The sequence below is a fragment of the Bradyrhizobium sp. JR3.5 genome, assembly GCF_054057015.1.
The window spans coordinates 4,188,702-4,299,867 of the sequence record NZ_JBSRYV010000002.1; the positions used below are offsets into that span (position 1 = coordinate 4,188,702).

The following is a 111,166-nucleotide window of genomic DNA, read 5'->3' on the forward strand; positions in this document are numbered from 1 at the left end:
AGTGTGTAGCCGCGCTAAACCGCCAGCACCTTGTCGTCGATCTCGGCGATGGTGTTGACGCCGCACAGCCCCATCGTGGTGGTGAGCTCCTTGCCGAGGATGTCGAGCGCCTTGGCGACGCCTTCCTGGCCGCCGGCGCCGAGGCCGTAGGCATAGGCGCGGCCGATCATGCAGGACTTCGCGCCGAGCGCGAGCGCGCGCATGATGTCCATGCCGGTGCGGATGCCGCCGTCGAACATGATCTCGAGCTTCGAGCCGACCTCGTCGACGATCTCCGGCAGCACCTCGATCGAGGACGGCGCGCCGTCAAGCTGGCGGCCGCCATGGTTGGAGACAACGATCGCCTGCGCGCCGGTCTTGGCGGCGAGCTCGGCGTCCTCGACATCGAGAATCCCTTTAAGGATCAGCTTGCCCGGCCAGATGCTGCGGATCCAGTCGATGTCCTTCCAGTTCAGCGTGGTGTCGAACTGCGAGGCGGTCCACTCCGACAGCTTGGTGAGATCCTCAGTGCCTTTGACGTGACCGACGATGTTGCCGAAGCTGCGGCGCTTGCCGCGCAGCACGCCGGCGACCCATGACGGCTTGCTCGCGAAGTCGATCAGCTTCGACAGCGACCATTCCGGCGGCACCGTCATGCCGTTCTTGATGTCCTGGTGGCGCTGGCCGATCACCTGCAGGTCGACGGTCAATACCAGCGCCGAGCATTTCGCCGCGATCGCACGCTCGATCAGCGACTTGATGAAGCCGCGGTCCTTCATGACGTAGAGCTGGAACCAGAACGGCTTGTCGACACTGGCCGCGATGTCCTCGATCGAGCAGATCGACATCGTGCTCTGGGTGAACGGGATGCCGGCCGCTTGCGCCGCGCGGCAGGCGTAGATCTCGCCGTCGCCATGCTGCATGCCGAGCAGGCCGACCGGCGCCAGGATCAGCGGCATCGCCGAGGGCTCGCCGAGGATCGTGGTCGCCAGGCTGCGCTTGGACACATCGACCAGGATGCGCTGGCGGAACTTGATCTGCTGCAGGTCCTCGGAGTTGGCGCGCAGCGTGTCCTCGGTGTAGGAGCCGCGGTCCGCATAATCGAAAAACGCCTTCGGCACCCGGCGCTTGTGCAGCTGGCGCAGATCTTCGATGCAGGTAATGTGCTTCATGGACGTTCCCGGCCCTCTTCTCGGTCGCAAGTTCGATGCAGACGTCTTGCGGATGTTCGGTCTTGCCGTCATCTAGCATGGTTGGATGGCACGCCAAATCTGAAGACGGATGGGAGAGCACGATGACGCAATCAGGCTCCAAGCCGAAGCCAGACGAGAATGCCGAAAAGCGCCAGCTCGACGAGGCCCTGGAAGAGGGCCTGGAGGAGACGTTTCCCGGTTCCGACCCCGTCAATGTCACCCAGCCGGCCCCCAGCAAGGGCGATCAGCACGTCAAGCGATGCGGCAAGAGGTAGGGGACAGCACCCGTTCCCGGGGATTGCCTGAAGGGCCATAATGTTATACTTTTCAGCACCTTAATGCCGAAAAACGCGGTTCGGCCGCGGTAATGATTCATCATATTTTTTGAAGTCCTTTTAGCGCCTGGCAGTCTATAAGGCCGATGCACGCTACACTGGTAGGCGTTCAGGACTCTCTCGCCGGGTGGTTCGAGAGGTCCGTGTTGGGGGTATCATGAGCCGCAAATATTTCGGGACCGATGGAATTCGGGGCCGCGCCAATGGGCTGATCACGCCGGAGCTCGCGCTCAAGGTGGGGCAGGCCGCAGGGTTGGTGTTTCAGCGTGGCGACCATCGCCATCGCGTCGTGATCGGCAAGGACACGCGGCTGTCCGGCTACATGATCGAATACGCCATGGTCGCAGGCTTCACCTCGGTCGGCATGGACGTGCTGCTGGTCGGCCCGATGCCGACGCCGGCGATCGCGATGCTGACCAAGTCGATGCGCGCCGATCTCGGCGTCATGATCTCGGCGTCGCATAATCTTTTCGAGGACAACGGCATCAAGCTGTTCGGCCCGCAGGGCTTCAAGCTCTCCGACGACGTCGAGAAGCAGATCGAGCAGCTGCTCGACGAATCGCTCGACCGCCGCCTGGCGCAGAGCGCGAGCCTCGGCCGCGCCCGCCGCATCGACGGCGTCCATGACCGCTACATCGAATTCGCCAAGCGCACCTTGCCGCGCGACCTCTCGCTCGACGGCCTGCGCGTCGTGGTCGATTGCGCCAACGGCGCCGCCTACAGGGTGGTGCCGGAAGCGCTGTGGGAGCTCGGCGCCGATGTGGTGCCGATTGGGGTCGAACCCGACGGCTTCAACATCAACAAGGAATGCGGCTCGACCTCGCCGGAAGCGCTGTCGCGGAAGGTGCGCGAGATGCGCGCCGACATCGGCATCGCGCTCGATGGCGATGCCGATCGCGTCATCCTGGTCGACGAGCGTGGCCACATCGTCGACGGCGACCAGCTGCTCGCGGTGATCGCGCAGAGCTGGAAGGAAGAGGGGCGTCTCGCCAAGCCCGGCATCGTCACGACCGTGATGTCCAATCTCGGGCTGGAGCGCTTCCTGCAGGGCCACGGTATTTCGATGGTTCGCACCCCGGTCGGCGACCGCTACGTGCTCGAGCAGATGCTGAGCGGCGGCTACAATCTCGGCGGCGAGCCGTCGGGCCATATCATCATGTCGGACTATTCGACCACCGGCGACGGCTTTGTCGCCGCGTTGCAGGTGCTGGCCGTGGTGCAGAAGCTGCGCCGCCCGGTGTCGGAGATCTGCCGGCGGTTTGATCCGTTGCCGCAAATCCTGAAGAACGTGCGCTATCGCAGCGGCAAGCCGCTCGACGACGCCGAGGTCAAGTCCGCGATCACTGACGGCGAGAAGCGCCTCAACGGCCATGGCCGCCTGCTGATCCGCCCCTCCGGCACCGAGCCGGTGATCCGCGTCATGGGCGAGGGCGACGATCGCATCCTGGTGGAAGAGGTCGTCGACAACATCGTCAGCGCGCTCGGCCACGCGGCCGCGGCGTAAGGCTGCTGTTTCCAATCTCGCATCTGCCGGTCCCGTCATCCCCGCGCAAAGGCGAAGCCTTTGCGCGGGGATGACGGGGATTGAGCTCAATTGCTGACTGCACAGCGCATCGCTGCCATCGGCTAGTGCAACTGGTCCACTTCACCTCCGCGTCGTACGACACGGAGGTATTTTTGCGAATCTGTCTGGGAATGCTGCATTGAACAAGCCCGTCGTAAGCCAACGGGCACTGGGCGAACCGGTGCCGGTGCCGGAGTTGACGACCGCGCGGGCCGCGAAGGCGGCCGCCGCTGCGGGGCCGGCCTATGTCGTGCTCGCCGGCATCAGCTTCTCGCACTTCCTCAACGACACGATGCAGTCGCTGATCGCCTCGGTCTATCCGATCCTGAAGGACAATTATGCGCTCGACTTCGCGCAGATCGGCATGATCACGCTGGCGTTCCAGTTCACGGCCTCGCTGCTGCAGCCGCTGGTCGGGCATTTCACCGACAAGAAGGCGCAGCCGTTCTCCCTTGCGATCGGCATGGGCTTCACCTTCTTCGGACTGCTCTTGCTCAGCGTCGCGCACTCCTACGGAATCATCCTGGTCGCGGCGTCGCTGGTCGGTCTCGGCTCTGCGGTGTTCCACCCGGAATCCTCGCGCATCGCGCGGCTGGCTTCGGGCGGACGTTATGGTTTCGCGCAGTCGGTGTTCCAGCTCGGCGGAAGCTTTGGCACCTCGATGGGACCGGTGCTCGCCGCTTTGATCGTGGTGCCGTTCGGCCAGCCCTCGATCGCCTGGTTCTCCTCGATCGCGTTCCTCGCCATCATGATCCTCTGGCGCATCGGCGCCTGGTACAAGCCGCAGATCGCAGGCAAGAAGGCCGTCACCATCGCGCGGCATCCCGACCATCCGGACCAGCGGCGCGTGATGCTTGCGCTCGTCGTGCTGGTCGCGCTGCTGTTCTCCAAGCAGCTCTATGTCTCAAGCCTGTCGAGCTATTACATCTTCTATTTGATCGACCGGTTCGGCGTCTCGACGCAGGCGGCGCAGCTCTATCTGTTCATCTTCCTGGCGGCGAATGCCGCCGGCGCGTTCATCGGCGGGCCGCTCGGCGACCGCTTCGGCCGCAAATACGTGATCTGGTTCTCGATCCTCGGCGCGCTGCCGTTCACGCTGGCGCTGCCTTATGCCGGCCTGTTCGCAAGCGCCGTGCTGACGGTCGTGATCGGCCTGATCATTTCGTCGGCGACGTCGGCGATCATCGTGTTCGCGCAGGAATTGATGCCGCATCGCCTCGGCATGATCTCCGGCGTGTTCTTCGGCGTCGCCTTCGGCATCGGCGGTCTCGGCGCCGCGGTGCTTGGCAAGCTCGCGGACCACACCTCGATCGCCTTCGTCTATCAGCTGTGCGCATTCCTGCCGGCGATCGGCCTGCTCGCGGTGTTCCTGCCGAAGATGCCGAAGGCCGTTCGCTGAACGTCCGCGGCGAGGGCGCCGCTCCGCATTAAGCATTCGCTAACACTCATGGCTTGCGTGCGCGGCAAACCCTGCACCTGCGTCAACGCTTCATTAGCACCTGTGGCGAGATCGCCATCTTTCGCCACCGCACTCGCGCTTTTATGGACCCATAAGCAACAGTCGCAGCAAAAGGTGAGAGAAAATCAACCTTAAAAATTAGGGTTAAGTGCCGCTTAAACATTTGCTGGCATCGTCCCGCCCGTGAGTTTCAGACGTGGGGCTTTCGTGTCGCCTCACTGGCCCAAAAGGACGAAGCCAATGCGTAGCGTAACGACCCTGATTGCCGCAGGCGCGGCATCCCTGCTGTCCTCGGTGGCGTTCGCTGCCGACATGCCGATCATGCCGCCCCCGATGGCGTATGCTCCTCCGCCGGTCCAGGATTTCGGCGGCTGGTATCTGCGCGGCGACATCGGCATGACCAACACCCAGGCCAAGCTGCACGCCAATGCCTACGACACGCTGCCGCCCGGCACTGCGTTCAGTCAGTTCGGCACCGGCTTCGACAGCGGCATGCTGTTCGGCGTCGGCGTCGGCTATCAGTTCAACAGCTGGTTCCGTGCCGACATCACCGGTGAATATCGCTCGAAGGTGAGCTTCAACGGCACCGACTTCTTCACGTTCCCCGGGCCGAGCTCGCTGGGCGACACCTATCATGGCGGGGTCCAGAGCTGGGTCGGCCTCGTGAACGTCTACGCCGATCTCGGCACCTGGGGTTGCTTGACCCCGTTCATCGGCGCCGGTGTCGGTGCCGCGACGATCAAGACCTCGGCCTTCTCCGACGTCGCCACGTTCCCGAGCGGGTCCGGCCTGACCAGTTCCTTCGTCGCCGACGGCGCCACCAAGACCAACCTCGCCTGGGCGCTGCATGCCGGTGTCGCCTACAAGGTCACCAACAACTTCACGGTTGAACTGGCCTACCGCTACCTCGACATGGGCACCGCCGGCCACGGCCAGGGTCACTTCTTCGACGGCACGCCGGCCGGCCCCTCGAGCTTCCAGTTCCGCGACATGACCTCGCAGGACGTGAAGCTCGGCGTGCGCTTCGCCTTGCCCTGCTGCGACGTGCTGCCCCCGCCGCCGCCGCCCCCGCTGATCCGCAAGGGCTAATTTGAGGGTTAATTTCGAGCCTTCACGGTTAACGATTGAAACGGCGCGGGATCATCCCGCGCCGTTTTCTTTGCCGTGTCATGTCGCGAGCTTCTGCAACTTGAGTGGTCGAAAGCTCGCGATGACAACGATTGGTTAAGGTTAACAGGCGATGATCAACGCGCATTCGGTGAGTGGGATGGAGCGTTGCAATGCGTAGGTTCTTGCTGGCGGCGATGATGTTCGGGGCGGTGACCGGCGCACAGGCGGCCGACATGCCTGATTTTCTTCGCGGCAGTCTTCCCGCTTCCAGCGCGCCAACCCGGAACTGGGACGGCTGGTATGTCGGCGGTCAGGCCGGCCAGACATGGATCAACACCGACTTCGGGGGCAGCGTTGCTTCCCTCACCAATTCCATCTTCCGCAACACCACGCTGCAGGGGCCGACGTCCCAGTTCAATCTGCTGGGCCGGGTCAACGCGCAAAGCTCGGGCTTCGGAGCATTTGTCGGACGCAACTATCAGTTTGACGACGTCGTGGTGGGTGTCGAGGCGAACTATACCTATTGGTCCGGCCTTACGACAACGACCTCCGGAAGTCTGGGTCCGATTCAAGTCGCTCAGCCAAACTTGGTCTTGCCGGCCGGCGCCACTGCCGCGGACGGCGTGACGTTGAACGGAAGCGCGTCGCTGAAGCTCAAGGATGAGATGACATTCCGCGGCCGCGCAGGTTGGGCAACCGGTGACTTTCTGCCCTACGTCTTCGGCGGCCTTGCAGTCGGCCGAATGGATGTTTCGCGCACGGTCACAAGCTCCGTGAACCGAACGATCAACTTTGCTGACGGAAGTTCGACCACCTTTGCACTCCCGCAGTTTGCCCAAACCGCGACAGATGCGAAAACAGACGCCTACGTTGCCGGCTGGACCGCTGGTCTCGGCCTTGAATACATGCTGTGGAATTGTGTTTTCGTGCGCGGCGAGTGGGAATACGTCAAGTTCAGCCCGGTCAAGAACACGTCGGTCACGCAGAACAGCGTACGTGCCGCCATCGGCTACAAGTTCTGACACACGCCGCTTCGGCTTGACACCGCAAACTGCGGCTGATCGGATGTTGCCCCGCAAGCGGAGCGACCTCAGATGAAAATCTACGGCGACGCCAACTCGGGCAATTGCCTGAAGGTGAAATGGGTGTGCGACAAACTGGCGTTGCCGTACACATGGGTCGAGATCGACACCATGAAGGGCGGCAGCCGGACAGCGGAATTCCTCAAGCTGAACGGTTGGGGTCAGGTGCCGACGGTCGAGCTGGATGACGGCCGCACGCTCGCGCAATCCAATGCCATCATTCGCTATCTCGCGCGCGGCAGCGATCTGATCCCCGGCGATCCCTATCGCGCGGCGCAGATGGATGCCTGGATGTTCTGGGAGCAGAACAGCCACGAGCCCTATGTCGCCGTCTGCCGCTTTCAGACCGTGTATCTCGGCAAGGCCGTGTCGGAGATCGATCCGAATCTCATCAAGCGCGGCTATGGGGCGCTCGATCAGCTGGAGCGGCATCTTGCCAGTACGAAATTCCTGGTCGGCGATGCGTTCTCGCTCGCCGACGTCTCGCTGCTGGCCTATACGCGCGTTGCGGAGGATGGCGGCCTCGCGCTCGAACGCTATCCCATGATCCGCCGCTGGATCGCCAACGCGGAGCATGTGCTCGCTCTGCCGCCGGTCCGCTGATCTCGGGTAAACCTCGCCATGCGTGAAGCTTCATCGATCACGATCCGCCGCGCCCGCCGCGAGGATGTCGCCGCCATCGTCGGCATGCTGGCGGACGATCCGCTCGGCAGTGCGCGCGAACGGATCGCGGATCCGCTGCCGCAAAGCTATTACGACGGCTTCGCGCGGGTCGAGCGTGATCCCAATTTGCAGCTTGTCGTCGCCGTCGACGGGGAGGGCGCCGTCGTCGGCTGCCTGCAGCTTGCGGTGCTGCCGGGTATCAGCTCGCAGGGCTCTTCGCGCGGCCTGCTCGAGGACGTCCGCGTCGCAACACACTGCCGCAGCCGCGGCATCGGTGAGCAGCTCGTGCAGTAGGGCGGTCGCGGAGGCGCGTGCGCAAGGCTGCATGCTCGTAGAGTTGCTGACGCATCACACGCGCGTCGATGCGCAGCGCTTCTATGAGCGGCTCGGATTTGCGCGCAGCCATGTCGGCATGACGCTGCGCTTCTGACCTGCGCGAGTTGTGCCGCACACAAGGCAATGCCTGCGGTAGCCGCTGCTGCGCTATCCGGTTAACAGCCAATAAACTAAGCCGGTCTCCGTGAATTTACGGGTCGGAACGAGTCCGGTATGTCGGACGTCTCCCACGGGGCGGCGGGCGACTGGGGATTTGGATGTCGGATTATTCGATCGTGCGGGTCGGCAACGAGTACATCGTGCAGGCCGGCGATAAGAGCATTTTGAAAATATCGAGCCGGCGCAAGGCAGTTAAGATCATGACTCTCGCGGCGGATTTGCTCGATCAGGAGACGATGCAGCAGGTCGAGGACGCTCCATCAATCAGCCGTGATCCCCCGGCTGTCCCGGAAAAGTCGGAACTTCCTTGACGTTTTGGTGCCCTTCCACTATTTCCGACGGCGGGAAACCTCTCCCCACCGAGAGGCAGCTATCTGGAAGGGTAGATGATGACTGCAGCGAAGCCCGCTTCGCGGCCCAATGTGCCGCATTTCTCCTCCGGCCCCTGCGCCAAGCGCCCCGGCTGGAACCCCAACAATCTCAAGGACGCCGCCCTCGGCCGCTCGCATCGTGCGAAGGTCGGCAAGGCCAAGCTCAAGCTCGCGATCGAACTGACGCGCGAAGTGCTCGAGGTGCCTGCGGACTACAAGATCGGCATCGTGCCGGCGTCGGACACCGGCGCGGTCGAGATGGCGCTGTGGTCGCTGCTCGGCGCGCGGCCCGTCACCACGCTCGCCTGGGAATCCTTCGGCGAGGGCTGGGTCAGCGACATCGTCAAGGAACTGAAGCTGAAGGACGTCACCAAGCTGAACGCGGCTTACGGTGAAATCCCCGATCTCGCCAAGGTCGATCCCGCGTCCGACGTCGTCTTCACCTGGAACGGCACCACTTCCGGCGTGCGCGTGCCGAACGCTGACTGGATCAGCGCAACCCGTGAAGGCCTCACGATTTGCGACGCGACCTCGGCCGCCTTCGCGCAGCCGCTCGATTTCGCCAAGCTCGATGTCGTCACCTTCTCCTGGCAGAAGGCGCTCGGCGGCGAAGCCGCGCACGGCATGCTGATCCTGTCGCCGCGCGCGGTGGAGCGGCTCGAGACCTACAAGCCGGCCTGGCCGCTGCCGAAGATCTTCCGCCTCACCAAGGGCGGCAAGCTCAACCAGGGCATCTTCGAAGGCGAGACCATCAACACGCCGTCGATGCTCTGCGTCGAGGATTATCTCGATGCGCTGAACTGGGCGAAGTCGATCGGCGGCCTGAAGGCGCTGATCGCGCGCGCCGACGCCAACACCAAGGCGCTCGCCGACTGGAAAGCGCGGACGCCCTGGATCGACTTCCTGGCCAAGGACCCCGCGATCCGCTCCAACACCTCGGTGTGCCTGAAGTTCACCGATCCCGCGATCACGTCGCTTCCATCAGACGCCCAGGCCGACTTCTGCAAGAAGCTGGTCGCGCTGGTCGAGAAGGAGAACGCCGGTTTCGACTTCGCGTATTACCGCGATGCGCCGGCCGGCCTGCGGATCTGGTGCGGCGCCACCGTCGAAGCCAAGGACGTCGAGCTGCTGACGCAGTGGATCGACTGGGCCTTCGCCGAAACCAAGGCAGCGCTGCCCAAGGCGGCCTAAGCTTTCTCTTGTCACCTCTCCCCGTTCTTACGGGGAGAGGTCGGATTGCGCAGCGATCCGGGTGAGGGGCCTTTTCGGCTTGTTCCTCGCCCGTGGCTGCCCTCACCCCAACCCTCTCCCCGCAAGAGCGGGGAGAGGGAGAAGTGATCAGAGACTTCACCACATTGGTCCAAGAGACCCGCCCGCTGCAGGGCAGAGGAACAGTCACATGACAAAACCCAAGGTTCTGATTTCCGAACGCGCTGTCCCCCGCCGCCGTGCAGATCTTCAAGGATCGCGGCGTTGAGGTCGATTTCCAGCCCAACCTCGGCAAGGACAAGGACAAGCTCGCCGAGATCATCGGCAATTATGATGGCCTTGCGATTCGCTCGGCCACCAAGGCGACCGCCAAGATCATCGAGAAGGCGACGAAGCTGAAGGTGATCGGCCGCGCCGGCATCGGCGTCGACAATGTCGAGATTCCGGCCGCGACCGCCAAGGGCATCATCGTGATGAACACGCCGTTCGGCAATTCGATCACGACCGCCGAGCATGCCATCACCTTGATGCTGGCGCTGGCGCGCGAGATCCCGCAAGCCGACGCCTCGACCCAGGCCGGCAAGTGGGAGAAGAACCGCTTCATGGGCGTCGAGATCACCGCCAAGACGTTAGGGGTGATCGGCTGCGGCAATATCGGCTCGATCGTCGCCGACCGCGCGCTCGGCCTGCGCATGAAGGTGATCGCGTTCGATCCGTTCCTGTCGCCGGAGCGCGCCAAGGACATCGGCGTCGAGAAGGTCGAGCTCGACGATCTCTTGAAGCGCGCCGATTTCATCACGCTGCACACGCCGCTGACCGAGAAGACCCGCAACGTCATCGACGCGGCCGCGATCGCCAAGATGAAGAAGGGCGTGCGCGTCATCAACTGCGCCCGTGGCGGCCTGGTCGACGAGCAGGCGCTGGTCGATGCGCTGAATTCCAAGCACGTCGCGGGCGCCGCCTTCGACGTGTTCGTCGAGGAACCAGCGACCTCGAACGTGCTGTTCGGCCATCCCAACGTGATCTGCACCCCGCATCTCGGCGCCTCCACCACCGAAGCGCAGGAGAACGTCGCGCTGCAGGTCGCCGAGCAGATGTCGGACTATCTGCTGTCGGGCGCGATCTCGAACGCGGTCAACTTCCCATCGATCACAGCGGAAGAGGCGCCGAAGCTGAAGCCGTTCATCGAACTCGCCGAGAAGCTCGGCTCGTTCGCCGGCCAGCTCACCGAGAGCGGTATCCTCAAGACCACGATCACCTATGAGGGCCACGTCGCCGAGATGAAGATCAAGGCCATCACCTCGGCGGTGCTGTCCGGCCTGCTGCGGCCGATGCTGGGCGAGGTCAACGTGGTGTCGGCGCCTGTCGTCGCCAAGGAGCGCGGCATGGTGGTGGACGAGGTCGTCCGCGCCGCGCAGAGCGACTATGAAAGCCTGATCACGGTCACCGTCACCACCGAGCGCCAGGAGCGCTCGGTGTCCGGCACCGTCTATGCCGACGGCAAGCCGCGCCTCGTCGACATCAAGGGCATCCGCGTCGACGCCGAGTTCGGCAAGTCGATGATCTACGTGACCAACGAGGACAAGCCGGGCTTCATCGGCGCGTTCGCGAGCCTCTTGGGTGATGCCAAGATCAACATCGCCACCTTCCATCTTGGCCGCGTCAAGCAGGGCGGCGACGCCATCGCGCTGGTCGAGGTCGACGGTGCGGTGCCGGCGGATCTGCTCGCCAAGGTGCAGTCGCTGCCGCAGGTGAAGCAGGCCAAGGCGCTCACCTTCTAAGAGGCGCTGACGTTCTAGTTTTTGCGATCGGCGGTTTGGCCGCACACTCGCTTCACCTCTCCCGCTTGCGGGGGAGGTCGGATCGCATCGATAGATGCGATCCGGGTGGGGGCTCTCTCCTCACGAAGACTCTCGATTGCGGAAATACCCCCACCCCAGCCCTCCCCCGCAAGCGGGAGAGGGGGCAAAGCGAACTCGTGGTCACCACCGGATCTCGTTCAAGCACACCCAAATTCCGATCTGCGGAACATGACGCCGTCTCCGGCCCCGGAGGCGGCGTTTGCCGTTCCGGGGCGTCTGGTATTCCTGTTGCAGTGTCCAAAATATGTGTACGAAGGCGTCAAGACGCGCCACTATCCGGCGATCTCAGAGGGAGAAAACAATGCGTGAAGCCGTAATCGTTTCCTACGCGCGCACCGGCCTGGCGAAGTCCGGCCGTGGCGGATTCAACATCACCCCGCCGATGTCGCTGGCCGGGCACGCCATCAAGCACGCGGTCGAGCGCGCCGGCGTCGACAAGGACTATGTCGAGGATTGCTATCTCGGTAATTGCGCGCATGGCGCGCCGAACATCGGCCGCCAGGCGGCGCTGCTCGCCGGCCTGCCGAAGTCGACCGCCGGCGTCTCGGTGAACCGCTTCTGCTCGTCGGGCCTGCAGACCATCGCCATGGCTGCGAACTCGATCCGTTCCGACGGCTCCGATTGCATCGTCGCTGGCGGCGTCGAGAGCATCTCGATTCCCGGCGGCGGCGCGCCGAAGGAATCGATCGATCCGGACCTGCTCAAGACCGCGCCCGCCATCTTCATGGCGATGATCGACACCGCCGACATCGTCGCCGAGCGCTACAAGGTCAGCCGTGAATACCAGGACGAGTATTCGCTGGAGTCGCAGCGCCGCATGGCGGCCGCGCAGCAGGCCAACAAGTTCAAGGACGAAATCGTCCCCATGAAGACCAAGATGAAGGTGGTCGACAAGGCAACCAAGGCCGAGTCGATCGTCGACTATGTGGTCGATCGCGACGAGTGCAACCGGCCCGAGACCACGCTGGAAGGCCTTGCCAAGCTCGAGCCGGTCAAGGGTCCAGGCAAGTTCGTCACCGCCGGCAATGCCAGCCAGCTGTCCGATGGCGCCGCCGCGGTGGTGCTGATGGAAGCCAAGGACGCCGAGAAGCGCGGCCTCAACCCGCTGGGCCGCTTCGTGGCCTGGGCCTCGGCCGGCTGCGAGCCCGACGAGATGGGCATCGGTCCGGTGTTCGCCGTGCCGAAGCTCTTGAAGCGCCACGGCCTGAAGATCGACGACATCGATCTCTGGGAGCTCAACGAGGCGTTCGCGAGCCAGTGTCTCTATTCGCGCGACCAGCTTGGTATCGATCCCGAGAAGTACAACGTCAACGGCGGCTCGATCGCGATCGGCCATCCCTTCGGCATGACCGGCGCCCGGCTCACTGGCCACCTGCTGCAGGAAGGCCGGCGCCGCAAGGCCAAGTGGGGCGTCGTGACCATGTGCATCGGCGGTGGTCAGGGCGGCGCCGGCCTGTTCGAGATCTACAGCTGAGCGTGCGGCTCGGCTGACTGCTCAAGATTTGCAGCACGGCGCCTCAGGGCGCCGTGCTTTTTTATGCCGCCTTCCGTGCATTGACGGCAAAGGAGACCGCTCGACATCGCTGCGCCATGCGGCAGCCGCGAGCGCGCCATCGTCGCGCCGCACCGAAACCTCAATCGAACCAGTCCTTTCCTCGCTGCGTCTCACCACGAGAAACGGCGCGCGCCTTTGAGCTGGGCCTGCCGTTGGTCTCGCGCGATGCGATGTTTCCCGGAGGGATGTGATGCGAAAGATTGCGAACTGTCTTGTGACCACCAGTCTGGTGCTGGCGGGAGCGCTGGTTGCCGGGCCGCTGCATGCGGCCAATCTCGATGCGGCGTCGCAGGTCGACGCCGTGACCGTCTATCCCGATGGCGCGAGCGTCACCCGCGTCATTACGCTCGATCTGCCGGCCGGCGACAACACGCTCGTCGCGAAGGATTTCCCGATGGGGCTCGATCCGTCTTCGCTCCGCGTGGAGGGCGAGGCGGGCGGCAGGCTGACGATCGGCGCGATCGACGCGCGGCCGCCGCGCCCGGTGGAGCCGGCGAACCTGCCCGAGATCGACAAGCGGATCGAGGCGCTGCGCGATCAGCGCGAGGATCTGCAGGGGATCATCACCTCGGCCGAGGCGCGGCGCAAATTCGCCGAACACTTCGCCGAGGCCTCGCCGGTCGGGATCGGCGAGAAGGGCGAGGCACGTCCGGTCAGCGAGTGGCGCGCCGCGTTCTCCGCGGTCGGGGACGAAGTCGCAACCGCCGACACCGCGATCCGCGACGCCGCGCGCAAGCAGCGCGACATCGATCGCGAGATCGTACACCTCGAAGCCGATCGCGCCGCCAAGCCGCCGAGCAAGCTCGAGGTGCGGATCGAGCTTGCCTCCGCGGCCGCGACCCGCGCGACATTGCGGGTGACCTATGCGGTGCGCAACGCCCGCTGGATGCCGCTTTACGACGCCCGTCTCGACACCGGCGCCAGGGATCGCAAGCCCGCGATCGAACTGGTGCGCCGCGCCGAGATTACCCAGTCGACCGGCGAGGATTGGTCGAACGTCGCGCTCGCCGTCTCCACCGTGCGCGTCGCCCGCGGCGGCAATGCGCCCGACCTCAACTCGCTGATCGTGCAGTATCCGCAGCTGCGGCCGAAGGTCTCTGGCTTGATGTATGACAGCGCGCAACCGCGCTCCGCGCTTGCGCCGGCGCCGGTATCGCAACCGGCGGACCATCTGCTCAAGCAGGCCGAGGAGCGCGACGCCGTCGCCGAAGTCGGCGCGTTCCAGGCCACGTTCAAGATTCCCGGCCGTGTCAGCGTCGCCGCCAACGAGGGCGCCAAGAACCTGCGCATCTCGACGGCGACGATCACCCCCGATCTCGCGGTGCGCGCCGTTCCGGTGATCGATCCGACCGCGTTCCTGGAGGTGAGCTTCGTGCAGGCCGACGAGGCGCCGCTGTTGCCGGGGCAGGTCTCGATCTATCGCGACGGCATCTTTGTCGGTCGCAGCCGGATGGCCACCGCCGCCAAGGACGAGACCGTGCGGCTCGGCTTCGGCGCCGACGACAAGGTCAAGATCGAGCGCACGGTGGTGAAGCGCAATGAAGGCTCCGCCGGCCTGATCGTGACGACGTCGAAGACCGACGAGCGTGCCTTCAAGACCACGGTGCGCAACGGCCACGACTTCCCGATCAAGGTCGCGATCCAGGATCAGCTCCCGGTCAGCGAGAACGACGATATCGTGGTCGAGATGCTACCGTCGTCGACGCCTGCGACGACAACCAATCTGCGCGACAGACGCGGGGTGCTGGAGTGGGCGTTCGAGGCCAAGGCCGGCGAGGTCCGTGATGTCAATTTCGCCTGGCGGATGCGCTGGCCCAAGGACAAGGGCGTCGTGATGGTGCCGGCGGGCTGATCTGCACCGGCAGCCGATGACTTCCCTCCCGATCTCGGGCATCACTTTGCCAACGGCAAAAAGCCGAGATCGGGAGGATCCATGAGCTACCAGCACATCATCGTCGATGATCCGCGTCCGCGCGTCCGCCGCATCACGCTGAACCGGCCCGAGAAGCGCAACGCGCTGAACAATCACCTGCGCGGCGAGATTTTCGAGGTGCTGGAGCAGGCCGATCGCGATCCCGACATTTCGATCTCGATCCTTCGTGGCGCGGGTCCGTGTTTTTCGGCAGGCTATGATCTCTCCGCCGACAACCGCGTCGACCAGCCCTATCATTCGGCGTCCGGCCCCGGCCAGTGGTCGCGCCACGTCGTCGAGGGCTGGTTCTCGATCTGGGATCTGGCAAAGCCGGTGATCGCGCAAGTGCACGGCTATTGCCTCGCCGGCGGCACCGAGCTCGCGACTGCCTGCGACGTGGTCTATGTCGCCGACGATGCCCAGATCGGCTATCCGCCGGTGCGGCTGATGAGCCCGCCCGACATGCAGTATCATCCCTGGCTGGTCGGCATGCGCCGCGCCATGGAATTGATGCTGACGGGCGATGTGATGTCCGGCCGCGAGGCCGCCGAGTGGGGCTATGCGACCCGCTCGTTCCCGCTCGCCGAGCTGGAGGCGAAGACGCTGGATTTCGCCGAGCGCGCGGCGAAGGTGCCGGTCGAGCTGCAGCAGCTCAACAAGCGCAGCGTGCATCGCGCGATGGAGATCATGGGCGCCCGCGCCGCGATGCGCGCCGGCACCGAGATCCAGGCGCTGGCCTTCACCACCGAGGCGAGCAAGGCCTACATGGCCGGCTTCCGCCGCGACGGCGGCAGCGTGAAGGCCCAACTTGACCAGCGCGACACGACGTTCGGCGATTACCGGACCAAGAAGGAGTGACGGCTTGATGGCGAACGCGGGCTAGAAGCCCGCGTCCTCCTCCAGCCATTGCTAATTGTCCCAGCGCGCGCGGCGGCCGACGACATATTCGCGAACATCGTCCATGAAGCGCACTTTGCTGGCGAGTGCTCCAATGAAAGCCACGATCGCCGCGATCCAGGGCAACAGATGCATGAGCAGCGAGGCGGGTATCTGATCGGCGAATCCCGCCTGCAGCGCACCCGTGACCAGATGAGCCAACACGCCCCACGCAACGGCCAAGATCGTCGCCACGACCTCATAGCTGTTCTGATGAAATCTCACCAACCGTCGCATCAAGGCCAGGTAGGTAAAGTAGACGATCACGCCGAGAAGCAAAGCGATGAGCCCGGGAGGAAGCCCCCAGCTCTGGTCCCAGCTCAGATACGCAACGAAGCCCGCGGCGATGAACGCCTCGATGCAGGTCAGGCTGGATTTTTCTCGCATGATTTGCCCCAAAGCGATTCAAGTATCGGCCGAAGCTATCATCATCGAGCGCTTCGGTAGAGGGGCAATTGCAAGACAACCGTTGGCGCCTTGTCCAGCGCGATCCCATGTTCGGGAATTCGGACGAAGAAGGAGCGAGCTAACGCTGAGTGAGGCGGGGCAGCTCTATCACCGTCACCCTGAGGAGGCCGCAAAGCGGCTGTCCCGAAGGGCGACGGCCCGGCTTGCTCCGCGCGGCATCGTCGGGGCCGTGCATCCTTCGAGGCTCGCTCCGCTCGCACCTCAGGACGGGACTGCTTCCGCATATTAACTGTCATGCCCCGCCTTGAGCGGGGCATCCGGTACGCCGCGGCTCATCCGTTGAGTTCGGACGCCTCTGGAATACTGGATCGCCCGGTTGAGCCGGGCGATGACACCGTTGTGTGTAGCGCGAGCAACCGCTCACTTCGCCTTCAGGAAGTCGCCGACTTCGAGCAGCACGAACTCGTCGTCATCGGCCTTGTTCGGATCGCGGCTCGAGGAGAACGGCAGATTGTTGTCGTTGCCGACGATGATGTGGGTCTCGTCGACCCGGTCGACGTTCTCGATGGTGAAGAACGGGAAGGTGTAGACGGCGTCGTTGAGCGGCTTGCGGGCCTTCTTGTTCGGATCGCGGATCTTCATCAGGTCGATATAGGCGATCTTGCGCACCGGCTTGCCGACATTGGCGTCAGACAGCTCCATCTTGTAGACGCGCTTGAACCTGGCGAGGTCAGGGAAACAGTTCTCGCCGCGCTGGCCTTGCGGGCAGGCCTTGTCGGCGGTGCCTTCGCCATTGTCGCGCTCGATCACGAGGCCCCGGGTCGGATCGATCATGTTGAAGTCGCCGATCGCGTTGCCGTTCTGCTCGAACACATATTGCCAATAGCGACCGGTGAACTTCTCCGCCGCGACGTCGAATTCGAGGATGCGCGAGGCTTCCTTGCCGTCGACCTTCTCCCAGTCCTTCTTGTCGGCATCCCACAGCGGCCCTTCGAGCAGGCCGTAGAGGAACTTGCCGTCCTTGGAGGAGGCAAAGCCTTCATAGCCCTTGGAGCGTCGCAGGTTGACGTTGGTGTAGCTTGCGCCGGGCGCGCCGGGCGACTGCACGGCCCAGTGATCCGGCGAGCGCACCGGCTTGCCGTCGGCGACCGTCTCGAACACGGCGAGGATCTTGCCGGTCTTGTCGGCCTTGAGGATGTAGGGCCCGAACTCGTCGCCGATCCAGAAGGTGTCGTTGATGATCTGGAAGCCCTCGGTATCGAAGTCGGCACCGGTGAGGTAGCGCTTCGCGGTGTCCTCATGCACGATGCGGAACGGTACCTTCTTGTCGGGATCGTGCAGGAACACGGTCTCCTGACGCTCGATCTTGCCGTTCGCCCAGTCCATCTTGTAGCGGTTCAGGTACAGCATCGAGTCCGCCGAGTTGTAGCGCGAGCCCATGCCGTTATCGGTGATCACCCAGAACGAGCCGTCGGGCATCGCCTTGATGCCGGAATGGCCTTGCAGCGGCTGGCCCTTGAATGGCAGCGACACGCCGGTCGGACCGCTCGTAGGATTTGCCCATCACGGTGCCAATGGCATCGACGCGCTTGCCGGTGGTGTATTTGCCCGACGTCTTCAAATCGTTCGGGGCATCCGCGGGGGTGTCGATGAAGCTCTCCGCCGGCATCACGGCGTGTTCTGCCAGCGTCGCCGGGAATTCGCCCTCGCTCTGCGCGAACGCGGAGGTGGCGAGCAGGATCGAGGCGACGGAACAGAGCAGTGACAGGCGCATGGTTGATCTCCCAAAGGACAAACGATGCGGTGTTCTCCGAGGCGCCTGTTACAGCCGGCTGACAGTTTTGTGAACCGCGGATGTTGCGACGGGATAAGGCTTGCGGCGTTACGTCGCCTTGCCCGCCGGCCGCATCGTCTGCGGCAGCAGGAAGGGCACGCCGCTCGTAGTATAGTCGATCGTGGCGTCGATCTCGAAGATCTGCCTCAGCGTGTCGGCCTGCATTGCCGCGGCACGGTCGCCGTCGACGGCAAGCCGGCCGCGATGCAGCAGCAGGATGCGGTCGGCGAACCGCATCGCGAGATTGAGGTCGTGCAGGATCGCGATCACGGCAGTGCCGCGCGCGGCGCGCCGCCGGGCGGTCTCGACCAGATCGATCTGATGCCGCAAATCGAGGCTCGAGGTCGGCTCGTCGAGCAGCAACAGTCCCGGCCCGTGCAGCGCCTCGCCGCAGGCGAGCTGCACCAGCACGCGGGCGAAATGCGCGCGTTGCTGCTCGCCGCCGGACAGCGTCGGCAATTGCCTGAACCGGAAATGCGCGAGCCCAACCTCGTCCAGCGCGGCAGTGACCAGCGCCCGCGTCACCGCGCGCGGACTCTCGCCGGCGCCCATGCTGACGATTTCCTCGACCGTGAACGGGAAGGTGACGTTGACGTGCTGCGACAGCATCGCACGGTGCCGTGCCAGCTCGCGCGGACCATAGGCGTTGAGGTCGCGCTGCCTGAGCCGGATCGTTCCGCGCGACGGACGGAGGTCGCCCGACAGCATCCGCGCAACAAGGTCGATTTGCCGGCGCCGTTGGGACCCACGATCGCGATCATCTCGCCGGCGCCGATCTGCAGCGAGACCGCATCGACCAGCGCGGCGCCGCCGACCGTCATCGATACCGACTGCGCCACCAGGAGCGCGCTCATAGCGACACCAGGGAGCGCTGGCGCAGCAGCATGGCAAGGAAGAACGGTGCGCCGATCGCCGCGGTCAGGATGCCGATCGGCATTTCCGCGGGGGCCACGATGGTGCGCGCCACCGTGTCGGCCCCGACCAGCAGGATGGCGCCGAGCAACGCGGACGCCGGCAGCAGCAGGCGATGCCCGGGTCCGATCACCAGCCGCAGCAGATGCGGCACCACGATGCCGACGAAACCGACCACGCCGCAAACCGAAACCGCGACCCCGGTCATCGCCGACACCAGCACGATCGAGACCCGCTTCAGCCGTTCGACATCGACGCCGCTGTGGAATGCCTCGGCCTCGCCGAGCACCAGCACGTCGAGCCCGCGCGCAATCCAGAGGCAGGCGATCAGGGCCGCGGCCAGCACCGGCGCCAGCGCCGTGAGCTTGGTCCAGGTCGCGCCGCTCAGCGAACCCAGCATCCAGAAGGTGATGTCGCGCAGCTGGCGGTCGTCGGCGACGAAGACCAGCAGCCCGATGCCGGCATTGGCGATCGCGGCAATTGCAAGTCCGGCGAGGAGGAAGATCGCAATCGAGGTCCGGCCGCCGCGGCTCGCAATGCCATAAAGCACGATGGTCGTGACCAGCGAACCGGCGAAAGCCGCGATCGGCAGCAACTGATGTTGCAGGAAGCGCAAGCTCTCGCCGAACTGGCTGTCGGTGAACACGATCGCCGCCGCGGCGGCAAACGCGCCGCCGGAGGAGACGCCGACCAGCGCCGGGTCGGCGAGGGGGTTGCGGAACAGGCCCTGCATGATTGTGCCTGATACGGCAAGCAGTCCGCCGACCATCGCGGCCGCGGCGATCCGCGGGATCCGGATCGACCACACCACGAGCTGGTCGCGCGCGAGCAGCGGGTTGGCCGTGGTGTCGGCCCATAGCCCGAGCGCGGCGGGAAGCCGCGCCAATGGAATGCCGGCGGCCCCGACCGTCAGGGCGACCAGAGCGCTTGCTGCGAGCGCCGCAAGCAGGCAGAGTAGGGCGAGTGTCGCTGCCGGCCGCAGCGACATGCCGGCGCGCCGTTGGTTCGCACGCGTGCGGCGTTCGGCCAGCACGCTCATTGCCGGCAGTTCGCGGTCAGCGCCGCCGGCTTGAAGGTGGCGGCCTCTGGCGCCAGCGCCGGATAGAGCTTGACCGAGAGGTCGCGTGCCGCGGCCGCGGTGCGCGGCCCGAAGCCGAGCAAATAAAGCCCTTCCATCGAGATGAAGGCCTTGTTGGCCGCAACTGGCGTCAGCGCGAAGGCCGGATGCGTGAACACGGCATCCGACGTCAGCGAGTCCTTGCCGCGATCGATCGACAGCACGACGTCTGGTTTCGCCGCCACGATGGCCTCGTCGTTGACCGGCTTGTAGCCGTCGTAACTGTCGATCGCGTTGACGCCGCCGGCGAGCTGGATGATCTCGTCCGCGGCGGTCTTGTGACCCGCAGCCAACGCTCGGCCGTTCAGGAGCGACATCACGAACATCACGCGCACCGGTTTCGTCACTTTGGCGCGCAACGTGCGCAGTTGCGCGAGGTCGCTCTCCACCGCCGTGGCCAGGCAAGCGGCGCGCGGATCGGCGCCCATGGCATGGCCCACAAGTTTGATCTTCTCCACCAGCCCGGTCTCCGAGAACGTCTCCGGCACCAGCACCAGCGGCACCTTGGCCGCCTCCAGCACGTCCATGGTCTCCTTCGGCCCGGAGCCCTGCACCGCAAGCACCAGCGACGGGTGCAGGCCGAGCACGCCCTCCGGCGACAGCTGGCGCATGTAACCGACGTCGGGCTTCTCACGCAGCGCAGACGGCGGGTAGAGACTGGTCGCATCGACGCCGGCGATGCGGGTCCTCGAAGCCGAGCGCATAGAGGATCTCGGTGATCGCGCCGCCGATCGAGACGATCCGCGTGGGATCGTCGATCACGACGTCGCGGTCGCGTGCGTCGTGCACGGTGATGCCCTCGGCGGCCGCTGCGCCGATCGGCAGCAGACAGGAGAGCGCGAGCAGAGCGAGCGTGCGACAAATTGTCATCGGGGTCGTCACTTGGTCAGGATCAGCTTTTTCTGCGAAGTCAGTCGCAAGCGGTAATGCTCTTCGCCATGCACGATGATGATCTCGCGCTCGGCCGAGAACAGGTCGCGGCTATCGAGGCGATTCCCATGCATGATGAGCGTTTTGGCCGCGTCAGACGCTGATGCGGCCTGTTTTCCCGCCGCGCCGATGTTGTCTCCGGAAGTTGCCGACATGCTCGTGGTGCTGCGCCTACGAAATCGTCAAATGATGCTTGCTTGTATAAGCGGGCGAAGGCGCATTCCAACGGCCGCACTTTACAATCGATGTAAACCAGCGCTGCCGCATTCTTGACCGTTTTGTTGCCGGCTCGTAACCAATCATCACACGATGCAGGCTGGTGGCTTGCATCGCAAACTAGCCAGCAAGCCGCTCAGTGGAGCGCACGCCAGCCAAACCAGAAAAGCGATGATCGGGCTGGGGCTGGAATGGCTGACGGGGCTAGGGTTTCGCGCGCCTTGATTTTGGGTGCGTCGGTGTTTTCATTTTCGGCAGCACTGCCGGCAGGCGGTTTGGCGCAAACCGCCGATGCGTCGGCTGCGCGTCCCGCGACCGAGCGGCCGAAGCAGGCCAAGCGCAAGCCGAAGCCTGCGGCCGAACCGCAGGCAGCGGCGTCGCCTGCGATGAATGCGCGCGCGCAGATCGGCGCGGTGCCGGTGCAATCGCTCGACACCATCACGGCTGTGGCATCCAAGACCGAAGAGCGCGCGATCGACGCGCTGGCGCCGGTCAGCTCCGTCACGCTGGAGAAGATTCAGGGCCTGCAGCCGAACCGGGGGTGTCCGACATTTTCTATAACGTGCCCGGCGTCTCGTTCCAGGAGCGCGGCGACGATCCGGCGACCGTCATCAACATCCGCGGCCTGCAGGACTTCGGCCGCGTCGCGGTCGTGGTCGATGGCGCGCGGCAGAACTATCAGCGCACCGGCCACAACGCCAACGGCTCCTTCTTCCTCGATCCGGAATTGATCGGCGGCGTCGACGTGGTGCGCGGCCCGACCGCGAATATCTACGGCTCCGGCGCGATCGGCGGCGTGGTCTCGTTCCGCACCAAGGATATCGATGATGTGGTGCGTCCCGGCGAACGCTGGGGCGTCGACATGTCGGGTTCTTACGGCAGCAACAAGGACCGCGGCATGGGTTCGGTGTTCGGCGGCGTACGCGCCGATCCGAACGTCGATGTGTTCGGCGGCGCGGTCTACCGCACCCAGAGCAACTACAAGGACGGCGCGGGCACCGAGATCGGCAACACCGGCAACGATATTGCGGCCGGCCTGATGAAGGTGACGATCCGCCCGGCCGAAGGCCACGAGTTCAAGATCGGCGGTGTCTTCCAGGACTACCAGTACAATATCGGTCAGCCCAACCGCGGCCCGACCACGACGGCGGCGCCGCTGGCGGCGATCGCGGGCTCCTCGGTCTATGCCTCCGATGCAAGGAACTACACGGGCACGCTGAGCTGGCGATACTCCAAGCCCGACGACATGCTGTTCGACTGGAACATCTCGGTCTACGGCAACCGCACCGACAACGACCAGGTCAAGACCTACAACAATCGCATCACGTCAGGCGGCGGCGTCTGCACGCTCGCCAATCCCGGCAACAACATCTCCGGCTGCGTCGGCGACAAGCGCGGCTATTCGCTCGATACCGTCGGCCTCGACGTCAACAACACCTCGCGCTTCAATTTCGGCGACTGGCGCAACGCCGTGACCTACGGCTTCGACGCCTTCCGCGACGATGTCGAGACTTTCGACTCCCGCGGCAACTCCAACATCACGACGCCCGGCGGCCAGCGCACGGTGTCCGGCGGTTTCGTGCAGTTGAAGCAGAACTATTCGACCTGGCTCGAGCTCATCAGTGCGGTCCGCTACGACCATTACGAGCTCACCTCGATCGACACCACGACCAGCGGCGACCGGCTGTCGCCGAAGATCACGGTCGGCGTCACGCCGGTGACCGGCTTCACGCCCTATGTGAGCTATGCCGAAGGCTATCGCGCGCCGTCGATCACCGAGACCCTGATCTCGGGCGGCCACGCCACCGGCGGCGGGCCGGCGCTGTTCAACTGCCCCGACGGCACCAGCGGCCTGTTCTGCTTCCTGCCCAATGCGGCGCTGCGGCCCGAGGTCGGCAAGAACAAGGAAGCCGGCATCAATCTGAAGTATGACGGCATCTTCGCCGCGAACGATTCATTCCGCGGCAAGATCAACGTGTTCCACAACGACGTCGACGGCTATATCGACCTCGTCCCTTCGGCGCCGACCCTGACGCCGTTCGGACGCTTCAGCCAGTTCTACCAGTACCAGAACATCGCCCATGCCCGCGTCGAGGGTTTTGAGCTCGAGACGATGTATGACGCGGGTGACTGGTTCGTGGGGGTCGCCGGCCATCTGATGCGCGGCCGGAACACCGCGACCAATGTCGGGCTCGCTACCATCACGCCGCGCAAGGTGACGACGACGGGCGGCGTCCGCCTGCTCGACCGCTCGCTGATCATTGCCGCGCAATGGTCCTCGTTCGGCGCCAACAACGATTTGCCGGCGGGCTATCTGCCCTCGACCGGCTACGAGCTGGTCAATCTCTATCTGACCTGGAACGCCACCAAAGACATCACCTTCACGGCGTCGGTCGACAATCTCTTGAACCAATACTACCGGCCCTATGCGATCCCGGGCTCCTCGAGCGACGGCACGACGCAGAACGACGTGCTGTTCTCGAGCCCCGGTCCGGGCACCGTCTACAAGGCCGGGCTCAGGATTCACCTAGGTGGAGCGTAACGCGACAAGCCGATCATTCCATCCAGGTTGCTCCGGCCGCGCTGGTGCCCCCAGCGCGGCCTTGGCGTACTCCTTGGCGCATTCATGTTATTAACGAGATCAACCGGCAGGATCCAAGGCATCGTCCGAGGCATCCGCCGTCAAACAGGAGAGGCTTTCATGTTCATCGCAATGAACCGATTTCAGGTGATCAAGGGCAAGGAACAGGCGTTCGAGACGGTCTGGAAGACCCGTGAATCCCATCTCGGCGATCTGCCGGGATTCATCGAGTTTCACCTCGTGAAGGGCCCCGAGGCCGAGGACCACACGCTCTATGCGACCCACACGGTGTGGGCCAGCAAGGGAGCGTTCGAGGACTGGACCAAATCCGATGCGTTCCGCCGCGCCCATTCTCGCGCCGGCAACGAGACCGGCGGCAGCCTCTATCTCGGCCATCCCAGATTCGAAGGTTTTGAGGTGCTGATCACCGAGCGCGCCAAGAGCCCGGCGTGACGGAGGCGGCCGTGCAGAACGCGGAGCTCGCCGGGCTGAAGGCCTATATGGCCGACAATCCCGGCGCAGTCATCGAGGACGTCGCGCGCGAGCGCAAGGTGACGCCGCGCGCGGTGCTCGAGGCGCTGCCCGAAAGCATGGTGCGGATCGGCGCTGCCGAGTTCGACGCCGCGATGCAGGACATCGCGGAATGGGGTGAGGTAACGCTGATCGTGCACACTGATGATGCGATCTTCGAGTTCACCGGCGCTGTTCCGAAAGGCGAGGTCGGCCGCGGCTATTTCAACCTGATGCAGCCGAAGGGCCTGCATGGCCATCTCAGGCATGAGCGCTGTGCGGCGATCGCGTTCGTCGAGCGGCCGTTCATGGGCAAGGTGTCGGCCTTCATCGCTTTCATCAACCGCGACGGCGGCATCATGTTCAAGGTGTTCGTTGGCCGCGACGAGACGCGCGCGCTGCGCGGCGACCAGCTGGCGCGCTTCCATGCGTTGGCGGACCGTCTCGCGCCGCAAGCGGGCTGACGCGAACGCAGCACGGGAGGCGACCATGGCGTATCGGTGGCTTGGGCGGAGCATCTGGACGGCGGCAGTGGCCGCGTTCGGCCTGTCGCCGGGAGCGTGCCTTGTCGCGACCGACGCGGCGCTGCTGCCGCGCAACCTCTCGCCCTGGGGCATGTTCGAGAGCGCCGATATCGTCGTGAAGGCGGTCATGATCGGGCTTGGCTTCGCCTCGCTGGCGACCTGGACGATCTGGCTCGCCAAGACCGTCGAGATTCGCCGCAAGACCATGCTGGCCCGGCAGCGGATCGGCCAACTCGAGCGCGACGCCCAGCTGGCCGAGATCGAGCAGGCGAGCCGCGACGGCAGCGATGCGGTGGCGCAAATCATCCAGTCGGCGTCGCGCGAGGCCACGCTCTCGCGCGGCATGTTCGATGACGGCTTCAAGGAGCGCATCGCGTTGCGGCTGGAGCGGGTCGAAGCGGCGATGTCGCGGCAGATCGCGCGCGGCACCGGCGTGCTCGCCACCATCGGCGCCACCGCGCCGTTCGTCGGCCTGTTCGGCACGGTCTGGGGCATCATGAATGCATTCATCGGCATCTCCGAGGCCCACACCACCAATCTCGCGGTGGTCGCGCCTGGAATCGCGGAGGCGCTGCTGGCGACCGCACTCGGTCTCGTCGCCGCGATTCCGGCGGTCGTGATCTACAATCATCTGACGCGTTCGATCGCGGCCTATCGTGCGTTGCTCGGCGACGTCTCGGTCATGGTGATGCTGCTCGTCAGTCGCGAGGGCGATCGCAGCCTGTTCCGGCTGGCGCGCGCCGCGGAGTAGGCGATGGGCGCGAAGCTCGGTTCTGGCGGTGCATTCGGTAGCCGCCGTCGCGGCGATGACGATCTGGTCGAGTCGCATGAGATCAACGTCACGCCGTTCATCGACGTGATGCTAGTGCTGCTCATCATCTTCATGGTGGCGGCGCCGCTCGCGACCGTCGATCTCGGCGTCGATCTGCCGGCCTCGACCGCAGAGCCGCAGCCGCGGCCGGACAAGCCGGTGTTCGTCACGGTGAAGCCCGACCTCTCGGTCGCAGTCGGCGAGGACGTGATCGCGCGCGACGCGCTGACCGCGACCCTCGACGGCGCCACGCAGGGCAAGAAGGACGAGCGCATCTTCCTGCGTGCCGACAAGGCAGTCGGCTATGGCGACCTGATGGAGGTGATGAACCTGTTGCGCAATGCCGGCTATCTCAAGATCGCGCTGGTCGGCCTCGACGGACGAAGCTAGCGCATGATCCGGAAAAGAGGCTACCGGTTTTCCGGCAAGATCATGCGCAAACAAGACGAATCTCGATGAATGCGTATGCGCTTCATGGTGCGGGCGACGATATCAGGCTGAGGCGGTGGGGCCTGTCGGCGGCCGCGATCCTGGCGGCGCATGCGGCGCTGATCGCGCTCGGCATGACCTGGGTCTCGGCACCGCCGCCGGGCGTCGCGGTGCCGGCGGTGCTGGTCGACCTGACGCCGATTACGTCCTCGCCGGCGATCTCGGAGACCGAGCTGCCGCCGGGCCCGGCGATGCAGGAGGCCGAGGCCGCGCCGCCGGAGCCTGCCGCCGCGCAGCCGGTGCAGCAGGAGATCGCGCCGACGCCGCTGCAGGAGAAGCCCGAGGTGACGGCGCCGCCGGAGCACAAGCAGCAGGCCACGCCGCCGAAGCCCGAACCCACGAAGGTCGTTCCGGAGCGGGAACCCGAACCGATCAAGCCGAAAGTGATCCGTCGCGAGGCCAAGAAGCCGTCCGAGGCAGCGCCGGCACCACGCACCAGCGCGCCGAGCCGGGCCGAGCGTCAGGCGCCGGCGGCATCCGCGATCAGCGCCGGCGCAGCCGCGTCGGCGATCGCGGCCTACAACGCACGCGTTCGCGCGCATTTGCTGCACTTCCATTCTTATCCGGCCGGCGGCAACGGCCAGCGCGGCGTGGTCCGGCTGGTGTTCACGCTCGGCCGCGGCGGGCAGGTGCTGTCGAGCCATCTCGGCGGCTCCTCCGGCAATCCGACCTTCGACGCGCGGGCGCTGGCGATGGTGCGCCAGGCCCAGCCGTTTCCGGCGCTTCCATCCGAGGTCACGCAGGGCTCGATGGCTTTCAGCGTGCCGGTCGCGTTCGTGCCGCGCTAGTACCAAGCCTCACTGACCTAGGCCGCACTTCTTTTCCCGTCATCCTGAGGTGCGAGCGGAGCGAGCCTCGAAGGATGCACGGCCCCGCCGGTGGCCGTCGATCCTTCGAGACGCGCTTCGCGCTCCTCAGGATGACGGGAAAGGCTGAGTTCGCTTCGACCGATGCCCCGCTACTCCTTCACCGCCCCCGTCAGCGACGAGACGTAGTAGTCGACGAACAGCGAGTAGAACAACGCGACCGGCAGCGAGCCGAGCAGGGAGCCCGCCATCAGCGCGCCCCACTGGTAGACGTCGCCGGTGATGAGCTCGGTCAGGATCGCGACCGGCACGGTCTTGTTGGCGCCGCTCTGGATGAAGGCGAGCGCGTAGATGAACTCGTTCCAGGACAGCGTGAAGGAGAAGATGCCGGCCGAGATCAAGCCGGGTACCGCGAGCGGCAGCGTGATCCGCCACAGGATCTGCAGCCGCGTTGCGCCGTCGACCAGCGCGCATTCCTCGAGCTCATAGGGGATCGACTTGAAATAGCCGATCAGCAACCAGGTGCAAAACGGCACCAGGAAGGTCGGATAGACCAGGATCAGCGCCAAGGGTGAATCGAACAGGCCGAACTGCACGATCACGGTTGCCAGCGGAATGAACAGGATCGACGGCGGCACCAGATAGGCGAGGTAGATGCCGAGCCCGACATAGGGGCTGCCGCGGAAGCGCAGCCGCTCGATCGCGTAGGCGGCGAGCGTTGAGGCGAACAGCGACAGGAAGGTCGAGCCGATCGCCACCAGCATGGTGGTCTTCAGCCAGCGCGGATACGACGTGTCGAACAACAGATGCTTGACATGCGCGAGCGTCGGCGAGGTGATCCAGAACGGATTGTGCTCCTTGTAGTTCAAGAGCTCCGCGTTCGGTTTGAACGAGGTGATCGCCATCCAGTAGAACGGGAACAGCAGGATCAGGATGAAGCAGGCGAGCGGCAGATAGATCATCACCACGCGCCGGGCGCGAGAATCCCACGCCATCGTGTCGGGCGTGGCGCTGGCGACGTTGGAGGATTGGGCGGCAACGTCAGTCATTGGCTTCTCCCTGCTGCCATTTGCGGCGGGCGAGGCCGAAGTAGCTGAACAACGTCGCGAACACGAGGAACGGGATCATCGAGACCGCGATCGCGGCACCCTCGCCGAGCTCGCCGCCGGCGATGCCGCGCTGGAACGCCAGCGTCGCGAGCAGATGGGTCGAGTTGACCGGGCCGCCGCGGGTGATGGCGTAGACGAGCTGGAAGTCGGTGAAGGTGAAGATGATCGAGAACGTCATCACGATCGCGAGAATCGGCATCATCATCGGGAAGGTGATGTAGCGGAAGCGCTGCCAGGAGGTGGCGCCATCGAGCATCGCCGCTTCATAGAGCGAGGGCGAGATCGTCTGCAGCCCGGCCAGGAGCGAGATCGCGACGAACGGGATGCCGCGCCAGATGTTGGCCGCGATCAGCGAGAACCTCGCTGGCCAGGGCGAGCCGAGGAAGTCGACATTGCTGTCGCGCAGGTGCAGCACGTCGACCAGCAGATAGGAGATGATCGAGAACTGCGGATCGTAGATCCACCAGAACGCCAGCGCGGAGAGCACCGTCGGCACGATCCACGGCAGCAGAACGATGGCGCGGATCAGGCTCTTGAACGGAAAATGGTTGTTGAGCAGCAGCGCCAGCCAGAAGCCGAGCGCGAACTTTCCGAAGGTTGCGACCGCGGTGTAGAAGATCGAGTAGAACACCGCGTTCCACCACAGGGGATCCTTGAGCAGATACTGGAAGTTCTCGAGCCCGATATAGACACCGCGCTGGCCGATCGTGGTGTCGGTGAAGGCGAGCCAGATGCCGAGGCCGAGCGGATAGGTGAGGAACACCAACAGCAGGCCGACCGCGGGCGCAAGGCACATCACGATCAGGAACGGCTTGTAGTCGAACAGCCGTGCGAGCCAGCCCGGCTGGCGCAGCGCGGCGCCGCGTGAAGGGAGGGTAGTGACAGACATCAGATCCTTATCCCGGTCCGACTTGACGAAGTCATTCCGGGGCGATGCGTTGAGCATCGAACCCGGAATCTTGAGATTCCGGGCACGGTCCTGCGGACCGCCCCGGAATGACCGCGTTGGCTTACCGGCCCTGCCGCCGGAAGTACCGCTTGGCGCGCTGCTCGGCTTCCGCGGCGGCGGCTTCCGGCGTTGCCGCGTCGGTCGCCACCGAGGCGCACATCTGCACCAGCACATAGTCGGCGTTGACCGCACCGGTCGCGGTCGAGATCGGCCCTTTGTAGCCGTTGTAATAGGGGCTCTTCATCGTGTCCTTGAAGATCGCGACCTTGGGATCGCCCGACCACACCGCAGCGTCGGCATAAGCCGCGAGCGGCTGCGACCAGTAGCCGGAGTTGGCATTGAGCCACGGCTCGTACTGCTCTTTCTCCAGCATGAATTGCAGGAACGCCTTCGCTGCGTTGGGATACGGGCTGTGTTTGAACGCCATCGCATTCAGGGTCAGGCCGGACATCGGCGAGGTCGATGCCAATCCCTTGGGCAGGAACTGATGCTCGGTGTCCTCGGCGACCGCCTTGGTCGCGGGATCGTTCTTCAGCGAGAAGTACAGCGAGACGCCGTTGGCGGTCAGGCCGATTTCCTGCGACGAGTAGGCGCGGTTGTTGGAGACGTCGTTCCAGGACGGCGTGCCGGCGATGAAGGTCGGATAGAGCTCCTTTAAATATTTCAGCGCGGCGATCGTCTCCTTGCTGTTGATGATGATATTGCCTTCCTCATCCAGCAGCGCGGCATTGTGCGACCACAACAACCAGTTGGGCGAAGCCGTTGCCGTCGCCGACCGCGTTGCCGAGCGCGAAGCCCGCCGGGTTGCCGGCCGCCTTCAGCTTCTTGCAAAGCGCGAGGATGCCGGCGTGGTCTTCCGGTACCTTGTCGAAGCCGGCCGCATTGACCAGCGACTTGCGGTAGACCAGCGGGCCGCCCGAGGCGCCGAATGGCAGGCCGACCCAGCTCTTCGACTTCGAGCGCATGCCGTAGCGGCGCGCCAGCGTCAGCCATCCGCCGTAGCGCTTGTCGAGATAATCGGCGACGTCGGTCAATTCGATCAGCTTGTCGATATAGATGTGCGGCGCGTCGCCGAAGCCGATGATGATGTCGGGACCGGCGCCGGAGTTCGAGGTCACCGCGGTTTGCTGATTGATGTCTTCCCAGCCGACGAAGTCGACCTTGACCTCGACGCCGGTCTTGTCGGTGAATCGCTTGGCATTGGCGCGGAACACGTCTTCGTCGGCCTGGACGAAGCGCACCGGCCGCAGCATGCGCAAGGTCGCGCCCTTCTCGATCGGCAGCGACGGCGCCGCCACGTCGGCAGCCTTCACCTTCGATGCGTCCTGCGCCGAAGCCCCGGTGACCGCCAGTGCCGCAGCGGACGCCCCCAGCGCCAGCGCGTCGCGACGCGTGATCTCGTACTTCATGTCGTTCGCACTCCCGTTCTTATTGTTTCGTTGTTATTGTTCCTTCCCGGCGTTGGCCGCCGGTGAAGGGTCTTGTGGTCGCGGCGCGCCCGCGCGAAGGGCTCGCATGACGGGTCCTCGCGCGAAGAGCGCATTCCCGCCTTAGCTGTTCGGACCGCGATCCATGCTGACGGGCTGCCAGCGGCGCAGCGCGGTGTCTTGCAGCACCGACGGGTTGACGCAGCTTACCGGCCACATGCCTTGCAGCACTAGTGACAATTCGTAGCCCACCCGGCGCTTGCGCGCCTCGTCAAAACGTGCCGATGCCGAGGCGACATGGGCGGTCAAGGTAACATTGTCCATCCCGAGCATCGGATTGTTGTGCGACGGTGGTTCCTTCTCCAGCACGTCGAGCGCGGCGTGGGCGATCCAGCCCTCCTGCAACGCCTTGACCAGCGATTCCTCATCGACGGTGGCGCCGCGGCCGGTGTTGATGAAGATGGCCGATTTTTTCATCTGACGAAAATGCTTCTCGGTCAGCATGTGGTGCACTTCGGGCCGCGCCGGGGCGTGCATCGAGACGAAATCCGACTGCGACAGCACCTCCGACAGCGTCGAGGGAATCACGCCGTGGTCGTACATCAGCGTTTCCTGAATGAAGGGATCGTAGGCCATCATCCTGAGGCCGAACGGCGCGGCGCGCTTGGCCACCGCGCGGGCGACGCGGCCGAACGAGATGAAGCCGAGCGTCTGGCCCATCAGTCGCGGAATCTTCAGCAGCGCCGGGCGGCCCTCGGCCCAGCGGCCGCTGCGCACCATCTTGTCCTGCTCGATCAGGCGGCGGAAGCCGGCGAGCAGCAGCATCATGGCGTGGTCGGCAACCTCCTCGATGAAGGTGTCGGGGATGTTGGTGACGGGGATGCCGCGGGCGGTCGCGGCCTTGACGTCGACCGAGTCGACGCCGACGCTGCCGAGCGTGATCACCTTGCAGTTCTCGAGCGCATCGATCACCGCTTTGGTGATCGGCATGCCCTTGGCGTAGATCGCGTCCGCGGTGCGTGCCGCGGCGATGAATTCGGCCTCGTTGGCCGGCGCCTCGACGATCTCCGCGCCGATCGGATCGAGCGCCTCGCGCTCATAATCATAGCCGCTGCCGGCGACCGTGAAGCTCGCGCCCTTCGGCGTCACCACCCTGAATTTCGACATTGTCTGCTCCCGATTGAGGTCTTCTGTTCTTGCTTCTTGCTGGTCTGCTTCTTGATGTTCTTGCTTCTCGGAGCGCGGCTTGGATCACCGCTGTCCCTACTTCTACGCGAGCGGCGCTGTTCGCTCCACAATTGCCGGTTGGTCCGCGGCCCGATTCTCCGGGGCTTCTACGGGGAACCTCCGTAACCATCAGGTAAAGGGTCTCACATTACGGTGAGCGGAATCAATCCGCCAATCGCGTCGCGTTCCCCGCCTCTTCTGGAGATCCCCGTGAAGCTGTCAAATCTGAAGATCACCCCCAAGCTCGGCATTCTGGTGGGGGTGACCCTCCTTGGTCTGTGCACGGCCGGCATCCTCGCCGGTCACCTGATGCAGCGTGAGATGACAAATGCACGCATCGACCAGGCCAAGGCCATCGTCGAGATGGCGAAGAACATGGCGGCGGGCCTGAAGAAGGAAGTCGACGCCGGCAAGATGACCAAGGAGGCCGCGCTGGCCGAGTTCGGCAAGCGCGCCAACGCCATGACCTATGACAACGGCGCCGGCTATCTGTTCGGCACCGACTACAACGGCATCACCGTGCTGGCGCCTGATCCGAAGCAGGTCGGAACCAACCGCATGGACGTCGTGACCAATGGCCGCAAGCTCTCGCAGGAACTGATGGACGGCGTGAAGGCCAAGGGCGAGATCCTGCTGTTCTATGATTATGTGAAGCCCGGTCAGGAGACGCCGATCCACAAGCTCGGCTATGCCGTCGCGGTCCCCGGCTTCGACATGTATCTCGGCACCGGCGCCTATCTCGAGGATATCGACGCCAAGATGCGGCCGATCGCGTGGCTGCTCGGCCTTGCGATCCTCGGCATCGGCATCATTTCCGGCTCGGTCGCCTGGCTGATCGGGCGCAGCATTTCCCGGCCGTTGAACCTGCTCGGTGCACGCATGCGCGACATCGCGGACGGCAAGCTCGACGGTGACATTCCCGGCGTCGGCCGTGGCGACGAGGTCGGCGGGATGGCGGCGACCGTGCAGGTCTTCAAGGACAATGCGATCCGTATCCGCGGCCTCGAGCAGGCCGAGGCCGAGACGCAGGCGCGCGCCACCGCCGAGCGGCGCAGCGCGATGCAGGACCTTGCGAGCGATTTCGAGCGCAGCGTGAACGGCATCGTCCGAACGGTGGCCTCCGCCGCCGCCGGCATGCAGACCACGGCGCAGTCGATGACCGCAACTGCCAGCGACGCCAGCGCGCGGGCCGCGACCGTCGGTGCCGCCTCCGATTCTGCCTCCAACAATGTCGGCACCGTCGCCGCGGCGGCCGAGGAACTCTCCAGTTCGGTTGCGGAGATCTCCCGCCAGGTGGCGCGCTCCAGCGAGGTCGCAAGCCAGGCGGTGGCCGATGCCGAGCGCACCAACGCGACCGTGCAGGCGCTCTCCACCGGCGCCGAGAAGATCGGCGAGGTGGTCAAGCTGATCCACTCGATCGCCGCCCAGACCAACCTGCTGGCGCTCAACGCCACCATCGAGGCGGCGCGCGCGGGCGAATCCGGCCGCGGCTTCGCGGTGGTCGCCTCCGAGGTGAAGGCGCTGGCCAACCAGACCGCAAAGGCGACCGAGGAGATCTCGGCGCAGGTCGCCGCAATGCAGGCCTCTACCGGCGAAGCGGTGACATCGATCGGCGGTATCACCGCGACCATCGCGCAGATGAGCGAGATCACCGCCTCGATCTCGACCGCGATCGACCAGCAGGGCGATGCGACGCGCGAAATCGCGCGCAACATCCAGCAGGTCGCGGCCGGCTCGAGCGAGATCTCCGCCCATATCGGCGGCGTCACCACCGCGGCCGCCGCCACTGGCACCGCGGCCGGCGACGTGCTGTCGAACGCACGCGAGCTCGACACCCAGTCCGGCATGCTGCGCAACGCGGTCGACGAGTTCCTGCAGAAGGTACGTGCGGCGTAACGGATTGCGCAGGGTGGGTTAGCTAGCGAAGCGCAACCCACCCAGCGCATTCCACGACTGCGCATCCCCGTCGTCCAGAGGTGCGAGCCTTGCGGCGCAATTGCGCCGCCTGGGCGAGCCTCGAGGATGTGCGGCCCGGCTGGTGGCCGTCGATCCTTCGAGGCGCGCGCAACAGCGCGCACCTCGGATGACGGAATTGGCAGGTGCCGGGAGCAGCCTTTCGCCGCATGGCTACTCCCGGGCCGTCGCAGGGGCGGGCTGCCGAAAATATCGAAAACAACCCCATGCAAAGTAGCCGGTGGCGGCCGGCGGTCGACCAGCCAACTTGACACGTCGGGCAAATCAGTGTCACATTTCTAATATTCAGAAAAATTGACGTTACGATCCCGCCGGGAAGACCTGCGCGACGTGAAAGGCCTTGGTGGTGATGAGCCACCTGCCGTCGATCCGATGAAACACGAGATGGTCGATGAAGCCGGTTTGGCCGGCCCTGACGCGCACCTTGGCGATGGCCAGATCGGACGCGGTCTGGTCGATGCTGATGATGGCCTCCTCGCGCGGCGATTTCATCGACGCCGGCGAGGGACGGCTGCGGATGAAGTCGCGGAATTCCGCGGCCGACCGCACCGTGTGCTTGCCGTCCCGGATGCCGTGTACGATGCAGGCATCGGAGAAGACGTCGCGGAACCGGCTATCGTCGACGTCATACATCAGGTTGAAGTATCCATCGATCGCGGATGCGATGGCCTGGATGTCGCTCATGGCAAAATCTCCGTAGCGGATGATGTGGCGGTGGCCTCACCGGATCGAACCGGTGATCTGCGCCGACAGTGGCCGATATGGTGGCGGAGTGCTACGACTGGCCGGTCATCTCTTGGATGACTGCGAGGCATCGGCATGGACGAAGTTGACGGTCGGCTGGTTGGCGGCCTGGTGGTGCTCGCGGCGCTGGCGGATGCGCGCAGTTTTGGCCGGGCCGCCGAACGGCTCGGCATGACGCAATCCGGGGTCAGCAAGGCGATCGCCAAGCTCGAGGCGCGCCTCGATGCCAGGCTGGTTCACCGCACGAGCCGCGCCGTCGAGCTCACCGAGGAAGGACGCGCGCTGGTCGAGCGGGTTGCCGCGCATCTGGCCGGGATCGGCGAGGCGGCGGCGGAGACCGCGAAATCGCGCGATGCGGTCCGCGGCAGGCTGCGGGTCAATGTCGATCCGCTGTTCTCCCGCATGGTGCTGTCGCCGAAGCTGAGCGAGTTCTTGCTGCAGAATCCGGGCATGGAGCTGCGGATCGAGACCCGCGACCGGATCGCGGATCTGGTCAGCGACGGTTTTGATCTGGCGGTGCGTTTCGGCGAGCCGGCGCCGTCGGCGCTGATTGCGCGCCGCGTCCTCGATGCGCGCGTGCTCACCGTGGCCTCGCCGATCTATCTCGAGCGGCACGGCCGGCCGCTTGATCCGCGGGAGCTGGCGAGCCGCGACCATCAGTGCATCCTGGCCATCGACGCGGCGACCGGGCGTCCCTTCGATTGGGAGTTTTGGCGCGGCGGCGAGGTCGTGCCGGTGGCGGTCAACGGGCGGCTCACCGTGACCGATTCAGGAACCAAGCTCGGCGCTTGCCTGGCCGGCTTCGGCATTGCGCAGGTGATCGATCTCGGCCTCGACGATCACCTGAGGAGCGGCGCGCTGATCGAGCTGTTTCCCGACTGGCCCGACGAGCGTTTTCCGCTCTACGTCTATTACGCTACGCGTAACCACGTGCCGGCCAAGGTGCGGCGGTTCATCGACTTCATCACGGAAACGCTGGCGGCAAAGCCCCATTCGCCACGCAAATCCGCGGGCTTGCGCAAGGCAGGTTAGAGCTTCGGTTCTGATTGAATCAGAACCGAAGCTCTAGATTCTTGCTTTGACGCGTTTTCTTCACGCGAACCGGTGCCCACTCCGCTCGAAAACGCTCTAGCCATATCCCCGGCGTCAGCTAGCCCTTCGCCGATCCTTGCCGTGAGGCGATGATGACGCCGGCGAGCACCAGCGCGTAGCCGATCAGATGGAACGGCGCGAGCGTCTCGCCGAGCAGCAGGATAGCCATCGCCGAGCCGAACACCGGCACCAGATGGAAGAACGGCGCCGCGCGGTTCGGGCCGATCAATGCGACGCCGCGGTTGAAGAACAGATAGGCGAGCGTGGACGGGAAGATCAGCGTGTAGGCCCAGCGTGGCAAAGGTCAGAACGTCGAGCTTCAGCGTCACGCCGTTGGCGAATTCCCACGCCGCCACCGGCAACAGCATCAGCGCACCGCAGCAGGTGGTGAACGAGATCAGCGAGAGCTGATGGATTTTCGGCCGCCGCGGGATCAGCGCCGAATACAGCCCGAACGACACCAGCGAGGCGCCGAACATGATGTCACCGCGGTTGAAGCTGATGCTGGCGAGCGCCGAGAAATCGCCGCGCAGGATGATGGTCAGCACCCCGGCCAGCGAGATCGCGATGCCGGCAAGCTGCGCCGGCGTCAGCCGGACGCCGAACAGGATCAGCGACCACAGCGCCACGAACAGCGGCCCCGCCGACTGGATCAGCAGCGCGTTCAACGCCTCGGTATATTGCATCGCCCAGTAGGAGATCGCGTTGTTGAACGCGAAGCCGACCGCGGACAACAGCAGCATCAGCGGCAGCGCCCTGCGCAGCTTCGGCCAGTCCTCCTTCAGATGGCGGCCAGGCGAACGGCAGCAGGATCAGGAATACGCCGAACCAGCGGATCGTGGTCAGCGTGACCGGCGGCACATGGCTGCCGACATGCCGCGCCAGCACGATATTGGCGGCCCAGAACAGCGACGTCAGGCTGAGCAGCAGATAGGGCTGGTTGTTGAGCCAGTGCAGCGGCTGATACGGGGTTGTGGCAGGTGCGGGCAAGGCGGTCATTATCTGGCGGATGTTGTGCCCGATTCCGCCGCCGCCACAAGACGAAAGAGCGGATTGGAGCCATGCGTGGCCGAGCTTGTCGTCACTCGTTTCACCGCGCGATTCCGTCATCCTGAGGAGCGCGCAGCGCGTCTCGAAGGATGCACGGCCACAGTTGGGCCGTCGACCCTTCGAGACGGCCGCGATGCGGCCTCCTCAGGGTGACGGGGTGATTGCTGAGCTTGCTCCGTGTCATCACCCGCGCATGCGGGTGATCCAGTATTCCAGAGACCGCGGTGCTTGCACCGAGAGGTCCCGGCGTGCCGGTCAAGCCGGGCGATGACAGCGGTGGACGAGGATATAGCCTCACATCCTCTCAGGGTGACGGGGATAGTGTCTTGCTTGCGGCCCTGCGCGGCCTTCAACCTACTTCTGCGGCCCGGATAGCGAGATGTCGCGCTCGGCGCGAAACACGTTGCTGTAGAGATTGGCGATCCATTGCCGTCCGCTGGAGGTGATGTTGAGGTGGCGGATCGCCTTCTGCACATGCGGCGCGACGCTGTCCCAGTAGAAGCGCGGATACAGGTCGACGAGATCGGCCGGCGAATCGTAGCCGAGCTGGCGGTTCAGCCCGGCCTCCTCGAATTCGAGGTACAGCGCGTTGGCCTTGCGGATGTAATGGGGATCGCCGAGCTGGCCGATCAGGTCGGCCGCCCGCAGCAGGCTGGCCTCCTCGCCGAACTCCTCATTCCCGTCCGGCGCGCTCTGCGGAAACCGTGTGCCCTCGATGGCGCGCGCGATGCGCTCCTTGTCGAGGAGGTCGACGCCCTTGAGCCGCTCCATCACGAAGATCTTCGAACGGTCGACGTGATAGGACATCAGCGCCGCATCCGACGAGCCGCGCGGCAGGATCACCTTGCGGCCGTCGGCGGCGACCAGATAGCCGTTGTGGTCGTCGGCGTCGTACAGCCCGCGCACATAGCCGATGTCATGGGTGAGGCAGGCGACGATGACATGCGCATAATCCTCGGCGCTCATGTGCGAGTGCAGCGCGCGGCCGCGCAGGATGGCGTGGCCGGCCAGGGTCACCAGCATGGTGTGTTCGACATTGTGATAGAGCGCGTCGCTGTTGCCGATGCATTCGATCGCGATCCGCGCGATCGAGGGCACCATCTCGACCAGCTGGGTCTGTGAAGAGCCGAACCGGCGCTGCATGTATTCGCCGAGGAATTTGCCGAGCGCGTCGGCCGCAAGTTCGGGAAGGGTCATCACGGCATTGACCTCCGAGATCGGGTGACGAGCTTACGGCCTGCCGGCATTTCAGGGTAGTCCCGCGATGTGACATAATCGTTGCGGCCGGACCGACCCGGCCCGAACTGATGCGACTTTGGGCGGGAGCTGGTGGATGGGTGTCGATCTCCTGAACGTCAAAGGCTTGGGCGAACTGGATCAAGAGGCTCCGGTCGTCATGGTCAACCTGATGCGATTTCGTCAGCGGTCGCTCGACGGCGACGGCTCGGGCTGGGATGCATATCTGCGCTACAGCGCGCTCACCGTCCCCATGATCAAGGCACGCGGCGGCACGCTGCTCTGCACCGGCAGCGCCGAGACGGTCGCGCTGGGCGAGCCGGCCGGCCAGCGCTGGGATTACCTCGCGCTGGTCACCTACCCGAGCGTCGCGGCCTTCCTCGACATGATGACCTCGGCCGACTACGAGACCCGCTGCGACCCGCATCGCCGCAACGGCTGCGAGGAGCACGTCATCATCGCGACGCGTGAGGCCTACAGCAAGTTCAAGGTGGGCGAGTAGCAAGACGCACGTCTCTTGACTGAACCCGTGTACGCCAATCCATCTCCGTCACCCTGAGGTGGCCGCTTCTTCAGCGGCCCTCGAAGGGTCGACGGCCCGACTGTGGCCGATTCATCCTTTGAGGCTCGCAAGCGCTCGCACCTCAGGATGACGGGTCTGACAGATTAGCAAGCGCTGCGCGGCAGGCCGTCTGAACCACCCGGCAGACCTCATCCCTTGATCGTCCCGCGCTGAGCGACGCGAAGGTCGGATAGCTCGTCAGTGCGAAGATCAGGTCGACGGCGTCCTTACGGACCTGCGCTGAGGCATGCCTGCCCGCGATGCGGTCGACCAATGCGGTGACGCCGCGGCGGCGACGCTCGTTGCGCTCGCGCAGGGCTTCGGCGAATTCGGGATCGGTCGCCATCGCGTCGTGCAGGCGGGCGACCGCGGAATCGCGGCTCCAGAATGCGCAGAAGATCTTGACCATGCGGTCGAGCGCGGCGCGCGGATCGGCCATCGCCATGGCGTCGGCGAGCTGATGCAGCCCGCCATGGTGCGCGATCTCGTCGAACACGGCTTCGAGCAGCCCGCGCCGGGAGCCGAACTGGTTATAGACCGTCAGCCGCGTCACGCCGGCGGCCTTCGCCACCGTATCCAGCGAGAAGCGCGCAATGCTCTCGCCTTCGCGCAGCGTGCGCGCGGCGGCCTCGATCACGCGCTCGCGGGTCTCGGCGGCGGCGGCGCTGCGCGCCGGGCTCACATAGCTGCGCGGCGGCATCGGCTGGCCTTGCTTTCGTCGAATTGATTATACATTATGTATATCTAATTTCCAATGCCCATTGGAGCGAGATCATGCAGATCGTCCTCATCATAGCCCTGTCCCTTCACGTCCTGTCATCGGTGTTTTGGGCCGGCTCCAGCTTCACTTTGGCGCGCACCGGCGGCCTCGGTGGCGAAAAGCTGCTGGTTCCGCAAATCGGCGCGGCGACGGTTGCGATCGTGACCGGTGCCACGCTGTGGGCGCATGGTCCATGAAGGTTCGTTCGCGTTGTCGGAGCAGATCCTGGCGGGCGGCGCGCTCGCCGCGCTGGCCGCGATCACCGTGCAGATCATCGTCGGCGGCGGCGCCATCAGGCAGCTGCGCAATGGCGCGGCCGACGCATCAGCCGCACGTTCGCGGCTCGCGGTCGCCCAGCGCATCGCGGCCGGGCTGCTCGCGATCACCGCGCTCTGCATGGGCGCGGCGCGCTATGCGTGAGTTCAAAACTTCCGCACCAGGTCCGGGGTGATCTCTTTCAGGCTGCGGATGCCGAGCAGCGCGAGGTCGCGGTCGATCTCGGCGTGCAGCAGCGAGATCGCGCGCGAGACGCCGGCTTCGCCCGCGACCACCGCGCCGTAGAGGAACGGGCGGCCGATCCAGACGAAGTCCGCACCGAGCGCGAGCGCCTTGATTACGTCGGTGCCGCGGCGGATGCCGCCGTCCATCATCACGGTCATGCTGCCCTTCTGCGCCGCGATCCTCCGGCAGCGTGCGCAGCGCGGAGACGGTGTAGTCGAGCTGGCGGCCGCCGTGGTTGGAAACCATCACGCCGTCGCAGCCATGCTCGCGCGCCAGCCGCGCGTCCTCCGGCGAGATCAGCCCCTTGACCACGAGCTTGCCGCGCCAGCGCTTGCGGATCAGCGCGACGTGTTTCCAGGCGAGCTGGTCGCGGCTGCCGATGTTGCGCATCAAATTCTTGGACAGCACCGGCGGGCCCTGCTTGGCGTCCATGTTCTCGAAATGCGGCATGCCGTGATTGAACACGGTGCGGGCCCAGGTGTTCAGCAGCCAGTCCGGATGGGTGATGGTGTCCCAGAACACCCGCGGCGTGATCTCGAGCGGCACCTGGAAGCCGTTGCGGATGTTGTTCTCGCGGTTGGGCGGCACAGGCACGTCGGCGGTGACGACGAAGGTGACGTAGCCGGCCGCCGCGACGCGATCGACCAGCGGCTCGATCCGCTCGTCGAGCCCGGCGAGATAGGCCTGGTACCAGGCCTGCTGATTGGCGGCGCGGACGTCCTCCAGCGTGATCAGCGAGGAGGCCGAGAGGATCATCGGGACGTTGGCCGCGGCCGCGGCGCGCGCCAGCACGATATCGCCGCGATAGGCGCACAGCGCTGACGAGCCCATCGGCGGGATTCCGAACGGCGAGGCGTAGGTCTTGCCGAACAGCGTCGTGGTCTGGTCGCGGCCGGAGACGTCCTTCAGTACCCGCGGCACGAAGCCGTATTCGTCGAACGCCCTGCGATTGTCTGACCGCGCCACGTCGGTCTCGGCGCCGCCGGAGATGTAGCCGTAGAGGAATTTCGGCAACAGCCGCCGCGCCTGCGGCTCGAAATCGTCGAGCGTGAGATAGCGTCGCAAATGCCGGGGCACGGCACTCGCCGCGCGGTTGACGCTTGCGGGAGGCGGGGAAGGGGCTGCGGTCCGGTCGTGCACGTCGAGTGTTTCCGTTGTTCTTGGTTCTTGGTTGGAGTTTCGGGTTAGCGCCTGCCGCCGCGCCCGACAATTTTCTCGTTGAACGAGTTGACGGACTGACTGACGTCGCTGAGCGTCCTGCGGGTTTCGGCGATCATGGCGCCGGATTTCTTGTCAAAACTCTGGATCAGCTCGCGCAGCGAGATCACGGTCGGCAGCAACTCGCCGCCATATTTGTCGCTACCGAAGCTCTTCAGGAACTTGTCGGCGGACGTCAACTTGCCGTCGACCGCGTCGACGCCGTCCTCGGCGGCATCGATGAAGCCCGCGATCAGCTCGCCACTGCCGGACAGCGAGTTGGTGAAGTTCTCGAGCCCGAGCAGCGAGTCCTTGATGTCGGCCTCGTTCTCGGTGATGACGCGATCGACATTGCGCAGCGCGACGCGCAGCTTCTCCTGGATGCCCATCGTGCCTTCGGCGTCGGCGGTCAGCTCGGGAATGCCGTCGGCGCCGAGCGCAGGCGGCGGAGCATCGTCGGTGCCGCCGGTGAAGGAGATCGAGGCGATCCCGGTGAGGCCCTGGAATTCGAGGCCGACCTGGGTGTCCTTCTTGATCGGGGCGTTGCCCTCAATTCGAGTCATCGCCACCACGCGGTGACGGTCGAGCCTGATCGAGACCACCTCGCCGATCCGCACGCCGGCGAAGTTGACGCTGCCGCCGCGGCGCAGGCCGGAGGCCGAGCCCTCGAACACGACGCGGAACGGCACCATCCGTTTGATGCCGGCATAGCGCTGATAGCCCAGCCAGCCGCCGAGCGAGCCGGCGATCAGGGCCAGCGTCAGGGTGCCGATCACGAGATTGCTGGCGCGCGCCATGCGTTTGGGACCTGTCCGCGAAGCAGACCTCAAGAGATAGCGGATTTGCGGCGGATAGTCACCGCGCTTGTCCTCTTACCTCCCGCTTGCGGGGAGAGGTAGTGGAGAGTCATGCGCTCTGCCTCCGCGACGCCGCGAAGACGCCGGCCAGCACCAGCGCGAAGCCGATGAAATGGAAGGCCTGCGGATGCTCGCCGATGAACACGATCGACATGATGGTGCCGAACACCGGAACCATGTGGAAGAACGGCGCGGCGCGGTTGGCGCCAATCAGCTGCACACCGCGGTTGAAGCACAGATAGGCCACCGTCGAGGGGAATACCGCGACATAGAACAGCGACAGCAGATTGCTGGTGGTGAGCTGCATCACCGGACGCGTGCCGAGTTCCCAGATCAGGAACGGGATCAGCAACAGCGCGCCGCAGCCGAAGGTGAAGGCCGCGACCGACAGGCCATGGATCTTGGGCCGCTTCAGGGTCAGCACCGAGTACAGTGCGAAGATCACCAGCGCGGCGATGAAGATCAGGTCGCCCTTGTTGAACTCGATCTTCGACAGCGTCGTGAGATCGCCGTGCAGCAGGATCACCAGCACGCCGGCGAGCGACAGCAACACGCCGCAGAGCTGCGCCAGCGTCAGCCGCGCGCCGAGCAGGATCAGCGACCACAGCGCGACCATCAGCGGCACGGAGGATTGCAGCAACAGCGTGTTGAGCGCCTGGGTGTGCTCGAGCGCCCAGTATTGCAGCGTGTTGAAGGCGCTGATGCCGGTCATCGACAGCAGCATCATGATGCCGAGATTCTTGCGGATCGCAGGCCAGTCGCTGGCGAGGTGCTTCCAGGCCAACGGCAGGATGATCAGGAACGCCACGAACCAGCGCAGGAACGACAGCGTCACCGGCGGAATATGGCCGGCCGCGAGCCGGCCGACGATGGCATTGCCGGCCCAGCACATCGCGGTGATGCAGAGCAGCAGATATGGCTGGTTGGCGATCCAGGAGCCGGACGCAGGCGTAGTGGTGGAATCGGTGGCAGACATGCGAAAGGCCCGGGTTCACGGCGCCGCGGCCCGCCCGCCCGGCCGTCGCCGGGCCGGTATGGATCGCCCCGGCGCCCCGTCACAGACACGGATTCCGCCGTTCTATCAATGGGGATCGACGCATCGCGACCATGCGCGAAGGCCTCTTACGGAAGGCGCGATGGCGCTTTGCCAGGCCGGTCGGCACACGCCGATCCGCCACAAGCCTCTTGTTTGAGCATGATCTTTCGGGAAACCGCGTCGCACTTTTCCGGATCATGCTCTAGCCGGTCTCCGGCGGCGTGGTCTGGCGCTTGACGATCTGCTCGGCGAGCTCGATCAGGATCCGCTTGGTGTCAGGGTCCTTAACGTCGCGGAACACCCGCAGCATGCGCAGCTCGAGCAGGGATTGCAGCGATTCCGACGCCTGGCCGCCTTGTGTCTGCGCTGTGGCGGCGGGCCGGTGATTGAGGATGTCGGCGGCGATCCCGAGCATCTCGGCGACGGTCGCCAGGCGGCCGGTATCGATTTTGACGGTGCCGTCCACGCCGTTCTTTTGCAGGGAGGCCCCCGCGCACAGGATCTCGGCGAGATCTGCCTGCGACAGCCCGATTGCGCGCCAGCGCGCCTGCACCAGTTGATCGATCTGGTCGTCCTGCGATGTGCTCATGGTGCGCTTGGGCGATCTCCAGCTACGTCCGTCGACAGCATGTCCGCGACGATGATTGGTAGCAAATGGAACAGCGGTTCGTCGCGACGGGACTTCTACGGATCACCCGGGTCGACAATCGGTCCCGGCGCACCGGGCGAGGTGCAGGACGAACCGTGCTTTCACGACAGCTCGGCAGTCGCGTCGGGCGGGCACCGCAATACGCACCCATGGTCTGAAATCCCTGTCATCGGGCCGCAGCCTTATTATCTAGATCGTACGCGAATGCAATCTGTGGGTGATCGTGGAGGCAAATCCAACCCGGATGTGTGACCTTGCCACAGTTCGCGGCGTTGCCGCCGAGCGCGGCGATACGGGGCGCACGGAAGCAGCGCGCGCCGAAGCAGCCCTCAGAGCGCCGCGACGGCCGCGCGGCGCCGCTCACAGGTCGATAATCCCGAGCGCGATGCTCTTCGCCACCCCGTGCGTCTTGTTGGAGGCCTCGAGCTTGCGCAGCGCCTGCTTGATGAAGCCTTCAACCGTCTCCGGCGAAATGCCGAGGATCTGCGCGGTGTCGGCCACGGTCTTGCCGCGCGCCGCCCAGGCGATCACTTCCTTCTCCCGTGCCGTCAGCTTGATGGTCTCGGCGGCGTCGGCGGGTTTCAGGATGGTCGGCGCGTTGCGCTGGTCGCGGTTGACGATGTCCATCGCCCGCTGCACCCAGTAGATCATCAACAGATGCAGTTCATGGCGATGGCAGACGAACAGCTTGTCGAAGTCGCGCCGCTCGTCTTCCCAGAAGAACACCGTCGAGCTCGAATGCACGGCGCCGAGCCGGTCGCGGTAATGGAAAGGCACCACGAAGCCGTCCTTGAAGCCGAACTCGCGGGCGGCATCCATCGTCTTGGCTTCGGGCGCCCGCTTGTGTCCGCTTCGTTCCGGCAGCTTCAGGCTGCTCCAGCTGAACGGCGTGTTGGTGCGTCGCGACCGCGCCAGCGCCGGATCGGCATGGACGAACTCGTTCTGCACATACGCCCGCTTCCAGGCGTCGGGAAAGGTGCCGACATGATAGGGCAGATCAAGGTCGGGCCGGCCGGCATCGACAAAGGCGAAGCCCGAGAAGCCGTAGTTCTGGACGACACGATGCAATGACGAGCTGAGCTCGTCGATGGTATCCGACGCCTCGATGGTTGCAATCGCGTCTACCAGGCCCATTGACTAAAACCCCCGGTTTTCGGGGGTACCACAGTTAACCCCTTTCGTTCCAGATGTTCCGCATTTGGAGGAAGGGATAATGCCGCATTCATTGGACGGATATCATGCACTCATCACCCGGGAAGAGCTTGATGCGGCGCATGTCGGGGCGATGTTGCGGCTGCGCAAGCGGCTATTCGTCGACCATTGCGGCTGGCTTCTGAGCACGACCGGCGATGTCGAACGCGATCAGTTCGACTGTTGGTATACCGAGCATTGCCTGTTGTTCTCAGGCGTCGAGCTGGTCGGCGGCTTCCGGGCGATCCGCACCGATTATCCCTATCTGACCAAGTCGGTGTTCCCGCAGCTTGCGGTGCGCCGCTTTCCGAGCCGTCGGGATGCCTGGGAAATCAGCCGGTTCGGCGTGCTGCCTGGTGTCGCGAGGTCGCGAACGGCACGCGTGAACTACGCGCTGATGTTCCGCTTCGCCGAGCTGCGCGGGGCGGCGGCGCTCGTGGCGCTCGCCGACCTTTCCTACGAGCGCTTCCTCACCCGCATGGACATCCGCACCCGCCGCTACGGCCCGCCGCAGGTGATCGGCAATGATCGCATGGGCCGCCCGCTGACGGCGCTCGCCGGAGAAATCCCGCTTGGTCTCGCCGACAATCCCGGCCTGACCAAATTCCTCGACCTTGGACGGCAATTGGAGATTCACGATGCCTCACATGTTCTCGGACGTTCGAGCATTCCAGCGTGACCCGCTGCGTCTGTTGCTGACGCGCGGCAACGAGGCCGAGCTGGGGCTCGTGCCCCTGCGGCTCGGCCCCGCGCCCGTCTTTCTGGTGAACGATCCCGATCTGCTGCGCCCGATCCTCAAGGCGCCGGAGACCGACATCGGAAAGGGCAAGCTGATCAAGAAGCTGACGCCGGTGCTCGGCCGCAGCTCGCTGATGCTGAGCGGCGAGGAGCACAAGCGGCGGCGGACGGTGTTGCAGAAACACATGGCCAAGGGCAGCGTCGAGAAATTCCTGCCGCATATGTGCGCCGAGATCCGCGCGGTCGGCGCCAGCCTGGCCCGGCTCGGATCGTTCGATCCGCATCATGTCACGGCGATGCTGGCGTTGCGGACTATCTGCGTCGCGATCTTCGGCTCCCAGCTGATGTCGTCTGGTGACGAGGAAGCGCTGGTTCAGGCGGTCGGCGTGATCGAGGACGATCTGGCCGAGGAGATGTTCCGCGCGTTGCCGTTCGGTCCGGTGGCTTGGTACCGGCGCCGGCAGAACCGGGTTTGCGCCAAGCTTGCGATGTCGACGGTGGTGCAGCGTCTGCGCCGCAAGGCGGGCTCAAGCAGCGCGCTGCGGGATCTCGAGGCGCTCGGCCTGAGCGATCGCGATCTCGAGGATGAGATCCTGACACTGCTGCTGGCCGGCCATCACACCACGGGTTCGACTGCGGCGTGGATGTTCTACCAGATGGCGTCCGATCCCGCCCTGATGGACGACATTGCCGACGAGGCGGCGGAGTGCCTTGGCGACGACGGCGAGCTGCGGCTTGACGCGGTGAAACGCGCCAATCTGAGCGCGACGTTTGTCAAGGAGGTCTGCCGGCTCTATCCCAGCGCCTGGTGGTTCTCGCGCGAGGTGATGCAGCCGGTGACGATCGGCGGGCGCGACCTCAAGGTCGGCACCTCGCTGTTGATCTGTCCCTGGCAATTGCAGCGCGATCCCAGGCATTTCGAGGATCCCGACCGCTTCCTGATGACGCGGCGCTACAACACCGACGCCTACATCCCGTTCGGCGCCGGCCCGCGCGCCTGCGCCGGGATGGGGGTTGCGATGCTCGAGTTGCAATTGCTCGCGCTCGAGATCGCCGCGGCCTATCGCTTCACCGCCGTCAGCCCGAATCCGGCGCCTTGGCCGAAAGCCTCGGTGACGCTGATTCCGCCGCCGATGACGATCGACATCGAAGTCCGCGAGCTGCCATCGCGCATCCTGCATCTCGGCGAGGAAGCCGAGCGGTTGCCATACATTTCATCCGCCAGCGCGGCGTCCATCAGCACATTACAATCGGTATCCCAATGACAACACACATCACGACTGCCAGCATCGGGCAGAGGGCCATGGATCAAGTGCAAATGCGCAGCTTGCGCGACGTCATCGCGGTGTTGATCGAACAGCGCAGCATCGTGACGGCGGCCGGCGCGACCTTCGCCGCACATCTGCTCGACCTCGCGATCATGCAGCTCAGGCTCAACGTCAACGATATTTCGGCGGAGGAATTGTCCGGCCTGTCCGACTACGTTGGCGCGGAGTTCAACAACAGGGACAAGCCCTCGCATTGATCGCGCGAAGCGTTTTCGAGCGAAGTGGGCACCGGTTCGCGTGAAGAACGCGCGCTAAAGCAAGAAGCCGGAGCTTCGATTCTGATTCAATCGGAACCGAAGCTCTAATCCTGCGTCGCCACCAGCGCCTTCATCGTGGCGCCGGCGGCAAGTGCGGCGTCGTTCGGATCGATCTCGATCTGCAGGCCGCGCTGGCCGCCATTGACGAACACGCTGACATGCGTGAGCGCGCTCTCGTCGATCGCGGTCGGTACTTTCTTTTTCTGGCCGAACGGGCTGATGCCGCCGACATGGTAGCCGGTCAGCCGCTCGGCATCGGCCGGGCGCATCATCCTGGCCGACTTGCCGCCGAGGGCTGCGGCGAGCTTCTTCATGCTGACCTCGCAGTCGGACGGCACCACGGCGCAGACCGGCTTGCCGTCGACCTCCGCCATCAGCGTCTTGAGCATGCGGTTCGGGTCGACCCCGAGCGCCTCCGCCGCCTGCAGCCCGATGCTCTCGGCGCTGGAATCGTAGACATAGGTGTGGAGCTTGAAGGCAATGCCTAGCTTGCGCAGCGCAATCGTCGCTTGTGTCGAATTGGGCATGGTCCGGGCCGGTTGATACGGGCGAATGATCGCCGCAATGGGCCCGGCGATCAATCGGCCGTACGGTCAGCGACAGGCCACCCCAACATTAAATTCCCGCCAGTCCGGCGCGGCCGGGCACGGCATGGAATTTTCGGGGGATATCAAAGGCTTGTCGCCCCTCTAAAAGACGCAAACGACCCCCTTCTTGCTTGCGCAGCCGACCCGCTTCCTTTATCCGGTAGGCGCCTTGCGTGCGCGCGGCCGGCCGCCGCGGTTTGGGCTGGGCATATCATGCATGGTCGCTGTGGGCGGACGCGTTTTCGCCGCGATCATGGTTTCTGAAACACCTGAAGGGAACATCTTCGCAATGGCCAATGTTGTCGTCGTCGGCGCCCAATGGGGTGACGAGGGGAAGGGCAAGATCGTCGACTGGCTGTCGGAACAGGCCGACATCGTCGTGCGCTTCCAGGGCGGCCACAATGCCGGCCATACGCTCGTGATCAATGGCGAGACCTACAAGCTGGCGCTGCTGCCCTCCGGCGTGCTGCGCCCGAACAAGCTCGCGGTGATCGGCAACGGCGTGGTGTTCGACCCGCAGGCCTTCCTCGACGAGGTCGCCAAGCTGAAGGGCCAGGGCGTTGCGGTCGGACCGGACAATCTGCGGATCGCCGAGAACGTCACGCTGATCCTGCCGCTGCATCGCGAACTCGACTCGCTGCGCGAATCCTCCAACGCCGTCACCTCGATCGGCACCACGCGCCGCGGCATCGGCCCGGCCTATGAGGATAAGGTCGGCCGCCGCGCCATCCGCCTGATGGATCTCGCCGATCTCGATACCCTGCCGCACAAGATCGAACGCCTGCTGGCGCACCACAATGCACTGCGCCGCGGCAACAATCTGGAGGAGATCGACGGCAAGGGGATTCTCGCCGAACTGACGGCGTTCGCGCCGAAGCTGCTGCCCTATGCCGAGACGGTGTGGCGGCTGCTGGATATCAAGCGCCGCGAGGGCAAGCGCATCCTGTTCGAGGGCGCGCAGGGCGCGCTGCTCGACGTCGACCACGGCACCTATCCCTATGTGACGTCGTCCAACACGGTGGCGGCGCAGGCCGCGACCGGCACCGGCATGGGTCCGGGCGCGGTCGGCTATGTGCTCGGCATCTGCAAGGCCTACACCACCCGGGTCGGCCAGGGTCCGTTCCCGACCGAGCTGAACGACGAGATCGGCGAGGAAATCGGCCGCCGCGGCAAGGAATTTGGCGTCAACACCGGGCGCAAGCGCCGGGTCGGCTGGTTCGATGCGATGCTGGTGCGGCAGACCGTCCGCACCTGCGGAATTGCCGGGCTGGCGCTGACCAAGCTCGATATTCTCGACGGGTTCGACAGCATCAAGGTCTGCATCGGCTACAAGCTCGACGGCAAGGAAATCGACCATCTGCCGGCGGGCGAGGGCGCGCAGGCCCGCATCGAGCCGATCTATGAGATCATCGAGGGCTGGAAGCAGCCGACCGCCAATGCGCGGTCCTGGGCGGACCTGCCGGCCCAGGCCATCAAATATGTCCGCCGGGTCGAGGAGCTGGTGGGGTGCCCGGTCACCCTGCTTTCCACCAGCCCGGAACGTGAAGATACTATTCTGGTACAGAATCCGTTCGAGGCTTAACGGGATATTACCTATATCCCACCAATTGTGTGGACATGGCTGACTACTACCCGCTGATCGCCCGTGCCATCGCCGGACTGGACCCCAACGCCCCCGGCGAAGCCCGCCGTGCGCTGTATGCGCGGGCGCGGACGGCGTTGATCCAGCAACTCCGCGGCGTGCAGCCGCCGCTCTCCGAATCCGAGATCACCCGCGAACGGCTGTCGCTGGAAGAGGCGGTGCGCAAGGTCGAGTCCGAGGCCGCGCAGCGCGCCCGCGAGGCCTCGCGCCCCGGTGGCGGGGCGGCCCGCAGCAGCGACCCGCTGCGCCGTGCCAATCCAAGACCGCCGGAGGCAAATACAAGGCCGCCCGAGGCCAATTCCGCCGACAATGCCGCGCGCCCGCGGCCGCCGGCCGAACCCCGCCCGCGCAATTTGCGCCCCGACGCGCCGCCGCCGGCCCCACCACGGCCGCAGAACCCGCAGGTTGCAGCCGGCACCGATACCCAGGCGCCGGCTGCGCCGCGCCGTGGCCCCGAAGGCCCGACGCCGCCGGCAGCCCCCGGTGTGCGCGGCTTCCGCGACATCACTGCCGACGCCGACGATCTCGGCCGGGCCGCCGCGCAAGCCAGCCGCAACGCGCGCAAGACCTACGCCAATGTGCCGTCGCCCTCGCCGGAATTCGACCGGCTCGAGCCGAGCCTCGAAAACCGCGGCGGCGATCCCGAGGCGCCGTACTCCTACGAGGAGTCGATCGAGGAGGCGGAGCGCTACGCCCCGCAGCCGCCCCAGGCGCCGCCGCCGCGCGCGCGGGTCAGCAATGCCGAGCGCGGGCCGAAGCGGCCGCGTGTCGGTTCGATGTTCCCGTTCAAGACCGCGATCGTGATCGGCATCCTGCTGATCCTGGCCGGCACCGGCATCCTGCTGCGGCAGCAGGCGACCGCCTTCGTCAGCAGCCTGTTCAAATCCTCCGCCCCCGTCGAGGCGCCGAAGGATGCCGCGGCGACGCCTTCGAGCAAGAAGATCACCGACCGCGTCGGCCAGCCGTCGTCGTCGGGCGAGCCGGTCGCTCCGGTGGCGCAGCGCGTGGTGCTCTATGACGAGGACCCGTCGGATCCGAAGGGCAAGCAATATGTCGGTTCGGTGGTCTGGCGCACCGAGCAGGTCAAGGGCTCGGGCAACCAGAAGCCCGATATCGCCGTGCGCGCCGACATCGACATCCCCGATCGCAAGTTCAAGATGACGATGTCGTTCCGCCGCAACACCGATTCATCGCTGCCGGCGAGCCACACCGCGGAATTGACCTTCGTCCTGCCGCAGGACTTCGCCAATGGCGGCGTCGGCAACGTGCCTGGCATCCTGATGAAGTCCAACGAGCAGGCGCGCGGCACGCCGCTGGCCGGGCTCGCGGTCAAGGTCACCGACGGCTTCTTCCTGGTCGGCCTCTCCAACGTCGACGCCGACCGCTCGCGCAATCTGCAGTTGTTGAAGGAGCGCTCCTGGTTCGACGTGCCGCTGGTCTACACCAACCAGCGCCGCGCCATCATCGCGATCGAAAAGGGCGCCCCCGGCGAGCGCGCCTTCAACGACGCGTTCGCGGCGTGGGGTGAGTAACAGCTTCAGCGCTCACCTCGGTACTCACGATCTCATCGCCCGGCTGTGTCCGGGCGATTCCGTATCGCAGCGAAGTCCGGCTGTTGCAGCGCATCGAGGCGATGATCCCGGAACATTACCGGGCGCTTTCGATTTTCCCTAGAACCGTCGCGTGACTGCGTTACACTCGCCTGATGTCGGGCAGGGGCACGCCATGAAACGCTATCTGATCTTCGCAGCCATCGGGCCGTTCATCGGCGGCTTCCTGCTGCTGCTCATGACCACCTATCAGTCCGGCTACTGGACCGAGACCAATGGCGGCGAAGTGGCGAAGCTGCTCGTCGTGTTCGTGAAGTCGCTGCAGTACAATTATCTGTTCGGCATCGTGCCGTCGCTGATGTTCGGCGCGGTCGACGACATCCTGATGCATATGCGGCGGATCACGCCGCTTGTACGGATGCTGATCGTCGGCGCGGTGGCGTTCGTCGGCGCGGCGCTGACCTACGCCTCGCACGGCTCCGAAAGCGGCGCCGTGCAGTTCATCCTCTACGGGCTGGTCGGCTTCATCCCAGGCGTGATCACGTCCTGGCTGGCGCACAAATATGCCGAAGAGCAGCACGTGCCTGCGACGCCGGCATCCCAACATTAGGGCATGTACTCATTGCCTCGGGAAAAGCAGATGTCGTCAGCTTTGACGTGATCGGCGATCTCTGACCGGTCGGCGCAACGAGCGCATCGCAGCCCGACGGGAAGTCGTGTCTAATGCACGGCGAGCGGCGGGGTCGCGCTATTATGGCAATCTCGTCAATGGATTAAGCGCGGCCGCAAGCCAGCCGCATTGCCTTTCATGGAACTGTCATATGGACGTCATGTCAGCGTAGTCCAAATGTCACATGGCCGCTTTTGTCCTCCCGCGGCTGTGAGGGCGATCCATGAGCGATGTAGCGTTACCTGGTTCGATCGAGCCTGCGCGTAGCGGCGGGCCCGATCTCGAGAAAGGCTTTCATCCTCTCACCGGCATCATCTATCTCGGCGTGGTCGGCGCCGCGCTGCTGTTCGTGGCCTACAGCATCTACGCGGATGTTGGCGCGACGGGCCCCGGCAAGACATCCTATCTCGCGTTCCTGCTGCTGTTCGTGGCGCTGTTGATCTCGCTCGGCTTCGAATTCGTCAACGGCTTTCACGACACGGCGAACGCCGTCGCCACCGTGATCTACGCCCGTTCGATGCCGGCCCACATTGCCGTTGTCTGGTCGGGCCTCTTCAATCTGATCGGTGTCCTGCTCTCCAGTGGCGCCGTTGCTTTCGGCATCGTCTCGCTGTTGCCGGTCGAGTTGATCCTTCAGGTCGGCAGCAGCGCCGGGTTCGCCATGGTGTTTGCGCTCCTGATCGCCGCCATCATCTGGAACGTGGGTACCTGGTATTTTGGTTTGCCTGCATCGAGCTCGCACACCCTGATCGGATCGATCATGGGCGTCGGTATCGCGAATGCCCTGATGCACGGACGGGAGGGGACCTCCGGCGTGGATTGGTCGCAGGCCGTCAACACCGGCAAGGCGCTGCTGTTGTCGCCGCTGTTCGGATTTGCGCTCGCTGCCATCCTGCTCTACGGGCTGAAAACCGCGCTGTTGCGCGCAACGCCGGCGCTGTTCGGCGAGCCGAACGGCGATCAGCCGCCGCCATGGTGGATCCGCGGCATCCTGATCCTGACCTGCACCCTGGTCAGCTTTTTCCACGGATCGAACGACGGTCAAAAGGGCATGGGTCTCATCATGCTCATTTTGATCGGCGTGGTCCCAACCGCTTACGCACTCAACCGCGCGATGCCTGCGAGCCAGATCGCGGCATTCACCGCGAATTCGGCGGCGGCGAGCAAGGTGATCGAGGATAGGGGAGCCGATCGCAAGGCGACGGGCAATCCGCGTCCGGCGGTGACGAACTACATCGCCCTTCGGCAACTCACCGACGATACCTATCCGTCACTCGCCGTTCTCGTCGGCGAAATCCGCGACCAGGTCGTTCAGTACGGTTCGCTTGCGAAATTCCCGGCCGAGACCGTCGGCAACACGCGCAACGACATGTATCTGGTATCGGAGGCGCTGCGCTCGCTCATGAAGAGCGGCGAGAGCGGGCTGAACGATGCCGATGTCGCGACGCTCAATCGCTACAAGGGCTCGCTGGATGCCGCGACCAAATTCATCCCGTCCTGGGTGAAGATTGCGGTCGCCATCGCGCTCGGTCTCGGCACGATGGTCGGCTGGAAGCGGATTGTCGTGACGGTCGGTGAAAAGATCGGCAAGACCCATCTGACCTATGCGCAGGGCGCCTGCGCCGAGATCACGGCGGCCGCGACCATCGCCGCCGCCGACGGATACGGCCTGCCGGTGTCGACGACGCATGTGCTGTCATCCGGTATCGCCGGCACCATGACCGCGAACGGGTCCGGCCTGCAATGGTCGACGATCCGCAACATCGCCATGGCCTGGGTTCTGACCCTGCCGGTGGCGATGCTGATCTCGGGCCTGCTCTACCTTGTTTTCGCGCATTTGTTTTAGCCGGAGCAGCAAGACAACCGGATGCAGGAGATCTGCATCCGGATTCGGGGAAAGGAATTTCGAGTGGCAGATGCAAGCTTCAGCCTTCTGACGGGCAACGATATCGAAACGCGCCTGGTCCGGGCCGGCGGCTCTCATCTTTCGCGAAGGTGAGCAAGCCAACGAGCTGTTCGTGATCAAGAGCGGCTATGTGCGCATTCAGGTCGGTAACAAGACCATGGCTGACCTGGCGCCTGACACGATCTTTGGCGAAATGGCATTGATCGACAACGAGCCAAGAAGCGCGACCGCCACGGCGGTCACGGATGTCGAGCTCGTCCCGGTCTCGGAAAAGCAGTTTCTCTTCCTCGTCAGCCAGACGCCGCATTTTGCCCTGAAGGTGATGAGGACGCTGGCCCAGCGGCTCAGAACGATGAACAAGGGCGTCTATTAGGCGAGGCGAACAGAGCATCTCGCCAATTCACGCTTCGCGCGAAAACCTCTCGCTGATCGTTGCAGGCAAAACGGCGGACATTCCCGTCTGCCGTCGCTTCGGCTTGACGCCGTCGGCGGCGCGCGGCACGTGACGACGCTTGATCGGCCTTGAACGTGACACAGTGGTAATGTGACGCAACTTGAACCACCTGCCGGCGTTACCATCTGATGGCCATGCCCGAGGACGACATTTTCTCCCCCCACGCCACGCGATCGCGGCCGCCGTTCGGCGGGGCGCAGGCGCGCGGCAAGGTCATCGATCAGGACGGGCGCGAGCTCGGCGATGGCCCGCTGCATCCGCAGTTCCAAGGTTTTCAGGAAAGCTTCAGCTTCGACTTCCGCAACTCCACCGCCAACCCGTTCGGCAATCTGACGCGCGAGGAGCGGCTCGCACGGCTGGAGATGATCGCAAAGCTGCTCGACGTCGCCTTCGTCGTGCCGGGCACCAATGTCCGCTACGGCATCGACGGGTTGATCGGCCTGATCCCGGTGATCGGCGATCTCATCACCACCGCGATCTCGCTGTGGCTGGTGCGTGAGGCCCGCCTGCTGGGTGCGCCCTGGCACATCACCGCGCGGATGCTTGCCAATGTCGCGGTCGACGGCGTGGTCGGCATGGTGCCGGTGGCGGGCGATGCCTTCGACGTCATGTTCCGCGCCAATATCCGCAATGTGCGGATGCTGCGGCGCTGGCTCGACAAGCAGCCGAGACGCGCATAATCCGGAAAAGTGTGCAGCGGTTTTCCGTCAGATTATGCGCCAAAAAAAGCCCTCAAAAACAAAAGCCCCCGGATCGGTCCGAGGGCTTTTCGTTAGCGACGAGTAGAAGGTCTATGCGGCGTCGGCGTCGGTCTGGGCCGGCTCGGGGCGCGGACGGCGCGGCAGCGGGAAGCCTTCGCTCTCATACAGCGAACGGATGCCGTTCTGGTCGAAACGGGCTTCCTCGACCTGGAGATAGGCGCCGTTCAGCGAGTCCGCCGGCAGCTCTTCCATCGCAAAGCGCACGGCTTCGGCGGCAGTGCCGAAACGGCGATAGGCGAAGCCGGCTCGCTTCTTCTTGCGGATCGCGGCGGGGAACAGTTCAGCGGACGTGTTATAGTTGAACGGACGCAGGGGACGCATGGTCGACGACCTCTTGTGTTCTTGGCATAGAGCGGCGAAAGGGATTTTGGGGGACGGCGGCCTATAATCGGCGGCGCGCCGTACATGTCATTTCGATCCCCAATATAGGCCTCTTTGACAAAAATGCGACCCCAGAAGCGCCCCCGGCAGGGCACATGCTGAATCCGCGCATGGCACGCGGTCAATCAAAATAACTCCATTTATTTCAATGGCTTATAGCCATTAAATCTTGTCGAGCCAGGCCAGGATCGCGACCACGATCAAAATCACCCCGAAAAGGCCCATTCCGGAGTGGCCGAGACCATAGCCGTAGCCGCGGATGCGGCCGCTATAGCCGCCCAGCATGATAATCAGCAGGAGGATGATGAGGATCAGTCCAAGCGACATGGCGCCCTCCTCAGAACAGGCGGCAGCCGCACGGCGAGACGCCTACGGCCCCGCGAATTCGGAGCAAAGCACATTCCGGGGCGCGAGTCGTTAAGGCCGCCGGCCGATCACGAGGATGTTGTTGGGCGCCGGGGCGGCTATTTCTTGCTTTCGTCGATCGGGAGCACCTTCAGGGGCGTCGGATAGGGCTCGACCCGCAGCGAGTCGCTGGCGATCAAGCCGATCTTGTGCAGCGGCGCCTGTTCGAGCTCGCCGGAAGCGGATTTGTGCACGGCGTATTGCCAGACGCTGATCGAGCCCTTGGCGACCAGCATCTTGGCGATGCCGCCGGCATTCTGGCCCTCGACCTGCGCGAGATCGGCATCCGTCAGGCCGATGACGATTTCGTCCTTGGAGGTGATGACCTTGAACAGCGAGATCTTGTCGGCGGCGAGCGCCGGCATGCGCACCGCGCTCCCGATGACGAAGCTGGCAAGACCGAGACCAAACAAAAGCTTTGCTGGAATTGGCGACATCAAAATTTCCTTGTGTTTACGCGCGCGGACGGACGGCCGCGCCAAAACAAAACCCCGCGCGACCGGTTCTTGGTCGCGCGGGGCGGAGAAATTGTTCGACGTGAGGCCGGGATATTTGCCGGACCCGCCATCGTCATTGCCGGGCTTGACCTGGCAATCCATCGCGGAGTGGCCGCTGTTACTTCTTCTCGTTCAGCTTCAGCGCCGCCGAGTTGATGCAGTAGCGCAGGCCGGTGGGGCCGGGGCCGTCGTTGAAGACATGGCCGAGATGGCCGTCGCATTTCGAGCACAGCACCTCGGTGCGGACCATGCCGTGGCTCACATCGCGCTCCTCGTCGACATGGCTCTCAGCCGCGGGCTTGGAGAAGCTCGGCCAGCCGCAGCCGGAATCGAACTTCTGGTCGGACTCGAACAGCGGCTGCCCGCAGCCGGCGCAGACAAAGGTGCCCTTGCGGGGATCATGCTCATATTCGCCGGTGAAGGGCCGCTCGGTCGCCTTCTCCCGCAGCACGGCGTACTGCATCGGCGTCAATTCCTTGCGCCATTCGGCCTCGCTCTTGCGGACCTTGCCGTCGGTTTTGGTATCGGACATTCAACCTCCTTTGCGAGATGCTCAGTTGGTGACCTTGGTGCTGCTCACCAGCGTCGGCTTCTCGATGTAGTTCTCCGCGAAGATCTTCTTCAGGTTCTCGACCTTCGGGATGTCGTTATACGCAATATAGGGTTGGTTCGGGTGCAGCGTCAGATAGTCCTGGTGGTAGCCCTCCGCCGGATAGAACGCCTCCAGCGCGCCGACCTTGGTGACGATCGGCTTCTTGTAGACCTTGGCCGCGTTGAGCTGGGCGATATAGGCGTCCGCCACCTTCTTCTGCTCGTCGCTGGTCGTGAAGATCGCCGAGCGATACTGCGTGCCGGAGTCGGGCCCCTGGCGGTTCAGCTGGGTCGGGTCGTGCACGACGGAGAAGAAGATCTGCAGGATCTTGCCGTAGGAGATCTTCTGCGGGTCGTACTTGATTTCGACGGATTCGGCGTGGCCGGTGGTGCCGGTCGAGACCTTCTCGTAATCGGCATTCGCCTTGCTGCCGCCGGAGTAGCCGGACACCGCGCTGACGATGCCGGCGGTGTGCTGGAACACGCCCTGCACGCCCCAGAAGCAGCCGCCGGCAAGCACCGCGGTCTTGATGCCGGTTTCCGGCGCGCTCGCGGCCGGCGGCGGGATGACCACGGCGTCCTCGGCGGCAAGCGAGGGCGCAACGGCAAAAGCTGTGACGGCCAGCGCGCCGATCGCGGCGGCGTAAAGCGAGAGGCGGCTGAGGGAGCTTTTGGGCATGGGTTCCTCGTGGGATCGCAATTGGGGGCCAGTCTAGAGCGGGAGCCGGCATTGGCAAATCGGGCCGGGCTGCTCCGACGCTTCAAAATACGGGCGAGGGGGCGTTTTGTTACGGCGCCGGCCACACGGTTTCGTGAGGGAAATGCTGGTTATTCAGACGTGTAGGTGCCGTGGAGGTGCCATGCACCCGTCATCCTGAGGAGCCGCGGAGCGGCGTCTCGAAGGATGCACGGCCCGGCTGTGGCCGATTCATCCTTCGAGGCTCGCTCCGCTCGCACCTCAGGATGACGGGTCTAGGAAGTGCAGAGTGCGCGGGACTTTCACACCACGATGCTCAGTCGCTTCGCGGCCCGCGTGATGCCGGTGTACAGCCACCGCGCGCGCGAGTCCTGGAACGCAAAGCTCTCGTCGAACAGCACGACGTCGTCCCATTGCGAACCCTGCGACTTATGGACGGTCAGTATGTATCCGTAGTCGAACTCGTCATAGGGCTTGCGCTGCTCCCACGGAATGCCCTCGATGCCGCCGTCGAAGCATTCGCCGCGCACCGACACCTTGGTGACCTTGTGGCCGAAATCTTCATCCGGCATCACGCGCATGGTGATGATCTTGGACTTCGACTGCGCGCGCGCCTTGACCCGCCACAGCCCGCCGTTGAACAGCGCCTTCTTGCGGTTGTTGCGCAGGCAGACCAGCTTGTCGCCGGCGACGGGGAGGGAATCTTCGATGTTTAGCCGCTGCCGCATCCGCATGTTGTAGGCGCGGCGGGTGTTGTTGCGGCCGACCAGCACCTGGTCGGCCCTCATCACGCGGTCCGGATCGAGCTCCTTGCGCGACACCACCTCGCTCTCGCCATGGCGGCCGATCTCGAGCTCGCGGCCCTCGCGGATATCCATCGACATCCGCACGATCGGATCGTCCTGCGCCTGTCGATGCACCTCGGTCAGCATCGCGTCCGGCTCGGCGTCGGTGAAGAAGCCGCCGCCCTGGATCGGCGGCAATTGCGCGGGGTCGCCGAGCACCAGCAGCGGGCAGTCGAACGACATCAGGTCGCGGCCGAGCTCGGCGTCGACCATCGAGCATTCGTCGATCACGATCAGCTTGGCCTTCGATGCCGGCGCGTCGTCCCAGAGTTCAAAACTCGGCTGCTCGACGCCGGACTCGCGGGCGCGGTAGATCAGGGAATGGATCGTGGAGGCGCTGTCGCAACCCTTGTTGCGCATCACGAGCGCCGCCTTGCCGGTGAAAGCCGCGAACTTCACCTCTCCGTCGACGCCCTCGGCGATGTGGCGGGCGAGTGTGGTCTTGCCGGTTCCGGCATAGCCGAACAGGCGGAATACCGGCGGCGTCCCGTTCTGGCCGGGCTTGGCTTTCAGCCAATCGGCAACGGCTTTCAGCGCGGAGTCCTGGTGCGGCGTAAAGGTGGTCATGAGCTTTCGGAAGGGTGAGCGCGCGATCAATAGCGCCGCGACTCAGCTCGTTACAAGCTAACCATTCGTGCGTTCCGATCAAGCCGGCTTCCGCTACGCGGAATTGGGGTTTCGTCCCCGAGGCTAGACTTGGGGTGTTACGGCACTAGACTGCCGTAAAACAACAAATGGTCGGGGACCACAACAAATGGTCAAGCACGCGACCTTGGGAGTGACGCCATGAAATTCGGCATCTTCTACGAGCTGCAACTGCCGCGCCCCTGGAACGACGGCGACGAGCTCCGCCTCTACCAGAACGCACTGACGCAATTGGAGACCGCCGACCGGCTTGGCTACGACTACGCCTGGGTCGTCGAGCATCACTTCCTCGAGGAATATTCGCACTCGCCGGCGCCGGAATCTTTCCTCGCCGCCGCGAGCCAGCGCACCAGGAACATCCGGCTCGGCCACGGCATCTTCCAGCTCACCACCAATCATCCCGCGCGCGTCGCCGAGCGGGTGGCGGTGCTCGATCTGCTCTCCAACGGCCGCTGCGAGTTCGGCATGGGCGAGAGCGCCTCGATCACCGAGCTGACGCCGTTCGGCCGCGACATGGAGACCAAGCGCGAGGTGTTCGAGGAGGCTGTCCAGGCGATCTTCCCGATGTTCACCAAGGTCGGCACCGAACATCACGGCAAGTATTTCGACATCCCGCTGCGCAATGTCGTGCCGAAGCCGGTGCAGAAGCCGCATCCGCCGCTCTGGATGGCCTGCTCGCAACTGCCGACGATCGAACGCGCCGGGCAGAACGGGTTTGGTGCGCTCGGCTTCCAGTTCGTCAGCGCCGAGGCGGCACATGCCTGGGTGCACGCTTATTACAACGCGATCACCAAGCGGCTGAAGAAGCTCGCCGACTACGAGATCAATCCCAACATGGCGCTGGTCTCGTTCTTCATGTGCGCCGAGACGGACGAAGAGGCGCGCAAGCGCGCCGACGGCGCGACCTTCTTCCAGTTCGCGCTGCGCTATTACGGCCAGGCGCAGAACCGGCAGCGCCCGGCGCCCGGCACCGTCAGCATGTGGGACGAGTACAACAAGTGGAAGCGCGAGAATCCCGAGGCGCAGGAGGCCGCGCTGCGCGGCGGCCTGATCGGTTCGCCGGAAACCTTGCGCAAAAAGCTGCGGCGCTTCCGCGCGTCGCATATCGACCAGGTGATCCTGCTCAACCAGGCCGGCAAGAACACCCATGAGCACATCTGCGAGTCGCTCGAATTGTTCGGCAGGGAAGTGATGCCCGAGTTTCAGCACGATCCCGAGCACGATGCCTGGAAGAAGGGCGTGCTTGACGGTTCGATCCAGCTCGAGGAGATCGACACCCAGGCGTTCTCGGACCGCTATGGTAAACTCGCGGTCAATGTCGGCCCGAAGACCGCAGCCGCGGGCTGATAGCGCGAACCGGTATCCGCTTCGCTCGAAAACGCTCCGTGCAGCGACCTCGCGATCGCGTGAAGAAAATAATTCGCTACGCGCGACCCGCGCCTTGAACGAAACGGCACGCGCGATGCCTGCACGGAAGTGCCGGCATCGCTATTTTTGTGCGGTGCTCGACAGCTTCATTCGCGCGCCCCATCATCCTGACATCGCATGATCGCGTGTTGAGAAGCGCGCTTGATCGTCAGGAGAGTCTCGGAATGAAGCGTCGTGAGTTCCTCCAGCTGTCGCTTGCCACAGCAGCTGCTGCTGCGCTGTCAGGGCGCGCGCAGGCCCAGGCGGACGCGAAGGAAGTTCGTATCGGCTACCAGAAGAACGGCGTGCTCGTTATCACGCGCCAGCGTGAGGCCTTGGAAAATCATTTCAAGCCGCAGGGCGTCAGCGTGAAATGGGTCGAGTTCTCCTCGGGCCCGCCGATGATGGAGGCGATGAATGTCGGCAGCGTCGATTACGGCGCGGTCGGCGATTCCCCGCCGATCTTCGCCCAGGCCGCGGGCGCGGCCATCGTCTATGCCGCCGCGCAGCCCATCATCAACGGATCGGGCATCCTGGTGCCGCAGAATTCGGCAATCGCCGCCATCGCCGATCTCAAGGGCAAGCGTGTCGGCTTCACCAAGGGATCCAGTGCGCACAACGTCGTGATCCAGACGCTGGAGAAGGCCGGGCTGACCTATGACGACATCACGCCGGTCTATCTGACGCCGCCGGACGCAGGTCCTGCCTTTGCCAATGGCGGCATCGACGCCTGGGCGATCTGGGATCCGTATTTTGCGATCGCCGAGACCAGGCAGAACGGCCGCATTCTGGTCAAGAGCAGCGATATCACCAAGACCAACGCGTTCTACATCGCCAACCGCGATTTCGCGAACAAGCACGGCGCCCTGCTGCAGCAGATCGTCGATGTCACGACATCGACGGCGAAATGGGCCGAGGCGCATCCCGATGAGGTCGCGAAATCGCTGGCCGCCGTCACCGGCGTCCCGCTCGATATCCAGACCATCGCGGCAAAGCGTGCCGGCTTCTCGGTCGGCCTCGTGACCGACGACATCATTGCGACCCAGCAGGGCGTCGCCGATCGCTTCTTCAAGCTCGGCCTGATCCCAAGGCAGATCGCGATCCGCGACATCGTCTGGCGCAACACCCAGACCTGATCCGCGCGGCTTTGGTCAATTGAATGCAGAGGATATTCCCATGACGCGTTTATTTCGGCGCTGGGTCGCCCGCGCGGTGCTGTCGGTCAGCATCGTTGCAGCGACCGTCAGTGCCTCCTACGGCCAGGAGAAGGTCGTCCGCATCGGCTATCAGAAGTACGGCAAGCTCGTGCTGCTGAAGAGCAAGGGCTCGCTCGAGGAGAAGCTGAAATCGGTCGGCACCAAGGTGGTGTGGACCGAGTTTCCGTCCGGGCCGCCGCTGCTTGAAGCGCTCAATGTCGGCGTGATCGATTTCGGCAACACCGGCGAGGCGCCGCCGATCTTCGCGCAGGCCGCCGGGGCGCCGCTCCAGTATGTCGCCTACGAGCCGCCGGCGCCAAAGGGCGAGGCGATCCTGGTGCCGAAGGACAGCCCGATCAAATCGGTCGCCGATCTCAGGGGCAAGAAGGTCGCGCTGAACAAGGGCTCCAACGTCCACTATCTGCTGGTGAAGGCGCTGGAGAAAGCCGGCGTCAAATATTCCGAGATCGAGCCGGTGTTCCTGGCGCCGGCCGATGCACGCGCGGCGTTCGAGCGCGGCGCGGTCGATGCCTGGGTGATCTGGGATCCGTTCCAGGCCGCGGCGGAGGCTGCGACCGGCGCGCGCACCGTCGCCGACGGCACCGGCATCGTCGCCAACTATCAGTTCTACTTCGCCTCGAAGAAGTTCCTGCAGACCGATCCGAAGATCGTCGAACTCGTGTTGGCGCAGCTGAGCGAGGTCGATGACTGGGCCAAGGGCGACATCCACGCCGTCGCCGAACAGCTGGCGCCGAGCATCGGCCTGTCGGTGCCGGTGGTCGAGGTCGCGCTGAAGCGGCAGGCCTACGGCATCAAGCCGGTCACCGATACCGTGATCGCGGATCAGCAACAGGTCGCCGACACGTTCTTCGCGCTCGGCCTGATCCCCAGACAAATCAAGATTTCCGACGTCGCATGGAGGCCGGGCACGTGAGCACCCCAACCAACGCCAACATCCTCTGGTTCCTGCCGACCCACGGCGACAGCCGCTATCTCGGCACGTCGATCGGCGGCCGCGAGGTGAACTTCAACTATCTGCGCCAGATCGCGCAGGCCGCGGACCAGCTCGGCTATTACGGCGTGCTGCTGCCGACCGGGCGGAGCTGCGAGGACTCCTGGGTGGTGGCGTCAGCCGTCGCGCCCTGGACCGAGCGCCTGCGTTATCTGGTGGCGGTCAGGCCCGGCCTGCAGTCGCCCGAGCGTTGCCGCCCGCATGACCGCGACCTTGGACCGGCTGTCGAACGGCCGTCTCTTGGTCAACGTCGTCACCGGCGGCGATCCGATCGAGAACAAGGGCGACGGCATCTTCCTCGACCACGACGAACGCTACGCGGTGACGCGCGAGTTCCTCAACGTCTATAGCGATCTGCTGGCAGGCAAGACGGTCAATGTCGAAGGCAAGCACATCCGGATCGAGGATGGTCGCCTGCTGTTCAATCCGGTGCAGTCGCCGCGCCCGCCGCTGTATTTCGGCGGCTCGTCGGACGCCGGCATCGACGTCGCGGTCGACACAGTCGACAAATATTTGACCTGGGGCGAGCCGCCGGCGCAGGTCGCCGAGAAGATTGCCAAGGTGAAGGCTGTTGCCGCCCAACGCGGGCGCAAGCTCTCGTTCGGCATCCGCCTGCATGTGATCGTGCGCGAGACCAACGCGGAGGCGTGGCGCGCCGCCGACGAACTGATCCAGTACGTCACCGACGACACCATCGTTGCCGCGCAGAAGATCTTCGCGCGGATGGATTCGGTCGGCCAGCAGCGCATGGCGCAGCTGCATGGCGGACGGCGCGACAAGCTCGAGATCAGCCCGAACCTCTGGGCCGGCGTCGGCCTGGTGCGCGGCGGGGCCGGCACCGCGCTGGTCGGCGATCCCCAGACCGTCGCCGCGCGGATCAAGGAGTATCAGGACGTCGGCGTCGATACCTTCATCATGTCGGGCTACCCGCATCTCGAGGAAGCCTATCGGTTCGCCGAACTGGTGTTCCCGCTGCTGTCGCTGGCGCAGCCCGGCAACGTGACGCCGATCCGCGTCAACACCGGTCCGTTCGGTGAGACCATCGGCAACGACTACCGTCCGCAGAAGCAGGCATCGCAATCATGAGCTTGATCGGTTCACTACCACGCCGCAAAGCGTTTTCAAGCGAAGTGGATGCCGGTTCGCGTGAAGAAAACGCGTCCAAACAAAAATCTGGAGCTCCGTTCCGATCCCATCGGAACGGAAACAGTTCCAGCGCGCCGAAACTTCCAAAGGTCGACGGCCTGATCCCCTGGATCGTGCCGCTCGCGATCGTGCTGGTCTGGCAGCTTGCCTGCGTCACCGGCTTCGTGCCCTCGCGCGTGCTGCCGGCGCCGACCGACGTTGCTCTGGCGGGATGGAAGCTGCTGCTCTCGGGCGAACTCGTTCGCAACATCTGGGTCAGCTTCTGGCGCGCATCGATCGGCTTCGTGATCGGTGGCGGCATCGGCTTCGCCTTTGGCCTTGCCAACGGGTTGTCGCAGCTGTCGGCGAAGCTCACCGACACCACGCTGCAGATGGTGCGCAACATCCCGCACCTGGCGTTGATCCCGCTCGTCATCCTGTGGTTCGGCATCGACGAGTCGGCAAAACTGTTCCTGGTCGCGCTCGGCGTGTTCTTTCCGATCTATCTCAACACGCTGCACGGCATCCGTACCGTCGATCCGCAGCTGATCGAGATGGGCCGCATCTACGGCATGACCGACGGCGAACTGTTCCGCCGCGTGATCTTCCCCGGCGCGCTGCCCTCGATCTTCGTCGGGCTGCGCTTTGCGCTCGGCATCATGTGGCTGACGCTGATCGTCGCCGAGACCATCGCGGCCTCGTCGGGCCTCGGTTACATGGCGATGCAGGCGCGGGAATTCATGCTGATCGACGTCGTCGTGCTCTCGATCCTGATCTACGCCTTGCTCGGCAAGCTCGCCGACAGCGCCTCGCGGGCGCTGGAGCGGCTCACTTTGTCGTGGCACCCCGCCTTCCAGAAGAAGTGAGAATGAGAATGCAAGAAGCGCTTCGTTTCCAGCCCGTCGACGCCGAACCGGTCGACCACGCCGACATCGTCGTGAAGGCGCGGCATTTGCGGCGCGTGGCGGAAGGCGCGGCCCGCGGCCTGTCGCTGACCATCCGCGGCTTGCGCAAGGCGTTCGGCGACAATGAGGTGCTGCGCGGCATCGACCTGCATATCCCGGCCGGTCAGTTCGTGGCGATCGTCGGCCGCAGCGGCTGCGGCAAGAGCACGCTGCTGCGCCTGATCGCCGGCCTCGACGCGCCGACGGCAGGAAGCATCGCCTTCGGTGAAGAACCCCGGGCGCAAGACGTCCGCGTCATGTTCCAGGAGCCGCGCCTGCTGCCTTGGGCCCGGGTGCTGTCCAATGTCGAGGTGGGGCTTGGGCGCGAGCGCTCATCTGCCGACGCGCAGGCCCGTGCCGAGCGGGCGCTGGTCGAGGTCGGCCTCGGCGAAAAGCGCGGGCAGTGGCCCTCGGTGCTGTCAGGCGGTCAGAAGCAGCGCGTGGCCCTGGCACGGGCGCTGGTCTCCCAGCCGCGCGTGCTGGCGTTCGACGAGCCGCTCGGTGCGCTCGATGCGCTGACCCGGATCTCGATGCAGCAATTGCTGGAGCGGGTCTGGCGCGACCAGGGTTTTACCGCGATCCTGGTGACGCACGATGTCGCCGAGGCGGTCGCGCTCGCCGACCGCGTGCTGGTCATCGAGGACGGCCGGATCGCCGAGGATGTCACGATCGACCTGCCGCGGCCGCGCCGGCGCGGTTCGGCCGAGCTCGCCGCGCTCGAAGGCGAGATCCTGAAGCACCTGCTCGAGGGCAGCGAAGACACATCCGATCTGTGAGGTCGCCATGAATTCCGTCGTCCGCAATGTTTCGATCGAGCCCGCGGTGGCGGCCGATGAATTCCGTGGCGCGATGCGCCATCTCACCGGCGGCGTCAGCGTCATCACCGCCGGCCGGGGTAAGGAAATTTCGGGAATGACGGTGACGTCGGTGTCGTCGCTGTCGGTCGAGCCGCCGTCGCTGATCGTCAGCATCAACCGCGCCGCCTCGTCATGGCCGCTGATCGCGCGCCATGGCGTGTTCGGCGTCAACATCCTGACCGCGGATCAGCTCGACATCGCCGAGCGCTTTACCGGCAAGGGCGGCTTGAAGGGCGCCGACCGGTTCACTGGAGCCGAAATGGACGACGCGCGCCACGGGCGCGCCGTTGCTGGTCGGGGCACTGGCTGCGATCGACTGTGAGGTCGAGGAGGTCATCGAGCGGCATTCGCACGCGATCGTCATCGGTCGCGTGCTCGATGTGATCGCATCGGAACGCACTGCCGCGCTGGCGTATTGGCACGGCGAATATGTCGCGATCGACCGCGACGAAGACGCCGCCAGACTGGCCGAGGTCAGCCTGCCGTCACGTCACGTTCATCCCCGGGGCGTGCGCTAGCGCGCAATTGCTGGTCCGAAGCAGCCCTTAGAAGACTGCGCTCAGCGACGCCGGGCTGTCGATGATCACGGTGCTGCCGCGGACGCCAGCCCATACGGCCTGGATGGTCTGAGCCGCATTGCCCAGCGGAATCCCGACAACGAGCGTGGTCGGGATACGGCCAAAGCTCGACGGGGTCTCGTTATAGGTGAAGCTCGCGACGACCGGCGAGACCTTGCCATTGACGGTGACGCCGAACATGCCGCCCGGGATATCGTTGCCGGTGGCGTAGGGATTCGGAACATTGAGGGTGATGATCGCGGTGGTGCCGACGCCCTCCGGGATCGTCAGGCTGAGGCCTTGCATCGCCGTGAACGTCGCGGAGGTGGTGGACAGGGTGCCGCTGGTCTGCGCGTAAAGGGCCATATCACTCTCCAGTTGTCTAAAATAGAAACACAATAGGAGATTGAATAAGGCAACCGCCCGCAAGACTCAAGGGATGAATGGCAGGGAACGGCAAGGGGGCTGGCGCAGCATGTTGGCCGTGGCGCTTTGCCGGCAAGCGCACTAAAAGCCGCGGATGTTTCGGAGACGTGACGGTTCGATGAAGCGCGTGGGAGCTTGGCTGTTCTATCTCGTCGGCGCAATCGCCGTCGCTTATCTTGCGCTCTATGCGTATGTGACCTTCACCGGCCGCGACATCACACCCGGCGATCCGATCCGGATCTTTCGCAAGCCCGATGCGCCCAACTATTCGTGAGGCGCGGCAGTCGCGGCGGGATCGCCCGCCGCTCCTTCTATCTCAGCCGGCGCTTGCCATGCGCTGATAGTCGGGAGCGCCATTGCCGGCCGGGGTGATGGGGATGCCGCCGTCGGCATATTCGTTCAGCTTGTTGCGCAGCGTGCGGATCGAGATGCCGAGGATGTTGGCGGCATGGGTGCGGTTGCCGAGGCAGTGCTTCAGCGTTTCCAGGATCAGGTCGCGTTCGACGTCGGCAACCGTGCGGCCGACCAGCGCGCGGGTGACCTGCTCGGCGGCCAGCGTGGCGTGCGCGACCGCGGGCGCGGTCTTGGCGAGGTCGAGACGGTCGCCGTCGGGGGTCAGGATCGCGTCCGCACCGATCTCGTCGCCCTGCGCCATCAGGACCGAGCGATGGATGGTGTTCTCGAGCTCGCGGACGTTGCCCTGCCAGCGGTTCGCGGTCAGGACGCGGCGGGCCTCAGTCGAGATCGGGCGGACCGCCACGCCGTTGGCCTCGGCATATTTCTTGGCGAAATGCTGCGCCAATTCGAGGATGTCGGCCGGACGATCGCGCAGCGGCGGGATCTTCAGGTTGACGACGTTGAGGCGGAACAGCAGGTCCTCGCGGAAAGAGCCCTCGCGCACCGCCTCCGACAGATTGCGGTTCGAGGTCGCGATGATGCGGATGTCGACCGGAACCGGCTTGGTGCCGCCGACGCGGTCGATCACGCGCTCCTGGATCGCGCGCAGCAGCTTGGACTGCAGGCGGACATCCATCTCGGAGATTTCGTCGAGCAGCAGCGTGCCGCCGGTCGCTTCCTCGAATTTACCGATGCGGCGCGCCACCGCGCCGGTGAAGGCGCCCTTCTCATGGCCGAACAGCTCGGATTCCAGCAGGTGTTCCGGGATCGCCGCGCAGTTGATCGAGATGAACGGCCGCTTGGCGCGGGCCGAGCGGGAATGGACGTAGCGCGCCAGCACTTCCTTGCCGGTGCCGGATTCACCGGTGATCATCACGGAGGCGTCGGAGCCCGCGATCTGCTGCGCGAGCTTGATCACCCGGCCCATCGCCTCGTCGCGGTAGATGAGATCGCGCGCGTCGTTGGCGACCGCGGCGAGCACCGCTGCGATCAGTTCGGGGTCGGGCGGCAGCGGGATGTATTCCTTGGCGCCGGCGTGGATCGCGGCGACCGCGGCGCGGGCATCGTTGGAGATGCCGCAGGCGACGATCGGCACGTGGATATGTTCGGCCTCGAGCCGCATCACGAGGTCGCGGATGTCGAGGTTGACATCGACCAGCAGGAGGTCGGCGCCCTTGCCGCTGCGCAGCACGTTCATCGCCTGCTCGGCGGCCTCGGCGTGGGTCACCGAGGCGCCGTTGTCCATCGCGATCTTGGTCGCGGTCGTGAGCTGGCCCTTCAGGGTGCCAACGATGAGAAGCCGCATGATGATCTCCTGTTCGTCTGGTCGCGCAGGTTCCGCGCGCTACCGTGAAGTTGTTACGAGCGTTCTGCCTTGATGATTTCGGTCATGGTCACGCCGAGCTTGTCTTCCACCAGCACCACTTCACCACGCGCCACCAGGCGGTTGTTGACGTAGATGTCGATCGCCTCGCCGACGCGGCGGTCGAGTTCGAGCACGGTGCCCGGCCCGAGCTTCAGCAGGTCGCCGACATCCATCTTGGAGCGGCCGAGCACCGCCGAGACCTGCACCGGCACGTCGAACACGGCCTCGAGGTCGGCGGCGATGCGCGCGGCATTTTCGTCCTCGTTGTAGCCGATGTCGTCGATCCTGGGCGCGTCGGCGGCGTTGAGATCGGGAAGCGGGACTTGGGTGTCGGTGTCGCTCATGGTTCAGCCCTCAATCCTTCAGCCGGCCTGGCTGCGGGACGCCAGATAGCGCCCGACGAGTTCGTTGATCTTGCCTTCGATTGCGGCGCGCTCCAGCACCACGCCGCCGTCGGCCCATTCGATCCGGCAGTCGCCCGTCGCAATCGTGGGCTCGGCGAGGATGACCAGCCCGGCCCTGGAAGCCGGAATGCGCCGCCACTCGCTCGATATTGTCATGCGCCGCCTCGTAGAGCGCGTCATTGATGCGGACCACGAGATGCGGCGTCGCCACCAGATGCGAAAAGCAGTCGGAGACCAGCGCCGTGATCTCGCCGAGCGGCTCGCGTGCGACCAGTTCGGAGCAGAGCTTGCGGGCGACCGCGACCGCGACATCGACAGCCTCGGTCTCCATCCGCGTTTCGATGCCGGCAAAGCGGGCGGCGATGCCCTTGATCGCGGTGCCGATCTCTTCCAGCGCCTGCGCCGCGCGGCGGTCGCTCTCGACCTTGGCCTCGCGCAGCGCGGCCTCATAGCCGGCGCGATAGGCCCGCGCCTCGGCGTCGGCGACCTTCTGCGCGACCTCGGCCGGGGTCGGGGCGCGCTCGCGCGAACGGTCCGGCGCCGAGAAGTCCGTGTCGAACAGGAATTTTGCGGGCGCGGCCATCAGTACACCAGCTCGTCGTCGGCGCGGTTCTTGGTCAGGGTGATCTCGCCGCGGGCGGCGAGGTCCTTGGCGAGGTTGACCAGCAGCGCCTGCGCCTCGTCGACGTCGCGCAGGCGCACCGGGCCCATCGCGGCCATGTCGTCCATCAGCATCTTGCCGGCGCGCGAGGACATGTTGCCGAGGAAGAAGCTGCGCACCTCCTCGTTGGCGCTCTTCAGCGCGACGCCGAGCTTGTCCTTGTCGATGTTGCGCATCAGCGTCTGGGCCGAGGCGGAGTCGAGCTTGATCAGGTCGTCGAAGGTGAACATCAGCGCCTTGATGCGTTCGGCGGATTCGCGGTTTTCCTCTTCCAGCGAGGTGATGAAGCGAGTCTCGGTCTGGCGGTCGAAGTTGTTGAAGATCTCGGCCATCACCTCATGGGCGTCGCGGCGGCGGGTCTGCGACAGGTTCGACATGAACTCGGTGCGCAGCGTCTGCTCGACGCGCTCGATGACTTCCTTCTGCACCGCCTCCATCCGCAGCATGCGGCCGACCACGTCGAGCGCGATGTCCTCGGGCAGGATCGCCAGCACGCGCGCGGCGTGCTCCGGCTTCAGTTTCGACAGCACCACGGCGATGGTCTGCGGGTATTCGTTCTTGAGGTAGTTGGCGAGCACCTCTTCCTGCACGTTGGAGAGCTTCTCCCACATGTTGCGGCCGGCGGGGCCACGGATCTCGTCCATGATGCCGGTGACGCGCTCGGCCGGCAGATATTGCTGCAGCAGCCGTTCGGTGGCGTCGAAATTGCCCATCAGCGCGCCGGAGGCCGACATCCGCGAGACGAATTCCAGCATCAGGTCCTCGACCACGTCGGCCTCGACGGTGCCGAGCGTCGACATGTGGACCGACAGCTCGCGGACCTCCTCGTCGTCGAGCATCGACCAGATCTTGCCGCCATATTGCTCGCCGAGCGCGAGCATCAGGATCGCGGCGCGCTTCGGGCCGGGCAGCGGCTTGCCCTTGGGCCGGGCGCTCTGCCGGTTCGCCAGCGTCGAGAGGACGGTGGCGATGTCGTTGGCGTTGGTGGTCTGGGGTACGGCGGCCATGTCAGTTCTCTACCGGCTCGCTCAGCCATTGACGGACGATGGAGACGGTTTCGTTCGGATTGCGCTCGGCGAGTTCGCCGACCCGGTGCACGGCCTGGGCGTGGACCTGGCCCTGGATCTGGGCGACGTCGATCAATTGCGCCGCGCCGCTGCCGCTCGGGATCAGCGCCTGGCCGGGCGCACCGGCGCTCTCGGCATGGGCTTCGGCCAGCGCGGGCACACCCGCACCGCCGCCCAGCGCCGGAATGACGTCGGCGGCCACGATGCGCTTGACCAGCGGGCGGACCACCATGAACAGCACGACCAGGCCGAGCATCATCATGACCCCGAGCTCGATGACGTACATCACGTCATCCTTGGTGAATTGCAGCATGCCGAGCAGGCCGGTCGGCTCCGCGATCGGCTGCGCGGTCGGCGGCTCGGCGAAGCGGAGGTTGACGACCTCGACCTGGTCGCCGCGCTTCTGGTCGAAGCCGATCGCGGAGCGGACCAGGGCGGCGATGCGGTCGAGTTGCTCCTTGGTGCGGTCCTGGTAGACCATCTCGCCTTTTTCGTTCTTAGCGTAGGCGCCGTCGACCAGCACCGCGACCGAGATGCGGTTGACGCGGCCGGCCTCGGTCACCTCGGTCTTGGTGGTGCGGGAAATCTCGTAGTTGTTGGTTTCCTCGCTCTTCTTGCTCTGGTCGCGGGCGCGGGCGGCGTTGTCCTGGTTCTGGTTGCCCGGCAATTCGTTGTTGACGGTGACCTGGCCGGAATTGTCGGCGGTGAGGCTCGATTCCTCGCGGGTCTGGGTCGAGCGCAGCACGCGGCCTTCGGGGTCGAACTTGTCCGAGGTCTGGGTGATCTTGTTGTAGTCGAAGTCGGCAGAGAGCTGGACGCGGGCGCGCCCGGCGCCGACCACCGAGGAGACGATGTCCTCGACCTGCTTGCGCATCCGCTTCTCGAAGGCGGCGCGGCGCTCGTCGCCGACCGCGGCATCGGCATCGGATTGGGCGCCATCGGCGAGCAACTGGCCGGCCTCGTCGACGATCGAGACCCGCTGCGGCTTCAACCCGTTGACGGCGGAGGCGACGACATGGCGGATCGCGCGGATCTGCTGCGGCTCCAGCGCGCCGCGCACCCTGAGCACGATCGAGGCGGATGGTTCCGGCGTCTCGCGCGAGAACAGCGGCTTTTCCGGCAGCACGAGGTGGACGCGCGCGGCCTGGACGCGGTCGATGGCGCGGATGGTGCGGGCGAGCTCGCCCTCCAGCGCCCTCAAATGATTGATGTTCTGGACGAAGCTCGTGGTGCCGAGCGCGTCCGACTTGTCGAAGATCTCGTAGCCGACGCCGCCGCCCTTGGGCATGCCGCCCTCGGCGAGCTTCATCCGGAGGCGCGTCACCTTGTCTTTCGGCACCATGATCGCGGCGCCGTCACTGCGCAGCTCGAACGGGATCGCCTGGCGCTCCAGCTCCTTGATAATGGCCGAGGAATCCTCGGTCGACAGGTCGGTGAAGAGGGTGGTCATCTGGGGCGTGGTGACGCGCATGATGACGAACGCGAAGAAACCGATCAGGGCCGCGGTGACCGCAACCATGGCCGCGAGGCGGGCCGCACCTAGACCTCTGAAGAAAGCAACCAGACTTTGCACCAACGGCCCCCAGGGATTCGGCCCACGCGGGTCCGACTGGGCAAATATTGCCTAGGGTATGGTTTCCATATGGTTAACGAAGGTTAAGAACCGCGGCAAAAACGCGGACATGAAAAAACCGGCTTCGCAAAGCGAGGCCGGTTTTCGTCAAATACCACTGTTTGGGCGAAACTTACTGCCGGTATTGCTGGATGCGTGTCGTGCGCAGTCCGGCCAGACCATGCTGGTCGATCGAGAACTGCCAGGAAAGGAACTCATCGACGGTCAACGTGTAGCGGCTGCAAGCCTCCTCAAGGGAGAGCAGGCCGCCGCGGACCGCAGCGACGACTTCGGCCTTGCGGCGGATGACCCACCGCTTGGTACCGGGGGCCGGCAGGTCCGCAATCGTTAACGGGCTGCCGTCAGGCCCGATGACGTATTTCACCCTCGGGCGATGGGGTTCTGTCATGGCGTACTCACAAACTCTCAACCACTGAACTCGCAGGAGGTAACCTACGCCCACCGGTTTAAAATTTGCCTAAGCCCAAGGCTTCAATACGATTCTCGTTGGAACGGCCGGGAACAGGCTGGCGGATTGGGCGCCGATAGCGGTTGCTCGCCCGTTTCGTCAGGCAGCGGAGCAAGCTGCACCCCTCTCCCTAACCCTCCCCCGCAAGGGGAGGGAACCCAGGCGCCGGTGCGTCCCTCACGCGCCCTTTGCGTCTTACGTGCAGCAGATGCGCAGCGTGAGGCGAGCACATCGGCAGGGCTCCCTCCCCCCTTGCGGGGGAGGGCCGGGGAGAGGGGTAAGCCCCGGGCGAGATGATCGATTTGAAATTGCTGGCGCAATGACGGCTGCGCACGACGTCACGTGAACGATCGTCGAGCATCCCGCTCGTTCAACTATCCTTGATCTCGATCGCAAGTCCCCAGCGACGTCGCGCGTAACCAATCGCCTTTGCGTGCGTAGAAGAGATTGTCCGCTCACCGCAGGTGCGCGTTTCCTCAATCACTCCATCCGAGCCCTTGTCATGATGATGAACAGACGCACCTTCTCGACCGCCTTGCTTGCCGGAGCGGCAGCTTCGCTGGTGTCCTCGCGCGGCATCGCCGCAACAACGCCGCCGGTGAAGGCACGCAACGTCGTGCTGGTGCACGGCCTGTTCGCCGACGGCTCGTGCTGGTCCGAGGTCATTCCGCGCCTGCAGGCCGCCGGGCTCAATGTGACATCCGTGCAAAATCCGCTGACCACGCTGCCGGAAGCGGTTGCCTCGGCGCAGCGGGTGCTCGATCGTCAGGATGGCCCGACCGTTCTGGTCGGCCATTCCTTCTCCGGCATGATCGTCACCGAGGCCGGCGTGCATCCGAATGTCTCGGCGCTGGTCTATGTCGCCGCGCGCGCACCCGACGCGGATGAGGACTACACCGCGCTGGCAAAAACCTATCCGACGCCGCCCGCGAGCGCCGGCATTGTGTTCGACGGCGACGAGGGCCGGCTGAGCGAGGAGGCGTTCCTGCGCGATTTCGCCGGCGACCTGCCGGAAGCCAAGGCGAAGGTGCTCTATGCCGTGCAGCAGCCGTTCCACAAGCAATTGCTGTCGGGCAAGACCAGCCACGCGGCCTGGCGCAGCAAGCCGAGCTACTACGCGGTCTCGACCGAGGACCGCACCATCAATCCGGATCTCGAACGCTTCATGGCCAAGCGGATGGGCGCGACCACGATCGAGGTGAAGGCCAGCCATCTCGCGTTGATCTCGCAGCCTGAGCCGATTGCGCGGCTGATCCTCAAGGCAGCGGGCCGGTCGGAGTGAGCATCGGCGGCAAGCGTGCTTCGGCAGCGAACTCGGTTTTCGCCTCTCCCCGCGTGTGGGGAGAGGTCGGAATGGTTGCGTCGCGAATGCGTGTGCGCCCGAACGCGGCAAAACAGCCGATGTCCGGCACGATCCAAATTTCATCAAGGGCAGTACGTCGACGGAGCGGTGACGGCTCTCAGCTGTGCATCAAGAACGGTCCCGTGTGCGCGATCCTCAACTTTCCAATTTGTAACGGCTGCGGGCGTTTTCCGATCAACTGCGCCCACCGCAGGCTTGCGCTTGGTGCTGAGCGCGTTCAGGAGCGCCGCGACAGCAGTCATCATCAAGACGCCGCCGAGACTGAGCGCGATCTGCATCGCAGGCCAGTTCGAGATGTTGAACAGATCAAACTGGCTGACCAGCGCCAGGAGGACGCCGAGGCAATAGATCGGTAGCGAATTCTCGCCACACCACCGCGCGCCACGCAGCATCGGCGTCGACAGTCCTTGCCAACCCTCGGGAATAAGCCATGACGCCACGATCGCGAGAGCCAGGAAATGCAGTAGCCGCAACGGGCTCAGATTCGATTTGTCCAATGGAAACAGGAAATCCGTCAAACCCTGCGGCACCAGCGGCTTGATGTTGTGGCCGAGCGCAAGGAACAGGCTCAGCGCGAGAAAGAGGGTGGACAGGACCAGCGCAGGGCGCGACGTTATCCAATCCCGGATTGTCTTCCCCTCGATGACGTACCATGCGCCCAGCACGACCAGAAACTGCCATGCCAGCGGGTTGAAGAACCAGACGCCGTCGGGCCAGGCGGGAACGCGCCAGCCGAAAACGTGCACCAGCGCATAAAGCAACAGCGAAAGGCCGAGCGTAACGTTTGGTGCGCGCAGCAGCAGCCACAGCAACGGTGCGAACAGCACGTGGCAGATCACAAAGACCGGCAAGACATCGGTATTGACAGGGCGGAATTGCAGGATTGCGGCGTGCGCAAGCGCCGCGCCCGGACGTTCGAACAAGACGCGCGTATTGCTGTCATCGGCAAGATGATCGCTGCCCGCGACATAGACGAGCACGGCGCAAGCGAGCGCGAGCAAGAGAAAGGCGGCATAGATATCCCATCCCCGCCGCAGCGAGCGGCCGATCACGCCTCTCCAGCCGTCACGTTGGCGGGCTCTGCCGTAGGCCAGCGCGCAAGTCACGCCCGAAATGAACATGAATATTTCGGCAGCGTCGCAGAAGCCGTAGTTGCGCAGCGTCAGCCAGCTTCCGACGTTATTTGGAACGTGGTCGAGAAAGATCCACCATAACGCGATCCCGCGACAGACGTCGATGCGCGGGTCGCGACCGGTCGATCTGAATTCCGGCGGAGCTTCGCCGATCAATCGCTTCGAGGTGTGGGTTCGATCATGCATCTGTCGATCTGTCCGGCGTGCGCGCGGCCTCGTCGGGCGCAAATCCAAGGAACGCTTGGATGCTCCAAGGCGTGCGCTTGCCGGACCAGCCTCCGGCCGAGCCATGGGATTGGATGCTCCAGCTACCCGAGGGTTGGCGGCGCTTTCGCCGGCCAGCCGCAATCAAGGGGCCCGGGACGCTCGCCGTCTTCCGGCGGAGCCTCCAGGACTTCGCCGACGAGCGGTATCAAAAGCTGCTTTCGCATTTCGGCGAGGCGGGCACGACAGTATTCGTGATAAAGCATGTCGAATATGATGGACATGATCGAACGCCTTCTTGATCACTGAGGTTGACTTCCCACGTGACAGATTTCGACCATTTCAACCGGCGGCCAAAAGCCAACAGTGCCGCAGGCATTTTATGTCCGACTAATTCTGCTCAGCGATTTGGCTAGAGCAGCGAAATAAGATCGGTATCGGCAATCTTTCAGAACGACCTGCCCGCGGCTCCGTAAACCGGTTCAATTGCGAACAGGGGCATTAAACTGTCTGCGCTTGCGTGCCGCCAGGGATGTCCAATGAATCCGTTGGCGGCAATTACAGATAGAGCCCTCACGACCGTCTCCTCCTAAGGGAGAAAATAAAGGCCGCGACTTTCGCGATCAGTATAAACGTAATATTCTGACCGACAGGTGAACCAGTTCACATCTGCACCGATCACAGGCAAATCAGACTAGCAGATCGATAGCATGGCTTCTTGGACTTGCGCGCACGGACCCTGAGAAGGCCGGTGCGTGAATTGCAAAATGCAGACATTGAAAATGGTGTGCCGCAGCATTTCATCCTGATGCTCTGTGAAGGCTGGAGGTCCCCATGCCTACGGACGCAGCCAATTGTGCATCGTATCGATTTTCGACGCGCGACCTTCCGGAGCGTATTCGTCTCCCTCTATGGCGCGAGCACTTTGGGCGATGCGTCGTGCACGCCGACATCGAGCCGCTGTCGAACGCTCCGATCCAGGCCGATGCGTCGCTACAGGCGATTCAAGGTCTGCGCATGCTCGTGCTGAAGGGCACGTCGATGCGCTTTGAGCGTTCGCAAGCGAGCCTCGCCGATGGCGATGATTCCGTCGGCATCATCTTCTGCTCTCCCGGCAGAAGTCAGCTATCGCAGCGCTGCCGGCAAGTTGAGCTTCGCGCGGGCGATGCAATCGCAATTCTGCATTCCGAGCCCGCCAGCGTTATCTACGTCGATGGATTGCAATTCGGTCTGGCGGTGCCGCGCGCGGAGCTCGAACAGCGCGTAACGAATGTCGAGAGCCTGGCCATGCGGCCGATTGGGCGCCGATCGGAAGCATTCCGGCTATTCGCGACATATCTGAAGTCGGTGCTCAAGGCGAGAGCACTGACGGCCCCGAAACTTCGTCATACGGTCGTGACCCACATCCATGATCTCGTCGCACTTGCGATCAGCGAGTGTCCTGCCTTGGGCGAGAGCAGCGCGAGCGCCGTCGTGGCTGCGCGGCACAGTGCAGCACTCGGCTACATCACCGCACACTTTCAGGAGCCTGGGCTCAGCGTTCAAACGGCCGCACGTTGCCAGGGCATCTCGCCTCGCTATCTGCAACGCCTGATGGCGTCGTCGGGAACGTCGTTCACGGAGCGCCTGAACGAATTGCGTCTCCAGCGGGCGTTCCAACTGCTGACCGGGTCCCCCGCCGGCAGTCAGCGAATCTCCGACATCGCGCTGGAGGTTGGCTTCTCTGATGTTTCGCATTTCAATCGCTTGTTCCGAATTCGTTTCGGCGATTCTCCGCGCGGCGTTCGGCTTGCCCGAAAGGCGGCCAGCTGAGCCACAGTGCCCAGACTGCCGCGTGTGCAATGCTCGCCTTCATCTCGGGCTCGGTGTCGGCCGCCAGGACAGGCCGTCGGACCAGAGGTAGATCGCGATCGCCGCCAGGCACAAGGCGATGCCGATCCAGAAAACCGGCGAGTGGTGGTGGGTCGTCGATCGCTCGGAGTTGGCTTCATTCGATCAACTCATTGCGCGGGAGTATCAAGGCCGGCGCTATCTGGAACTGAGAGTGTCGCTCGGGCAGGCCGCTCCTTGCAAGGCATCCTTTGCGAGAGCCCATGCCCGCCGTTGCCGCGGTTGCTTCGGTTGCAAAGCAGAGTGAGCTAGCTCACGGCGTGTATGCGCGCAACGCATCATTGTCGGGGCGTCGCATCGGAGCGACGAATGGAAAACGAAGGACCCGACATCATGGCCAACATCGACCACAAGCAAGGCACCTATACGATCGCCGCCAATTCGAGCCAGCCGTTCACGTTCTGGTGGGGCAAGGATTCGAAAGCGCCGAACGAGTTTTTCGACGTGTCGATCGCGCCGCATTTCGAGAAGAACCAGACCTCGATGGAGCCCCTGCGCGAAACCGACCGGGCCGTGTACTGGGATCACCGCGGCGGTGTCGGCGTCGTGCTGATCCTGACCCTGCAGAATCGCAACAACTTTCCGGTGACGTTCGAAGCCAATCACGTCCGCATCTATTGATGCGGCGCGCACATGGAGCGGGCCGCGCCGGTTGCGCGGCCGGCGCAGGCCGGGCCTGTCAGGCATGACTGGCGTTCGAGCGGCGTGAGTGCAGCGAGACAGCCTCGCTTTGTCATTCCACTCCGGCCGCGCTCCTACTCGCCGGCAGTCGGCGGCAGCCGCTCCCGAAGCACTGCGATCTCGAGCATGACGGTGATGGCGATGGTCCTGAGGCGCGCATTCTCGGTCATTGTCTCGGCAAGCTGCGGGTGGGGTGCCCCGGCACGGCTTGGAGTGGTCTGGGTGCGTTCTGGCAGTGTCGGGCGTGTCGGGGTCACAGGCTAGCTCTTGCCGGCGGTCAAGGCGCGCAGCCTGGGCAGCTGCGGAGTTTCAGGGCGGGATCGGCGTTCAAACGCGGAATATGAAGATAATGTCCGCTTGCTTACAGGAAGCTGACGTGTCGCAATTTATTGCTGTTTATGTCTGCCGATGTTGCTTGGGAAGCACGGGGCCCTGGCACTGATTTGCCCGACGGCGCAAGCCCCCGGCGCAAAAGCATTTCTCTTTATCAGAAATATTGCTGGCCTTCGCCGGGACGACGACGGTGAAGCGGCGTTATCGGCCCCTGCTTCCGAATGCAGGGACGACGGGTGTGTATGCGGCAACTCGCGACGCGCAAAAGCGCACGCGCAATTCCCGCGAAGCTGAGCGCTGGATTGGTTGGATGCAGCGAAGCCTTGGCTTAGCTGCTGCCCGTCGCGCCGCGCACCACGCGCTTGATCTTGTCGGTGGTATAGGTCTGGCCGCCGATCGAGAGCAGCGGCGGGGAGGCGGTCAGGTCGACGGAGTCGACGACGCCCTGAATCTCGGTCGAGATGGCAAGGTCGTTGCCCTTGGAATCCTTGCCGGTCGCGGTCAGCGTGTAGGTGCCGGCCGGCCATTGCGTGCCGTCCGTGCCCTTGCCATCCCAGACGAAGCTGGCGTTGCCCTGCTTCAGGTTGAAATTGCCGGAATAGGCGGTCTGGCCAGTCGCGCTGGTAATCGTGATGGTGGCGCTGGTGGCTTGCGGCGACACCAGATTCCAGGTCGCGGATTTGTTGAGCTGCGTCTTGCTGCCGTCGACGGCGACCGTGTTGCCGACATAGACCAGAGCCTGGGTCGATTGCGCGCTCTTCTCGATCGCGATCAGCTGCTTGAGCTGATCGTTGGATTTCAGCTGCTGCTCGACGCCGGCGAACTGCACGAGCTGCTGGGTGAACTGGTTGGTGTCGAGCGGGTCGAGCGGGTTCTGGTGCTGCAACTGCGTGGTCAGCAGCGTCAGGAAGGTTTGGAAATTGTCAGCGATGCCCTGCGACGAGGTCGTCAGGCCACTGCCGGTGCCGCTGCCGCTTCCGGAGCTCGTTCCGTTGCTGGTGCCCGGTGCTGAGACGACCGGCGTCGGCATGGTTGCATCGACTGCCATGGTGAACTCCTTACACTCTGATATCGACGCCGCCGAGGGCGCCGGGTGCGCGGCCATAGGAGCGGCCCGCCGCTGCGGCGGGGACGCTGTCCTCCTCGGTGACGATCAAACGATGGGCGTTCGGATTGGACTGGCCGTTGTTGTTCTGGCCTGACTGCGACTGATCGCGCAGGCTGAACTGCAGTCCGCCATTGCCGGTCGACAGGCCGGCATTGTCGAGCGCGCGCTGCAGCTGGTTGGCGTCCTGGCGCAGCATCGACAGCGTCTCCGGGCGTTCGACGGTGAGATGCGAGGTCACCTGGCCGTTGCGATCGACATCGATGCGGACGTCGATGCGGCCGAGCTCGGCGGGGTCGAGCCGGATCTCGAAGCGGCTCTTGCCGCTCTTGGCGGAGGCGGCGATCTGCATCGCAAGCCCGCTGAGCGGCACGGTGGCGGTTTGCGCGGCGTTGGTCACGGTCAATTGCGCGGTCGCAGACGGCGTCGTCTGGCTGGCCGGCAGTTGCGCCTGGAGTGCATTCGCCGCCTGCGCGCTGGGATCGGGCGTCGTGAGCTGGGTCTGGGCAGCCGCGTGGCCGCCGGCCGTCGGCGTTGGCGCGGCGTTGCCGTCGCCGCTTGCATCGGCCTTGATGGCATCGGCTGCGCCTCCGTCCGCGGTGGCCTTCGCCTTGCCGGATATAGCCGCCGGCTGAGTGGCTGCGGGAACGATGTTGGTCGGAGCAGCCTGTGCGGTATTGGCGTTGCCCTGGGCCGCGCCGTCCTGGCTGGTTGGCGTTGTCGCGGTCGCGTCCTTTGCGGCCACCTGTGCCTTGGCTTGCGTCGTTGTCTTCGTGGCGGGCGTTCCGGCGGCAACCGTGGCGGCGAGTGTCGCATCGCCGGTCGCCGTCGCTGCGCCGGAAACCGTTGCCGCATCTGTCGTGATGACCTGTCCCTCGGTCTTGACGCCGGCCGCCTTCGCGACCTTGTCGGCATTCGCCGCGGTGGTCGCCGCCGTTGCGGTGTCGGCGCCGGCAGGCGCACCGCTGACGGCCGGCGCACCGGTGGCGGCGATGGCGGAGCTGGCCGCGATGGCGGCAGCCGCGATCGCAAGCGGTGCCGCCTGTTGGCCGGATGGCGCGGTCGCCGCTGTCGGGCCAGTTGCCGGTGCGGCGGCGACGGGAACGGCAACCACGGCGCTGGCCGCCGCCGCATTGGCTGGATCCGGCTGCGGCACAGCTTGCGCCGTGGCCTTGTCGCCGGTGGATTGCGCATCGGTGCTCGACTTCGCGTCGTTCGATTTCGACTTGGTCTTGCGCGGCACGTCGCTGTCGCTGTCGCTATCGACCTTGTTGTCATCGGGCGAGCTGCCGGAATCCCGCGACGTCCGGTCGGGGGCCGTGCTGGTGTCGCGGGAGCGCGCATCGGTCGTCGAGGTCGAATCGTCGGACCGGCGCGCGGGCGCCGGTTGGGCGTCGTACCGGCTATTGTCGCTCGTGGACGCAGTGTTGCTGTCGACCAGCGCGGCAAAGCCGTCGTTCCCCGCCTGCGAGGCGGGATCGGGCCGCGCCGACCGCGGCGCGGCGCCCTGAAAGGACCGGCTTGCCCATGCTTCCGACGTCACGCTGACCACTGCCAACCCTCGCAAATGAGACTTCCGGCGTTTTGTCAGCAAGGAGTGGGCCAATCATTGGGTATTAAAAATAGTTAGTTATTTCAATATGTTAAGAGTTGTGTGTGCGGCCTGGAACGGGTTCCGGACAGGCCTCCTTTTTGCCCGGCGGCAAGATTTGCCGTCCGCGCACGGCAAGACACGGATTCCGCCGGATTGCCTCGCCGGAATACGGCCTATATTAAAGGTGGCCTCCGACGCGTCCCGAACCGACCAAACCGGCCTTGGACGCGTTCTAAGGCTCTCTGGACAAAGGCTTTTTCCAATTTCGTCGCGGAGCGCATAAGCTCGCCGCGACAGTGACCAATGACCGCTTAGAGATGCTTAACAGTCTGGATCTTGAAGGCCGCCCTGAAGACACACGGATCGTCGTTGCCATGTCCGGCGGCGTCGACTCGTCGGTGACGGCTGCGCTGTTGAAGTCGCAGGGCTATGACGTGGTCGGGATCACGCTGCAGCTCTACGACCATGGTGCTGCGACCCATCGCAAGGGTGCCTGCTGCGCCGGGCGCGACATTCACGATGCGCGCAATGTCGCGGAGCGGATCGGCATTCCGCATTACGTGCTCGATTACGAAAGCCGCTTCAAGCAATCGGTGATCGACAATTTCGCCGACAGCTACGCGCTCGGCGAGACGCCGGTGCCGTGCATCGAGTGCAACCGTTCGGTCAAGTTTCGCGATCTGCTCTCGACCGCCCGCGAGCTCGGTGCGCAGGCGCTGGCCACCGGACACTATGTCGCCTCGCGCCGGCTTGCCGACGGATCGCGCTCGCTGACTTGCGCGGCGGATGCCGATCGCGACCAGAGCTATTTCCTGTTCGCGACCACGCGCGAGCAGCTCGACTTCCTGCGCTTCCCGCTTGGCGACATGACCAAGCCGCAGACTCGCGAGCTGGCGCGGCGCTTCGATCTCGAGGTCGCCGACAAGCAGGACAGCCAGGACATCTGCTTCGTGCCGACCGGCCGCTACACCGACATCATCGGACGGTTGAAGCCGAATGCGATCGCGCCGGGCGACATCGTCGATCTCGCCGGCAACGTCATCGGCCAGCACCAGGGCATCGTTCATTTCACCGTCGGCCAGCGCAAGGGCCTCGGCATCGCCTCAGGCCATCCGCTCTATGTGGTCAAGCTCGATGCGGCGACGCGCCGGGTCGTGGTCGGGCCGCGCGAGGCGCTGCGGATGGATCGCATCGCGCTGCGCGACGTCAACTGGATCGGCGATGGCGCGCTGGATCGCGTGATCGGCGAGGGCATCGAGATCTATGTCCGCGTGCGGTCGACGCGGGCGCCGCAGCCGGCATGGTTGCGCGCCGCCGATGGCGGCTATGAGGTCGAGCTCGTCGCCGGTGAGGAGGGCGTGTCGCCGGGCCAGGCCTGCGTGTTCTACGACGCGGCCTCCGGGCAGGCGCGCGTGCTCGGCGGCGGCTTCATCAGAAGTGCGAGCGCGAGCCGCGTGGCGCGGGCCGCGACGCAGGATGCGATGGCGCCGCTCGCGGAAGCGGTTCGCGGCTAGACAGAAGAAGCATCGGGGCAGGGGAATGGCTGGGGACATCGACCGCGAGGGGGTCGAAAAGGCGTATGGCCGCTGGGCACCGATCTACGATCTGGTGTTCGGTAAGGTGTTCGATCAGGGCCGTCAGTCGACGATCGCGGAGGCCGACCGGATCGGCGGACGCGTGCTCGACGTCGGCGTCGGCACCGGGCTGTCGCTGTCGGAATATGCGCGCACCACAAAGCTGTGCGGCGTCGATATTTCCGAGCCGATGCTGCGGCGGGCGCTCAAGCGCGTGCGCGCGCTGGGCCTCAGCAATGTCGAGACGCTGGCGGTGATGGACGCCAAGCACCTCGCATTTCCGGATTCGTTTTTCGACGCGGTGGTCGCGCAATACGTCATCACCGCAGTGCCGGATCCCGAGGCGACGCTCGACGATTTTGTCCGCGTACTGAAGCCGGGGGGCGAACTGATCCTGGTCAATCACATCGGCGCCGAGAGCGGCACCGCGCCGCATTTTCGAGCTCGCCTTCGCGCCGCTAGCGCGGCGGCTCGGCTGGCGTCCGGAATTTCCTTGGGAGCGGCTGACCAATTGGGCTGCCAAGCATGGCGGCGTCAGCCTTGCGGAACGCCGGCCGATGCCGCCGATGGGGCATTTCTCGCTGATCCGTTTCCGCAAATCGTGAGACTGCGGCGGTTTTGATCGGGAACATCGGCGCGTGGTCACGGTTTTCTCGTCATGAGGATCAATCGAACACTCGCGTTGTCCTGGGCCCTGATCATGGCGCCCGTCGTTGCCGGGGCGCAGGCGCCGCCGACGCCCGCTACGCCGCCGGCACAGACTGCGCCGCCGGCGCCGTCGCGTGCCGCCGCGAATTGCGCGCCGCAGCAGCCTTCGCATCCGGGTGTTGCAGTTCCGGAGGGAACCACCACCGGGCAAGCTTTGGGCGACAAGCTAGCCAAATCCGACGGCGTGCTGTGTCCGCCGGCCGGCGTCGACCCCGAAAAAATGCAATGCGTGCGCCGACCCCCCAAGGCGGCAACACGCCGGTGATTCCGCCACCTGGCAGCCCCGGCGGCGACCCCTCAGTCAGGCCAAAATAGCCTCTGTCTGCAATAGTTTGCGGTCTCGTCCGGGTTTGCTTGACAGGCGTGCGTGCCACTCTTTATATGCCGCGCGTTCGCACCCGCGGCTTGCATGCCGCCGATCGCGAGCCCATGGCGGGGTAGCTCAGCTGGTTAGAGCACGGGAATCATAATCCTGGGGTCGGGGGTTCGAGTCCCTCTCCCGCTACCAACGTTCCCCCCGACATAGCCATGTTCGGGAAAAGGGCGGGATTGTCGCAAAGCGCGGCAAGACGGCCCTTTATGTCGATCCGTACACTCCGATTGTCCTCGGCATTCGCTTTGGTTCCCGCACCGCCAGGCCGGCCTGGGCTGGCATGCACGATGATTGCCGCGACCAATTCGCGGATGGTGGCGAACTCGGTCGGACTGCCGTGCTTCAGTTCATCGGCTAGTGCCACAACGGCGCGCTTGTAGCGGTCGAGCGCCTTGGGGTGCAGCGCGATGACGTTGTCGCTTTCTTTGGCACTTTCGAGCCCGGCCATGACTTTTGCTTTTTCCGCCTCAAGTTCCTGCATCCGGGCGACGAACCGTTCCGGCGGCATGCCTGCGACGACAATGGAGTCAACGATTCGGTTCATCTCGCGCTCGATCTCGCCGAGTCGCCGTTCTGGCCGTGCGCACTTGGTGATCGTCTCCTTTTTAAGGCGCTCGCCGCTGCGGGCGTCGAAAGTGGAAACGGTGAATCGCATGGGGTTGACGACCATGACAGTCAGGAAGAAAAGCTCGGTGCGAGCTGAGAGTAAACCGCCCAGCCGTGGTCTTCGAATCGGTCCGGGAGGTGAAGTGGAAATGATGACCGAGGCAGAGACACTAGCCGTTGTTGCGCAAGCCATCCGCGACGCATTGCTCAAAGCGGGACTGGCGGCAAGTGGAGCGGACGTTGCACCGAGAGGTCCAAGGGAAGTTCATCGGCTTGGTACGAGGCATAGGCCGGTCGACTGCGCGGCAAGGCCGCGAGTTTCCTCTCCATTGATTTACGTCAAACTGAAGCAAGTCCATCGCCGCTAGACAGATTTATCGGAAAGCCTGGGGACGCGATATGATGACCCTTTGCCTGAAGCCGCTGATGATTGTCAGTCTGACCGTCGTTTTCGCCGCGGCAGCTCACGCTGAAGATGCCGATGTCGGCAAGGTCGAATTTCAAGCCTCGTGCGCAAGCTGCCATGGTGTGGATGGAAAGGGCAGGGGACCTGTCGCTGAGCAGCTGAAGGTGCCGCCTGCCGATTTGACGGCTTTGGCCAAGAACAACAACGGGGTCTTTCCTATAACCGCCGTTTATGAAGCCATAGATGGGCGGAGAACAATTTCCGCGCACGGCACGCATGAGATGCCGATCTGGGGGGAACGATACAATCCCGTTAAAAGCTTGCCTCACATTGTCGATCCGGGCCTACGACGCGCTCGATCCTTCCCGGGATCTGCGGGAGGTCGTCGTGCGAACACGAATCCTCGCCGTTATCGATTATCTGAACCGCATTCAGCAAAAGTAGCGACAGTGAAGGCGTTCGGGATCGTCGTGCTGCCGATACTGCTCGGCCGCGGCGACGCGATCTCCTGCAATAGATGAGCGGCAGCCCTGTATGCGCGAAGGCGCGCCGCGCGCAACATTGATCCCCATCAAGGCCGCTGCGAGCAAAGTCGTTAGTGGTCATATGGAAAGTGGAGGATCAACGATGACCAGCATAATGCTTGATGCCCAGCAAATCCAGAACGCCCCGGCTCCCGTTCGCCTCTGGCTTGAGCAGCAGATATCGGCGGCTCTCAGTCCAAGGCCGGCACCCGGAGTGTCGTCGCCTCGCCTGGTTGCTTGCACGAGAGCCCAGGCAACGAACCTTCTCAATCGAATTAGACAGGTGCCATTTGCTGTCGAAGTGTTCTTCGGGCTCGCCCATCCCGAGATCTCCTTCGGCGAGCCGCCGGTCTTGACGTTCCGTCTCCTCGATCTTCAGCGTCGTGCTGGTTTGGACAACATCACCAAGCTCCTCGAATGCCTCGACCTCATCAACCGGGCGTTCGCCGAGATGTGTGACGATCCTGCCGCGCGGTTCTGTGATTTTGATGCCGCCGGGCACTGCTCGATTCTGCCAGGCACTCAGAACAGTATCGCTGCATTGTGGAAGGCACTCATTGCGGCGGAGCGGCCTGGCGCGCTGCCAATAGCCGCAGCCGAATAGTGCGGGGCGGGCACGAGATGAACCCGAAAAGGCCCTGCCGCAGGCCACCGAGGAAGTGGGCCGGCCGCCTGTCGTCATCCATTGTCATCATGACGTGGATGCTCCTACTGTGGCCCGGACAGGTACGAGCAGGAGAAATCCGGGATGTGCAAACACTTGCGCCTCTGGTCGGGAAGATCATCCAAAGTGTCGTCGGCATAAAAGCCACTACGGAGACAGCGGCGGTTTCCCGGTCGATCGACACGGGGCCCGGGCTTCCCAATGGTCCATCTCCCACGACGAAGGATGTGTATGGTGCGGGCGTCATCATCAAGGCGGAGTCCGGATTGATCGTGACGAGCAATCATGTGGTCAGCGGCGCCAAGACACTCTCGATCCGATTGCCGGACGGGCGCCAGCTTGACGCCAGGTTCGTGGTGGCCGACGAGCGATATGACCTGGCGATGCTGAGGATTTCGGCGTCGGGCCTGACCGCAGCTCGCATCGGTCGATCGATCGACGCAGAGCCCGGGGATTTCGTCCTTGCGGTCGGCGGCTCTTCGGGGCTCACTCAAAGCATTAGCTTCGGCATCGTCAGCGCTCTGCATCGTTCGTGGCCCGGCATCCCGTGCCAGGATCTCATTCAGACCGACGCCTTGGTGGATCGCGGCAGTGCAGGTGGGCCGCTGTTCAATCTGCGGGGCGAAGTGATCGGCATTGTTGCCGCCAGCACCGGTGAGACTGAATCCGAGCGCGCCTTTGTACTGGCGATTCCTTCGGATGCCATCGATCGTCTCTACATCAGAATGAATTAGGCGTTCCGCGGGATCGCGGATCGTCTTGAGGTGCGACCGATTTGATTAGCAGGCTGAATGGTGGCCGCTCAATGATCGTGCACCAGGATCAGTAAACCATGATCGGCGTTTCCAACAGGTGATCGTTCACTGCAATGACACCGGGGATTGCCTCCGCGGCAATCCGGATCGCCGCGCGCTCGGCGGCGGATGGCGCATATCCCCACAGGTCGACGACGCCGTTCTGTACGGTCGCGGTCAGATTGAAGGTGTGTGCCCATGGTTGCTCGCGAAGCTCGCCGAGTAATTTCTTCCTGATAGCGGAATCGGTGGGTGATATCTCCAACTTCGGCCGGGCGCTCGCGACGGCCTGGAGCAAGTTGGCCCGGCTGACGATGCCGAGGAGGTGGCCGGCTTCATCGACGATGGGGACACGCTTGATGCCATGGTTCTCGAGCAGCATCGCAATTTCATGTAGAGGTGTATCCGGCGCCGCGGTCACGACCTTGCGGGTCATGATGTCCGCGATCTTGACAGCATGGGACTTCACGTAGTCGGACGCCATTTGCGCGTCTCCGACCAGTAGTCGCAGCCACCACGAATACGGGCGCTCGGTGCCGGCTTCGGTCCGATGCATCAAATCGCTTTCCGTGACGATTCCGACGAGTTCGCTGTCCTTGCCCACAACAGGAACGGCGCTGATGCGGTGCTGGAGCAGCAGGGAAGCAACCCGCTGCACCGTTGCGTTAGAGTCCACCGTGATGACGGGTGACACCATGACGTCGCGCGCTTGCATGATCGTGCTCTCCGTAGACGGGAACATGTCACATTCTGCGGGATCTCGCGCAGGGGCGATTTGACCCCGATCAATCGGTCTGGAGTTCCCTGGCCGTAGAGAGGACTCGTTGAAGCGGAGGAGGTCGAGATGGCCGGAATTCCAAGGAAGGCGCTCGTGTTTGTCGGAGACGGTCGCAAGGCGCTATTGCTCCGCAACGAAGGCGACGATCGGTTCCCCAACCTGAAGGCGGAGGCTGTCTTCGAAGATCAGAACCCGGCGACGCATCTGCAAGGCACGGACCGCCCCGGACACTTCGTAAAGGGGATCGTCTCCGGTCAGCGGGGAGCCGTCGAACCGACGAACTGGCACGAGCTCGAGGAGTATCGATTCACAAGGCGGGTTGCGCGGGCTGCAGAGGCCATTGTCCGGAGTGGAAGAGCGACGGCGCTTGTCATCGTCGCTCCACCGCGTACTCTGGCACAGCTTCGAGCGACACTCGCTCCCGATGTCAGGCGCCACATCATTGCGGAGATTCCCAAGGATTTGACCAGGCTTCCCGTCGGGGAAATTGAAAAGCACATTGTGGAAGCGCTTGCGTCGCCCACACGATAGGCACTGTGCGGCCGACAGTGTCTCAAGAGCGAGTTCAAGGCTAAGTTCGTCTCGTCGTATAGAACAGCCAGATTGCGACTGCGGCCAGCAACGCCGACATTATCCGCCTGATGAGCATTGTGTTTGCGCGTTTTTCGATGCTTGGCCGGATAGCGTTTGCTGAAACGACGACAGCCGAATGAATTATGGTCGCTATAGTAACGTACGCCGTCAGCAAAATCGCAGTCTGCGGAAGCAATGGCCGTGCCTCATCGATGAAGGTCGGAAAAATCGATAGATAGAAAACACCGGCCTTGGGATTGAATAGATTGGTAATCAAGCCCCTGAGAAAAAATTTAGTGTTCGCCGTCGCTTCGATAGGTTTGGCGATCTCTTGCGGCGCATCGCGCCATCCTTGCCAGGCAAGCCAAAGCAGGTAGAGCGCGCCACCCCAGCGAAGGGCTTCGTAAAGCGGGTTGGAGGCAGCCACGATAGCTGCAAGGCCGAGCGACGATGCGATCCCAATTCCTAACAAGCCGAAGGCGACACCGGCTGTTGCGGCAAGACCGGCCCTGCGACCAGCCGACGCGGCCAGCACCGCGAGATAGCCCATGTTAGGTCCCGGTGTCAGTTCGATGAGCGTGACCGTGAGAACGAAAGCTAATAGAGAGTTTTCGCTCATGGCTCGATCCGTGTGCTCCCAACGCGGGGTTGCCCTAGATGTTGGTTCGATGGCTTGATCTGGGTCAAATTCTCCATGTCTGCCGTCTCTCTCTCTCTCTCTCTCTCTCTCTCTCTCTCTCTCTCTCTCTATTTCGAGCTTACATGGTTGCAGTCGGCGGAGGGCGCAACGGCCGCGAGCTTCTGCGAGTAGCTTTCGACATGGGCAATAAGGGTAGCGGCCCCATCCTCGACGGCGATTCCCATATGAGCTGACAGCTCGCCGAAATGATCTTGCGGCGAAAACCAGCGGCTATAAAAGCTGCACGGCTTATTGATCCAGATCAGCCTGGCCTTCTATTTTTGATCGATGCTGGCAGACCATCGCGTACACCAAGCTCTGGGAGTTTGCCCATGTTGGCTTTGGATGTCATGCGCGCGTCCTTCGCGACGATCAAACCGGGCGCGCCATTGCTCGACGCCGTCCGTCTATTGCTGGAAACTGGCCAGCGCGGCCTGCCCGTGCTCGATGGCTCAGGGGCGCTGGTCGGTGTTATCTCCGAGGGCGACTTCCTTCATCGTCGCGAACTCGGTGTGCATTGGCCAGAGGGCTTTTGGCTCGAATGGCTGCTGAGCAGAGAGGAGGGGCGGCTGGTCCGCGAGCGGACCCGGGCCCTCAGCGTCGACGCTGTGATGAGCCGCAAGCCCGTTTGCGTCGACGAACGCGCGACCGTGGATGAGATCGTTGCCGCAATGGACAATCATCAGATATCGCAGGTCATGGTTCTCCGAGATGCGCTGGTCGTTGGCATCGTTGGCCGCGTGCAGCTGATCATCGCGCTTGAGAGAATACTCGCGCGATCCGAGGGCGATTGATGCAGAAGCCGCGGGCAATTGTGGGGCGTACGATTGATCCGAGAGCGCTTTTTAGTCGAGCTCAGGAAGAGCGAGAAGTAGGCTAATTGCCGTGCCTTTCCATCAAGAATGCTATCGCTGAATTGACGTTGCTCAAGGCGTCTATGCATCCGGTCTCGGATGCTAGGCTATGCTCATTGAATGCTGACGAGGTCCGCCATGACTGATCGAATGAAGTTGCCTGCCGTCGAGCAACCTGTGAAATATGGAGCAGATATTGGTTGCGAATGGTCAGGCGATCGCCGCCGGCTTCTGGATGCGTTGGAGGACGACGAAGTTCGTGAGGTCCTGAAGCACGATGCGGCGCTTGCTCCCTCCAAAGCAAAACGACAGGCCGGCGCATGATTGACGAAGGCGGTCTGCGATCAACCCATCCGAGCTCGATCCCGAAGCCGACCCAACGTGTCGACAAGGCCGCGGCACTCCCGAGTGATCAGCCCGAGGGCGTCGAGGGGGACACTCGCGCGCCCGGCGCTCTGCGCAACATCCTGCAATCGTCAAGCTATCAAGAGGCGGATCAGGACGAAAATTTCCTGCAGAGCGAAGCCACACGCGGCATTCGCCTCCAACTTGATTTTCTCAAGGCCGAAACCTTGCTGCGAGAGCATCAGATCGCTCATACGATCGTCGTCTTTGGCAGCACTCGCATTTGCGAGGCGCCGGCGGCGCGCCGGGCCGTTGCCTCGATAGCTGATACGCTGGCATTGAATCCCGACGATGACGGTTTGCAGCGCCGTCTCAAGGCGGCACGGCGTATTGCGGCGAACAGCAAGTATTACCGAATCGCGCGCGAATTCGGACAGATCGTCGGTGCCGCAAGCGAAAAGGCCATCGGCGGCCGCCTCCTGATCATGACCGGTGGCGGCCCGGGCATCATGGAAGCAGCCAACAGGGGTGCGCACGACGTCGGGTCCCAGTCGATCGGACTGAACATCACCCTTCCAAAGGAGCAGGACCCTAACCCATATGTCACGCCCGAGCTGTGCTTCAGGTTTCACTATTTTGCAATGCGAAAGTTGCATCTCCTGATGCGCGCGCGGGCGCTGGTGGCGTTCCCGGGTGGCTTTGGCACGATGGACGAGCTGTTCGAAGTGCTGTCGTTGGCGCAAACCCGAAAGATTGCGCGGGTGCCGGTCGTGCTGGTTGGCGAGTCGTATTGGCGTCGCGCGTTTGATCCGGACTTCCTTGTCGAGGAGGGTGTCATCGATCAGGAAGACAGGGACCTGTTTTGGTTCGTAGAGTCGGCCGAGGAAGCCTGGCAGGGCATTCTGCGGTGGTACGAGGCGGCCGGCCGGCCGCTTCTTCCGATCGGAGACAATGCCTCACGGGGCAAGTCGATCAGTCAAGAGGTCGGATCGTGAAGTTATCCTTTCATGGCGCCGATCGAGCGGTGACCGGGTCCTGTCACCTGGTCGAATGCCTGAACCGACGCATTCTGATCGATTGCGGTCTTTTTCAGGGAAGCCGCGACCTGGTAGAAGAGAACGTCGCCGCCTTCGGGTTCGACCCCGCGACCATCGACTATGTTCTGCTGACCCATGCCCATCTCGATCACTGCGGCAGGATTCCATTGCTCGCCAAGCGAGGGTTCAGGGGTGAGGTGATCACGACTGCGGCCAGTCGTGAACTGACCCGCCTCGTGCTGGTCGATGCCGCGCATCTTCAGGAGGAAGACGCGCAGCGGAGGGCCCGCCAGTGGCGCAGACGGGGGAAAGAAGAAGGGTCGTCGCCGCTCTATACCGTCCTCGATGCGCTCGATTGCTTCGATCGGTTTGGAAGGACGGCTGAATACGGGCAACCGTTACAGCTCGCAGAGGGACTTCGCGCAACCTTCCTCGATGCCGGCCATATCCTGGGCTCTGCGAGCATCCTGATCGAGGTCGCCGAGCACGGCCGGATGCGTTCGGTCCTGTTCTCGGGTGATCTCGGCAACGCCGGTCGTCCGCTGCTGCGTCTCCCGAGCCCTCCGGCGCGCGCCGACATTGTCGTCATGGAATCGACGTATGGCGACAGGCGCCATCGATCGCTGAAAGACTCCATCGAGGAGCTTTACGGTGCGATCGGCAGCACGCTGGCGCGCGGCGGCAACGTCATCATCCCGACCTTCGCGCTCGAGCGTGCCCAGGAGATCCTCTATGTGCTGCGCCAGGGGGTAGAGCGCAGCAGGTTGCCGCCGGCCATGCAAATCTTCCTGGACTCACCGATGGCGATTTCGGCGACCGAGATATTCAAGCGGCATTCCGAATGTCTCAGCTCGGAGGCCGCTTCCATGTTTCGTGAAGGGCGGGATCCACTGCACCCGGCAAACCTGCGTCTGGTCCGTGAAAGTGCCGATTCGGTTGCCATCAACAGGATAACCGGCGGTGCCGTCATCATGGCCGGGTCCGGGATGTGCACCGGCGGCAGAATTCGCCATCATCTTCGGCATAATATCTGGCGCAAGGAATCGGCGGTCGTATTCGTCGGATACGCCGCCTCGGGAACGATCGCGCGGCAGATCATCGATGGGGCCAAGTCCGTGCGGCTGTTCGGCGAAGACATTGCGGTTCGCAGCACGATTTACACGATCAACGGATTTTCAGCTCATGCGGACCAGCAGGAGCTGCTCGCATGGCGACGCACGATCGAGGGATGCGAGGCAACGTTCCTGGTTCATGGCGAAGAGCCCGCAATGCAGGCGCTCGCCGCGCATTTCGAGGGACAGCGGGTTGAGCTGCCGCGTCTGGGCGACGTGTTTGATTTGTAGGCGGCCTGCGAAGGCGAGCCCGATCCGGTCGTTTCAGCTCGCCGCCTTCATGTCCTCGGGAGATTCGACGTAGAAGCCGGTATAGGTATCCACGAAGCAGAGGTGATCATGCACCTTCTTGACGCCGGCGGTGCTCTCCGCGGCCACGATGGTTGCTTCGCGCGCATGGTCACTGGTGACGATGCCATGCAGATGGACAACGCCGTTGCGGACGGTCACCTCGAACCCGATAGGGCGCCAGCTCACGGCGTCGATCTGCCGGAGGATACGATCGCGGATATGATCGTCGTCTGCGGTCGGATCCGGAATCTCGTGCGTCAGACTGGCCACGGCCTGGAGCAGATTTGACCGGGTCACGATGCCGACAAGGTCCTTGCCGCGCACCACGGGCAAGCGCTTGATGCCCTTTTTCTCCATCAAGTGCACCAGCTCCTCGAGCGGCGTTTGTTCCTCGACCGTGACCGGATCCAGTGTCATCACGTCCTCGACCTTGCGACCGCGTTCGTGGACGAAGTCCGCGGCTGCGCGGCCAGGTCCGACCAGGAACTGGAGAAAAGCCGAACGCTTGCGCCCGGTTCCGATTTCGCCGCGGCGCATAAAGTCGCTTTCCGAGACGATTCCCGTCAACTTGCCGTTGTCGACGACCGGCAGGCCGCTGATATGGTTTTGAAGCATGATGTTGGCGGCATCCTCGATCGAGGTCCGAGGCGTAACGGTGACGACATTCCTGGTCATGATCTGGTGGGCGCGGCATGTATGCCTCCAATGAGCCTGTCGGGTCAAAATAGGGGCTTTCCGGCCCCCTTCTTTGAGCTGGCTCAACCGGCTGCAACGGCGTTCGCCACGGAACCAGAACAGCGCCCCGATGCCGCCATGGTGACTTCGACAATGCGAGATTGCGACGTTGGCCAATGTGGTCGCCTGCTGCCGATAGGCGACGTCGGGATCAGCAAGGCATTCGATGCATTCGTATGGAATATCATGCTATCGAGGGTGGGCGCGGCGTGGTGCCTGTAGCGCCAATGCTCTCCGTCGCTTCGTCGCGCTGCGCTCCGACATCTGGATGGCGATCGATAGCGAGCCGAACAGGAAGATCATCAAAATCGCTCTTGCCGTTTCATTGGTCAGTGCAGAAGCTCCGAATGCGCGGTGGTCTGGGGTTGAGCGCGATCGCAGCGGAGCGTTGTTGCTCTGGATCAACAAGGCGACGTGCGATTTTTAGAGTTGTCCACGCCATCATCAGCGTTCCCGAAGCACATGAGATGTCCCTCGCCGTGCCGCCTCTAGTGAGCCTGCTTCTCCTCGACCTCCTGATCTTCAGGAGATTTCAGATAGTAGCCCGAGAAACTATCACCCCAGCAGAGGTGATCATGCACCTCAAGGACTCCGGGAACGTTCTCGGCCGCGACGATCGCAGCCTTGCGAAATCTGCTTTCGGTAATCACGCCGCTCAAGTGGACGATGCCGTCTCTGACGATGACGGTGAGTCCTAACGGACACCAGGCGTTCCGCTCGATCTCGTCCAGAATGCGCCGCCGGATCTGGTCGTCGTTCTCCGTCGGAGCGGGTACGTCGCGTGCAAGGCTTGCTACCGTTCGCAGCAAGTTGCTGCGGGTGATGATGCCGACAAGCTTGCCGCCGCGAACCACCGGCAGCCGCTTGACGTTGTTCTTCTCCATCAGTTCGACAACCGTTGTCAGCGATGCATCTTCAGGCACGGTGACCGGCGCGCGTGTCATGATCTCCGATACCTTGCGTCCATGCTCGAATACGTAGTCCTCGGCCCATTTTCCCGGTCCGAGTACGAAAGTCGCCAACCAGTTGCGTTTCCTTTCGGTGCCGATCTCGCTGCGATGAAGGAAATCGCCTTCGGTGATAATGCCGACGAGCGTGCCGTCGCGGTCGACCACGGGAAGCCCGCTGACACGGTGCTGAAGCATGATGTTTGCCGCGTCGAGGATGGTGCTGTCCGGCGTTGTCGAAAGCACCTTGCGGGCCATGATCTGGTGCGCGTACATCCGAGTATCTCCGATCGTTCTGGAACGTAACATTCAGCTTAGCGCTGGACACGTGGAATGTGTTGATCTGACGCAAGCGACAAACTGTGCGCGGTTTGATCTGGCGCAATGTCACGCGGGATCGCTGCGTTACAAGGTGCGGGTCCTTGCAGGCCGAACACGCACGTCCTTCAGAGAGGCCAGATCGTGTTGCCGGGCTGCGTTGGATGAGGGCGGCGTTCGCCGGTGCGTCCCCGTTGGTGGAGCCGCTCTTCCCTTGGACCGTTCCAGTATCGAAGATCGAGGGTCGCATGCAAAAGGACTATGCCGACGTCTGCAAGCACATTTCCAGCAATCTGGGCCAACTGCGCAAGGGCATTCCGGAGACCATGCGCGCGTTCTCGGCGATGGCGCAGGCGGCAACCAGAAATGGCGCGCTTGATGCCCGGACCAAGGAATTGATTGCGCTTGCATTGGGCGTTGCCGCTCACTGCGACGGCTGCATCGGCTTCCACGCCGAGACCTTGGTCAAGCTTGGGGTCGGCCGCAAGGAGGTCGAGGAGGCGCTCGCGATGGCGGTCTACATGGGCGGTGGACCGTCCTTGATGTATGCCGCTGACGCGCTCGGGGCTTACGACCAGTTTCAGGAGCGCGCGGTGGTTGCCGAGCCGGCGATGGATTGATCCGATCGACGCCGCGCGCCGCGAGGCGGTTGGCGAACGACCGGAAGGGACCGGAGCTGTCGTGCTTCGACAGCTGGGAGATTTTGTATGATGTGCTCTGGATATGCCAAGCAACGGCCGTCGCAGCAAAACGGGACCGAAGCGCAGCCGCCACGTCAGGCGGCGAAGAATGCCGTTGATGTCGCGCAGAACAAGCCGCGTGCCGGAAAGTCTCAGGACGACGCTTCATACTGGACGTCCCGCGCCGAACGGACGAAGCGCCAGGCTGCACGACATCAGGACCATGCGACTCGCGATCACTTCATGAAGATTGCGGCCGGATATGAGGCGCTGGCGCGTTCGGCTCGCAGTGTCGGGCGGGATCCAGATTAGGCAGGCGAGCGACGAATAGCTCAGAGGTCGAGGCAAGCTTGACCTGGTTCAACGTTGGCAGCGCCGCCGTGCCCAACGATAGACGATCATTTCACTTTGGTGGAGCAGGCACATGTATTTGGCCAATGTCATGGTTTACGTTGACCCTCAGCAGCAGGACGAGGGACAGGTTCGTGTCGCCGAAGGTATTGCGGACAAGTTTTCATGCATCGATGATCGGCGTTTCAGCGTCCGCCATCGATCCGCCCTTTGTCGCCGAAGGCGTGATCATCGAGCAGACCACCGAGGATGATATCAAGCGGATGCGGGCCGATCTCGCGGCGAAGGGCGAGTGGTTCAGGAAGATCGCCGGGCGGGAGCGCCATAAGGTGGAATGGCGATGGGCGCTGGAATCCCCGACTGCGTTCCTGGCGGAGCAGGCCAGGGTGGCAGATCTGGTTGTCTTCAAGCGCCGGAAAGCCCAGTCCGACAATTTCCATTACCTCGACTCGGCCGAGGCCATCCTGCGGATGGGACGTCCCACGCTGTCGGTGCCGGAGGGCGTGACTGGCTTGTCGGCCGACCGCATTGTCGTCGGCTGGAAGGACACCCGCGAGGCTCGTCTGGCGGTCCGCGACGCATTGCCCTTTCTGACCCGGGCTTCGAAGGTGACTGTCGCCGAAATCTGCACGTCTGACGAGCAGGACGCAGCGACCCGCCGCCCTTGCGAGATGTCGCGAGCTATCTCGAACGGCACAGCGTCAATTGCCAGTCCGACGTTCGCGTCCACACGGCCGAGCCGGACGCAGAGTACCTAGTCAGGCTGGCAAGGAACGAAGGCGCCGACCTCATCGTCACCGGAGGCTATGGGCATAGCCGGCTCGGTGAATGGATGTTCGGCGGCATGACGCGCGGCTTGCTGCAGCACGCTCCAATCTGCCTGCTGATGTCGCATTAGATCGGCTGTGTCCACCCGGTCCGGCGCTGGTTGGTGGTCTGCACCGCGTGAATTGATCACGATCAAGGGCCGTGAGCCGGAATGCGTTCAAAATGAAGCTGCATCAAAGGAGGCACATTGCCATGACACGCAACGTTGGACTCATTGATCAGTACGCCCGGATCATCATCGGCCTGGCTGTGATCGCATATACGCTCAAGGACGGCTCGCTTGGAGCAGGATGGCTGGTCGCCGGGACGCTCGGATTCGTTCTGATCGCGACAGCATTCTTCTCGTACTGTCCGCTCTACACGTTGCTGGGAATCAACACTCGGCAGAAGTCCAGCTCGGTCTAGAGATAGCGTATGAATAAAGACCTGACCCTTGCCGAGTTGCGATCGCGACTCGATCGTCTCGGCGCTGGCGCTGTTCTGAGAATCTCCGATCATGATTATGAGCGGTTGTTTGGGATCAACGAGGTCGCTGCCGCCAAGGCCGCACAATTTGCCAGGAAGCACCATTGCGTGAGCATTCCGGGAGACGGCTCGGTGTACTTCCGAAAATCGAACTCCGACGCGTATCGTTCGGTCGAGTTGGTGCAGGATGCGCCCCCAACGTCACGCTGAATCCGAAATCCGTTCAACGAACCTTCAGTCGAGAGTGATGATGGTTAGAAGCAGCCGGAAGATCTCCCAGCCGGCGGCAACCAGCAATGTGCCAACGATCATCAGACGGCCATACCATGAGACGGTCGGACCGTTCCGAAGATGCCGGCGTCGCTTCGGCTGATCGAGTGTTGGCGTCGGCGCCGAGGTTGCGACGGCGTGAGCATCGCTATCGCTCGCGTCGTCAAGTCTCTGCTCGTTCCGTTGCCGTGATCGATCCATTTGTGGTCAAAGCCATGTATCGTGCCAGTACAATGATCGCATTCGGGGGAAGAAAGGCCTTGATGCGGATCAACTCAGGTCACGCGGTCCCGCTAATGTGTGGCGTCTGCGGGTCATCCATTCACTGCGGCATCGCTAGCAGGATGCTGTGGCCGTAGCGCATCGCGATTTCGCTCACGTGCAGCGACTGGGAGAGCAAGATGCTTTCCGGCCTCGGCCATGGCGAGGTAGCTGATCGTTATCAAAGTTATCGCACCCAGCAGCATAGGCGGCAGGCCGGCGAAACCGAACAAGGAACCGGCCGGTCCCAGCGCCAGGAAAATGCCTGAAGCAAGCGCGCCCAGCGAGCCCAGCGCCAGGATGCGATGCGGTCGGCTGGCGCGCCATGGCGGCCGCCGCGGTGCGGATCAGGAAAATCACGAGGATCTGGGTAGCAATGGATTCCAGGAACCAGCCGGTTTGGAATGCGGCCGCATCGGTGTGGAAGACCTTCAGGAGAATGGTGAAAGTCGCAACGTCGAACAGCGATGAAATCGAGCCCATGACGAACGTGAACCGCAGGATATCTGCCATATTCCATGATTGGGGTCTCTCGGCATCCTCCTCGTCGATTTCATCGAATGGAATGCCGATCTCGGAGAGATCGTAGAGCAGGTTGTTCAGGAGGATCTGCAGCGGCAACAGCGGCAGGAACGGCAGGGCAATGGATGCCAGCGCCATCGATAGCATGTTGCCGAAATTCGAGCTGGTTCCCATGCGCACATACTTGGAGATGTTTGCGAACGTTCGCCGTCCCTCGATCACGCCCGCACCCAGCACCGAGAGGTCAGGGGCCAGCAGGATCATGTCCGCGGCGGCGCGTGCCACTTCGGTCGCGCCGGCGACGGAAATTCCGACATGGGGGCGGCGTGAATCGCCGGAGCGTCGTTGACGCCGTCGCCCATGAAGCCGACGACGTGACCGCGTTGACGCAAGGCCCGGATAATCCGTCTCTTCTGCTCGGGATCGATCCTGGCAAACAAGTCCACATCCTCGACCTGCGCGGCGAGCGCCTGGTCGCTCAAATCGGCGATCTCGCCGCCGGTCAGGATGCGGCCGGAGGGGAGACCGACAGCATCCGCGACATGCGCGACCACCGCAGCGTGGTCTCCCGAGAGCACCTTGATGCTGACGCCGCGTGCCCTCAGATCCCGGACGGAGTCGGCCGCATCGCGCTTGGGAGGGTCCGCGAAAGCGCAGAAGCCGACCACCGTCAGGACAGCTTCGTCCTCGGTCGTGACATTGACCCGGTCCGGCGCCATGTTTCGGATAGCGACGCCGAGCAGCCGAAAGCCCTGCCGGGCATGGTCATCCTCCAGACGAACGAGCTGAGCACGGTGGCTATCATCCAGCGGTCGGGCCAAGCCATCGACCTCGACCGCGACCGCGCGGGCCATGATCGCTTCCGGCGCGCCCTTGACGATCAGAAATCGGTCGTTGTCTCGCGCCGCAAGGACCGAGAGGCAGCGCCGCTCGTAGTCAAAGGGAATCTCGGCGAGCCGGGTCCAGGCGCTGCATCCCGGCGGGCTGTCTGCGGCAAGTAACGCCTCATCGAGCGGGCTGTGGATGCCGGTTTGGAAAGCGCTGTTCAATCGGGCCAGCTCGAGCACCCGATCGCTGGGGCGTCCCGCAGGATCGAGATGTGCCGCGAGCGTGATCTTGGCTTCCGTCAGCGTACCGGTCTTGTCGACGCATAGCGTGTCCATCGCACCGAGATCGTGGATTGCGGACAGCCTCTTGACGATCACCTGGCGCTTCGCCATCCGCTGCGCTCCGCGTGCCAATGTCACCGTCATCACCATCGGCAAGAGCTCCGGTGTCAGGCCTACGGCCAGCGCGACGGCAAACAGGAATGACTCCATGGCAGGCCGATGTGCCATGAGATGGGCGAGCAGCACGAACAGCGTCAAAAAGAGCGTCAGCTTGAGAATGAGCAGGCCAAGCTTCTGGACGCCTTGCTCGAGGGCGCTTGGGGGATCGTTCGCCAACAGCTCGGCGCTGATCATGCCGAAGCGTGTACGACGCCCGGTCTGGACGACAAGCATGACCCCGCTGCCGCCGACGACGCTGGTGCCGGCGAACAGGGCATTGCTCGCTTCTGCGGGCAGACTGGTGGCGCATGGCTCGGTCGTCTTGGCGGCCGGAAACGGTTCCCCGGTCATGAGGGCCTCGTTCAGCTGGAAATCGCGGGCCGTTAGCGCGACCCCGTCGGCCGGCACGAGGTCGCCGATCCGCAGCTCCACGACGTCTCCAGGCACGAGCTCGCTCACCGGCAGCGCGACGATTGCGCCATCGCGAATGACATCTGCCTGAATCGCGACCGAGCGTCGCAAGGCATCGGCGGCGACTTCCGCGCGATGTTCCTGCAGGATGTCCAGCGTCAGCGACAGGCCTACCACAAGCGTAATGATCACGAAGCTCGCGAGGTCGCCGCTGAACCCCGACACCGCCGCCGCCGCGATCAGGATGGCGATCAGCGGGTTGACCAGACGATGTACGACCTTCTGCAGGATCGATCGCGTTTGCGATGGCTCTGCGAGGTTCGGGCCGAACCGGGCGAGCCGCTTCTCGGCCTCCCGTTGGCGCAAACCGCACCGTTGAGTGTCGAGACTACGCAAGAGCGAACTGGTTGGCTGGCGCCAGAACGCTTCAATGGCTGGGCCATACGCAGACGGCTTGGGCGGCATGAGAGTCTCGTGATGTTGGAAAGGACTGGCGGCAAATCGTAGTGTGGCCGTACGGATTCGAGGTTGACGTGGCTCAAGCCGTTCGTGGTAGGATGAAAATCCTGTCGGCGATCGATTGATTTGGCGTTGGAATTGTGATTCCGGGGCGGAGCGAAGACCCGGACAGTGCCCACGGGTTGGCATGAGTTCGCACAGTCGGCACGGCCCTGCTGCGCCCGATCGGAGGAGGGGACCGTCACGGGGTGACTTGTTGTTGTTGGCCTGTCTGAACTTGTTTGGAAGGGCGATCTCAGCAGGACGGAATTGCTAACCTTGGCCGACAGCGAATTTGATAGGGGACACCGTAGTTCCACGGTGTACACAGTAACGTATGTTGTCATGCCCGCGTCAGTTTGACAAAATGGCTCCCCGGCTCTTATGCGGGGAATGAGCCATGGCTGATTTCATTTTCAGGGCCAACATCGCACACTACAAAGAACTGCTGGCCACTGAGACTGACGCGCGGAAGATCGAAATGCTTCATAAGCTGCTGGCTGAGGAAGAAGCCAAGCTAGCCGAGTGGCGCAAGCAAAACCCAAGCCCAAAGGCCGCAGAATAAGTTTCGTGTCACGATGATGGGCACGGCACCGGCTGAACGGCCGGGCCGCTCGTGCCTGCATCGCGTCTCAAGACGCGACAGAAGATCGCAATCCGGATTGATGCAGATCAAGTCCGACGCCTCAGCATTCCGCTTTGCTTGGGCCGCGCAGATCCCCCAACTGCGCACAGCAGCCCACTGAAGCTGCCGGCTGCCGCAAGCTGGCAGTTTCTTTGGGCGGGCGCTTTTCGATCGGAGACCTGTAGATCCTGATGAGAACCTACTACTTCGACACGAAGGATGGTGTTCCGGTCCGTGATCGGATCGGACTTGAATTCGCGAACGTCGCCGCCGCGATCACGCACAGCAAGCAGATGGCGAGCAGGATTCGAAGCGAGAACCCCTCTGGCGACGTCGATCGTCACGTGGTGGTCATCGACGAGTCGGGCGAGGAAATTCACCGGGAGGCGATCTATCCTGCCTGAAAACCGAGCTGGCGCCTAAACTGGGACGCCCAAGGGCCATTGGCACCATCGTCGGGCCTCTCGCAAGCCTACAAGGGCTGATCGTCTTCGGTCGAAGGCTCTTCCTCCAACGAGACAAAGTCGCCACCGCCATAGTCCTCCTCCGGCGGCGGGTAGGTGATCTTCACCAATTGGTCGTCAACCCGCTTCACGCCCGCAACGTTCTCCACCGCAACGGTCGTGGCCTTGCGCGCATTGTCGTTCCGGATGTTGCCGCGTAAGCTGACAACCCCGTCGCGAACACTCACGTTCAGCGCAGCGGGTCGCCAGGGCGCATGCGCCAGTGCCGCAATGACGGATGCGCAAATCTGGTCATCGTTGCCGGAAGAGGAGGATAGGTCGAGGCGAAGGTTTGCGATGGCGGTCATGAAATCCGTACGTGTGACCATCCCGACCAGCTTTTTATCGCGCATGACCGGAAATCGCGTGACGCCGTGCGATTCCATGAGTTGAACGACCTGCTCGAGCGGGGTGTCCTCCTCGATAGTGATCGGGTTGGGCGACATGATCTGATTGACCTTACGGCCGTATTGACGGGTGAAGTCGAGTGCGACCTGGCTCGTGCCTGCGAGCATCGCAAGCCAGCGGCCGCGGCGCTTCTCCGTTCCAACTTCCACGCGGCGGATGAAATCGCCGTCCGACAGGATTCCGACAAGCGCTCCATCCCGATCGACGACAGGAAGGCCACTGATGTGATGGGATAGCATTGTCTTGATGGCATCGATCACCGATGCATCGGCATCGATTGTGATGACGTTCCGTGACATGATCTCCCGTACGCGCACGCGTAGATCCTCCGACATGAGCTGATACGACTCAACTAGCTCCTGGAAGGAACAACGTGTGTTGATCCTTATCAACCGGACGGTCGTGTAATTGCGCTGATATGCTCAACCGAGTTGGGCAAGCCGCCGACAGTTGGTAACGGTCCATGCTTTCTGATTGTTCGACCGGCCGCCTGAACGGCCGGAATGTTCACCGGAACCCCGCACTCCTGACGGTTCGTCCGGGGAAAGACGACATCGTGTCCTTGGACCGCGATCTCCGGCTCGACGTGTGTCGAGGTCTTGCTCTCTGGTGCATCTTTCTCGATCACATTCCCAATAATGTCTTCAGCTGGTTGACCCTGCGCCACTATGGCTTCAGCGATGCGACCGAAGTCTTCATGTTCGTGTCCGGCGTGACCTGTGCGCTGAGCTACAGCGATGTCCGCCGTCGTGATGGGTGGGCTTCAGTCTTCGCGCATACGCTGCTGCGAAGCTGGGAGATCTATGCGGCCTTCCTCATCCTGACCGTAGCGCTTGCCGTGGTCGTGTATGGGTCGGGTAGCGACCAACTAGCGGACCAAGCCAACGTGAGGATCCTGCTGCAAAAGCCGGGTGCAGCGCTGGCCCATGCCGCCATCCTGATGTATCGCCCCGTGAATACGGATGTGCTGCCGACCTTCGTGCTGTTTCACCTATCGTTTGCACCTGTCCTCTGGGGAATATTGAAGTTTCCGAATGCGTCCCTGCTGATCTCCGCCTTCATCTATGCGCTGGTCCAATCTTACGACTGGAACTTGCCGGAGTGGCCGGTCAATCAGTGGTACTTCAACCCGCTTGCCTGGCAGTTCCTCGTCGTTCTTGGGGCGTGGTGGGCGATTCGGGGCTACCGGATGTTCGGGCGGGAAATCGTGTCGTGGCCCGTGGTTGTAACTGCGATAGCGTACCTCGGCCTTAGCCTCGTGATCACATTGAGCTGGGAGATCGAGCCACTGGCGGCCGCGATCCCGAGCTACATTGCGCGGGTGATCTATCCGATCGACAAGACGGATCTAGACCCGCTGCGGCTCCTGCATTTCCTGGCAATCGCGGTCGTCGTGGCGAAGTTCGTGCCGCCGAATTGGCAGAGATTTGCCAGGGGCGGCCTGAAGGGCGCAATTCGTTGCGGCGAGCGTTCGCTCGAAACCTATTGTGCGGCCGTCGTGCTATCCCTGCTGGCGGGTTGGTATCTCACCGAAGTGTCCAACGGCATCGCGTCGCAGTTCGTGGTGAGCGCTGCAGGGATCGCGGTGCTCGTTCTGCTTGCGACATGCATGACCTCGATCAGCAAACGGAGCAGACAACATCCAAAGCTGCTCTAAAAGGGGTGCACCCCCGCCATGGTCGCAACCTAGACCGCTCGGCTATGCCGGGCCGTGGCGCGACCAAGGTGAGCGTCGAACGCCGAGGCGACGCTTCGGGCCAGGAATTCCGCGTCATCGTTGATCGAGAGGCGATCACCCATCATCGTCACGGCACCGTCCGCGATCAGCCTGTCGAGCCGGGAACGATCGACGACGGCCGAACTAGGATCCCAGCGGTGTCGGCGGCACATTCCCGGCAGGTCCACGGCCATGTCGCACATGATGCGCTCGATGATGTCGGCACGGAAACGGTCCTCTGCGGTCAGCATGTAGCCCTTGACGGTGGCAAGCCGGTCCTCGGCGATGCGCGCAAGGTAGTCGCGTGTCGCGACCGCATTCTGCACGAAGCCCTGCGGCATGCGGCCGATTGCGCTGGCGCCCAGACCAATCAGGGTCTCGGCAGAATCGTCCGTATAGCCTTGGAAGTTACGCCGCAGCCGGCCCTTGCGCTTTGCCATGGCCAGATTGTCGCCAGGGAGCGCGAAATGGTCGAGGCCGATGCGGATGTATCCGGCATCGGTTAGCGCCTGCGCGATTGCTTCGGACTGACGATGCCGCTCGAGACCATCCGGCAGCGACGCTTCGTCGATCATGCGCTGGTGCTTCTTGAAGGAGGGAATATGGGCATATCCGAACACGGAAAATCGGTCGGGCCGCAGCGCGACGCATTTGCCGACAGTATCCAGGCAGGACGCGACAGTCTGGGAGGGCAGGCCGTAGAGCAGGTCGAAGTTGATGCGACCGACGCCAGCACGGTGCAGCCGCTCGACCGCTTCCGCGGTCTGCTCAAGGCTCTGCGAACGATTGATGGCGTGCTGAACGACAGGATCGAAGCTCTGGACGCCAAGGCTCGCGCGGTTGACGCCGCTGTAGCCCAATGCCTCCGCCATCGGCTCGGTCAGGGTGCGGGGATCGATCTCGACGGCGATCTCGGCATCGGGCTGCACGAAGAACGAGTAACGTAGCGCGCTGACGAGATCGGCGAAGGTTTCGGGCGTCATGATCGTCGGGGTGCCGCCTCCGAAATGGATGTGGGAGACGGGCAATCGCTGACCGACCGCTTCCGCAACGAGGTGCGTTTCGGTGCGAAGGCCGGCGGCGTAAATGGCGACCGGTTCGTCGCGCTTGGAGATCGAGGTGTGGCACCCGCAGTACCAGCACATCGACCGGCAAAACGGCACATGCAGGTAGATCGACGCCGGCCGGCGAGTTGGAACCGACCTGAGCCATGTCCGGTAGTCAGCCTCGCCAACCTCCGCAGAAAAATGCGGAGCCGTAGGATAGCTGGTGTACCGCGGCAGCCTGTCCTGCCCATAGGTGATCGCCAGGTTCGGCCGCATTCGATTCCTTGCCTCTCACTCGCCGCCGGCTCTCGGAGCCTGGCGCGCCCTTCTCACGCCGCCATAATCCGGTTCGACATCGCACGGTTGCGCAGTTCCACCCGGCGCGAGGTCGGAAGCGAGATCACGCCGTTCTGCTCAAGCTGGGTAAAGGTGCGTGACACCGTTTCGATCGTCAGACCGAGATAGTCCGCGATATCCTGGCGCGACATCGGAAGCTCGATGGCGGCATTCTTGAAGGCGCGGCGCGCCATGTCATGAAGGAAGCCGACGACACGATCTTCGGCGCTGCAGATCAGGAGCATCAGATGCTCCTGGAAACGGCGCAGCTCCTGGGCCGTCGCATCCCACAGCTGCCGTGCCAGATCCTTTTCGTGGCCGGCACGGACCATGAGCGCGGCGCGCTTGACTACGATGACCCGGGCCTCGGAGACGGCCTCAGCCGAGGAGATATGCGTCTCGCCGGCCTCGAAGCCGAAGATATCGCCGGGGAGATAAAAAGCGCCGATCTGGCGACGCCCGTCTTCCAGAATCCTGTAAGTTCGGACGGCGCCGGAGACGACCTGGTAGAGGTATTCCGAGGCCTCATCCTCGCCGTAAATCTCGCTGTTGCGTGCGAATCGCATCGGCGTCCCAATAATGCCGAAGGGCCCTTCAACGCGCGCCTGTCGGTTGAGGATGCTGGTCGGGTGACGGCTGTTCTCGAGAGAAATGGCGTTCTGGGTCTGCATGGCGACGCTCCATGGATGAGAAGATCGATGGAGCCAGGTTGATCGCATCTGACGGATTGGGAAATTTGGATATTTCCCCTAAGTAGAAGCCACTTACGTATTTGTACGTAGGTTAAGGGGACACGGAGGAATAGACGGTGGCCGCACGCCGAGACGTCAGTGTCTCGGCGCGCGGGGCGAAAAGCGAGGCTAGGTCCCGTTCTTGTCGGGATAGGCAGCGCGTGTGGTGGCTCGATTCCCGTCCTTTTCCTCACGCCAGCGCGTCGTGCTGCGATCGGTCAGGACGAGCGCGAGCGCAAAGATCGAGAAGATGAGACAGACGGCTGTGACGACAAGCAGCGTACTCATTGCCATGTTGAGCTCCTCGATCGGATCAGCCGGCCGCCTTGATGTCTTCCGGCGATTCCACATAGTACCCGGAATAACCGTCGACGAAGCAGAGGTGATCATGGACCTCCTGGACGCCCGAGGTGTTCTCGGCGAGCACGATCGCGGCCTGGCGCGCGCGGTCATCGAAGATCAGGCCGTGCAGATGCACGACGCCGTTGCGCACCCAGACCTGGAAGCCGGCCGGACGCCAGCCGGTGGCGTTGATTTCGCGCAGGATCCGTTCGCGGATATGGCTGTCGTCGGCGGTCGGGTCGGGAACCTCGCGCGCCAGCGATGCGACGGCCTGCAGGATGTCTGCCCGGGTGACGATCCCGACCATGGTCTTGCCGTTCACGACCGGCACCCGCTTCACGCCATGCTTGTGCATCAGGTGCACGATCTCGTCGAGCGGCGTCTGCTCCTCGACGGTGATCGGGTTCGCCGTCATGACATCCTCGACCTTGCGACCGCGCTCGTGCACGAAATCGGTCGCGGCACGACCCACGCCGGTGAACAGTTCCAGCCATGCTGAGCGCTTGTGGCCCGTGCCGATCTCGCCGCGCTGCAGGAAATCTCCCTCGGACACCATGCCCCTGAGCGTGCCGTCTTCGTCCATCACCGGCAGACCGCTGAGGTGACATCGCAGCATGATGTTGGCCGCATCCAGGATCTTCGTGTGCGGACTGACGGCGATGATATGCTTGGTCATGATCTGATGCGCACGCATGTCGGACCTCCGTGTTGAGAAAAATAGAATAAAGCTCCGTGCACTCCGCACATTGACCTGGCTCAACGGTCTGCTTGCCCGCGCTCCAGCGATTTCAAGAACAGAATGAAGTCGCCCACCTGGTCCGCCTCGAAGCTGAACTGGGGCATGGTCGGATGGCCGGTGACGATTCCTTCCGCGAGCGATTCCTGCAGCATCTCGACCGGATAGCGTTCGTGCAATGTCCGGAACGGAGGTGCTTATCCTCAGTGGGCTCGGGCTCACCTTGTCGATTGCATGGCAGCGGGCGCAGTAGAGCTGCGCAAGGCGACGGCCTTGCGCCTGGTCCGCAGCAGCTGGAGTCAGTGCGGCGCAGATCGCGCCGATGATGACGAATCCGCGGGCCACATGCCTTGGAAATGTTCCGGCAGGATACTTCACAATTCGACCCTCGCTTAGTGAGACATCAGGACCGGAACAGTCATCGCGCGCAGCATGTCGCGTGTGACGCCGCCGAGCAGAATTTCCTGCAGACGGGAGTGGCCGTATCCACCCATCACCAGAAGATCCAGGCTCTCATCCGCCGCGATCGACAGCAGGATCGACTGAACCTCCGACTTGGACGCCGGCAATGATGTGATCTTGGCCGGAAGACCGGCCTTGGCAAGATATCGCACCAGATGGTCGGCGGAGCTCTCCGCAGGGATAGGGTCAGGGCCATCGATGGTGATGATGGCAAGGGCGTCGGCAGCGCGCAGCAGCGGCATCGCATCATGCAGCGCGCGGGCGGCAAGCCGGCTGCCGTCCCAGCAGATCCCGATCCGCTTCGCTGAAAATGCGCCGTGGAACGTGTAGGGCATGAACAGGACGGGACCGCCGGCCTGGAACAAAAGCTCACGTGGGATCACATTGTCATAGCTGTTGTAGTCGCCCAGCGGCTGGGCGACCACGGTGAGGTCGTGCAGACGCGCGTTCGCGCAGATGATCTCGCGCGCATCGATCGGAAGCGCACCCACCGCGCGGGTCGCGAAGGATATCCCTGCATTCCGTGCCTCGACGTCGAAGACGCGCAGCGCCGCCTCGGCGCGTTCGAGGGCCTGATCGTGTTCGGCCTCGAACAGCGAGGCGACCGCCACCCCCCCTTCAGCGACCAACGGTACGCTGGCAGTCTCGTAGCCGATCGCCATTGCGTCGAGATGCGCGCCGATGCCGAGCGCGAGCGAAACCGATCCGTCGACCGCGGGACGTGGCGACAGCTCCGTCGGAATGTGGACCAGGATGTTCTTGAACATGGGCCGTTCTCCAAAGGGGGATGGAAGAGCAAGTGCCATCAAAGCACCGGTCGAGGCGGGCCGATTTGATCTGCCTCATGCGCGTTCGTGGATTCTGATTGAGCGAGATCAATTCATCGAGCGTGTACTTCGCGCAAATGTTGTGCCCAGCTTGGAGGAGCCGGCATGGCGCGCGTCGCATTGGTTACAGGTGGAAGCAGGGGAATTGGCGCGGCGATTTCACGGGCCCTCGCTGCTGGCGGGTGCCGGGTTGCGGCCTGCTACGCTGGAAATGCGGACGCTGCGCGCCGATTTGGCGAGCAGACCGGAATTCGCACCTTCCGGTGGGATGTTGCCGATTTCGATGCCTGTGCAACTGGTGTCCGCGAGGTCGAAGCCGCGCTCGGTCCGATCGACATCCTGGTCAACAATGCCGGCATCGTGCGCGACGCCACGCTGCACCGCATGACGAAGCCGCAATGGGACGCGGTGCTCCGAACTGATCTGGATTCGCTGTTCAACATGTGCAGGCCGCTGATCGAGGGCATGCGGGCGCGCAAGTTCGGGCGGATCATCAACATCTCGTCGATCAATGGGCAGAAGGGCCAGATCGGTCAGACGAACTATGCCGCGGCGAAGGCCGCCGAGCTCGGCTTCACCCGCGCGCTCGCGCTCGAAAGCGCGCGATTTGGGATCACGGTCAATGCGATCTGCCCGGGTTACATCAATACCGAGATGCTGGCCGCGGTGCCGACTGATGTCATGCAGAACTCCATTCTGCCGCAGATCCCGGTTGGGCGGCTGGGGCAGCCGGAAGAAATTGCCCGTGCCGTCGCATTTCTTGCCGCCGACGAAGCGGGTTTCATCACCGGGTCGACGCTGTCGATCAATGGCGGCCAGCACATGTGCTGAATGGGAGAATGACCATGCTCGCAACTGACGTGATGCGCAGTTCATTCGCGACGATCAAGCCGACCGCCACGGTGCTCAACGCCGTCCAACTGCTGCTTGAGACTGATCAGCGCGGCCTGCCGGTGATCGACGATGCTGGAGCTCTCATCGGCATGGTTTCGGAGGGCGATTTCCTTCACCGTGACGAGCTTGGCATCAGCCCACCGTCCGGAAACTGGCTGGAGTCGCTGCTCGGCATTGCCGAGAACACGCCCGAACGCGAACGTATGCGCACCTTGCGGGTCGGTTCGCTCATGAGTTCTTCTCCAATCACCGTCGATGTCGAGGCATCGATCGAGGACGTCGTCGCGCAGATGGATATCTACGATGTTGCCCAGGTTCCCGTGGTATGCGCCGGCGCTGTCGTCGGCATTGTCAGTCGCAGGGAACTGCTTGCAGCATTGGCGCGCCGATTGAGAGAAGCAGAGAAAGCAAGCACCGGAGTCACTTCATGAGCGAGATTGCCTTGCAAACACATGCGCATGCCGTCGTTTGGATCGATCACCTTGTCGCGAAAATTTTCGGCATTGGGTTGACAGGAGTCAGCGCCACGGCCGTTCATGCTCATTTGCCCTCGCAGCATCTGCATCACAAGGCGAATACGATCGGCGATGGCCGCGTCCAGGCCGACGCGACATTCCTCGCCCGGGTAGGGGAGGCCGTGGGCGGTTGCAGCGATCTGCTCGTCATCGGACCAGGAACCGAGAAGACCGAGCTGATGCAGTATCTCAGAACGGCAAGGCCCGGCCTCAATTTGCATGTTGAGCCGAGCGATCATCCGACGGACGGCGAGATCGTGGCATTGGGCCGGAAACGGTTCCGTTTCGACTAGGCAGGGACGTCTGGCGTCGGAGCAGGCGCCGAACGCGAAGACAGGTAAGAGCCGAGCTCATCCCGCTCGAGCAAGGAGGTGAGCGATGACAGTCCAAGCAGTTCTCGACCAAACCACATCCCCCGCCAACGACGATGTGGCGGCCGCAAGAATGCCAGCCTCCGTGGCCCCTGAGAGTGAAGGATCGACGGCGGCCGAATCGATCGACCAACTGGCTCACGCGGCAATGGCGCGATGGACTGGGGGCATCTCGCCGGCGAGCCTTGCGCTCGCGTTTGCCGATTGGCAGCTCCACCTCGCAGCGTCGCCCGGAAAACGGCTTGAGCTTGCACTGAAAGCTCTTGGTGACGGCTCGCGCTTCGCGCGAATGGTGTCGACGCCGCATGCGGCTTGGCAACCCTGGTTCATGGTCAGGCCGCAGCCAGGCGACAATAGGTTCTCCGGCCAGGATTGGTCGCTGCCGGCGTTCAATATCATGGCCCAGGCCTTCCTGCTGGGCGAACAGTGGTGGCATGCGGCGGCCAGCGACCTGCGTGGCGTCTCGAAGGCAAATGCGGCAATTGTGGATTTCACCGTCCGCCAATGTCTCGATTTCGTGGCGCCGTCTAACTTCGCGTTCAGCAACCCCGAGGTGCTGCGGCGAGCGATGGATTCAGGTGGCGGCAACTTCGTGTCGGGCTGGCATAACTGGCTGGAAGATTGCAAGGACCTGTTGAGCGCCAGTCCGTCCGGACCCGCCCCATTTGTGGTCGGCAAGGACGTTGCCGCGACCAAGGGCAAGGTTGTCTACCGGAATGAGCTGATCGAGCTCATCCAATACGCACCCGAGACGGCCGACGTTTGCCCCGAACCGGTACTTATCGTGCCGGCGTGGATCATGAAGTATTACATCCTCGATCTCTCGCCGCAGAATTCGCTCGTGCGCTTCCTGGTTCGACGCGGCTTTACGGTGTTCATGATCTCATGGCGCAACCCCGGGCCAGCCGATCGCGAACTTGGTCTCGATCACTATCGCAAGCTTGGGATCGACGCCGCGATCGACGTGATCAATCAGCTTGTTCCCGAACGTCCAATCCATGCGGCTGGCTACTGCCTTGGCGGGACGCTACTCGCCATTGCGGCTGCTCGGCTGCAGAAGGAGCGGCCCGGCTGCCTGCGCTCGGTGACGCTCTTGGCAGCCCAGGTCGATTTCACCGATGCTGGCGAGCTGACGCTCTTCATCAATGAAAGCCAGGTTGCGTTCCTGGAGGATATGATGCGGCAGCGCGGCGTGCTCGAGACGGCGCAGATGGCCGGTGCGTTCCAGTTGCTGCGGTCGAACGATATGATCTGGTCGCGCCTGGTACGCGATTATCTCATGGGCGAGCGCGCCGCACCGAGTGACCTGATGTCATGGAACGCGGACGCGACTCGCATGCCCTATCGGATGCATTCGGATTATCTGCGCAAGCTGTTTCTCAACAACGACCTTGCCGAGGGCCGCTATTTGGCGGACGGGCAGCCGGTGGCACTTTCCGATCTTCGCGCCCCCATGTTCGTGGTCGGCACCGTTCGTGATCACGTCGCGCCCTGGCGGTCGGTTCACAAGATTCATCTGTTGGCCGATGCCGATATCGCCTTCGTGCTGGCGAGCGGCGGTCACAACGCCGGCATCGTTGCTCCGCCGTCGGAGGAGGGGCACAGCTATCAGTTGTTGGAGAAGAAGGCGGATCAACCTTATGTCGGCCCCGACGAGTGGCTGCGGAAGGCGGTGAATCGCGACGGATCCTGGTGGCTGGAGTGGGTTCGCTTCCTCACGGCGCATTCCGGTGCGTGGGTGCCGGCGCAATCGGCGCTTTGCGCTCCCGGGGGTAGATTGCCGCTCGACGATGCGCCCGGACAGTACGTCCTGCAGCATTGATCCGGCAGGCTGTCGCCTTGGACGGGCTTGATCTGCCGCAAAGTCCAGCGGTGCCAAGTCTTTATGGTAGCAGCGTCGCCCGCAGGGTTGAGGGTCTGGCTCAACGTTCCGGGAGCGAAATTCGCGGGCCATGAGCCGCGCCCGTCTGCAGGAGAGAGCCGTGAGTCTCATTATTCGAATTCTCTTCATACTCGCGGGGTTCGTCGCAGCGCTGTTTGTCGCGCGCGATACCCTCAACTTCGACATCATGCAGATGTTCGTCGTCGTTCTACTCGTAACCGGATTTCTGATGGTCGGTGCTCTCTGGAGTGTGTGGCGGCGCCAGGCGTAACCGTCCACCATCCGCTTCGAGCCCAGCCGCCGATCGCCAGCTTGCGGATGATCTTTCATGCGAATGCATCGCGCGCCGGCCCTGCAAGGTCGGCCCTCGATGCACAGCAGACGTCAAAGCAAGTTAAGTTAAGCGAGTGCACTCATTCTAGCGTCCGACGGTAGCGTCCCGACCGGTGAAGGCTATCAGCAGCAACGACAGCGCAGACGCCGCTGCCACAAAGGCTGCGGTCCAGGCTGCCGCCGATACGACAAAGGCCGCCTCAAATCGCCAAGCCAGAAGCGGCTCGGTCGAGGCAAGCGGCATCGCGTCGGGGAAGAACCAGTTGTAGAATAGAACAAGCGCTGCCGTAGCGATGGCGCTTCCGGCAAAAAGAAGACCCAATGCGCGGTTCATAGCATCCTCCTGTTCTGGTGAAAGGATGCTGACAGACTTCGCCGGCTCGACC

Annotated in this window: 109 protein-coding genes, 1 tRNA gene and 14 pseudogenes (1 of these 124 running past the window's edge); 71 read left to right on the plus strand and 53 right to left on the minus strand. The window is 63.9% G+C overall.

The genetic code is table 11. The annotated features are described in order from the left end of the window. Nucleotides 1–14 precede the first annotated feature (14 nt). The gene (locus ACVWW1_RS36910) at nt 15–1,151 is read right to left on the minus strand and encodes an alpha-hydroxy acid oxidase (protein WP_176533473.1); all 1,137 of its coding nucleotides are present in this window, start codon (nt 1,149–1,151) and stop codon (nt 15–17) included. Nucleotides 1,152–1,273: 122 nt separating this feature from the next. On the opposite strand from ACVWW1_RS36910, the gene ACVWW1_RS36915 reads away from it, so the two are divergent. The 13 genes and pseudogenes from ACVWW1_RS36915 (at nt 1,274) to ACVWW1_RS36975 (ending at nt 15,647) form a co-directional block, all read left to right on the plus strand. Beyond that, nucleotides 1,274–1,447: a hypothetical protein gene (locus ACVWW1_RS36915; RefSeq protein WP_456659265.1), complete on the plus strand. Its 174-nt coding sequence runs from the start codon at nt 1,274–1,276 to the stop codon at nt 1,445–1,447. 217 nt (nt 1,448–1,664) lie between these two features. Beyond that, entirely contained in the window at nt 1,665–3,011 is a 1,347-nt protein-coding gene (glmM, locus tag ACVWW1_RS36920; protein ID WP_456659266.1) for a phosphoglucosamine mutase, read from the plus strand. 199 nt (nt 3,012–3,210) lie between these two features. Continuing rightward, complete coding sequence (locus ACVWW1_RS36925; protein WP_456659267.1) at nt 3,211–4,470, plus strand: MFS transporter; 1,260 nt, start codon at nt 3,211–3,213, stop codon at nt 4,468–4,470. Between the two features lie 300 nt (nt 4,471–4,770). Then, nucleotides 4,771–5,619 (plus strand): outer membrane protein, encoded by an 849-nt coding sequence (locus ACVWW1_RS36930; RefSeq protein WP_176533470.1) that lies wholly within the window; start codon nt 4,771–4,773, stop codon nt 5,617–5,619. 191 nt (nt 5,620–5,810) lie between these two features. Then, on the plus strand, nt 5,811–6,662 hold the full coding sequence (locus ACVWW1_RS36935) for an outer membrane protein (RefSeq protein WP_176533469.1): 852 nt from the start codon (nt 5,811–5,813) through the stop codon (nt 6,660–6,662). Between the two features lie 72 nt (nt 6,663–6,734). Then, nucleotides 6,735–7,325 (plus strand): glutathione S-transferase family protein, encoded by a 591-nt coding sequence (locus tag ACVWW1_RS36940; RefSeq protein ID WP_456659268.1) that lies wholly within the window; start codon nt 6,735–6,737, stop codon nt 7,323–7,325. Nucleotides 7,326–7,343: 18 nt separating this feature from the next. Then, nucleotides 7,344–7,815 (plus strand): annotated as a pseudogene (locus ACVWW1_RS36945) (GNAT family N-acetyltransferase). A 163-nt stretch (nt 7,816–7,978) separates the two neighbouring features. After that, on the plus strand, nt 7,979–8,191 hold the full coding sequence (locus ACVWW1_RS36950) for a hypothetical protein (protein WP_176533468.1): 213 nt from the start codon (nt 7,979–7,981) through the stop codon (nt 8,189–8,191). 78 nt (nt 8,192–8,269) lie between these two features. After that, a complete protein-coding gene (locus ACVWW1_RS36955; RefSeq protein WP_092117395.1) occupies nt 8,270–9,442 on the plus strand; it encodes a phosphoserine transaminase in 1,173 nt (390 codons plus the stop codon). Between the two features lie 208 nt (nt 9,443–9,650). Continuing rightward, nucleotides 9,651–11,241: pseudogene (gene serA, locus ACVWW1_RS36960) on the plus strand (phosphoglycerate dehydrogenase). Between the two features lie 382 nt (nt 11,242–11,623). Continuing rightward, complete coding sequence (locus ACVWW1_RS36965; protein WP_456659269.1) at nt 11,624–12,796, plus strand: thiolase family protein; 1,173 nt, start codon at nt 11,624–11,626, stop codon at nt 12,794–12,796. Nucleotides 12,797–13,067: 271 nt separating this feature from the next. Further along, nucleotides 13,068–14,729: a mucoidy inhibitor MuiA family protein gene (locus ACVWW1_RS36970; protein ID WP_456659270.1), complete on the plus strand. Its 1,662-nt coding sequence runs from the start codon at nt 13,068–13,070 to the stop codon at nt 14,727–14,729. An 81-nt stretch (nt 14,730–14,810) separates the two neighbouring features. After that, complete coding sequence (locus ACVWW1_RS36975; protein ID WP_456659271.1) at nt 14,811–15,647, plus strand: enoyl-CoA hydratase-related protein; 837 nt, start codon at nt 14,811–14,813, stop codon at nt 15,645–15,647. Between the two features lie 51 nt (nt 15,648–15,698). Here ACVWW1_RS36975 and ACVWW1_RS36980 read toward each other — a convergent pair whose 3' ends face one another. From ACVWW1_RS36980 to ACVWW1_RS37005, 6 genes and pseudogenes are all read right to left on the minus strand, one after another. Further along, nucleotides 15,699–16,124, minus strand: a complete 426-nt coding sequence (locus tag ACVWW1_RS36980; RefSeq protein WP_456659272.1) for a hypothetical protein — start codon at nt 16,122–16,124, stop codon at nt 15,699–15,701. A 429-nt stretch (nt 16,125–16,553) separates the two neighbouring features. Beyond that, nucleotides 16,554–17,907, minus strand: a pseudogene (locus ACVWW1_RS36985) (esterase-like activity of phytase family protein). A gap of 108 nt (nt 17,908–18,015) precedes the next feature. Then, a pseudogene (locus ACVWW1_RS36990) lies at nt 18,016–18,821 on the minus strand (heme ABC transporter ATP-binding protein). Continuing rightward, nucleotides 18,818–19,918, minus strand: coding sequence for a FecCD family ABC transporter permease (locus ACVWW1_RS36995; protein ID WP_456659273.1), 1,101 nt, complete (start codon nt 19,916–19,918; stop codon nt 18,818–18,820). Before ACVWW1_RS36995 ends, ACVWW1_RS36990 begins: the two are co-directional and overlap by 4 nt. After that, nucleotides 19,915–20,866: pseudogene (locus ACVWW1_RS37000) on the minus strand (heme/hemin ABC transporter substrate-binding protein). Before ACVWW1_RS37000 ends, ACVWW1_RS36995 begins: the two are co-directional and overlap by 4 nt. Nucleotides 20,867–20,874: 8 nt before the next feature. Continuing rightward, nucleotides 20,875–21,081, minus strand: coding sequence for a hemin uptake protein HemP (locus tag ACVWW1_RS37005; RefSeq protein WP_456659274.1), 207 nt, complete (start codon nt 21,079–21,081; stop codon nt 20,875–20,877). Between the two features lie 252 nt (nt 21,082–21,333). Between ACVWW1_RS37005 and ACVWW1_RS37010 the strand changes: the two are divergent. The 6 genes and pseudogenes from ACVWW1_RS37010 to ACVWW1_RS37035 all read left to right on the plus strand — a co-directional run bounded on the left by ACVWW1_RS37010 (nt 21,334) and on the right by ACVWW1_RS37035 (nt 26,845). Then, nucleotides 21,334–23,684: pseudogene (locus tag ACVWW1_RS37010) on the plus strand (TonB-dependent hemoglobin/transferrin/lactoferrin family receptor). Nucleotides 23,685–23,843: 159 nt separating this feature from the next. After that, complete coding sequence (locus tag ACVWW1_RS37015) at nt 23,844–24,176, plus strand: antibiotic biosynthesis monooxygenase family protein (protein WP_456659275.1); 333 nt, start codon at nt 23,844–23,846, stop codon at nt 24,174–24,176. 47 nt (nt 24,177–24,223) lie between these two features. After that, entirely contained in the window at nt 24,224–24,697 is a 474-nt protein-coding gene (gene hutX, locus ACVWW1_RS37020) for a heme utilization cystosolic carrier protein HutX (RefSeq protein WP_456660768.1), read from the plus strand. Between the two features lie 25 nt (nt 24,698–24,722). After that, a complete protein-coding gene (gene exbB / locus ACVWW1_RS37025) occupies nt 24,723–25,508 on the plus strand; it encodes a tonB-system energizer ExbB (protein WP_456659276.1) in 786 nt (261 codons plus the stop codon). Nucleotides 25,509–25,511: 3 nt separating this feature from the next. Further along, the gene (gene exbD, locus ACVWW1_RS37030; protein WP_456659277.1) at nt 25,512–25,958 is read left to right on the plus strand and encodes a TonB system transport protein ExbD; all 447 of its coding nucleotides are present in this window, start codon (nt 25,512–25,514) and stop codon (nt 25,956–25,958) included. A 65-nt stretch (nt 25,959–26,023) separates the two neighbouring features. Beyond that, nucleotides 26,024–26,845: a TonB family protein gene (locus ACVWW1_RS37035; RefSeq protein WP_456659278.1), complete on the plus strand. Its 822-nt coding sequence runs from the start codon at nt 26,024–26,026 to the stop codon at nt 26,843–26,845. 170 nt (nt 26,846–27,015) lie between these two features. On the opposite strand, the gene ACVWW1_RS37040 is transcribed toward ACVWW1_RS37035, so the two are convergent. The 4 genes and pseudogenes from ACVWW1_RS37040 to ACVWW1_RS37055 form a co-directional block, all read right to left on the minus strand. Then, nucleotides 27,016–27,858, minus strand: a complete 843-nt coding sequence (locus ACVWW1_RS37040; protein ID WP_375789772.1) for a carbohydrate ABC transporter permease — start codon at nt 27,856–27,858, stop codon at nt 27,016–27,018. Nucleotides 27,859–27,904: 46 nt separating this feature from the next. Continuing rightward, complete coding sequence (locus tag ACVWW1_RS37045; RefSeq protein WP_092117360.1) at nt 27,905–28,861, minus strand: carbohydrate ABC transporter permease; 957 nt, start codon at nt 28,859–28,861, stop codon at nt 27,905–27,907. A 121-nt stretch (nt 28,862–28,982) separates the two neighbouring features. Beyond that, nucleotides 28,983–30,330: pseudogene (locus tag ACVWW1_RS37050) on the minus strand (ABC transporter substrate-binding protein). 141 nt (nt 30,331–30,471) lie between these two features. Next, nucleotides 30,472–31,515: a C-terminal binding protein gene (locus tag ACVWW1_RS37055; protein ID WP_456659279.1), complete on the minus strand. Its 1,044-nt coding sequence runs from the start codon at nt 31,513–31,515 to the stop codon at nt 30,472–30,474. 270 nt (nt 31,516–31,785) lie between these two features. Here ACVWW1_RS37055 and ACVWW1_RS37060 point away from each other — a divergent pair, with 270 nt between their 5' ends. Continuing rightward, a complete protein-coding gene (locus ACVWW1_RS37060) occupies nt 31,786–33,471 on the plus strand; it encodes a methyl-accepting chemotaxis protein (protein WP_456659280.1) in 1,686 nt (561 codons plus the stop codon). A gap of 378 nt (nt 33,472–33,849) precedes the next feature. On the opposite strand, the gene ACVWW1_RS37065 is transcribed toward ACVWW1_RS37060, so the two are convergent. Next, on the minus strand, nt 33,850–34,233 hold the full coding sequence (locus ACVWW1_RS37065) for a nuclear transport factor 2 family protein (protein WP_207835205.1): 384 nt from the start codon (nt 34,231–34,233) through the stop codon (nt 33,850–33,852). Nucleotides 34,234–34,368: 135 nt separating this feature from the next. Here ACVWW1_RS37065 and ACVWW1_RS37070 point away from each other — a divergent pair, with 135 nt between their 5' ends. Further along, nucleotides 34,369–35,325, plus strand: a complete 957-nt coding sequence (locus tag ACVWW1_RS37070) for a LysR family transcriptional regulator (protein ID WP_207835206.1) — start codon at nt 34,369–34,371, stop codon at nt 35,323–35,325. Nucleotides 35,326–35,443: 118 nt separating this feature from the next. On the opposite strand, the pseudogene ACVWW1_RS37075 reads toward ACVWW1_RS37070, so the two are convergent. Then, nucleotides 35,444–36,384, minus strand: a pseudogene (locus tag ACVWW1_RS37075) (DMT family transporter). 405 nt (nt 36,385–36,789) lie between these two features. Further along, complete coding sequence (locus ACVWW1_RS37080) at nt 36,790–37,635, minus strand: metal-dependent phosphohydrolase (RefSeq protein ID WP_456659281.1); 846 nt, start codon at nt 37,633–37,635, stop codon at nt 36,790–36,792. 133 nt (nt 37,636–37,768) lie between these two features. Here ACVWW1_RS37080 and ACVWW1_RS37085 point away from each other — a divergent pair, with 133 nt between their 5' ends. Beyond that, nucleotides 37,769–38,173, plus strand: coding sequence for a DUF1330 domain-containing protein (locus ACVWW1_RS37085; RefSeq protein WP_456659282.1), 405 nt, complete (start codon nt 37,769–37,771; stop codon nt 38,171–38,173). Between the two features lie 142 nt (nt 38,174–38,315). On the opposite strand, the gene ACVWW1_RS37090 is transcribed toward ACVWW1_RS37085, so the two are convergent. Beyond that, the gene (locus ACVWW1_RS37090) at nt 38,316–38,933 is read right to left on the minus strand and encodes a TetR/AcrR family transcriptional regulator (RefSeq protein ID WP_456659283.1); all 618 of its coding nucleotides are present in this window, start codon (nt 38,931–38,933) and stop codon (nt 38,316–38,318) included. Between the two features lie 74 nt (nt 38,934–39,007). Here ACVWW1_RS37090 and ACVWW1_RS37095 point away from each other — a divergent pair, with 74 nt between their 5' ends. Together ACVWW1_RS37095 and ACVWW1_RS37100 are read left to right on the plus strand one after the other, a co-directional pair. Then, nucleotides 39,008–39,190 (plus strand): hypothetical protein, encoded by a 183-nt coding sequence (locus tag ACVWW1_RS37095; protein WP_456659284.1) that lies wholly within the window; start codon nt 39,008–39,010, stop codon nt 39,188–39,190. A gap of 13 nt (nt 39,191–39,203) precedes the next feature. Next, entirely contained in the window at nt 39,204–39,413 is a 210-nt protein-coding gene (locus ACVWW1_RS37100) for a hypothetical protein (protein WP_456659285.1), read from the plus strand. Here ACVWW1_RS37100 and ACVWW1_RS37105 read toward each other — a convergent pair. The 5 genes from ACVWW1_RS37105 to ACVWW1_RS37125 all read right to left on the minus strand — a co-directional run bounded on the left by ACVWW1_RS37105 (nt 39,318) and on the right by ACVWW1_RS37125 (nt 44,367). Further along, nucleotides 39,318–40,571 (minus strand): alpha-hydroxy acid oxidase, encoded by a 1,254-nt coding sequence (locus ACVWW1_RS37105; RefSeq protein ID WP_456659286.1) that lies wholly within the window; start codon nt 40,569–40,571, stop codon nt 39,318–39,320. The two genes, ACVWW1_RS37100 and ACVWW1_RS37105, sit on opposite strands and share 96 nt — an antisense overlap. Nucleotides 40,572–40,678: 107 nt before the next feature. Next, nucleotides 40,679–41,488: an MlaD family protein gene (locus tag ACVWW1_RS37110; protein ID WP_456659287.1), complete on the minus strand. Its 810-nt coding sequence runs from the start codon at nt 41,486–41,488 to the stop codon at nt 40,679–40,681. 109 nt (nt 41,489–41,597) lie between these two features. Further along, a complete protein-coding gene (locus ACVWW1_RS37115) occupies nt 41,598–42,524 on the minus strand; it encodes a DMT family transporter (RefSeq protein ID WP_456659288.1) in 927 nt (308 codons plus the stop codon). Nucleotides 42,525–42,786: 262 nt separating this feature from the next. Continuing rightward, entirely contained in the window at nt 42,787–43,173 is a 387-nt protein-coding gene (locus ACVWW1_RS37120; RefSeq protein WP_176533437.1) for a hypothetical protein, read from the minus strand. Between the two features lie 420 nt (nt 43,174–43,593). Beyond that, nucleotides 43,594–44,367, minus strand: coding sequence for a LuxR family transcriptional regulator (locus ACVWW1_RS37125; protein ID WP_456659289.1), 774 nt, complete (start codon nt 44,365–44,367; stop codon nt 43,594–43,596). A gap of 79 nt (nt 44,368–44,446) precedes the next feature. Here ACVWW1_RS37125 and ACVWW1_RS37130 point away from each other — a divergent pair, with 79 nt between their 5' ends. The 3 genes from ACVWW1_RS37130 to ACVWW1_RS37140 are packed head-to-tail and all read left to right on the plus strand — an operon-like array spanning nt 44,447 to nt 46,687. Next, on the plus strand, nt 44,447–45,103 hold the full coding sequence (locus ACVWW1_RS37130) for an acyl-homoserine-lactone synthase (protein WP_456659290.1): 657 nt from the start codon (nt 44,447–44,449) through the stop codon (nt 45,101–45,103). Beyond that, the gene (locus ACVWW1_RS37135; protein ID WP_224924252.1) at nt 45,063–46,427 is read left to right on the plus strand and encodes a cytochrome P450; all 1,365 of its coding nucleotides are present in this window, start codon (nt 45,063–45,065) and stop codon (nt 46,425–46,427) included. The genes ACVWW1_RS37130 and ACVWW1_RS37135 overlap by 41 nt, the downstream gene beginning before the upstream one ends. A 38-nt stretch (nt 46,428–46,465) precedes the next feature. Further along, complete coding sequence (locus tag ACVWW1_RS37140; protein ID WP_456659291.1) at nt 46,466–46,687, plus strand: hypothetical protein; 222 nt, start codon at nt 46,466–46,468, stop codon at nt 46,685–46,687. Nucleotides 46,688–46,791: 104 nt separating this feature from the next. Here ACVWW1_RS37140 and ybaK read toward each other — a convergent pair whose 3' ends face one another. Further along, nucleotides 46,792–47,274 carry a Cys-tRNA(Pro) deacylase gene (ybaK, locus tag ACVWW1_RS37145; protein WP_456659292.1) on the minus strand — a complete coding sequence of 161 codons (483 nt, stop codon included), beginning with the start codon at nt 47,272–47,274 and terminating at the stop codon, nt 46,792–46,794. A 349-nt stretch (nt 47,275–47,623) separates the two neighbouring features. Here ybaK and ACVWW1_RS37150 point away from each other — a divergent pair, with 349 nt between their 5' ends. From ACVWW1_RS37150 to ACVWW1_RS37175, 6 genes are all read left to right on the plus strand, one after another. Next, entirely contained in the window at nt 47,624–48,916 is a 1,293-nt protein-coding gene (locus ACVWW1_RS37150) for an adenylosuccinate synthase (protein WP_176533433.1), read from the plus strand. A gap of 35 nt (nt 48,917–48,951) precedes the next feature. After that, nucleotides 48,952–50,508 carry a hypothetical protein gene (locus ACVWW1_RS37155; RefSeq protein ID WP_456659293.1) on the plus strand — a complete coding sequence of 519 codons (1,557 nt, stop codon included), beginning with the start codon at nt 48,952–48,954 and terminating at the stop codon, nt 50,506–50,508. Between the two features lie 193 nt (nt 50,509–50,701). Next, nucleotides 50,702–51,136: a DUF5413 family protein gene (locus tag ACVWW1_RS37160; protein WP_456659294.1), complete on the plus strand. Its 435-nt coding sequence runs from the start codon at nt 50,702–50,704 to the stop codon at nt 51,134–51,136. Between the two features lie 283 nt (nt 51,137–51,419). Next, entirely contained in the window at nt 51,420–53,042 is a 1,623-nt protein-coding gene (locus tag ACVWW1_RS37165) for an inorganic phosphate transporter (protein ID WP_456659295.1), read from the plus strand. A 172-nt stretch (nt 53,043–53,214) separates the two neighbouring features. Then, complete coding sequence (locus ACVWW1_RS37170; RefSeq protein ID WP_456659296.1) at nt 53,215–53,475, plus strand: Crp/Fnr family transcriptional regulator; 261 nt, start codon at nt 53,215–53,217, stop codon at nt 53,473–53,475. Between the two features lie 209 nt (nt 53,476–53,684). Beyond that, nucleotides 53,685–54,236: a DUF4112 domain-containing protein gene (locus ACVWW1_RS37175; protein ID WP_456659297.1), complete on the plus strand. Its 552-nt coding sequence runs from the start codon at nt 53,685–53,687 to the stop codon at nt 54,234–54,236. Nucleotides 54,237–54,347: 111 nt separating this feature from the next. On the opposite strand, the gene ACVWW1_RS37180 is transcribed toward ACVWW1_RS37175, so the two are convergent. From ACVWW1_RS37180 to ACVWW1_RS37205, 6 genes are all read right to left on the minus strand, one after another. Then, nucleotides 54,348–54,638: a hypothetical protein gene (locus ACVWW1_RS37180; RefSeq protein ID WP_092117298.1), complete on the minus strand. Its 291-nt coding sequence runs from the start codon at nt 54,636–54,638 to the stop codon at nt 54,348–54,350. Between the two features lie 222 nt (nt 54,639–54,860). Beyond that, complete coding sequence (locus tag ACVWW1_RS37185) at nt 54,861–55,025, minus strand: DUF3309 family protein (RefSeq protein ID WP_456659298.1); 165 nt, start codon at nt 55,023–55,025, stop codon at nt 54,861–54,863. 137 nt (nt 55,026–55,162) lie between these two features. After that, the gene (locus tag ACVWW1_RS37190) at nt 55,163–55,540 is read right to left on the minus strand and encodes a hypothetical protein (protein WP_456659299.1); all 378 of its coding nucleotides are present in this window, start codon (nt 55,538–55,540) and stop codon (nt 55,163–55,165) included. A gap of 178 nt (nt 55,541–55,718) precedes the next feature. After that, nucleotides 55,719–56,132 (minus strand): peptide-methionine (R)-S-oxide reductase MsrB, encoded by a 414-nt coding sequence (gene msrB / locus ACVWW1_RS37195; RefSeq protein WP_456659300.1) that lies wholly within the window; start codon nt 56,130–56,132, stop codon nt 55,719–55,721. 21 nt (nt 56,133–56,153) lie between these two features. Then, nucleotides 56,154–56,870, minus strand: a complete 717-nt coding sequence (gene msrA, locus ACVWW1_RS37200) for a peptide-methionine (S)-S-oxide reductase MsrA (RefSeq protein ID WP_176533424.1) — start codon at nt 56,868–56,870, stop codon at nt 56,154–56,156. A 320-nt stretch (nt 56,871–57,190) separates the two neighbouring features. Further along, a complete protein-coding gene (locus tag ACVWW1_RS37205) occupies nt 57,191–58,300 on the minus strand; it encodes an ATP-dependent DNA helicase (protein ID WP_456659301.1) in 1,110 nt (369 codons plus the stop codon). Between the two features lie 219 nt (nt 58,301–58,519). On the opposite strand from ACVWW1_RS37205, the gene ACVWW1_RS37210 reads away from it, so the two are divergent. The 7 genes and pseudogenes from ACVWW1_RS37210 to ACVWW1_RS37240 all read left to right on the plus strand — a co-directional run bounded on the left by ACVWW1_RS37210 (nt 58,520) and on the right by ACVWW1_RS37240 (nt 65,437). Beyond that, on the plus strand, nt 58,520–59,725 hold the full coding sequence (locus ACVWW1_RS37210) for an LLM class flavin-dependent oxidoreductase (protein WP_456659302.1): 1,206 nt from the start codon (nt 58,520–58,522) through the stop codon (nt 59,723–59,725). A 245-nt stretch (nt 59,726–59,970) separates the two neighbouring features. Then, complete coding sequence (locus tag ACVWW1_RS37215) at nt 59,971–60,921, plus strand: sulfonate ABC transporter substrate-binding protein (RefSeq protein WP_456659303.1); 951 nt, start codon at nt 59,971–59,973, stop codon at nt 60,919–60,921. A 40-nt stretch (nt 60,922–60,961) separates the two neighbouring features. Further along, on the plus strand, nt 60,962–61,915 hold the full coding sequence (locus ACVWW1_RS37220; protein ID WP_456659304.1) for a sulfonate ABC transporter substrate-binding protein: 954 nt from the start codon (nt 60,962–60,964) through the stop codon (nt 61,913–61,915). Then, nucleotides 61,897–63,079: pseudogene (ssuD, locus tag ACVWW1_RS37225) on the plus strand (FMNH2-dependent alkanesulfonate monooxygenase). Before ACVWW1_RS37220 ends, ssuD begins: the two are co-directional and overlap by 19 nt. Nucleotides 63,080–63,237: 158 nt before the next feature. Next, nucleotides 63,238–63,984 (plus strand): ABC transporter permease subunit, encoded by a 747-nt coding sequence (locus ACVWW1_RS37230; RefSeq protein ID WP_163153663.1) that lies wholly within the window; start codon nt 63,238–63,240, stop codon nt 63,982–63,984. Nucleotides 63,985–63,992: 8 nt separating this feature from the next. Beyond that, the gene (locus ACVWW1_RS37235) at nt 63,993–64,838 is read left to right on the plus strand and encodes an ATP-binding cassette domain-containing protein (protein WP_207840670.1); all 846 of its coding nucleotides are present in this window, start codon (nt 63,993–63,995) and stop codon (nt 64,836–64,838) included. Between the two features lie 7 nt (nt 64,839–64,845). Continuing rightward, a pseudogene (locus ACVWW1_RS37240) lies at nt 64,846–65,437 on the plus strand (flavin reductase family protein). A 27-nt stretch (nt 65,438–65,464) separates the two neighbouring features. Here the strand turns inward: ACVWW1_RS37240 and ACVWW1_RS37245 are convergent. Continuing rightward, nucleotides 65,465–65,842: a hypothetical protein gene (locus ACVWW1_RS37245; protein ID WP_456659305.1), complete on the minus strand. Its 378-nt coding sequence runs from the start codon at nt 65,840–65,842 to the stop codon at nt 65,465–65,467. Nucleotides 65,843–66,020: 178 nt separating this feature from the next. Here ACVWW1_RS37245 and ACVWW1_RS37250 point away from each other — a divergent pair, with 178 nt between their 5' ends. Then, on the plus strand, nt 66,021–66,176 hold the full coding sequence (locus tag ACVWW1_RS37250) for a hypothetical protein (RefSeq protein ID WP_171947754.1): 156 nt from the start codon (nt 66,021–66,023) through the stop codon (nt 66,174–66,176). Nucleotides 66,177–66,218: 42 nt separating this feature from the next. Here the strand turns inward: ACVWW1_RS37250 and flbD are convergent, their stop codons facing one another. From flbD to sciP, 6 genes and pseudogenes are all read right to left on the minus strand, one after another. Beyond that, nucleotides 66,219–67,604: a sigma-54-dependent transcriptional regulator FlbD gene (gene flbD, locus ACVWW1_RS37255; protein WP_456659306.1), complete on the minus strand. Its 1,386-nt coding sequence runs from the start codon at nt 67,602–67,604 to the stop codon at nt 66,219–66,221. A 53-nt stretch (nt 67,605–67,657) separates the two neighbouring features. Next, nucleotides 67,658–68,008, minus strand: coding sequence for a flagellar motor switch protein FliN (gene fliN / locus ACVWW1_RS37260; protein ID WP_456659307.1), 351 nt, complete (start codon nt 68,006–68,008; stop codon nt 67,658–67,660). 18 nt (nt 68,009–68,026) lie between these two features. Continuing rightward, nucleotides 68,027–68,651 (minus strand): annotated as a pseudogene (locus tag ACVWW1_RS37265) (FliH/SctL family protein). After that, complete coding sequence (gene fliG, locus ACVWW1_RS37270) at nt 68,651–69,736, minus strand: flagellar motor switch protein FliG (RefSeq protein ID WP_021077001.1); 1,086 nt, start codon at nt 69,734–69,736, stop codon at nt 68,651–68,653. The pseudogene ACVWW1_RS37265 and the gene fliG overlap by 1 nt, the downstream one beginning before the upstream one ends. 1 nt (nt 69,737) lies before the next feature. Then, on the minus strand, nt 69,738–71,315 hold the full coding sequence (gene fliF, locus ACVWW1_RS37275; protein ID WP_420831771.1) for a flagellar basal-body MS-ring/collar protein FliF: 1,578 nt from the start codon (nt 71,313–71,315) through the stop codon (nt 69,738–69,740). A 226-nt stretch (nt 71,316–71,541) separates the two neighbouring features. Next, nucleotides 71,542–71,817 carry a CtrA inhibitor SciP gene (sciP, locus tag ACVWW1_RS37280; protein ID WP_002714638.1) on the minus strand — a complete coding sequence of 92 codons (276 nt, stop codon included), beginning with the start codon at nt 71,815–71,817 and terminating at the stop codon, nt 71,542–71,544. 562 nt (nt 71,818–72,379) lie between these two features. Between sciP and ACVWW1_RS37285 the strand changes: the two genes are divergently transcribed. Continuing rightward, a complete protein-coding gene (locus tag ACVWW1_RS37285) occupies nt 72,380–73,159 on the plus strand; it encodes an alpha/beta fold hydrolase (protein WP_176533411.1) in 780 nt (259 codons plus the stop codon). A 143-nt stretch (nt 73,160–73,302) separates the two neighbouring features. On the opposite strand, the gene ACVWW1_RS37290 is transcribed toward ACVWW1_RS37285, so the two are convergent. Together ACVWW1_RS37290 and ACVWW1_RS37295 are read right to left on the minus strand one after the other, a co-directional pair. Continuing rightward, a complete protein-coding gene (locus tag ACVWW1_RS37290) occupies nt 73,303–74,559 on the minus strand; it encodes an OpgC domain-containing protein (protein WP_456660769.1) in 1,257 nt (418 codons plus the stop codon). A gap of 122 nt (nt 74,560–74,681) precedes the next feature. After that, nucleotides 74,682–74,861: a hypothetical protein gene (locus ACVWW1_RS37295; protein ID WP_456659308.1), complete on the minus strand. Its 180-nt coding sequence runs from the start codon at nt 74,859–74,861 to the stop codon at nt 74,682–74,684. 655 nt (nt 74,862–75,516) lie between these two features. On the opposite strand from ACVWW1_RS37295, the gene ACVWW1_RS37300 reads away from it, so the two are divergent. Next, nucleotides 75,517–76,389, plus strand: a complete 873-nt coding sequence (locus ACVWW1_RS37300) for a helix-turn-helix domain-containing protein (protein ID WP_456659309.1) — start codon at nt 75,517–75,519, stop codon at nt 76,387–76,389. A gap of 387 nt (nt 76,390–76,776) precedes the next feature. After that, nucleotides 76,777–77,088, plus strand: a complete 312-nt coding sequence (locus ACVWW1_RS37305; protein WP_456659310.1) for a hypothetical protein — start codon at nt 76,777–76,779, stop codon at nt 77,086–77,088. A 134-nt stretch (nt 77,089–77,222) separates the two neighbouring features. Here ACVWW1_RS37305 and ACVWW1_RS37310 read toward each other — a convergent pair whose 3' ends face one another. The 3 genes from ACVWW1_RS37310 to ACVWW1_RS37320 all read right to left on the minus strand — a co-directional run bounded on the left by ACVWW1_RS37310 (nt 77,223) and on the right by ACVWW1_RS37320 (nt 80,138). Further along, on the minus strand, nt 77,223–77,405 hold the full coding sequence (locus tag ACVWW1_RS37310) for a hypothetical protein (protein ID WP_456659311.1): 183 nt from the start codon (nt 77,403–77,405) through the stop codon (nt 77,223–77,225). A gap of 404 nt (nt 77,406–77,809) precedes the next feature. Continuing rightward, entirely contained in the window at nt 77,810–78,529 is a 720-nt protein-coding gene (locus ACVWW1_RS37315; protein ID WP_456659312.1) for a flagellar hook assembly protein FlgD, read from the minus strand. A 10-nt stretch (nt 78,530–78,539) separates the two neighbouring features. Beyond that, complete coding sequence (locus ACVWW1_RS37320; RefSeq protein WP_456659313.1) at nt 78,540–80,138, minus strand: flagellar hook-length control protein FliK; 1,599 nt, start codon at nt 80,136–80,138, stop codon at nt 78,540–78,542. Nucleotides 80,139–80,497: 359 nt separating this feature from the next. On the opposite strand from ACVWW1_RS37320, the gene mnmA reads away from it, so the two are divergent. From mnmA to ACVWW1_RS37360, 8 genes and pseudogenes are all read left to right on the plus strand, one after another. Continuing rightward, nucleotides 80,498–81,694, plus strand: coding sequence for a tRNA 2-thiouridine(34) synthase MnmA (mnmA, locus tag ACVWW1_RS37325; RefSeq protein ID WP_207835238.1), 1,197 nt, complete (start codon nt 80,498–80,500; stop codon nt 81,692–81,694). A 25-nt stretch (nt 81,695–81,719) separates the two neighbouring features. After that, nucleotides 81,720–82,359, plus strand: a pseudogene (locus ACVWW1_RS37330) (class I SAM-dependent methyltransferase). A gap of 53 nt (nt 82,360–82,412) precedes the next feature. Continuing rightward, nucleotides 82,413–82,777: pseudogene (locus ACVWW1_RS37335) on the plus strand (hypothetical protein). A gap of 116 nt (nt 82,778–82,893) precedes the next feature. Beyond that, nucleotides 82,894–82,970 (plus strand) — tRNA-Met (locus ACVWW1_RS37340). 262 nt (nt 82,971–83,232) lie between these two features. Then, complete coding sequence (locus tag ACVWW1_RS37345; protein WP_456659314.1) at nt 83,233–83,538, plus strand: hypothetical protein; 306 nt, start codon at nt 83,233–83,235, stop codon at nt 83,536–83,538. Nucleotides 83,539–83,840: 302 nt separating this feature from the next. Next, a complete protein-coding gene (locus tag ACVWW1_RS37350; RefSeq protein WP_456659315.1) occupies nt 83,841–84,368 on the plus strand; it encodes a c-type cytochrome in 528 nt (175 codons plus the stop codon). 106 nt (nt 84,369–84,474) lie between these two features. Continuing rightward, complete coding sequence (locus ACVWW1_RS37355) at nt 84,475–84,975, plus strand: hypothetical protein (protein WP_456659316.1); 501 nt, start codon at nt 84,475–84,477, stop codon at nt 84,973–84,975. Between the two features lie 89 nt (nt 84,976–85,064). Then, a complete protein-coding gene (locus ACVWW1_RS37360; RefSeq protein WP_456659317.1) occupies nt 85,065–85,769 on the plus strand; it encodes a S1C family serine protease in 705 nt (234 codons plus the stop codon). Nucleotides 85,770–85,857: 88 nt separating this feature from the next. On the opposite strand, the gene ACVWW1_RS37365 is transcribed toward ACVWW1_RS37360, so the two are convergent. Further along, nucleotides 85,858–86,544, minus strand: a complete 687-nt coding sequence (locus ACVWW1_RS37365; RefSeq protein ID WP_456659318.1) for a CBS domain-containing protein — start codon at nt 86,542–86,544, stop codon at nt 85,858–85,860. A 129-nt stretch (nt 86,545–86,673) separates the two neighbouring features. Here ACVWW1_RS37365 and ACVWW1_RS37370 point away from each other — a divergent pair, with 129 nt between their 5' ends. Next, the gene (locus ACVWW1_RS37370) at nt 86,674–87,138 is read left to right on the plus strand and encodes a host attachment protein (RefSeq protein WP_456659319.1); all 465 of its coding nucleotides are present in this window, start codon (nt 86,674–86,676) and stop codon (nt 87,136–87,138) included. 40 nt (nt 87,139–87,178) lie between these two features. On the opposite strand, the gene ACVWW1_RS37375 is transcribed toward ACVWW1_RS37370, so the two are convergent. Then, nucleotides 87,179–87,799, minus strand: coding sequence for a LysE family translocator (locus ACVWW1_RS37375; RefSeq protein WP_456659320.1), 621 nt, complete (start codon nt 87,797–87,799; stop codon nt 87,179–87,181). Between the two features lie 392 nt (nt 87,800–88,191). Between ACVWW1_RS37375 and ACVWW1_RS37380 the strand changes: the two genes are divergently transcribed. The 4 genes from ACVWW1_RS37380 (at nt 88,192) to ACVWW1_RS37395 (ending at nt 91,438) form a co-directional block, all read left to right on the plus strand. Then, complete coding sequence (locus ACVWW1_RS37380; RefSeq protein ID WP_456659321.1) at nt 88,192–88,653, plus strand: CBS domain-containing protein; 462 nt, start codon at nt 88,192–88,194, stop codon at nt 88,651–88,653. A gap of 198 nt (nt 88,654–88,851) precedes the next feature. Next, complete coding sequence (locus tag ACVWW1_RS37385) at nt 88,852–89,037, plus strand: hypothetical protein (protein ID WP_456659322.1); 186 nt, start codon at nt 88,852–88,854, stop codon at nt 89,035–89,037. Further along, complete coding sequence (locus ACVWW1_RS37390) at nt 89,034–90,053, plus strand: LOG family protein (RefSeq protein ID WP_456659323.1); 1,020 nt, start codon at nt 89,034–89,036, stop codon at nt 90,051–90,053. Before ACVWW1_RS37385 ends, ACVWW1_RS37390 begins: the two co-directional genes overlap by 4 nt. Before the next feature lie 29 nt (nt 90,054–90,082). After that, on the plus strand, nt 90,083–91,438 hold the full coding sequence (locus ACVWW1_RS37395; RefSeq protein WP_456659324.1) for an MBL fold metallo-hydrolase RNA specificity domain-containing protein: 1,356 nt from the start codon (nt 90,083–90,085) through the stop codon (nt 91,436–91,438). A 33-nt stretch (nt 91,439–91,471) separates the two neighbouring features. Here the strand turns inward: ACVWW1_RS37395 and ACVWW1_RS37400 are convergent, their stop codons facing one another. Next, nucleotides 91,472–92,173, minus strand: a complete 702-nt coding sequence (locus tag ACVWW1_RS37400; RefSeq protein WP_456660770.1) for a CBS domain-containing protein — start codon at nt 92,171–92,173, stop codon at nt 91,472–91,474. Between the two features lie 328 nt (nt 92,174–92,501). Here ACVWW1_RS37400 and ACVWW1_RS37405 point away from each other — a divergent pair, with 328 nt between their 5' ends. Beyond that, nucleotides 92,502–92,660, plus strand: coding sequence for a hypothetical protein (locus ACVWW1_RS37405; RefSeq protein ID WP_456659325.1), 159 nt, complete (start codon nt 92,502–92,504; stop codon nt 92,658–92,660). Nucleotides 92,661–92,721: 61 nt separating this feature from the next. Here the strand turns inward: ACVWW1_RS37405 and ACVWW1_RS37410 are convergent, their stop codons facing one another. Continuing rightward, the gene (locus ACVWW1_RS37410) at nt 92,722–93,456 is read right to left on the minus strand and encodes a CBS domain-containing protein (protein ID WP_456659326.1); all 735 of its coding nucleotides are present in this window, start codon (nt 93,454–93,456) and stop codon (nt 92,722–92,724) included. A gap of 290 nt (nt 93,457–93,746) precedes the next feature. On the opposite strand from ACVWW1_RS37410, the gene ACVWW1_RS37415 reads away from it, so the two are divergent. From ACVWW1_RS37415 to ACVWW1_RS37435, 5 genes are all read left to right on the plus strand, one after another. Next, the gene (locus ACVWW1_RS37415) at nt 93,747–94,118 is read left to right on the plus strand and encodes a carboxymuconolactone decarboxylase family protein (RefSeq protein WP_456659327.1); all 372 of its coding nucleotides are present in this window, start codon (nt 93,747–93,749) and stop codon (nt 94,116–94,118) included. A gap of 545 nt (nt 94,119–94,663) precedes the next feature. Next, on the plus strand, nt 94,664–95,287 hold the full coding sequence (locus ACVWW1_RS37420) for a hypothetical protein (RefSeq protein WP_456659328.1): 624 nt from the start codon (nt 94,664–94,666) through the stop codon (nt 95,285–95,287). Further along, complete coding sequence (locus tag ACVWW1_RS37425; RefSeq protein WP_456659329.1) at nt 95,194–95,427, plus strand: universal stress protein; 234 nt, start codon at nt 95,194–95,196, stop codon at nt 95,425–95,427. Before ACVWW1_RS37420 ends, ACVWW1_RS37425 begins: the two co-directional genes overlap by 94 nt. Before the next feature lie 122 nt (nt 95,428–95,549). Then, nucleotides 95,550–95,762: a YgaP family membrane protein gene (locus tag ACVWW1_RS37430; protein ID WP_207835296.1), complete on the plus strand. Its 213-nt coding sequence runs from the start codon at nt 95,550–95,552 to the stop codon at nt 95,760–95,762. 9 nt (nt 95,763–95,771) lie between these two features. Further along, nucleotides 95,772–96,032 carry a hypothetical protein gene (locus ACVWW1_RS37435; protein ID WP_456659330.1) on the plus strand — a complete coding sequence of 87 codons (261 nt, stop codon included), beginning with the start codon at nt 95,772–95,774 and terminating at the stop codon, nt 96,030–96,032. Between the two features lie 435 nt (nt 96,033–96,467). Here ACVWW1_RS37435 and ACVWW1_RS37440 read toward each other — a convergent pair whose 3' ends face one another. Both ACVWW1_RS37440 and ACVWW1_RS37445 read right to left on the minus strand, forming a co-directional pair. Further along, nucleotides 96,468–97,139: a cation transporting ATPase C-terminal domain-containing protein gene (locus ACVWW1_RS37440; protein WP_456659331.1), complete on the minus strand. Its 672-nt coding sequence runs from the start codon at nt 97,137–97,139 to the stop codon at nt 96,468–96,470. Then, the gene (locus tag ACVWW1_RS37445; RefSeq protein ID WP_456659332.1) at nt 97,136–99,019 is read right to left on the minus strand and encodes a cation-translocating P-type ATPase; all 1,884 of its coding nucleotides are present in this window, start codon (nt 99,017–99,019) and stop codon (nt 97,136–97,138) included. Before ACVWW1_RS37445 ends, ACVWW1_RS37440 begins: the two co-directional genes overlap by 4 nt. 433 nt (nt 99,020–99,452) lie before the next feature. On the opposite strand from ACVWW1_RS37445, the gene ACVWW1_RS37450 reads away from it, so the two are divergent. Together ACVWW1_RS37450 and ACVWW1_RS37455 are read left to right on the plus strand one after the other, a co-directional pair. After that, the gene (locus ACVWW1_RS37450; RefSeq protein WP_456659333.1) at nt 99,453–99,617 is read left to right on the plus strand and encodes a hypothetical protein; all 165 of its coding nucleotides are present in this window, start codon (nt 99,453–99,455) and stop codon (nt 99,615–99,617) included. A 251-nt stretch (nt 99,618–99,868) separates the two neighbouring features. Next, nucleotides 99,869–100,081: a DUF6894 family protein gene (locus ACVWW1_RS37455; protein ID WP_456659334.1), complete on the plus strand. Its 213-nt coding sequence runs from the start codon at nt 99,869–99,871 to the stop codon at nt 100,079–100,081. Between the two features lie 68 nt (nt 100,082–100,149). Here ACVWW1_RS37455 and ACVWW1_RS37460 read toward each other — a convergent pair whose 3' ends face one another. Further along, nucleotides 100,150–100,887 carry a CBS domain-containing protein gene (locus ACVWW1_RS37460; RefSeq protein ID WP_207835301.1) on the minus strand — a complete coding sequence of 246 codons (738 nt, stop codon included), beginning with the start codon at nt 100,885–100,887 and terminating at the stop codon, nt 100,150–100,152. 257 nt (nt 100,888–101,144) lie between these two features. Here ACVWW1_RS37460 and ACVWW1_RS37465 point away from each other — a divergent pair, with 257 nt between their 5' ends. After that, on the plus strand, nt 101,145–102,245 hold the full coding sequence (locus ACVWW1_RS37465) for an OpgC domain-containing protein (protein WP_456659335.1): 1,101 nt from the start codon (nt 101,145–101,147) through the stop codon (nt 102,243–102,245). A 29-nt stretch (nt 102,246–102,274) separates the two neighbouring features. Here ACVWW1_RS37465 and hemN read toward each other — a convergent pair whose 3' ends face one another. The 6 genes and pseudogenes from hemN to ACVWW1_RS37495 all read right to left on the minus strand — a co-directional run bounded on the left by hemN (nt 102,275) and on the right by ACVWW1_RS37495 (nt 106,725). Then, nucleotides 102,275–103,627: an oxygen-independent coproporphyrinogen III oxidase gene (gene hemN, locus ACVWW1_RS37470; protein WP_456659336.1), complete on the minus strand. Its 1,353-nt coding sequence runs from the start codon at nt 103,625–103,627 to the stop codon at nt 102,275–102,277. A 53-nt stretch (nt 103,628–103,680) separates the two neighbouring features. Continuing rightward, nucleotides 103,681–104,358 carry a helix-turn-helix domain-containing protein gene (locus ACVWW1_RS37475; protein WP_456659337.1) on the minus strand — a complete coding sequence of 226 codons (678 nt, stop codon included), beginning with the start codon at nt 104,356–104,358 and terminating at the stop codon, nt 103,681–103,683. A 189-nt stretch (nt 104,359–104,547) separates the two neighbouring features. Next, complete coding sequence (locus ACVWW1_RS37480; protein ID WP_456659338.1) at nt 104,548–104,712, minus strand: hypothetical protein; 165 nt, start codon at nt 104,710–104,712, stop codon at nt 104,548–104,550. A 19-nt stretch (nt 104,713–104,731) separates the two neighbouring features. Continuing rightward, nucleotides 104,732–105,454: a CBS domain-containing protein gene (locus tag ACVWW1_RS37485; RefSeq protein ID WP_176533373.1), complete on the minus strand. Its 723-nt coding sequence runs from the start codon at nt 105,452–105,454 to the stop codon at nt 104,732–104,734. A 62-nt stretch (nt 105,455–105,516) separates the two neighbouring features. After that, nucleotides 105,517–105,841 (minus strand): annotated as a pseudogene (locus tag ACVWW1_RS37490) (c-type cytochrome). 47 nt (nt 105,842–105,888) lie between these two features. Next, the gene (locus tag ACVWW1_RS37495; protein ID WP_456659339.1) at nt 105,889–106,725 is read right to left on the minus strand and encodes a universal stress protein; all 837 of its coding nucleotides are present in this window, start codon (nt 106,723–106,725) and stop codon (nt 105,889–105,891) included. A 165-nt stretch (nt 106,726–106,890) separates the two neighbouring features. Between ACVWW1_RS37495 and phbB the strand changes: the two genes are divergently transcribed. From phbB to ACVWW1_RS37520, 5 genes are all read left to right on the plus strand, one after another. After that, nucleotides 106,891–107,616 (plus strand): acetoacetyl-CoA reductase, encoded by a 726-nt coding sequence (gene phbB, locus ACVWW1_RS37500; protein WP_456659340.1) that lies wholly within the window; start codon nt 106,891–106,893, stop codon nt 107,614–107,616. Between the two features lie 14 nt (nt 107,617–107,630). After that, nucleotides 107,631–108,110 carry a CBS domain-containing protein gene (locus ACVWW1_RS37505; protein ID WP_224924264.1) on the plus strand — a complete coding sequence of 160 codons (480 nt, stop codon included), beginning with the start codon at nt 107,631–107,633 and terminating at the stop codon, nt 108,108–108,110. Next, nucleotides 108,107–108,487: a hypothetical protein gene (locus ACVWW1_RS37510; protein WP_456659341.1), complete on the plus strand. Its 381-nt coding sequence runs from the start codon at nt 108,107–108,109 to the stop codon at nt 108,485–108,487. Before ACVWW1_RS37505 ends, ACVWW1_RS37510 begins: the two co-directional genes overlap by 4 nt. A 151-nt stretch (nt 108,488–108,638) precedes the next feature. Further along, nucleotides 108,639–110,387 carry a PHA/PHB synthase family protein gene (locus ACVWW1_RS37515; RefSeq protein WP_456660771.1) on the plus strand — a complete coding sequence of 583 codons (1,749 nt, stop codon included), beginning with the start codon at nt 108,639–108,641 and terminating at the stop codon, nt 110,385–110,387. Between the two features lie 160 nt (nt 110,388–110,547). After that, the gene (locus ACVWW1_RS37520) at nt 110,548–110,718 is read left to right on the plus strand and encodes a hypothetical protein (protein WP_456659342.1); all 171 of its coding nucleotides are present in this window, start codon (nt 110,548–110,550) and stop codon (nt 110,716–110,718) included. A gap of 147 nt (nt 110,719–110,865) precedes the next feature. Here the strand turns inward: ACVWW1_RS37520 and ACVWW1_RS37525 are convergent, their stop codons facing one another. After that, on the minus strand, nt 110,866–111,166 hold the 3' portion of the coding sequence (locus ACVWW1_RS37525) for a hypothetical protein (protein ID WP_456659343.1). 2 nt of this gene lie beyond the right edge of the window; 301 of the gene's 303 nt are visible here — the last part of the coding sequence; the start codon is cut by the window's right edge — 1 of its three bases falls inside, at nt 111,166; the stop codon is at nt 110,866–110,868.

Bases quoted from the DNA above. Each gene is read 5' to 3' on its own strand.
- ACVWW1_RS36910 (WP_176533473.1), bottom strand. From the start codon at position 1,151: ATGAAGCACATTACCTGCATCGAAGATCTGCGCCAGCTGCACAAGCGC.
- ACVWW1_RS36915 (WP_456659265.1), top strand. From the start codon at position 1,274: ATGACGCAATCAGGCTCCAAGCCGAAGCCAGACGAGAATGCCGAAAAG.
- glmM (WP_456659266.1), top strand. From the start codon at position 1,665: ATGAGCCGCAAATATTTCGGGACCGATGGAATTCGGGGCCGCGCCAAT.
- ACVWW1_RS36930 (WP_176533470.1), top strand. From the start codon at position 4,771: ATGCGTAGCGTAACGACCCTGATTGCCGCAGGCGCGGCATCCCTGCTG.
- ACVWW1_RS36935 (WP_176533469.1), top strand. From the start codon at position 5,811: ATGCGTAGGTTCTTGCTGGCGGCGATGATGTTCGGGGCGGTGACCGGC.
- ACVWW1_RS36940 (WP_456659268.1), top strand. From the start codon at position 6,735: ATGAAAATCTACGGCGACGCCAACTCGGGCAATTGCCTGAAGGTGAAA.
- ACVWW1_RS36950 (WP_176533468.1), top strand. From the start codon at position 7,979: ATGTCGGATTATTCGATCGTGCGGGTCGGCAACGAGTACATCGTGCAG.
- ACVWW1_RS36955 (WP_092117395.1), top strand. From the start codon at position 8,270: ATGACTGCAGCGAAGCCCGCTTCGCGGCCCAATGTGCCGCATTTCTCC.
- ACVWW1_RS36965 (WP_456659269.1), top strand. From the start codon at position 11,624: ATGCGTGAAGCCGTAATCGTTTCCTACGCGCGCACCGGCCTGGCGAAG.
- ACVWW1_RS36970 (WP_456659270.1), top strand. From the start codon at position 13,068: ATGCGAAAGATTGCGAACTGTCTTGTGACCACCAGTCTGGTGCTGGCG.
- ACVWW1_RS36975 (WP_456659271.1), top strand. From the start codon at position 14,811: ATGAGCTACCAGCACATCATCGTCGATGATCCGCGTCCGCGCGTCCGC.
- ACVWW1_RS36995 (WP_456659273.1), bottom strand. From the start codon at position 19,918: ATGAGCGTGCTGGCCGAACGCCGCACGCGTGCGAACCAACGGCGCGCC.
- ACVWW1_RS37005 (WP_456659274.1), bottom strand. From the start codon at position 21,081: ATGTCGGCAACTTCCGGAGACAACATCGGCGCGGCGGGAAAACAGGCC.
- ACVWW1_RS37015 (WP_456659275.1), top strand. From the start codon at position 23,844: ATGTTCATCGCAATGAACCGATTTCAGGTGATCAAGGGCAAGGAACAG.
- hutX (WP_456660768.1), top strand. From the start codon at position 24,224: ATGGCCGACAATCCCGGCGCAGTCATCGAGGACGTCGCGCGCGAGCGC.
- exbB (WP_456659276.1), top strand. From the start codon at position 24,723: ATGGCGTATCGGTGGCTTGGGCGGAGCATCTGGACGGCGGCAGTGGCC.
- exbD (WP_456659277.1), top strand. From the start codon at position 25,512: ATGGGCGCGAAGCTCGGTTCTGGCGGTGCATTCGGTAGCCGCCGTCGC.
- ACVWW1_RS37035 (WP_456659278.1), top strand. From the start codon at position 26,024: ATGAATGCGTATGCGCTTCATGGTGCGGGCGACGATATCAGGCTGAGG.
- ACVWW1_RS37040 (WP_375789772.1), bottom strand. From the start codon at position 27,858: ATGGCGTGGGATTCTCGCGCCCGGCGCGTGGTGATGATCTATCTGCCG.
- ACVWW1_RS37045 (WP_092117360.1), bottom strand. From the start codon at position 28,861: ATGTCTGTCACTACCCTCCCTTCACGCGGCGCCGCGCTGCGCCAGCCG.
- ACVWW1_RS37055 (WP_456659279.1), bottom strand. From the start codon at position 31,515: ATGTCGAAATTCAGGGTGGTGACGCCGAAGGGCGCGAGCTTCACGGTC.
- ACVWW1_RS37065 (WP_207835205.1), bottom strand. From the start codon at position 34,233: ATGAGCGACATCCAGGCCATCGCATCCGCGATCGATGGATACTTCAAC.
- ACVWW1_RS37070 (WP_207835206.1), top strand. From the start codon at position 34,369: ATGGACGAAGTTGACGGTCGGCTGGTTGGCGGCCTGGTGGTGCTCGCG.
- ACVWW1_RS37085 (WP_456659282.1), top strand. From the start codon at position 37,769: ATGGGTGTCGATCTCCTGAACGTCAAAGGCTTGGGCGAACTGGATCAA.
- ACVWW1_RS37090 (WP_456659283.1), bottom strand. From the start codon at position 38,933: ATGCCGCCGCGCAGCTATGTGAGCCCGGCGCGCAGCGCCGCCGCCGCC.
- ACVWW1_RS37095 (WP_456659284.1), top strand. From the start codon at position 39,008: ATGCAGATCGTCCTCATCATAGCCCTGTCCCTTCACGTCCTGTCATCG.
- ACVWW1_RS37110 (WP_456659287.1), bottom strand. From the start codon at position 41,488: ATGGCGCGCGCCAGCAATCTCGTGATCGGCACCCTGACGCTGGCCCTG.
- ACVWW1_RS37115 (WP_456659288.1), bottom strand. From the start codon at position 42,524: ATGTCTGCCACCGATTCCACCACTACGCCTGCGTCCGGCTCCTGGATC.
- ACVWW1_RS37120 (WP_176533437.1), bottom strand. From the start codon at position 43,173: ATGAGCACATCGCAGGACGACCAGATCGATCAACTGGTGCAGGCGCGC.
- ACVWW1_RS37125 (WP_456659289.1), bottom strand. From the start codon at position 44,367: ATGGGCCTGGTAGACGCGATTGCAACCATCGAGGCGTCGGATACCATC.
- ACVWW1_RS37130 (WP_456659290.1), top strand. From the start codon at position 44,447: ATGCCGCATTCATTGGACGGATATCATGCACTCATCACCCGGGAAGAG.
- ACVWW1_RS37135 (WP_224924252.1), top strand. From the start codon at position 45,063: ATGCCTCACATGTTCTCGGACGTTCGAGCATTCCAGCGTGACCCGCTG.
- ACVWW1_RS37140 (WP_456659291.1), top strand. From the start codon at position 46,466: ATGGATCAAGTGCAAATGCGCAGCTTGCGCGACGTCATCGCGGTGTTG.
- ybaK (WP_456659292.1), bottom strand. From the start codon at position 47,274: ATGCCCAATTCGACACAAGCGACGATTGCGCTGCGCAAGCTAGGCATT.
- ACVWW1_RS37150 (WP_176533433.1), top strand. From the start codon at position 47,624: ATGGCCAATGTTGTCGTCGTCGGCGCCCAATGGGGTGACGAGGGGAAG.
- ACVWW1_RS37155 (WP_456659293.1), top strand. From the start codon at position 48,952: ATGGCTGACTACTACCCGCTGATCGCCCGTGCCATCGCCGGACTGGAC.
- ACVWW1_RS37160 (WP_456659294.1), top strand. From the start codon at position 50,702: ATGAAACGCTATCTGATCTTCGCAGCCATCGGGCCGTTCATCGGCGGC.
- ACVWW1_RS37165 (WP_456659295.1), top strand. From the start codon at position 51,420: ATGAGCGATGTAGCGTTACCTGGTTCGATCGAGCCTGCGCGTAGCGGC.
- ACVWW1_RS37175 (WP_456659297.1), top strand. From the start codon at position 53,685: ATGGCCATGCCCGAGGACGACATTTTCTCCCCCCACGCCACGCGATCG.
- ACVWW1_RS37180 (WP_092117298.1), bottom strand. From the start codon at position 54,638: ATGCGTCCCCTGCGTCCGTTCAACTATAACACGTCCGCTGAACTGTTC.
- ACVWW1_RS37185 (WP_456659298.1), bottom strand. From the start codon at position 55,025: ATGTCGCTTGGACTGATCCTCATCATCCTCCTGCTGATTATCATGCTG.
- ACVWW1_RS37190 (WP_456659299.1), bottom strand. From the start codon at position 55,540: ATGTCGCCAATTCCAGCAAAGCTTTTGTTTGGTCTCGGTCTTGCCAGC.
- msrB (WP_456659300.1), bottom strand. From the start codon at position 56,132: ATGTCCGATACCAAAACCGACGGCAAGGTCCGCAAGAGCGAGGCCGAA.
- msrA (WP_176533424.1), bottom strand. From the start codon at position 56,870: ATGCCCAAAAGCTCCCTCAGCCGCCTCTCGCTTTACGCCGCCGCGATC.
- ACVWW1_RS37205 (WP_456659301.1), bottom strand. From the start codon at position 58,300: ATGACCACCTTTACGCCGCACCAGGACTCCGCGCTGAAAGCCGTTGCC.
- ACVWW1_RS37210 (WP_456659302.1), top strand. From the start codon at position 58,520: ATGAAATTCGGCATCTTCTACGAGCTGCAACTGCCGCGCCCCTGGAAC.
- ACVWW1_RS37215 (WP_456659303.1), top strand. From the start codon at position 59,971: ATGAAGCGTCGTGAGTTCCTCCAGCTGTCGCTTGCCACAGCAGCTGCT.
- ACVWW1_RS37220 (WP_456659304.1), top strand. From the start codon at position 60,962: ATGACGCGTTTATTTCGGCGCTGGGTCGCCCGCGCGGTGCTGTCGGTC.
- ACVWW1_RS37235 (WP_207840670.1), top strand. From the start codon at position 63,993: ATGCAAGAAGCGCTTCGTTTCCAGCCCGTCGACGCCGAACCGGTCGAC.
- ACVWW1_RS37245 (WP_456659305.1), bottom strand. From the start codon at position 65,842: ATGGCCCTTTACGCGCAGACCAGCGGCACCCTGTCCACCACCTCCGCG.
- ACVWW1_RS37250 (WP_171947754.1), top strand. From the start codon at position 66,021: ATGAAGCGCGTGGGAGCTTGGCTGTTCTATCTCGTCGGCGCAATCGCC.
- flbD (WP_456659306.1), bottom strand. From the start codon at position 67,604: ATGCGGCTTCTCATCGTTGGCACCCTGAAGGGCCAGCTCACGACCGCG.
- fliN (WP_456659307.1), bottom strand. From the start codon at position 68,008: ATGAGCGACACCGACACCCAAGTCCCGCTTCCCGATCTCAACGCCGCC.
- fliG (WP_021077001.1), bottom strand. From the start codon at position 69,736: ATGGCCGCCGTACCCCAGACCACCAACGCCAACGACATCGCCACCGTC.
- fliF (WP_420831771.1), bottom strand. From the start codon at position 71,315: ATGGTTGCGGTCACCGCGGCCCTGATCGGTTTCTTCGCGTTCGTCATC.
- sciP (WP_002714638.1), bottom strand. From the start codon at position 71,817: ATGACAGAACCCCATCGCCCGAGGGTGAAATACGTCATCGGGCCTGAC.
- ACVWW1_RS37285 (WP_176533411.1), top strand. From the start codon at position 72,380: ATGATGATGAACAGACGCACCTTCTCGACCGCCTTGCTTGCCGGAGCG.
- ACVWW1_RS37290 (WP_456660769.1), bottom strand. From the start codon at position 74,559: ATGCATGATCGAACCCACACCTCGAAGCGATTGATCGGCGAAGCTCCG.
- ACVWW1_RS37295 (WP_456659308.1), bottom strand. From the start codon at position 74,861: ATGTCCATCATATTCGACATGCTTTATCACGAATACTGTCGTGCCCGC.
- ACVWW1_RS37305 (WP_456659310.1), top strand. From the start codon at position 76,777: ATGGAAAACGAAGGACCCGACATCATGGCCAACATCGACCACAAGCAA.
- ACVWW1_RS37315 (WP_456659312.1), bottom strand. From the start codon at position 78,529: ATGGCAGTCGATGCAACCATGCCGACGCCGGTCGTCTCAGCACCGGGC.
- mnmA (WP_207835238.1), top strand. From the start codon at position 80,498: ATGCTTAACAGTCTGGATCTTGAAGGCCGCCCTGAAGACACACGGATC.
- ACVWW1_RS37350 (WP_456659315.1), top strand. From the start codon at position 83,841: ATGATGACCCTTTGCCTGAAGCCGCTGATGATTGTCAGTCTGACCGTC.
- ACVWW1_RS37355 (WP_456659316.1), top strand. From the start codon at position 84,475: ATGACCAGCATAATGCTTGATGCCCAGCAAATCCAGAACGCCCCGGCT.
- ACVWW1_RS37360 (WP_456659317.1), top strand. From the start codon at position 85,065: ATGACGTGGATGCTCCTACTGTGGCCCGGACAGGTACGAGCAGGAGAA.
- ACVWW1_RS37365 (WP_456659318.1), bottom strand. From the start codon at position 86,544: ATGCAAGCGCGCGACGTCATGGTGTCACCCGTCATCACGGTGGACTCT.
- ACVWW1_RS37370 (WP_456659319.1), top strand. From the start codon at position 86,674: ATGGCCGGAATTCCAAGGAAGGCGCTCGTGTTTGTCGGAGACGGTCGC.
- ACVWW1_RS37375 (WP_456659320.1), bottom strand. From the start codon at position 87,799: ATGAGCGAAAACTCTCTATTAGCTTTCGTTCTCACGGTCACGCTCATC.
- ACVWW1_RS37380 (WP_456659321.1), top strand. From the start codon at position 88,192: ATGTTGGCTTTGGATGTCATGCGCGCGTCCTTCGCGACGATCAAACCG.
- ACVWW1_RS37385 (WP_456659322.1), top strand. From the start codon at position 88,852: ATGACTGATCGAATGAAGTTGCCTGCCGTCGAGCAACCTGTGAAATAT.
- ACVWW1_RS37390 (WP_456659323.1), top strand. From the start codon at position 89,034: ATGATTGACGAAGGCGGTCTGCGATCAACCCATCCGAGCTCGATCCCG.
- ACVWW1_RS37400 (WP_456660770.1), bottom strand. From the start codon at position 92,173: ATGACCAGGAATGTCGTCACCGTTACGCCTCGGACCTCGATCGAGGAT.
- ACVWW1_RS37405 (WP_456659325.1), top strand. From the start codon at position 92,502: ATGGCGATCGATAGCGAGCCGAACAGGAAGATCATCAAAATCGCTCTT.
- ACVWW1_RS37410 (WP_456659326.1), bottom strand. From the start codon at position 93,456: ATGTACGCGCACCAGATCATGGCCCGCAAGGTGCTTTCGACAACGCCG.
- ACVWW1_RS37415 (WP_456659327.1), top strand. From the start codon at position 93,747: ATGCAAAAGGACTATGCCGACGTCTGCAAGCACATTTCCAGCAATCTG.
- ACVWW1_RS37430 (WP_207835296.1), top strand. From the start codon at position 95,550: ATGACACGCAACGTTGGACTCATTGATCAGTACGCCCGGATCATCATC.
- ACVWW1_RS37435 (WP_456659330.1), top strand. From the start codon at position 95,772: ATGAATAAAGACCTGACCCTTGCCGAGTTGCGATCGCGACTCGATCGT.
- ACVWW1_RS37440 (WP_456659331.1), bottom strand. From the start codon at position 97,139: ATGATCCTGCTGGCCCCTGACCTCTCGGTGCTGGGTGCGGGCGTGATC.
- ACVWW1_RS37445 (WP_456659332.1), bottom strand. From the start codon at position 99,019: ATGCCGCCCAAGCCGTCTGCGTATGGCCCAGCCATTGAAGCGTTCTGG.
- ACVWW1_RS37450 (WP_456659333.1), top strand. From the start codon at position 99,453: ATGGCTGATTTCATTTTCAGGGCCAACATCGCACACTACAAAGAACTG.
- ACVWW1_RS37455 (WP_456659334.1), top strand. From the start codon at position 99,869: ATGAGAACCTACTACTTCGACACGAAGGATGGTGTTCCGGTCCGTGAT.
- ACVWW1_RS37460 (WP_207835301.1), bottom strand. From the start codon at position 100,887: ATGTCACGGAACGTCATCACAATCGATGCCGATGCATCGGTGATCGAT.
- hemN (WP_456659336.1), bottom strand. From the start codon at position 103,627: ATGCGGCCGAACCTGGCGATCACCTATGGGCAGGACAGGCTGCCGCGG.
- ACVWW1_RS37475 (WP_456659337.1), bottom strand. From the start codon at position 104,358: ATGCAGACCCAGAACGCCATTTCTCTCGAGAACAGCCGTCACCCGACC.
- ACVWW1_RS37480 (WP_456659338.1), bottom strand. From the start codon at position 104,712: ATGGCAATGAGTACGCTGCTTGTCGTCACAGCCGTCTGTCTCATCTTC.
- ACVWW1_RS37485 (WP_176533373.1), bottom strand. From the start codon at position 105,454: ATGCGTGCGCATCAGATCATGACCAAGCATATCATCGCCGTCAGTCCG.
- ACVWW1_RS37495 (WP_456659339.1), bottom strand. From the start codon at position 106,725: ATGTTCAAGAACATCCTGGTCCACATTCCGACGGAGCTGTCGCCACGT.
- phbB (WP_456659340.1), top strand. From the start codon at position 106,891: ATGGCGCGCGTCGCATTGGTTACAGGTGGAAGCAGGGGAATTGGCGCG.
- ACVWW1_RS37505 (WP_224924264.1), top strand. From the start codon at position 107,631: ATGCTCGCAACTGACGTGATGCGCAGTTCATTCGCGACGATCAAGCCG.
- ACVWW1_RS37510 (WP_456659341.1), top strand. From the start codon at position 108,107: ATGAGCGAGATTGCCTTGCAAACACATGCGCATGCCGTCGTTTGGATC.
- ACVWW1_RS37515 (WP_456660771.1), top strand. From the start codon at position 108,639: ATGCCAGCCTCCGTGGCCCCTGAGAGTGAAGGATCGACGGCGGCCGAA.